Genomic DNA, 115,343 nt, shown 5'->3' on the forward strand with positions numbered 1-115,343 from the left:
ATAAAAATACTCAACTGTATATTTTGGGCGACTGGTTCAATGCCTGGATTGGAGATGACTACTCGGCTCCCTGGCTGGATGAAATTATCACTGCTTTAAAACAGTTTAACCAGGCCGGTAATCAGATCTTTTTTCTCATCGGTAACCGTGACTTTGCCTTAGGCCAAGTTTTTCTGGATCAATTTTCCGGACAGCTTTTACCTGAAGTGACCAGTTTAAATATAGGTTCGATCCGATACCGGATTGAACATGGCGATGCACTCTGTACCGATGATGTGTCCTATCAACGTTTCAGAAAAGTCATCCGTCATGCCTGGATTTTAGGCTTTTTAAGAAAAATGCCTTTAAGTTTCCGTGCCAGAATCGCTAATGGTTTCCGCAAGAAAAGCCATGAAGCACAGCAATTGAAAAGCTATGAAGTTATGGATGTAAACCCATCTGCGGTAGAAGCAGCACTCAAAGAAGCAGATGTGCTGATTCATGGACATACTCATCGCGCTGCAATACATGATGTAAATGGTAAAAAAAGAATTGTTTTAGGAGATTGGAAAGCTGATTATGCTGAGATTTTAGAGCTGGGCAGCTCGGATATTGATATTCATAACATTCAATTAAAAATCTGGTATTACCCATGAAAAAAAGCAACTGCGAGCAGTTGCTTTTTATATTTTATTTAACTTAAACGGTATAACTGGTTAAAACCAGTATAGAAACTTTTACCATCCAGATTAAATGGATATTGTTCACCATTTTCAAGTTCAATCATCTTGCCCACATTGACCATAATCATACCATTGATGGTATTTTGCTGACGTTGCATTGGTACAACTTTGACTTGAATTTCACAACCATTAATGGCGGTCGCGATAGACCATGTATTTAAATTTTTCAAAATATTCACTCATAATATGAGCTTTTTGTGATTAAACAAGGAGAGCTATAGACTAAAAATAAATCTTATTTCTGGGTTTGCTAGAGTTTTTTTAACAGGAAAACCTGTCTTTCGTGTATCACAATCAGCTAAAAATAAACCAGCGAAAACAGTATTCGCTTTAAAGTAATTATCTTATAACTCTTTTTTGACCAAATAGCAAAATTACATTGTAATGACATATGTCAAGAGTAGTATTTTTCAGATGCTTTTTCGCCTATCTGAATGTCCAGTAAAGAAGTATTTCAACATATAAAACAAACCGATCAACATCATGATACTAAAGCCAGAGATCAAATCACCTGAATCAAGAAAGTTTAAAACTGCCAGATATCCACTAAGCAATGTATAAGTCAGCATTAAAGACGAATAAGATACGTTGCCCTAAATGATAACGTTGTTGTTTTTTTGCTCATGGATCTGTTTTTGCTGCTCAAAAAATACATCAATTTCTTCTGGTTTCATTTTACAATCCCACCCATCTTATTTTTTAAACTACTATAGCTAAAGTAAATAAAAAAGCTCTGACAAATCAGAGCTTTTATAAAATATCTTCTATATAAGTAATCAATATTGAGAAACCACAATTTACGACTCTCTGATATTTTTATAATCAATAACCGCCTTCTGACTTGATGACTTCAGCATCAGGTTTATATTTTACCAAAAGTTCACGAAGCGAATTCATCAGAACACTGGTATCGACGCCTACTGCAACAAACTCAGTTCCAAGGTCCAAATATTTCTGGGTAGCTTCATGCTGAGTCGATAAAATCCCAGCAGCCTTACCAGATGCACGAATCCGCTGAATGGCGTCTACTACTGCTTTTTGTACTTCAGGATGGTTCGGATTCCCCTGATAGCCCATAGTCGCTGAAAGATCTACCGCTCCAATAAATACACCATCAATCCCCTCAATCTTGAGGATTTCATCCAGATTTTCCAGACCTGTCACCGATTCAATCTGAATTAACAAACAGATATTTTCATGAGCAGTCTGGTAATAATTCGGGATACTGTTCCAGCGAGTCGCACGTGCCAGTGCAGCGCCCACGCCACGAATTCCTTCTGGGGGATAGCGGACTGCTTTGACCATTAATTCGGCCTGCTCCACAGTTTCTACCATAGGAATCAATAAGGTCTGTGCGCCAATATCGAGTAACTGCTTGATCAATTGTACACTGCCAATTGGTGGGCGTACTACAGCTTGAGATGGATAAGCAGCGATACTCTGTAATTGAGAGAGCGTCGTTCTCAAGTCGCTTGGGGCATGCTCGCCATCAATCAAGAGCCAGTCATAGCCTGCATTTGCCGCAATTTCTGTCCCATACGCATCAGCTAGTCCGACCCATAAGCCAATTTGCTGCTGCGTCTTTAATTTACGTTTAAAGTAATTGGTATATTGCATCGGCCCACCTATCTTGCATGCTATTGCCTGAAGTTCTTATTAAACTCCTGTTACCAGAAACTGCCAATATACAAAAGCTCGCTTTTTATCTGATTTAACTCTTAGTTTTTCATAAAATTTCACTCAAGATTATATAAATATAGACTTTGCCGATGATGTTTTTATTGTAATAATCTTTTGATCAGAAAAATCTAGATGCCTAAAGCATATTTCTAAACGCCTTATCAAAAGATTGGAGTCCATCAATGGATTTACTTAAGATCGCTCAAACCCGTTATACCACTAAAGCTTATGACCCTAACAAGAAGGTTCCAGCAGAACAATTTGAACGTTTATTAGAAATCTTACGCCTGACGCCATCTTCGATTAACATTCAGCCCTGGCATTTTTTTATTGCTGACAATGATGCCGCTAAACAGCGTATTGCCAAAGCACTAATTGGAACTTATGCCTACAATGCACCCAAAGTGCTAGACTCTTCACATACCATTTTATTTTGTACCAAAGCCGATATTGACGAATTACATCTGGACAACCTGTTAAATCGTGATGATCTCAGTGGTCGTTTTAAAGATGAAAGCGCCAAAGAAGGTCAAAAGAATACCCGTACCGGTTATGTACATTATTATCGTAATGAAAAAGGTGATATTCAGCGCTGGGCAGAAAACCAAACCTTTATTGCACTAGGACAGATCTTACTGGCTGCAGGAAGTGAAGGTATTGATGCCACACCGATTGGTGGTTTTGATGAAGACATTCTGAGTGAGGAATTACAGTTAGCTGAACAGGGCCTGATTCCTTCTGTATTGCTTACTTTAGGTTATCGCAGTGAAAATGATTTCAATGCCAAATTGCCTAAATCTCGTCTGCAAGCTGAAGATATTTTCACCAAACTGTAAGCATTTTATGTTATAAAAGGGGTCTAGTGCCCCTTTTCTTGTCAATTCGGGCCTAATTTTTGCTTTATTATCCAAACATCCAACTAGAATAACAATTAGAGGTACCCATGTCTGTTTTACCATCCAGCTCTTTAAAATTTGAATGCAAACACTGCGATAAGATCTATTTACATCACTATGCTAATGCCCAGCATCGTTATCCGAATTGTCCGGACTGCAAACAGGCAGGCTTATTGCTTGGACGGGCTGAAAAAGAAGACCTGTTACGTTATCCACTTGAATTTGCATCTTCCTATGTTAAACAGACATTGCATATGCTAGGCAAACAACACTAATCACGCCTAGAATCAGCCCGATCGTACTTGCAGGTTTGAGTCGTTCTTTAAAGATGAGCAAACCTGCAATCACACCAAAAATCACCACCAGAATATTCATGCCCGCGAATACAATCGCTGGCGTATCTTTGAGCATCATGTGGGCTTTGACGTAAAAAGCGATATTGGCAAAGTTCAACGCACCCAATAACAGACCGAAACCAATATCCTTGCCAGAACCCAGATGACGATATTGCAGCAGCAGATAGATCATCGACAGAATCATGGCACAGATAAACATCAAGTTCAGTGCCACAGCAAATTGTAGACCAAGGCTGGTGGTATATTTCAGCAAGACATCAATCAGCGCATAACCAAACCACACTAGGCCCAGAAAAAACATTCCCTGCCTGGAGCTTTGTGATGTCTGACGGTGTGAGAATAGAATGCACAGTACGGAACTTATGCCTAAGACAATACCCAGCATCTTGAGCTGGTTAAATTGTTCCTGAAAAATGAAATAAGCAGCAGCCAGTGATAGTACAACCGATAATCGCTGGGCAATTTCAGTTTTTAAGATCCCTGCTGTTTGTAATGACTTGGCCAGAAACAGAAAAACACTAGGCAATAAAACACCGAGGGCCAGAATCAGTAGCCATGGAGTCTGACTCATGGAAATATGCTGGATGTCTGGCTTGAACCAGAAAAAACACAATATGCTGGCTGTAACATAATTCCAGCTAATCATGTGGATAGGGCTCAAGCCTCTATTTTTAGCAATTTTTAAGAGTAACGAGACTGCAACACTACAAAATGCGGCAATAAAAATCAGTTCCATATGCTGCTCTTATTCTTCATCTTTATTTATATATATAAAAAAGCCCACATTCGCTGTGGGCTCTTCTTATAAATTATTCACAAGGAATTATTTATAACGCTCAACCATTTTCTCTAAAGAGATTGGACGAATCTTGTCTGCATTGCCTGCAGTACCAAATGCTTCGTAACGGTCGATACAGATTTGCTTCATTGCATCTACAGTTGCGCTGAAGAATTTACGTGGATCGAATTCGCTTGGTTTTTCAGCCATCATACGGCGCATTGCACCTGTAGAAGCTAAACGCAAGTCAGTATCGATGTTGATTTTACGAACACCGTGTTTGATCGCTTCAACCAGTTGCTCAACAGGAACACCATAAGTTTCTTTGATGTCGCCGCCATACTGATTAATCACAGCAAGCCATTCTTGCGGCACAGAGCTAGAACCATGCATTACAAGGTGAGTATTTGGCAGAGCTTCATGAATTTCTTTAATGCGGTCAATTGCAAGAATATCGCCTGTAGGTGGACGAGTAAACTTGTACGCACCGTGTGAAGTACCCACTGCAATGGCTAATGCGTCAACATTGGTATCTGCAACGAATTGACGAGCTTCTTCAACTGAAGTTAGCAGTTGAGAATGATCAAGTACGCCTTCAGCGCCTACACCATCTTCTTCGCCTGCCATACCTGTTTCAAGGCTACCCAGACAGCCGATCTCACCTTCTACTGAAACGCCGCATGCATGTGCCATTTGTACAGTACGGCGAGTCACATCAACGTTGTATTCGTATGAAGTTGGTGTTTTACCATCTTCACCCAGTGAACCGTCCATCATGACTGAAGTAAAGCCTAACTGGATTGAACGTTGACATACGTCAGGGCTAGTACCATGATCTTGGTGCATTACCACTGGAATATGTGGCCATTCTTCAACTGCAGCCAAGATAAGGTGACGTAAGAATGGTGCACCTGCATATTTGCGAGCACCTGCAGATGCCTGCACGATTACAGGTGAATTCGTTGCATCTGCTGCGAGCATGATTGCGCGCATTTGTTCTAAGTTGTTTACGTTAAACGCTGGTACGCCGTAAGCATGTTCGCCGGCGTGATCCAAGAGCTGGCGCATCGAAATAAGAGCCATAATATCCTCCCAGGTAATGGGCCATATTCTACATGTTCAACTATTGCAATACAGCCAAAAAATACAATATTTTATAAAAAATCCCTGCAAAAGCAGTGATTTTTACTTGCATAGTCTGAGTTATAGTGTCATAGGCTCGGAAGCACCTGATACAGATTCATCTACAGTCGCGGCATCTGCAGGTGCATTGGCAATTTCAGCCGGAACATCTGTATTTTTTTCATCCAGAACCGGTTTATCAATCGCATCAATTGCGGCTTGTTGCTCCGGACTAATAGTCTCTTCATTTACCACTGTTGTATTTTCTAGGTCATCTGCCGGTGTATTTTTCTGTGGGGTACAGGCAGTAAACATAAAAGATGCTGCCAGCAATGCAGCTAAAGTGAGGTGCTGTTTCATCTAAAGATCTCATCTTCATACTCTATTGTCTGCATCTTATGACAGCTTTATTGCACTTTAATGAATCATTGATGAACAGATCTGGAATAAATAAGCTATAAAAATAAAAAAAGCTGGCATCAAGCCAGCTTTTTACATTAGGACATGCGATTAAGCACGCTCTAACAATACCGCAACTGCAGGAAGTGTTTTGCCTTCAACGAATTCAAGGAATGCACCGCCACCTGTAGAGATATAGCCAATTTTGTCAGCAACTTCGTATTTATCGATCGCAGCTAAAGTATCGCCACCACCTGCAATCGAGAAACCTTCAGATTCCGCAATCGCTAAAGACAATGCTTTAGTACCTTCACCGAACTGATCTACTTCGAATACGCCGACTGGACCATTCCAAAGAATTGTTTTAGACGTTTTCAGGATTTCAGCAAATGCTTTTGCAGTTTCTGGACCAACGTCAAGGATCATGTCATTGTCAGCAACGTCTTCAACTTTCTTCACAGTCGCTTTAGCCGCAGCTAATGAACCCAGGAAGTCATCAAAGTTGATTTCAGATGCATCAGCAACCACAACATCAGTAGGAAGTGGAACTGAAACTTTTGCGGCAATGGCTTTCGCTGTATCGATCAGGTCATTTTCACACAGTGATTTACCTACATTGTAACCAGCAGCTGCAAGGAACGTATTTGCGATACCACCACCAACAATCAATTGATCACAGATGTCAGACAATGAAGTCAAAACATCAAGCTTGGTAGAAACTTTAGAACCCGCAACGATCGCAACCATTGGTTTTTCAGGTGTTTTCAATGCACGGCCCAATGCATCCAGTTCAGCCGCCAATAAAGGACCTGCTGCTGCTACTTTAGCTAAACGAGCGACACCTTCAGTTGATGCTTCTGCACGGTGTGCAGTACCGAACGCATCCATCACGAATACGTCACAAAGGGCTGCATATTTTGCTGCAAGTTCAGGATTGTTTTTCTTTTCCCCTACGTTGAAACGGCAGTTTTCCAGTAAAACCACTTGACTCGGCTGAACTTCAACACCATCTAGATAGTCTGTGAAAAGTTTTACTTCCTGACCCAATGCTTCAGTCAGATAAGCTGCTACAGGTGCAAGAGACTGTTCAGCCTTCGGCTCACCTTCAACTGGACGACCAAGGTGTGAATACACCATGACAGCCGCGCCCTTTTCTACTGCAGCTTTAATTGTTGGTAATGCAGCACGTAGACGCGCATCGCTAGTGATTACACCATTTTTAACCGGTACATTTAAATCTTCACGGATCAGAACACGTTTACCCGTCAGGTCAAGGTCAGTCATACGCTGAAAGTTCATTGTAGAGCTCTCTTTATAGATATTAAAAACGAGGCGATTTTAAATGATTATGCAGAAAAAGGTTAGCATCTTTTGCAGAAAACATTATGAATGCCAAAGTTTTGTTATGATAGAAAAAAGCTTCTTCCAGATTCAGTACCTATGTCGATACATCCTGATCCTAATCTTAACCGTCTCAATGTTCTGGGCGAGCCTTTGGCAAGCTGTTGTTTTGATCCCATTACTGGGTATTTCCGTAATGGCTTTTGCCATACCGCACCTACCGATCTGGGACAGCACACTGTCTGTGCACAGATGACCTCTGAATTTCTGAATTTTTCCCAGAAAGTGGGCAATGACCTGATTACACCATTACCAGAACTGGGATTTCCTGGACTGCAACCTGGTGATTTCTGGTGTATCTGCGTGACACGCTGGGTAGAAGCTTATGAAGCTGGACAAGCGCCACCGATCAAGCTGCAAGCCTGTCACAAAGCTGTCCTTGCTTATGTTCCTCTCCATATTTTAGAAGAATACGCTGTCTAATGAATACCGCAAAAATCATCTTGGCTTCTTCAAGCCAGACCCGTAAAGAACTGATGAACCGTCTACGTCTTGATTACGTATCGGTCGTCCCGGACATAGATGAATCACCCCAAGGTGAAAATCATGCGGATGAATTAGCCAAACGCCTGGCTTTTGAAAAATCTCGTCATGTCGCTGAGCAACATCCTGATGCAATTGTGATCGGTTCTGATCAGGTAGCCTGGCGTGAAGGCGCACCAGATATCTTTATGGGTAAGCCTTTAACAATAGAAAAGGCCATTCGCCAGCTGCAGGCCAATTCGGACAAGATTGTGTATTTCAGTACGGCGCTCAGCGTTCAACAGAAATCTACCGGTTTTGAACGTACGCTGGTAGAACATTATAAAGTCAAATTCCGCAAACTGTCTCAAGCGGAAATTGAGCGTTATGTAGAAATCGAACAGCCCTTGCATTGTGCCGGTAGTTTTAAATGCGAAAGTCTTGGGATTAGCCTGTTTGAAACCATGATCGGGCAGGATCAAACTACCCTGATGGGTATGCCGATGATTCAGCTATGCAATATTCTGCGTGAGCTAAAGATTTTAGTTCCTTAATCCTTTAAAGAAGTAATAAAAAAGCAGTCCCAAGACTGCTTTTTTAAATCATGATAATACTTAACCAATAATTAGCTGATTTTCAGACAAAAGCTGCTGCAAAGTGAGTCCTTGCTGATTTTCCAGAATCAGTAAATCTGTGCACTGAAATTCTGATTCTGATCCATCTCGGTCAACACGAATCACTGCATGACCGTCTATATCCTCAACTGTAATATAATCATTGATATTACTTAGGTCAGACAGCAAACCATCAAAGAACTCTTTATCAAACTGGATAACATCAACATCCAGCAAGTTAGAGTCTTGCCCTGAACCTGCTAAATTAAAATCGATCCAGGTATCTACACCATGACCGGCAGTTGCATCCGCTGCATCTAGTACTTCGTAGACCAGAGTATCCACACCTAAGCCTGAAGAAATCAGGTCATTACCCTGATCAGCATAAATGGTGTCATTCCCCGCACCCGCGATAATAATGTCATCACCACTGCCCGCCTTGATAATATCATTACCGCCATGGGTATCATTTTCCTTGATAAGGTCTCTAAAGTGTTTTTTGAGGTAGGTATAGACTTCTTGCTGGGTTAATACCTCACCTACAGGTTTTTGTGATTTCAGGTATTCTTCAATCACAATATAACCAGAACCTTGCGGAGAAATACGTTCATCCCAAGTTAGGTGATCCGTATTGATCGTGTCCGCAAAGATGACATCAGCACCGGCACCTGCATGAATATTGTCATGACCCATCGGATTGAGCTGAGTAACTAGTTGCTCTCCAATAATATAAGCCATCAATTCTTGCGGAGTTTTCAGTACAGCAACCGAGCCTTCACCGATAGCAACTTTCTCCCCTTGTTCATTGGTATTGTCATATAGCTTAAGTGTTTCTTCTTTCGGATGAAGAATACCTGCTGCAAACACTTTTGAGAGTTGATCTAACTTTGCAAAGTTTGCTTTATTATTTTGTACGTTGTCTGTTGGATCACCATCCGTAATAAAATAAGTCTGGTTTTCATAGCCTGAATTTTTGATATTTGCGCTATTAAACCAGTCCGTTGCCTGCTTGAACGCTTCATTATAGTCTGTACCACCTGATGATGGAGTGAAGAATGTCCCTGACGTTGCAACAATTTGATTCTTTATCCAAAGCTCTAAATTAGGCAATAAGCTCGGATCTTTTAAATTCTGAGCAGAAATTTCGATAGATTTTCGATTGCCTGAATAGTTATTCCCCCTAGAATCTGTAGAACTAAAGGTCATGATCTTGAAATTAATCAGACCATCATGCTTGGCTAAAATGGAACTAAAATGTTTGAGCACTTCTTGCACCATTTGTGCATAGGTAATGTATTTTCCATTATATCTAATGGTATCTGCCATACTGCCAGACAGGTCAATTAACATGGCGATATTGTAGTTTTTACCGGCTTCAGTATAAGTTTGTACCCCACCTAAATCACCCACCAGGATATCTTCAGAACTTCCTCCGACAATATCATCATCTCCATCACCACCAACCACAATCTGTGCCGAGGTAATTTCAACAGGAATGGTTCCAATTACAGGATAAGACGGCAGGCTTTCTAATTGAGACTGAATATCTTTAACGATACCAATCACTTCCACCTGCGTATCCATACGCAAATGTCCTGCTGTAACATCCACACTCCATGAATTATCTGCCTCATCAATAACAGCTTCATAGATTTTCCCAGCGACTTTCACTTCAACTTTGACAGGTTCACTACCTGCGGAACCCGAAATACTTCCTTTAATTTTTACTGAAGTCGTAATTTCTGGATCTTTCAGCAAAGCAATAGGCTCAATTGAAACTTCTGCTAACGGTAATACCCAAATGGTTGCCGATGTTAGGGTATCCGCCTGACGCTGAGTTTTGTGATCTACCACTGTAGCGAGTACTATATATTGACCAATATTAAGTGCTTGCGGAACCTGAATACAGAAATGACCAGCTTCATCCACACACGTGGTGAGACTCTGAATATTTCCAGATCCATCACTTATTTTAAGTGTAACTACACTACCGGCTAACGCATTTGAATAGCCACTTAAAATCGGGTATTGCTCAGCGCTTTTTTCCGGCTCTTCAAGGCATACATTTAAGTTATCTACAATGGCTTCTGTATATGAGCAACTAGTACGGTTACTACTAGGTTCAGTCACGCTGACTTGTACGCTATATTGCCCATCTGCCAATGCAACCGGTACCACTACTGCAAAACAACCATTATTTGCTATCGCTTCAAGTGTTTGCACATTTTTATCAGCATCTGTCACTACAACTGTAATTGGGGTGCCATCAGCTAATGAAGTAGTACCACTGATAGCCGGATATTGATCAAAGTCATCCTCTAAGGGATTCAACTTTACACTTACAGCATAAACTTCGGCTGCTGATTTTGTACTGGCAGTACGTACACTTTCAATTTCTGTCACGCTGGCTTCAACACAATACTGGCCATCTGCAAGAATATCTGGCACTTGTGCTTCAAACACACCGTTTTGAGCTGTTGTTATTAAAATTTGTACTGAATCTGCTGAATCCCTGATAACAATAACAATTTCACTTCCATCTTGGGCATTGGTTTGACCAGTAATAACTGGACGCTGTTGATACCCACTTTCTAATGAAAGGCAAATCTCTAAACTTAGATCAATCGGATCAACGGGATCTACAGGATCCACAGGATCAATTGGATCAACCGGGTCAATAGGATCGACCGGGTTAACTGGATCAACCGGATCTACTGGATCGACCGGATCAACAGGATCAACAGGATCAACAGGATCAACAGGATCTACTGGATCGACCGGATCAACAGGATCTACTGGATCGATAGGATCAACAGGATCTACTGGATCGATAGGATCTACAGGATCTACTGGATCGATAGGATCGATAGGATCAACAGGATCTACAGGATCTACAGGATCTACAGGATCAACAGGATCAACAGGATCAACAGGATCAACAGGATCAACAGGATCAACAGGATCGACCGGGTCAACAGGGTCAACAGGGTCAACAGGATCTACTGGATCGATAGGATCTACAGGATCTACAGGATCTACAGGATCTACAGGATCTACAGGATCAATTGGATCAACCGGGTCAATAGGATCGACCGGGTTAACTGGATCAACAGGATCAACAGGATCAACAGGATCAACAGGATCAACAGGATCAACAGGATCAACAGGATCAACAGGATCAACAGGATCAACAGGATCAACAGGATCAACAGGATCAACAGGATCAGTCGGAGTCACAGGAACATTTGATTCAAGTTCTGAACCAGGATTAGATGGGCTTCCACCACTAGAGCCACCGCTAGCGGCAGCTGCAATTCCACCTACTAGCGCTGCGCCACCCGCAATCCAGGGTAAAAGCCCCATACTATCGGAAGATGAAGGTAATAATACTTCGATGTCTGGAATCTGCTTGTACTGTTTCGCGACCTGATCAAACCAGTACAATCCTCCATCGTCTTCTTCAAATACAATGTCAGATGTGAGTCCATCTTCATTACTGACATAAAAGTTTTCAATGACCAGTCTTTCGCCATTTGTAAGGACCACAATTAGGGTATTGCCCTCTTGTAATAACTCGACAACATCGAGCTTATTAATTTTGGCTTTTACAATTGAAATAGCATCAAGCTGAACATTAGTTGCCTCTAATTTTGTTTGTTCTCGGCTTAACTTATTAATAATTTGAAGTGTTTGCATTATTTTTCCAATCTATATTTCCCCAATGTTGCAAAATTGTACGATTGTTGTTTTTATGTCAAACACACTATTCTTTTCACCTATTTATTGATGCAGTTCACACTTTTTAATTACATTCTTTTTCACTTTATTAAAAAAATATATTTTTACTGAGACCTTTTGATTAACTCTTTTCAGAAATAAAAACTCAAATCTTGAATTTAATTTTTAAGGGATATATCACACTTCCCCAATTTGTAACAAAAGTTGTAATAATATTTCCCTTAGACAGAGTATTACGGCTTAGATTTCATCTCTTAAGGTGCAATAAAAATCTATTTCACATGATCCAGCTTGCACCATAAGCTTACTCAAGAGAAAATACCTGCAAATTTTTATGCAGTCTTAATAATGTCCCTACCTCTAGACGTTTTAGGCGGTATTACCGCTGAACAATTCCTTGCCGAATACTGGCAGAAAAAACCGCTGCTGGTACGTAATGCCATGCCTGAAATCGCAGGCCTGCTAGAGCCTGATGATGTAATGGAGCTGGCACTTGAAGAAAATGTCACTGCACGTCTGATCAAGCAGAAAGATCGTGATCCAAATCAGTGGTCGGTCAAGACATCCCCTTTATTAAAAGCTGACTTCCAGAAGATGCCTAAGCTCTGGACTTTGCTGGTTCAGGCTGTGGATCACTATTCATTCGACCTGTCTGAACTCTGGAAAAAGTTTGCTTTTATCCCTCAATGGCGTCGTGATGACATCATGGTGTCTTATGCGCCTCAAGGTGGTTCAGTCGGTCAACATTTCGACTTTTATGATGTTTTTCTAGTTCAAGGCTATGGTCATCGCCGCTGGCAACTGGGGCAAATGTGTGATGCCGAGACCGAACTTGTACCGGGGCAGCCATTAAAATTATTGCCAGAAATGGATGTGAATTTTGATGAAGTCCTTGCACCCGGTGATTTGCTGTATGTTCCACCCGGCCTTTCCCACTACGGCGTAGCAGAAGATGACTGTCTGACTTTCTCTTTTGGTTTCCGTATGCCAAATGTCAGTGACATGATGGACCGTGTAGGCGATAAATTTTCGGAAAATGAGGTCTTACGCAATCCATTGACTGACATTATTCGTGATCAAATTAGCGCTGCGGGTGAAGTCACAGGCAATGAACTTGAATATCTGAAAGGCAAAATCATGGAGCAGTTGCATAACTCCAATGTGCTTGAAGACGCCATCATGAGCTTGATGTCAGAACCGAAATATGAAGAGAATATTCCGGAGGCTGAAGAAATTGGCACAGGTGATCTGGAAGAAGCACTTGATCAGGGCTATAGCCTGATGCTTGAACCCGCTTCACGCCTGCTCTATACAGAAGAAGACGGTGAAACCTTGTTCTGGGCCAATGGTGAAGGAATCTGTATTTCAGAAGCATTTACTGCAAAACTGAAGCAGATTGCTGATGGTGAGCGTGTCTTACTGGATGAAGGTTTCGCTGACGAAGATATGCTGGAGGATGTTGCTGAGCTATTGAATGATTCTGTACTGATGCTAGTGCCACGGGCTGAAGAAGAATAAGTTTTTATATCTTGGTCATTTAAATCTATAAAAAAGAGGATCATATGATCCTCTTTTTTATGTCTGGATAATTTTGAGATGATTAAGGCTGATAGAGTTCCATCACCACGTGTACGCAGGTATCACCTTTCGCAGACTGAATATCCAGCATTCCACCCATGCGTTCAATGCGCATTTTCATACTGCGCATGCCAATACTCATACCATTTTTCTGCACCATCTCTGGATTAAAGCCGACCCCATTGTCTTGAATTTTTAAAGTCAATTGATGTGGCTGTGTATATTCCATACTCACACTCACCTTTGTCGCCTGGCTATGCTTGATAATATTGGTCAGACTCTCTTCTACTACACGAATCAGGGTCAGACATTGCAAAGCAGTAGGTTCACGCTGCCAGACTTTAGGAAATGACCAGTCTACGGCGATATCCATTTCTTCCAGTAATTGAGTAAATCGGTAACGTACTGGCGCAATCCAGATCACTGGCGTTTCAGGCACTTTATTGTCAATAGAAGAACCGCTATCGATAATTTGACGCAGGTCATCCCTAAGCAGCTTCAGCATAGATAAGAACTGCCGGTTAGAAATATTTTCGGTACTTTGATCCACCAGAATCATGGAACGCACAATCGAGCCACCCAGTCCATCATGCAGTTCATGTGACAGATTAATCCGTTCCTGCAAACGCACATTATCCAGTTCCAGCTTATGCTGATCACTCAAGCTTTTATTTAGATCAGCACTGACTTGCCGTACTTTTGATTCTAACTGCGTATTAAATTTTTCGATCTTTTTGATATTACGATTCAGTCGTGTCCCCATAATTAGCACAACAAACAGAATAATAATCGGTGATGTATAAGGTGATAAAGGTGAGAATTCACTAACCGCCGTTTGACCCAGAATGATCAGATCTATAATGACACACAGCAAAATTCCCCACAGACAAAGCATCAGAAACAGATATTCCCCATTGCGGGTTTTAATGGCCCAGTAGCTGACATAGATGACGCAACTAATATAAAGCAGCACATATGAGACAAAAGCGACACTGAGCACCGCTTCTAAATGCTCTAAAGAACTGGCTATGATGAATACACTAAATAAAGCAGTAACCCCGATAAGCCCCCGCTCCAAACGCTGAAATTTCTGCTTCAAGAACCGAATCAAATACAGGCAGAAGAAGTGCATATAAAGGATAAAGAAAATCAGATTGGCTTTACTGGCCCATATACTGGAGGGAAAAGGAAAATTCTCTGTGGTTAATACATTGGAGATAAACAAAATCCACAATAATGAACTCAGCGCCAGCCAGCCAAAAGTGGTTTCAGAACGTCGGAATAGCCAGATAATCAGGCTAATGACTCCAATCGTACCGGATAGAATCATATTGATCTGAAAGAGCGTACGGCGATCCCAGATCTTTTTTGAATAATGCTGGTCGTTGGCCATGACATTATGAAATTCAATCCTGCCAAGTCCTGCACCTTGGAAACTGTAACCCCGTACATAAATCAGCAGTTCATTGTCTGTCTGCTTCAAGCCTGCAATGGGCAAAATCCAGTAACGTGGTACATTCCAGCTTTTAGATAAAGGTTCTTGCAGATTTTGATCCGACCACAGCAGATCATCATTCAGAAAAACAGCTCCAGCAGAGTTCAGATAATCAATCCCAAAAACAATGGGTTCAGCCAGACGTATATTGTCCTGACAAGACCAACCCCAGCGAATTTTATACCAGGCATCCCCATTATATTTCGGCCAGTTATTTTTCCAGTTATCCGGTAATGTCACAGGTTGCCAGCCCGCATCCGGAATTTCGAGATGACTTGGGACTTGAACTTTTTGTTGCTGTTCAATGTTCACCTGACAAAGCTCATTAATCTGAAAATTATTCTGTGCCAGACTGATGCAAGAGAATAGGCTCAGCCAGCTCCCTATCATCAATAGAGCGAAGAGCCTTAGTCCTTGTCTAAACATCTTGCTAACGGATAGCATTCGCACTAAAGAATACCTAAATGCCGGGCGGTGCTCACTGCTTTAGTCCGCTTGCTGACAGAGAGTTTGCGGTAAATATGCTTAATATGACTCTCTACGGTATAGCGTGACACACAGAGTTCATCGGCAATTTCACGATTGCTAAGTCCCTGTGCCACCAATGAAAGAATTTCTTTTTCCCGTTGGGTCAGGCTTTCCTGTTCAGGATCAGGTACGACCTGTTCCAAAGAGGAAGATGGCTCTGAACTGGAAATCTGCTTGAGAATTTCACGCGCAATAAAAGGATCAATGGGTGCGCCGCCCCGCAAAATACTACGAATTGCCAGACTCACTTCTGTATCATCGCGTTCCTTGAGTACATAACCGGTTGCTCCTGCCTTAATTGCTTTTAACAGGCTGTCCTGAGTACTCCAAGCGGATACGACGAGTATCAGAGTTTGTGAACCGAGCTCATGTATTTTTTCAATAATGGAAATGCCATTTCCATCTGGCAGTCCAAGATCAATCAGTGCTAAACAGAACGGTTCTTGTTGCAGAAGATATTCGGCTTCCCTGACATTATTGGCGAACAGCAATACTTCATCGCTATACCCTAGATCCTTCAAAATATTTTTTAAACGGCACTGAATGACATATTCGTCTTCAACAATTAATACAGGTACCGGTAGTACGGCGTCTTGTGCTGTCATAAGCACACCCCTTATCGTTATTCTTATCACCCCATTGAAATTAAAATATAAACAAAAAAAGAAGAAAAATCATGAGTTTTTTTAACTTTATTGTGAGTAGCTCTAAGTATGAATAATTTTGAAAGCAGAGTTCTTGTTCTTGGAAAATTCAAATTTATAAACCATAAAAATGCCATCTATTTTAAGATGGCAATTTTTGTATGTTCCAAATATTAGGTAGCAGTTTATTTTTTACTTTTCTTCTCAGGACCATATTGCTGCTTCAAATACTCCACAATATCTTTAGACTCAAACATTTTTGTATTGGTATTCGGATCAACCAGATAAGGAACTTGGATATTGTTCCCCATTACTTTTAGTATCTGTTCACGTTTACCCCCCGATAAGGGTTCATATTTACCCGGCTTTAAACGCAGTTTTGCTGGTCCATAATCTTGCCAGCGTTCCTTCGCGACGTTATGAAAAATGAATGGTATTTCCAGCTCGCTTAGAACAGCACGTACTACTCGAGTAAACGGACTCGCTTCAAAGCCCCATAATTCTAATAACTGTTTAGGTGCTGGACGATCAATAATCTGTTTGTTGATCCATACACCGCGGGCTCCATTCACGATGGTTCCGGCAATAGCGGCCACTGGAATTTTAGGATATTGCGCGTATTTACTCGGTATCTTGCCATTTTTGCCATAATGCTTGAACAGGTGATGAATAATATCTTGTGACTCATACATCTGATCACCCGTATTTTCATCTACTAAAAATGGAAAGCGGGTTCTGCCTCCCAACTGTTTTACAATCGGACGATATTTGGTGCCACCCTTAGGACATGGATAAACTTCATAATCCAGATTGAGCAAGGTTAATACCTCACGGACACGACGACAAAATGGTGAACCTTCAAATTCATATAGCTTGATTGGCTTTTCAGGCTGATTTGGAAACGGCGTGCCCACCATACCTCGACCGCCTTGGGTAAATGACGATGCCAGTGCTTGAGCAATCTTGATTTGATGTGGGAGCATTATTGTTATCCTTTTTTTGTTTTAAGAACCGTGAAAGTATGCTATTTGAGTGACTTTCACGGTATTGCTGATTTTTATTACTTTCTGTCAGTTTAAACAGATAGCTGATTAATCGACTAGTTTTTCCTGCGAAAGTACAATGCCGTTGTTATCGGCATAGACATACTCGCCCGATTTAAACGTGACTCCACCAAAATAAAGCGGCACATCAACTTCACCAATTCCCTTGCGGTTGCTCTTTTGAGGAATAGAAGCCAAGGCATGTACACCAAGATCAAGTTCAGCAATCGCATCGACGTCACGCACACAGCCGTAAATAATCACACCATTCCAGTGGTTTTTCACCGCAGATTCAGCAATCAGATCACCCATTAATGCACAGCGCATCGAAGCACCACCATCAACGACTAAGACTTTGCCTGTACCATCTGTCGCCAATAACTCTTTAACGCGAGAGTTATCTTCAAAGCATTTTACGGTCACAATCTGGCCGCCAAAGCTTTTACGTGCGCCATAACTTCTAAAGAATTTGCCATCCAGGCATGGAGTGACTACCTGCAGGTCTTTATCCGGATTATCATCAAGCAGGTCACAAGTTACAAATGGTACGCTGGACACGTTTTTTACCCTCATTTCATTTTTTGTATGGCTAAATTATCATAAATTTCAAATTTCACAGTCTGATTCAGTGCTGCATATACCATAGTATGAGCCACCTGCTCTGCTGTCACTGGCTTGTATTTAAAAGAATCGGAGATGAAATGCGAAAACTTATCAAACAGGTTCTGTGCCGCGTCTTCCAGTAAACGCTGATGATCCCGCTCACCAATCAATAAAGACGGACGGAACAAGCTGATACGCTCTAGAGACAAGGTCTGGATATAATCCTCTAATTCACCCTTTACTCGATTATAGAACAGTCTGGATTTTGAATTGGCACCCATCGCACTAATCAACAGATAATGGGCATCTGTTTGCTGCACCAGTTCGGCAAAATGGGCATTGATGGTGTAATCAGTATTATAAAAAGCTTCTTTCGAACCTGCTTTCTTTAGCGTGGTACCCAGACAGCTAAAGGCATGGGTATGGCCACTGACATCCTGATCATTGAGCATTAAGAAATCCTCAACGACCACCTGCTTGACCTTGTGCCATTGTTCAAATTCTGGTTGATGTTTACGCACGATGACGCTAATACGCTTACAACTTGGTTCATTTACCAGCTGTTGCACCAAAGTCTTTCCGACCAAGCCTGTAGCGCCAATCACGATAGGATATGTAATGGTTTTAGTCATTTTTTGTACGATCTCCCTGCTTAGATACTAATCTAACGTTTTCTTTAGAATTTTTCTGCAACTAAAATGTTGTCAAAGCATGTCAAGACTTGACTTAAGCCCATAGTTTCCTCAAAATATGGCACTTGTTTACGGGCTGGTGATAGTTCTTCTGATGTGGTTTTCAGTTGAGTTTCAGCCCGCCCAGACCAATCTATTTCAAGGAGTGCACGAGTGGCAAACTCTGCTCAAGCAAAAAAACGTGCTCGTCAAAACGTTAAAGCACGCAAACACAACGCAAGCTTGCGTTCTATGGTTCGTACATATCTTAAACGTACAGTAGCTGCTATTGCTGCTGGCGACTATGCTGTTGCTACTGAAGCTTACAAAAAAGCTGTTCCAGTAATCGACCGTATGGCTGACAAAGGTATCATCCATAAAAATAAAGCAGCTCGTCATAAGAGCCGTTTGAACGCGCAAGTTAAAGCATTAGCTTCTAACTAATCGCAAATCAAAAGAAGCCCTTTTAGGGCTTTTTTTGTGCCTGAAATTTAATACCAAATCAACAATAAAGAATGATGAATACCAGAAAGTTATCTAATCCTAGTTATAGAAATCTTCTATTCAAATAAAAATAGAATAAATTATTCATCCTTATCCATAGAATGAGGTGTTGTGGTCTGATCTTGCTGCGCATTGTCTGTATCACGCTGACAGGCAGTTAATCCCAGCATAACAACCAGACTTAAAATTGTGATTATTTTCATGATGACTCCTATGCTTCCAAAATTGGTTTAAATATCAGCATAGTGATATTTCATCGTTACTCTATTTCACTTTCATACGATAAATGTAAAAAACTCAACCTAAATAATTGAGCCTTTGAATTATTTATTTACCTTTAATTCGGCATTCTGAAATTGGGAAATATCCAGCTCATGCACTTTGCCACGCCAAATCCATTTTAGTTTAGATTCCTCAAATACATCACCTTCAAACCAGACAAACAGACCTTCCATCATTTTCGGCCAGTCTTCACGGCTGACTTCCTGATGCCCAGACATCACTGCAATCATCGCTGCCAGAATGGTGTCATGACTGACCGCCAGACTGAGTCCATACGGCGTTTTCGGATGAGTGTTATAAATCAATTCCAGTACATCCACTACGCCATTAATTGGATGTTTCATTCCGGGCAAGGCATTGTTGACGAAGCTATTAATAAAGCCTAATGCCCCCTGCTTTTTGAAATATGGCCCTGCTTTTTGAATATCCAGTACAAAGCTGCCTGGTTCAACCAGCAAACCCTGTTCCACGATTTCAATCTTATGGGTATGCGGTGCTTTATCCGTTGCATCTGCCCCTTCGATCATCAATGCTGCGGTATCTACGCAGCGCTGAATCGGACTCGATATACAATGCTGAATATACCGATCTGTCTGATTGACCAGAAAAGCGCCCCATTCCTGCGCCAAATCACGTCCTTGCGGCGTCAACTGCAAATCGTAACCTGCCAGTCCCTGACCAGCGACATCTTCACGCAGAGAATGCCGCGTAAACAGAGTCACAGGTGTCTTAGTATCAGGCAATAAATCTATTGCACTGAGCATACTTGGTGGAAGCAGTTTTAATGCCACAATCTTGCCAACTGATCTATCAACGGAATCTTCCTCACTATACCATGAACGGCTATGAGCTCAATCATTGTCTTGCATGTCCGCCAGTGCCTGTAAGGCTAGTACTTTCATAGCTTCATTCTTATAGGCGATAAACCCGCCATTCAGTAAGGTCTTGCGCTGGTTGTAGATGAATGGCCGACCTTCCAGATCAACCAACCCTCCGCCAATCCGCTCGAGCATGCATTGACCGGCACTGGTATCCCACTCAGAGGTTGGATGGAAACGAGGATAAATATCTACCCGGTCTTCAAGGATCATGCAAAATTTATAGGCACTTCCTGCCTTGAACTCGGTGTACGCGCTAAGTTTAGCCAGACTTTGCAGATACTCGATATATTTTGGCTTCTGCTGACTGCTCTGACTCAGACCGACAAAGACATCCTGATGATCGGTAGCTGACTCATAGCCAAACCATGCCTGATTCTGAATATCGTATTTAATCGGCAAGCCTTCTTCAGGACAGAAATAAATTAGCTGCTGCGCAGGAACCGCCAGAATCGCAAAGGTAGTCAGACTGCCTCTGACCAGACTCAGGTTAATCGTGAATTCTGGGCGCTGATGCAAAAACTCTTTGGTGCCATCCAGAGGATCAAGCAACCAGAAGTCTGTCCAGGCATGACGCTGATCCTGCCGCCCCTCTTCTGACAGCAAAGGTAATTCCGAGATTTCCGCCAAAGCTTGGGTTAAATAACTATTCACCCGATAGTCTGCCTGCGTTACAGGAGAATCATCACTTTTCTTGACAATATCAAACGCAGCACCCGAACAATAACGCTGATATTCTTCTCGCAAAATTTCACAGGCATGTGTCAAAATGGGCACAAACTGCAAAATCATCGGATCTTGTGGTGCTATTGTCGCTTTAAACATAGAAAACCTTATATGTCGAATTGCTCAGAAAAACCGCCTATAATTTTCGATATGGACGGAACTTTACTTGATCTTGCTTACGATGACTTCATCTGGAACGAGTTATTACCGGTCCGTTATGCCGAAACACATGGCTGTAGTCTGGAACAAAGCCGCGAAACGCTTTATGCATTCTATCAGCAACATAATCATACCCTAAACTGGTACTCTTCTCGCTTCTGGACGGCTAAAGTCGAAGTCGACGTTCTGGCCATGCAAATCGAGCATAAAGATAGGGTTAGCTTACGCCCTTATTGCCTGGAATTACTCGATTATCTTAAAAATAATGGCTATCCGATCTGGCTTGCAACCAATGCCGACTGTGCCGGCCTGGCCTTTAAACTGGATCATCTGAATCTCAAAGATTATTTCGATGTCATTGTCAGCTCGGAAAGCATTGGACATGCCAAAGAATTTGTAGAATTCTGGCAAGGTCTGAATGCTTTGTACCCCTTTGATCCTGAGCAGGTCTATTTTATTGATGATACCGAAAAAGTCCTGAATGGCGCCAAGGCTTATGGCATCCAGAACCTGTTCTGCATCCAGCAACCATCTTCCAGTAAAGTTGCGCGCCAGACTTGCAATTACCCGATGCTGCACCAATTAACAGAGTTAATCACTCATTTAAATCAGTCTGAGGTAAACAAGCAATATGCGTAAATCGTCTTTACCCGAAGATGCGGTAGGCATGCGTATAGATAAATGGCTGTGGGCGGCACGTTTTTTTAAAACCCGTTCCATTGCCAAGAATGCTATTGAGGGCGGTAAAGTCCATCATAATGGTGAGCGTGTAAAAGTATCTCGCGAAGTCCGTGTGGGTATGGAGTTGACGATTCAGCAAGGTATCGACAAAAAAACCGTGGTTGTAAAAGAACTTTCTGATGTTCGTGGTCCTGCACCAGTGGCACAGAAACTGTATGAAGAAACTGAAGTCAGTATCGCTCGCCGGGAATTGATTGCATCGCAAAGAAAGTTGCATAATCTAGCGCGTCCCGATCATCGACCAAGCAAAAAAGATCGTCGAGACATCAGTCGATTCAAGAATGAAAATAGTCAGAACTTTGATCAACATTGGTCATATAATGATGATTAAATTCAAGCGTCAGCATGTGTCGTAACACTGCTAGATTTTATAGAACACAAGGGAAATTTCTGTCACTATATTCCTGTGGAACGAAGCTCTAATGTAAGACATCCACTTGAGTACTAAGTTTGTGACATCGTATTGAGGTTGTAAGATGGATGAGAATAAAAACAAGGCGCTCAACGCTGCCTTAAGCCAGATTGAAAAACAGTTTGGTAAAAACACAGTGATGCGTCTTGGTGACAATACCGTGCAAGCAGTTGAAGCTGTATCTACAGGTTCTTTAACGCTTGATATCGCACTCGGTATTGGTGGTTTACCGAAAGGCCGTATTATCGAGATTTATGGTCCTGAATCTTCAGGTAAGACCACAATGACATTGCAAGCGATTGCTGAATGTCAAAAAGCTGGCGGTACATGTGCATTCATCGATGCCGAGCACGCGCTTGATCCTCAATATGCCCGTAAACTCGGTGTAGATATTGATAACCTGCTGGTTTCTCAGCCAGACAACGGTGAACAGGCACTTGAAATCGCTGACATGCTGGTACGTTCTGGTGCGATTGACCTGATCGTAGTCGACTCTGTTGCTGCATTGACGCCTCGCGCCGAGATTGAAGGCGAAATGGGTGACTCACATATGGGTCTGCAAGCACGTTTGATGAGCCAGGCACTGCGTAAAATTACCGGTAATGCCAAGCGTTCAAACTGTATGGTGATTTTCATTAACCAGATCCGTATGAAGATTGGTGTAATGTTCGGTAGCCCGGAAACCACAACTGGTGGTAATGCACTTAAATTCTACGCTTCTGTACGTCTGGATATTCGCCGTATCGGTCAGGTAAAAGAAGGCGACGAGATTGTAGGTTCTGAAACCAAAGTCAAAGTTGTGAAAAACAAAATGGCACCTCCATTCAGAGAAGCTCTGTTCCAGATTCTGTATGGTAAAGGTGTTAACCATCTTGGTGAACTGATTGATCTTGCAGTACAGCAAGAAATCGTTCAAAAAGCGGGTGCATGGTATTCATATCAAGGCGACAAGATTGGCCAAGGTAAGAACAATACCATCCGTTATCTTGAAGAACACAAAGAACTGGCGGATACTATTGAAAAACTGATCCGTGAGCAACTGCTTACTACAGGCAAAGTAGTCGAAGATAAAGACGAAGAAGAACCAGCAGACTTTCTGGATGCATAATCCTTGAACGTCATAACAGAGCGCCCTACGGGGCGTTTTTGTTATTATGGAATGGATATTTTAATCGAGATCAATATGTCAGACGCAAAATTCAGCAAACTTTTGGACTATGACGCGATTAAACAGCAGTTTGGTGATGCTGAAGATTCAGTCACTCCTGCACCTGTTAAGTCACAGGCTTTGCCAGAATTTGATCCGGAAGACAGCTTATTTGGTAACTCCGATAAAGAGCAGAATAAACCCGGTCTAACTGGCACCCGTTTGCGTTCTTATGCCTTTGCTGTATTGACTCGCAAAGAATACTCCAAAGCTGAACTCATTGAGAAACTGGCGCTTTATGCAGAAGATCGCAATGAAGTAGTCACTTTGGTGGAAGAGCTATCTAGAGAAAACTATCAAAGTGATCAACGTGTCGCTGAAATCATGTTGTCGAGCCAAAAGCGTAAAGGCAAAGGTCCCAATCAGATCAAAATGAAGCTGAAAAGCAAAAAAATTGATACTGCCCTGATCAGTGAAGAACTCAAAGAAACGGACTGGGTACAACAGGCTTATGAACTGAAACTTAGAAAATATGGTCCAGAAGTGACGAAAGATCCAAAACTTAAAGCTAAACAGATCCGTTTTCTGATGTATCGCGGTTTTGAAATGGATGCGATCATGAAAGCGATTAGCCGCAAGGCCGAAGATTAGTTCTTTTGTATTTGTGAAAATTACGCTTAGGCTATTTTTTATTTTCTTCTTTGCCATCCTGCTTAAATAGTTTCCCTTATTACAACTAATCCCAAACAACAAAAAGCTTTCAAAAGCTCAAATTAAGATAGTCTATTTTCATAATTGAATTTCAATATTCCAAACAATATAAACATCCACGAAAGCAGCTCTGGATAGAAATCTGAAAGTAAATATTAAAGGAATGAAATACAATAAAAATTAAGATTGAAAAATAAAGCGAGAATAGAGAAATTTTATAATTATAAATCTGGTGGCAACCCTACCAGCAAAGCTCCGGCACATCATAGATCTACTACCGTTGCTACCTTCCGGTCCTGGCGGGGTTCATAGAGTACAATTGCGAAGTAACCGGCAGGGCTACCATTACAGGAACAGAGTATAGAGATTTTTATTGAAGTTGCAAGGGCTGTATTTCAAATTTTCAGCATATGCTATCCGTTTGATTATTTTAAAAACAATATGCTCCAATATGTTGGTTTTTTAATATTCTTCACAATTAATTCATGAATATCGAAATTCACATGATCTTTGTAAAACCTTGTTGCAATTTCTAAAAATGCCGTTTTAAATGTGAAGCTATAAACGAGTTATCTCTTTTAGAATAAATGAGCTGCGGATACATAATCTCGCCAAGAATCATGGAACTTATATGATGTTTAAGAAACAGGTATTGTGTGCCCTCACTGCACTCTGTACAACCTCTCTTTTTGCTGCGATTCCTATCGAATCACGTGGACTCAGCCAAGGTGCTCAATCAAATAATATCAGCACTCAATCTGCCATTGCTACAGGTGCAGATGCGCCTCAGACCAATACCAGCTGGCAGCTCATGCAAAAAAACCAGCAGCTTGAAAATGATCTACGCAGTTTACGTGGAAAAATCGAAGAACAAGAAAATGAGATCGAGAGATTAAAGAGCGAATTAACCAACCGCTATGCAGATCTGGATCAACGTCTTGAACTGTTGCAGCAAAAAATTGAACCTACTGAAGATACTCCCGCGGAGGATAACCAACAGGATATTTCTCCCAGTTTAAGCTCTAATGCTCCAGTAGCCACTCATCAGGTACCTACAACGCAACAGCCGAGTGAGCAGGAAAAAGTGGCTTATACCATTGCACTGGATGCCTATAAAAATGGTGGTGCAGCTAAAGCCATTGCACCCATGCAGAATTTCATCAAGAATAATCCGAATAGCGTCTATATCAGCAATGCTCACTTTTGGTTAGCCGAATTTAACCTGTCGATTGACCCACCGAATTTTAATGAAGCAAAGAAAAATTATCTGATTGTGGTTGACCGCTATCCGAATTCTGCAAAAGCCTCTACTGCCCTTTATCAGCTTTATAATATTAGTAAGGATGTAGAAAAGAACGCTACTCTCGCTTCACAATATAAAGCGAAACTACTCAAGAACTATCCGAAAGCTGAAGAAGTTAAATTTTTGAAGTAAATAAAAAGTCCTATTAGTCCTATTAAAAAAGACACCACGAAGGTGTCTTTTTTAGTTCTACTTTTACTTTTTTAGCTTAACGTACAATGCCACGCTTGGATTGTTCGAGTGAATCAATCAGACGTTGTGCTTCAGACACTTCTGGAAGAATCTCGTTACGGATTTTCTCGATGGCTTCCTGAGTCGTTAAGCCAGATTTATAAATTAGCTTAAAGGATTCACGCAAACCATTAATCACGTCTTTTGACCAGCCTTTACGACGCATGCCTTCAACATTCATGGCAAATGCATGGGCCGGGTTACCCGATACCATCACATAGGCAGGAACATCTTTCAGAATCAGTGAAGCACCACCAATCATGCTATAAGAGTCAATTTTACAGAACTGGTGAATACCTGAGTTACCACCAATCACGACATAATCGCCTACGTGTACGTGACCCGCCACACCGACATTATTTGCGAAAATATTATGATCACCAACCATACAGTCATGTGCAATATGCGTATTTACCATTAACAGGTTATGACTGCCAATCTTGGTAATACCTTTGTCCTGAACCGTACCACGGTGCAGACTGCAGTGTTCACGAATCTTGTTATAATCACCAATTTCCAGCCAGGTTTCCTCACCTGCATATTTCAGATCCTGGCAGACTTCACCGACGCTGGCGAACTGAAAAATTTCATTATGTTCACCAATACGTGTGAAACCACCCACCACGACATGTGAATGCAGTTTGGTACCAGCACCAATCGTGACATTTGGCCCAATAATACAGTAAGGGCCAATCTGTACATCTGCAGCAATTACTGCAGATGCGTCAATGATGGCAGTTGGATGAATTAGGGGATTATTGCTCATGCCTGCTCGACTTTCAGATGGGAAACCATAATTTCCGCGGTTGTTGCGACAATGCCATCTACTGTGGCAATGCAATTATATTTATAAATGCCACGTTTTTGCATCACTAATTCAGATTTAAGTACTAATTGGTCACCAGCAACCACTTGTTTTTTAAATCGAACCTTTTCAGCTCCAGCAAAAAGGAATAATGAACCTTCTTTTGGAGTTTCATTATTCATGACAAAACCAAGGATACCTGAGATCTGTGCTAATGCCTCTACAATCAATACACCTGGCATGATCGGATAATTCGGAAAATGGCCTTGCAGAAACTCTTCATTAATTGAGACGTTTTTATAACCAACAATGCCATTTTCGGTAATATCAACAACGCGATCTACCAGCAGAAATGGATAGCGATGGGGCAAATATTCACGAATCTTTTGAATATTCATTGGCAATTCAGGCTTCGTGAATGTAGGCAAATTCGACTCTGTCATCATAATTATTTACGCAACTTAAATGTTGATTCAATGGACTCAATTTGAGATTGCATATGATCCAATCGTTTTACCAACTGGGTCAATGGCACATCTGCTAATTGTCTTAAGCGAACCACTGTGCGTTTCCATTGCTGATTTGGTAACAATCCCATGCCTGAAGAATAAGTGCCTTCCTCAGTAATGTTATTTGTCACCATTGACATTCCTGTCAAGGTCACATTATCGGTGATATGTAGGTGTCCTGCTACCCCACAAGCCCCCGCGAGAATACAGTTTTTGCCAATCGTGGTACTACCGGCAATCCCGCATTTGGCTGCAATCGCAGTATTTTCACCAATCTTGACGTTATGGGCGATTTGCACAAGATTATCAATAATGACACCTTGTTCCAGAATTGTGTCATCCAGTGCACCCCGGTCAATACTACAGTTTGAGCCGATCCGGACATCATCTGCAATACGGACTGAACCCAACTGGGCAATTCGATGCCATTTCCCTTGATAAGGTGCAAAACCAAAACCTTCACTACCAATCACGGTATTGGCATGGATCCGAACACGATTACCGATTTTCGTAGCACCTGTTAAAGTCACATGTGCATCAATAAAACAGTCTCGACCAATTTCAACCTGGTCGTCGATCTGAACGTGGGACTGGATAATGGTATTTTCACCCACCACACAATTCTCACCAATTACGGCATAGTGGCCAATATAGGCACTATCAGCAATGATGGCAGATGGATGAATTTGTGCGGTACTTTCAATTCCCTGAGTCGTATGCTTTTTCTCAAAAACGTGAGTCAGAATTGCAAAAGCCAGATAAGGATTGGCCACGACAATGAAGTTCTGCTGGGAAGTTAGCTGCTCTTTTAATTCAGCAGTCACAATTAAAGCGCCTGCCTTACTCTGAGCTGCCTGTTCCAGATATTTATCTGCATTGACAAATGCAAGGTCATGAGAGGTTGCATTTTCAAGACTTGCCAAACCTCTCAAACATAAATCTGCCTGACCTACATACTCACCTTGGACAAGACGAGCAAGGTCAGCTAACTGAAGTTTTTGATGATTCATCGATTATTTAATTGCATTAACCTTTTGAATCATTTTATCAGTTAAATCATACTTCGCGTCATAAGCAAGTACGGAATTTTTATTTAAAACCACGTCTAGCTTGTTTTCTTGGCGCAATTGTTCAGCAGCACGCTTCAAATTTCCTTCAAAAGCTTTATTCACACTTTGCATGCGCGTTTGCACGGTTGCCTGTACCTGTTGCTGCACACCTGCCAGTTGAGTCGCTTTACCTTCAAATTCTTTGGCTATTTTTTCACGTTCTGCTGGTGTTTTTGCAGCCTGGCCTTTTTGCTTGATTGCAGCAAGGTCTTTTTGAAACTGTGCAATCTGTGCGGTTTGCGGCTTGATTTCATTTTCCAGAGTGGCATTTTGCTGCTTTAAATAGATACTGTTTTGTACTACTTTTTCCAGATCAACAATTCCGTAATCATCTGCATGTGACAATGAAGTTAATCCCGCTAAAGCAATACCCATTGCCATCATCATTTTTTTCATGTTTTTACCCATTCAAAAAATTTTGCTCACAAAACCTGATGGCTTCATGAGCAAAATTTATATTTAAGATCAAAGTGTTCTTAGAAAGTACGCCCAATTTCAAACTGAATATTTTGAGTTTCATCACCGTCTTTATCATTCAACGGGTAGGCATAACTCAGTGATAATGGGCCAATCATGGTAATCCAGGTGAAACCAGCACCTACGCTATAACGCATATTGCCTGCATCGAAACCAAAGTTATCTTTACAGTACTGTTTACCACTAATCGAGCTGCCATTCACGAAAATATTATCATTAGATACATCACACTGAGTATCAAATACTTGAGCACCTTCAGCAAAGAGTACCGGACGAACCTGACGCGCCCAATCTCCCTTAAATGGAACAGGCAGAACTAACTCAGTACCAAACTGAACTAAAGCATTACCACCCACTTCTTCCGGGGATGGGTCAGTTCGGCCGATGTCAGAGAAATATACGCCTGGATATTTAGGACCTAAGGTACTGTTTTCATAACCACGTACTGAACCATAACCACCGGCATAGAAGTTCTTATAGAAAGGCAGGTCATTACCATAGCCTAAACGGCCATAACCACGCAGAACAAAGTCTTTACCTAATGGGAAGAAAGCCTGAGCGTCATAAGTGAGCTTTTGATATTCCACATCACTACCTGGCAAGGCAATTTCTGCATTGACACGATGTGACATACCTGTCGTCGGGAACATTGGACGGTTCAAGGTATTATAAGACCAACCCAGATTCAGGTTATAAGTTAAGAAGTCACCCTTGAATTCTTGCCCATAAGGAATATTTCTACAATCTTCAGTTGGATTACCCTCAGCATCTAAAATTGGCTCACAATATTCTCCGGTTTTTGTTTCTTTACCACCATTGCGTTCCAAATAGTCAGCCACATATGTAGATACGTATGGCCCTGTGGTCACTTCAGTCTGGTCTATATTCAGACCCAGGCTTACACTTTGGTTCTCATCAATTGGATAACCGAAGTTAATACCACCACCCAAGCTGTCTGTAACATAGTTGTTTACGTTATAGTCATCATCCAACTTTGTTTTACGGTAGTAAAGATTATAACCGCGACGTACACCATCAATCGTGAAGTACGGGTCCATTACACTCAAGTTATAATAATCTTGAGTTTCAGAACGTGACAGGTCAATCGAAACGCTGTTCCCTGTACCCAGGAAGTTAGTCTGACTTAGACCAGCCTGGAACGTTACACCACCACTTTGCGAGAAACCAACAGCTAGAGTACTTGTACCTGAATGCTGCTCTTCAACTGCCACATTCAAATCAATCTGATCTGGTGATCCCGGAATACGAACAGGTTTGATATCAACTGTTTTAAAGAAACCAGTACGCTCTAAACGTACTTTAGACAGGTCAATCTTCTCATTGCTTGCCAGCGCACTTTCCATCTGGCGCATTTCACGACGTAATACTTCATCGGCAGTTTTAGAGTTACCTGTGAAGTTGATGCGACGTACAGTCACTTGCTGACCCGGATTAATATAGTAGTTCAGGTCAACCTGTTTAGTTTCGTTATTAATCTGAGGTACAACATTTACTTCAGCATAGTAATAACCAGCATTACCATATTTACGTAGCAATAGCTGCTTGACCGCATTCACTCGTTCCTGAGAGTAGGTGTCGCCTTCTTTATACAACTGCAAAGCTTGTAACTCTTCAGGTTTATAAAGCGCATCGCCGAGGAATTTGGTTTGTCCAAACTTAAACTGTTCGCCTTCATTGACTGAAACTTCAATAAAGACATTCTTTTTATCTTCGCTCAGGTTCAGACTTGAATTGGTAATATTGAAGTTGATGTAACCGCGGTTCAGATACATCGCACGTAAAGATTCCAGGCTCGCAGCCATTTTTTCACGTGCATAACGATCATTACGCGAAATGACAGAACTCCAGCCACTTTCTTTAACAGCAAAGGCTTGCTTGATATCTGATTCTTTAAAGACAGTATTGCCGATAATATTGATATCAAAAACTTTAGCGGCTTTACCTTCAACAAAATCGATCAGCACTTCAACGCGGTTGTTTGGTCGAGGTGTCGTTGTTACCGTAATATCGGCATCATAACGACCTTGCTGCATATATTGCTGTTCCAGCTCGGTTTCGACTGTTTGCAGTGCAGATTTCTTCAGCACCTCACCTTCAGCCAGACCCATTTTTTTCAGGCCTTCTTCAAGCGCTTCCTTTGGAATCAGCTTATTGCCTTTCAGCTCAATTTTCGAAATTACCGGACGTTCTACGACCTGGAATACCAAGGTATTGCCTTGTTGAACGGCTTTAATGTCATCAAATAGCCCAGATGCATACAGGCTACGAATCGCATTGGCAATGATCGGATCATTCACCCGGTCACCACTGTTGATTGGCACCAAGCCGTACACATTTTCTGGAGTTAAACGTACCAATCCATCAAATTTTATATCTTGTACAATGAAGTCTTCTGCCGCATATACTTGTTGTGCTACTGCCATTGCACTAACGAGTGCCAAAGGCATAAATAAATGTGTGTGCTGCATGCCAGTCTTTTCCGCTGTTAATTATTCCATTTACGTTATTATAAACGCATAAAGTCATTAAATAATGCCAAAAGCATCATACTGCCAAGCAGTACCATACCAATTTTTAATCCAACCAATTGTATTTGTTCAGAAACAGGTTTACCACGAATTAATTCGATAAAATAATAAACCAGATGTCCGCCATCAAGCATTGGGATTGGCAATAAGTTTAATATCCCTAAACTTACACTCATTAGCGCCATAAAGGAAATAAAAGTTTCCCAACCCATTTCCGCACTTTGTCCCGCCACTTTGGCAATGGTAATCGGGCCAGAAAGATTATCCAGACCAATCAGACCACGTACCATTTTGACGATCGAGTTCAGAATCATTGAAGACAGATGTGCTGTCTTGTCAAAGGCCATCACCATCGCCTCAACAGGCGTATAGTGAATCGTCTGTTTATATTCAGCAGGAATTGTCACCTTGCCCGGATCACTTTGAACTCCGAGCATACCGGTTACATTCCCCATATTGTCACGTTTGCCTTGCGGCATGACCTGAAGATGCACGACCTGATTACCACGTAATACATCTATCTTAAGTAATTTTTCTGGTGATGCCTGTACAACCTGTACCACATCGAACCAGTCTTTCATCTGTACACCATCAATGGCCAGAATCTTGTCACCTTCTTTAAGACCCTGACGAATGGCTGCACCATCTTCACTCAGTTTGCTCACCACAGCCGGAATTTCCGGACGATATGGCAAGAAACCTAGTGTATCAAGGGGTGACTGACTTTGATCTTTAAGAAAGTCTTGAATTGGTAACTGGAATATCTTGTTTTCACCCGCACGGTCTGCCTGAATCGAGACCACACCAGTTTCACCCACACGATCCACCAAGGCATAACTCAGTTTTTCCCAAGTTTCGACTTGTGTACCATCTACAGCGACGATTTTATCGCCCTGCTGCATCTGTACTGCGGCTGCCGGTGTGTTTGGTAAGACCTTGCCTACGCGAGTATTCAGCTGTTCTTGTGCAGGTAAAAAAAGCACCCAAAACAGGACAACGGCTAAAAGCAAATTAATGAGAGGACCCGCAGCAACGATGGCAATACGTTTCCAGGGATGCTGACGGTTAAAGGCTTTAGGCAAGTCTTCTTCTGCCACACTGCCTTCACGCTCGTCTAGCATTTTGACATAGCCACCCAAAGGCAAAGCTGAAAGCTGATATTGGATACCGGACTTTTTGGAAGTCCATTTTAGGAGGGTTGGCCCAAAGCCAATGGAATAGACCAGTACTTTAACGCCCAGTTTACGTGCCACAATGTAGTGACCAAACTCGTGAATCGCAATTAAGGGACCGAGTAATAGGATTGCGGCTGCAATAATAAACAAGGCGTTCATGTCTTAACTTCCTTTATTCACAACATATTGCTGTGATAAACCTCGTGCTGTGTGATCTGCATGCAGAATAGTATCCAGATCGTGTGCTGGTTGATTGTCCATCTGGTTCAGGACAGTTTCAACCACCTGAGGAATTTGGGTAAATCTGATTTGCTGATTTAAAAATGCAGCAACTGCAATTTCATTGGCCGCATTTAAAATTGTAGGCGCAATCCCACCACTCTTCATGGCTTGACGCGCTAATTTCAGTGCCGGAAAACGAACCACATCCGGTTCCTGGAAATTCAGCTGTGAATGCTTAAACAAATCCAGAGCCGGGATATGAGTACTGATCCGTTGTGGCCATGCTAAAGCATGTGCAATTGGCGTGCCCATATCCGGGTTGCCCATTTGTGCCAATGTCGACCCGTCTACATATTGCACCATGGAATGAATAATACTCTGTGGATGCACAACAACTGTAACAAATTGTTCTTGAACTGCAAACAAATGACACGCTTCGATAAGTTCCAGCCCTTTATTCATTAAAGTAGCGGAATCTACGGAAATCTTTTGCCCCATTGACCAGTTTGGATGTTTGCAGGCTTGAGCAGGCGTCACATCATGCAATTGTTCAAGCGAATGGTTCAGGAATGGACCGCCAGAAGCAGTCAGTAAAATCTGATGAACACCGAGCTTAGGTTGACCATTACGTTCGGCATCAAAGTAGTTTTGAGGCAGGCACTGGAAAATCGCATTATGTTCAGAGTCGACTGGCAATAATAATGCACCATAATCTCGCGCAGCTTGCATCATGATGTCGCCGGACATGACCAAGGCTTCTTTATTGGCCAATAGGACACGCTTACCCGCTTTGACTGCAGCCAATGTAGGAAGCAGGCCCGCCGCCCCGACAATTGCTGCCATCACGATATCAACATCCGCATGCTCTGCGACTAAAATTAAGCCCGCTTCGTCCTGAAGAATTTCGATATCTGATAAGCCCTGTACTTGTAGCAGCTCAGAAAGTTCATCGACTTTATTTGCAGGCACTACCGCCACCTTAGGACGATACTGCTGACAGATTTCTGCCAGCTCAGTAATACGACTTTGCGCTGTCACAGCGAAAACCGAGTAAGCTTCAGGATGTTGCTGCAAAATTTTTAAAGTACTTTGACCAATTGAACCTGTAGCACCCAGTATACAAACAGCTTGTGACATTTATAAATCTACGCCAATAAGTTTTAAAACATATATGCCTGTTGCAAAGATAGGAGCTGCAGCAAGCAAAGAATCAATACGATCTAGTACACCACCATGACCCGGCAAAATACGGCCCGAATCCTTGATTCCAGCACGACGCTTAATCATGGATTCAAACAGGTCACCTAGCACTGAACTAAACACGGTAATAACAGAAAGAATCAGGAATAGACATAGCTCTGGCCAGGTCATATCCAGATAAAGTGAAGCGACGGCAACCACGATGAGCATGGAGGTAAGAATACCGCCATATAGGCCTTCTACCGACTTGTTTGGGCTGACATTTGGTGCGAGTTTTTTCTTGCCGAACTTGCGTCCAACAAAGTAAGCGCCACTGTCTGCACCCCATACCAGCAGAAACAGGTACATCAACCACCACGGGGAGTTTAGCCAAACCGAGAAGATTGCTGTAACAGCAGCAGAAACCAGCACAATCCCGATGCCGTGCAAGCTGACATTGTACCAGCCATCATAATCAGGATAGGTTTTAACCCAGTAGATACTTAGCAACCAGGTCAGAATAGATGCTGACCACAACAATAAGGCCACATCCCAATAGTATAAAGCCAGTGCAGATAAGGCTGCAGTCAGTAGACCATAGCCCCACGCCACTGGCTTGATTACATTTTTACATTTTCGCGGCATGAGTTTAAACCACTCATAGCCTGCCACCCCGGCAGCCACAACCATCAATGCGAACATTGGATATTGTGATTTGGTCGCAAACATACAGCTTAGTACGACTGCAACCAGCACCAATGCGGTTATAATCCGCTCAAACATGTGTATTAATTCTCAAGTCTTTCTTGAAAAATCTGCTCTGATGTTTTACCGAAACGACGTTCGCGCCCGCCAAATACAGCAAGTGCATCATCGAATTCCTCTACAGTAAATTCTGGCCATAAGGTCTCAGTAAAATACAGCTCTGCATATGCTGCCTGCCAGAGCAGGAAATTGGACAGGCGGAAATCTCCACCGGTACGAATCAGCAGATCAACAGGCGGCAAGTCACTCAAACTGACATATTGACCGAACACATCAGTATCAATTGCTTCAAGATCTAATTTATTTGTTAAAACATCCGCAGCAATCTGCTTCGCAGCTTGTGCCATGTCCCACATTCCACCATAGCTGATTGCAATGGTAAGCGTCATACTATCGAAATTAGCAGTCCTTTGTTCTGCTTGCAACATCAATGCTTGCAGTTCAGGAGATAAACGCGACCGATCACCAATAAAACGTAAAGCAATATTAAATTTTTGCATCCGTGGCAACTGTTCATGAATCGTGTCTTCCAACAACTTCATGAGCAAGTCGACCTCATATTGGGGACGGTTCCAGTTTTCGCTGGAGAATGCAAAGACCGTTAAAGCCTGGATATTTCTTTTTCTACAATGTTCAACAATCGGGTCTAGAACCGTTTTTCCTTCACGGTGTCCATCGCCTTTCTGCATCTGATTTTTTTTGGCAAAACGATTGTTGCCATCCATGATGATGGCAACATGTTTTGGAAGACGGGAATTTTCTTCAGAAGCGGTCATTGATGAATTAGACCTTCATCAATTCAGCTTCTTTCGCAGCCAAGCGTTTGTCTACTTCAGCAACAAATTTGTCTGTGATTTTCTGAATTTCGTCAGATGCACGACGTTCATCATCTTCAGAAATTTCTTTTTCTTTCAACAATGCTTTGATGTCACCCAATACATCACGACGGATATTACGGATCGCAACTTTGGCATTTTCAGCTTCGTTACGTGCAACTTTCTGCATGTCACGACGGGTTTCTTCAGTTAGTGCAGCCATCGGTACACGGATCGCATCAGCAGTAATCGGGTTCAAACCAAGATCAGACTCACGGATCGCCTTATCAATCGCAGCAACCATTGAACGTTCAAATGGTTGAACTAGCAATGTACGTGAATCTTCCACGCCTACGTTTGCAACCTGATTCAATGGCACATCAGAGCCGTAGTAAGGAACCATGACGCCGTTCAAAATTGATGGATGCGCACGTCCGGTACGAACTTTAGCGAAACCATGTTCTAACGAGTCAAGAGACTTGTTCATACGCTCTTCTGCGTCTTTTTTAAGATCGTTAATCATATGATCTTCCTTACTTAATTCTTAAAAGATGTATTTACCAAATTAGGAGGTAGTATAAAGGGCTTTGTAGCTCACGTCATTAATTGGTGACGTGAGTTCCTTCTTTTTCACCCATCACTACTGAAAGCAATGCGCCAGATTTGTTCATGTCAAATACTTGAAGTGGCACATTATGATCACGACATAGGCAGATCGCGGTTAAATCCATGACGCCCAACTTCTCGTCCAGCACCTGATCAAATGTCAATGTATCGTATTTCACTGCATCTTCGTATTTGCTTGGGTCTTTGTTGTAAACACCATCAACTTTAGTCGCTTTCAGGATCAGGTCAGATTCAATCTCGATACCACGCAAACAAGCTGCTGTATCCGTAGTAAAGAACGGATTACCTGTACCCGCTACAAATACGCACACTTCACCTTGAGTCAGATGACGAATCGCATCACGGCTAGAATAAGATTCAACCACTGCACCAATCGGTAATGCAGACATCAAACGGGTTTTGATATTACGGCGTACCAAAGCATCACGTAATGCCAGACCGTTCATGACAGTTGCCAGCATACCCATCTGGTCACCGGTTACACGACCTACCAGACCATCTTTTTGCAACTGGCTACCACGGTACAGGTTACCACCGCCCACGACGATACCGACTTGTACACCCAAACCCACGAGATGCGCAATAGAAAGTGACATCTGATCGAGCACTTGTGCATCAATACCCATGTCTTTGTTCCCTGCCAGTGCTTCACCAGATAGCTTTAGCAGGATGCGACCAAATCGTGGCTTTTTAGAATCCAACATCATCAAACTCCAAATTATTTAATATAAATTCTTTTAATTCAAAATCTTAAGCAGACTTGATTGAGATCAGCTTAGCAAATAAATCATATTCATCTGCATCAGTGATTTCGACTTCAAGCAAATCCCCTGCCTTAATCACACTTTTGTCGATATCTTCAACAAAAACATTACCATCAATTTCAGGCGCATCCGCATATGAGCGTGCTACAGCAACCGGGAATTCTTCTTCCAGGTCATCGACTAGCACAGTCATTTTCTGGCCAATACGTTTTTGTAGCTTCGCTGCTGAAATTTCCTGCTGAACCTGCATGAAACGTTCATAACGTTCTTGCTTGATCTCTTCCGGCACATGGTCTGGAAGATCATTCGCTGTCGCACCTTCAACTGGTGAATAAGTAAAACAGCCAACGCGATCCAGTTGTGCTTCTTTCAGCCAGTCCAGAAGCATCTGGAAATCTTCTTCCGTTTCGCCCGGGAAACCCACCACAAATGTAGAACGGATGACTAGGTCAGGACATTTCTCACGCCATACTTTTAAACGCTCCAGTGTATTTTCACTGTGCGCTGGACGTTTCATCAGTTTCAGGATTCTTGGGCTGGCATGCTGGAATGGAATATCCAGATAAGGCAGGATTTTGCCTTGAGCCATCAAATCGATCACGGCATCTACGTGTGGATATGGATAGACATAGTGCAGACGCACCCAGATGCCCAATTGACCCAATGCTTCACACATGTCATAGAATTTGGTTTTAACTGGCTGGCCGTTCCAGAAGTCCAGTTTGTATTTGGTGTCGACACCATAAGCAGAAGTATCTTGGGAGATCACGAGTACTTCTTTGACACCTGAACGTTTCAGTGCCGCAGCTTCTTCAAGCACAGAACCGACTGGACGGGAAACCAGATCACCACGCATGCTTGGAATGATGCAGAAGGTACAACGGTGGTTACAGCCTTCTGATATTTTCAGGTATGCATAATGTTTAGGGGTTAAACGGATACCCTGCTCAGGCACCAGATCAATAAATGGATTGTGTTTTGGCGGCTCAGGAACATACTCATGTACCGCATCCATCACTTCTTCATATGCTGCTGCACCCGTCACTTTCAGGACATTCGGGTGCATTTGGCGAATTTTATCTTCGTCTTTTCCTAGACAACCTGTTACGATAACACGACCATTCGCGCTCATCGCTTCACCGATGGCATCTAAAGACTCTTGTACTGCAGATTCAATAAAACCACAGGTATTTACTACTACTAAATCAGCACCGTCATAATCCGATGCGACATCATAACCTTCAGTCTTTAACTGAGTTAAAATTCGTTCAGAATCTACCAATGCCTTAGGACAACCTAAAGATACAAAACCGACTTTGGGGGACTTCATGAATCTGCGCTCCACTAGAATGCGCGTATTGTATGTCTTTTCGCATCATAAAAATAGTTGAAATGGCCACTCTTTGCATCACGCACTAAAATAACGCCATAAAATATTCAATATAAAAGCTTATGCACCAAAATGAATCATTTTAGGTTTACAGCCTCAATTTAATCCGTTATACCTGAGTTTGATTGGGCATCCCCGTCAGATTTCGTGCATTTTTCAGCAAAATTTTAACAAGAGTTCTAAAGTTGGCGTGCATCTTGCTTAATTTGCCTCAAATCTGAACTTTGAAATTGTTATTTTGCTTTATGAAGATGCCATTGCGCCATTTTAATACAGGAAAACCACCGCTAATGGATCAGCCTCTTTCCATCGACTATCGCCTTTTGGTGGACAACCTGACCACTGCCATTATGCTGGTTGATAGTCATCTGAATATTTATTACTTAAATACAGCCTGCGAGGCTATGTTTGATGTCAGCTTGTTACGCGCATCAGGTACGCCGGTATTGAACATACTTCAAGCGCCGACAGATGAATTCAATACTGAAGAATCTCTATATAACACGCTGCACACAGGCCAACCTTATACTCGCCGTGAGGCGACGATCATCGTTAACTTTAAAGACATTCATGTGGACTATACAGTTTCCCTGCTCAATGCGGGCAAGCCAAATCATCCTTTATTGCTGATCGAGCTGAATCAGCGTGACCGTATGCTGAAAATCTCTCGTGAAGAAAACTATATCCAGCAGCACCAAGTCGCGCGCCAATTAATTCGTGGTGTTGCACATGAGATCAAGAATCCACTCGGTGGCATTCGTGGTGCAACCCAGCTTCTGGCACGTAGCCTTGAAGATCCAAAATATAAAGAGTTCACTGACATTATTATTAGTGAAGTGGATCGCCTGAGAAATCTGGCAGATAGCATGCTCGGTTCACGCCAGCTACCAAGCTATGAAATGGTCAATGTGCATGAGCCTTTAGAACGTGTCCGCTCACTGATCGTGAATCAGACTAAAAAGAAAATTAAAATTACCCGGGACTATGACCTGTCCCTACCGGAAGTTCTGGCAGATCGTGATCAGCTCATTCAGGTCATGCTAAATATCTGCGTGAATGCCGTTCAGGCGATGACAGAAAACAAGGATTTCTTTGTCGAGCATCAACCGGAACTCATTTTAAGAACCCGGATTCAGCGTCTTTATACCATTAGTGGTGTGATTCACCGATCTGTGGTTCGAATCGACATTGAAGATAATGGTCCTGGTGTTCCAGACGATATTATCGAAGCCGTGTTCTACCCGCTGGTGACCAGCCGTGCCAAAGGTACCGGACTAGGTCTCAGCATTGCTCAAAATATTATGCATCAACATAACGGAATGATTGAATGCCAGTCAGTTCCAGGAAAAACCGTATTTAGCTTATTTTTACCTTGGGAGTCAGATCATGTCGCGAAATAAAATATGGGTGATTGATGACGATCGTGCCATGCGTTGGGTACTAGAAAAAACATTTAAAGAAGAAGGTTTCGACGTTACCAGTTTTGAAGAAGCCCAATCAGCACTTGATCAATTGGGTGTCGATGCACCTGATGTGATCCTGACCGATATCCGTATGCCAGGGATCGATGGTCTAACCTTTTTAGGCAAAGTAAAAAATACCAATCCTGATCTGCCAGTTATTATTATGACAGCACATTCAGATCTGGAATCTGCGGTGTCCAGCTATCAAACGGGTGCTTTTGAATATCTGCCAAAGCCATTTGATATTGATGAAGCATTGGCACTGGTTAATCGTGCGATTTTGCATATCACCAAATTACAGCAGCAAGAATCTGCCAAATCTGCACCAACGATTCAGTCAACTGAGATTATTGGTGAATCGCCTGCGATGCAGGAAGTGTTCCGTGCGATTGGCCGTTTATCTCAATCACATATTACCGTGCTGATTAATGGTGAATCCGGTACAGGTAAAGAACTGGTAGCGCATGCCCTGCACCGCCATTCACCGCGTAGCAATAAACCGTTTATTGCACTGAACATGGCGGCAATTCCAAAAGACCTGATTGAAACTGAATTGTTTGGTCATGAAAAAGGCGCTTTTACCGGTGCAAATACGCAACGTCAGGGCCGTTTTGAACAGGCCAACGGCGGTACGCTGTTCCTGGATGAAATTGGCGACATGCCTTTTGAAACACAAACGCGTTTGTTACGTGTCCTGGCAGATGGTGAATTCTATCGTGTTGGTGGTCACATTCCGGTTAAAGTTGATGTACGTATTGTGGCTGCAACGCATCAGGATCTGGAAAAGCTGGTACATGACGGCCGCTTCCGTGAAGACTTATATCATCGTCTAAACGTGATTCGTATTCATATTCCTAAACTGGCGCATCGTTCAGAAGACATTCCGATGTTGGCACAGCATTTCCTCGCGCGTGCAGGTAAAGAACTGGGTGTAAATCCTAAAATCTTACGTCCTGAAACTCAGGAATATATGCAAAAGCTACCTTGGCAAGGTAACGTGCGTCAGCTTGAAAATACTTGTCGCTGGCTGACTGTGATGATTACCGGTCGTGAGGTTTATCCAGAAGATCTGCCACCTGAATTGAAGCAGATTCCAATTCAGCAGCAAGATCCGGGTGCTCCAATTCCAAACCTAAATCAGATTGCGCCGCATCATTGGGATGAATTACTGGGTCAATGGGCGATCCAGAAACTGAAAAACGGTGAAATGAAGCTGTTAGATGTGGCTACACCAATGTTTGAACGCACACTCATCAATGCTGCACTACAACAAACCCGTGGTCGTAAGCGTCATGCAGCCGAACTTTTAGGTTGGGGACGTAACACACTCACTCGTAAGCTGAAAGAACTCGGCATGGACAGTGCGGATGACGATGAAGTAGAAGAAGTCGAAGGCCAGGCCTGAAATTAAAAAAGCACCCAAGGGTGCTTTTTTATTTCTTATATATAATAGTTAGATTCTTACACTGTTAAACCGATATAACGCGAATAACCTGCCGCGCCTAGATCCGATTTTAAAATCAGATAATTCGGATAAGTACTTGTAGTGATTTCTTCGAACATATTGACGATGTCATCATTGGTATGTAGCTCATCAACCGTTTTTTGCATGGTTTGCTCAAATTCATCGGTAATGTATTCAAAACCGATATCCATAGCGATAAAGAGCGTATGTTCGCAAGGTTGGACATATTGTTCTTCTCGCCAATTAATGATGTCTTGATGGCAATGAGGGCAAGCAATATTGTCAGTGGCTTGGATATCAAGTTCGACGAGTTGGTAAGACATAATCTTCATCAAATGCTGTTTGACATAATGTTATCAAAGCCATTAACAATGCATAAGCTACAAACATAAAAAAAGGCAGCTTAAAATGAGCCACCTTTTTTAAATTTGCAAATATTTATTTAATTTTAGATTTGTATTTAGACAAAGCAGTCACTGCTACAGCTGAAATCATCACTGCTGGCAAACTTGCCATCAATACACCGGTAGTCCCCAAACCGAGTGCCAAGATTTTCCCTGACAATAATGGCCCAGTCATTGCACCTAAACGTCCCAGAGAAATTGCACTACCCACGCCTGTTACTTTACCTGTGTCTGAGTAGAAAATTGGCGAAATGCCGTAAAGAATCGACTGACCACCTGTTGAGAAAATCCCACCCATCAAGCCAGCAAGAATAAGTAATGGAATGACTTTACTTGTAAATAACAAGATCAGTGCAACAGCTAAGCCAACATAGATAATTGCTGCCATCTGCCAAAGTTTCAAACGATCCAGCATAAAGCCTAAACCAAGCGTACCTACCAATGCCCCTACTTGGAAGATCAGCATAATACTAAACGCTTGTGGTTTTGATAAACCTTGTTCCATTAATAAGTTCGGCAACCAACTGATCAGAATGTAGTTAATCATCAAGGTAAAGAAGAAACCTACCCACAGTGGTATGGTACGTTTATATTGTTCAGTTTTAAACAAAACCTCTACCATTGGCGGAACGATTTGTTTTTTAGTATGGGTTTGTGCTTTTTCTTTTAAGATAAATGCCATAAATGGAAGTAATAGCAACGGCGCTAAACCACCAATTAAGAATAAGGTATGCCAAGAAATATCTTTAAAGAAAATTGCTAAGCCTGCTACAAAAATAGCCCCTACAGGTAAACCGCAATACATCAAACTGTTTAATTTACCGCGATTAGCTTCAGTCGCTTCATCACCTACAACTGAAATCATGGTTGGCATTGCAGCCCCCAAACCTAAACCCGTTAGAAAGCGCGCAATATAGAATACCTCAATACTTGTTGCTACAGCAGTTAATGCCATGAATGCACCAAAGATTGAGATTGAAAGCATCAGTACTTTCTTTTGCCCCAAGTAATCTGCAATACGTCCTCCAAAGAACGCACCAAATAACATACCGAATACACCAAGGCTAAAGACATAACCCATTTCAACTTGACCAAGGCTAAATGTTTCAGCAATTCCTTTTGCAGCAATACCCGGCGCTTGCAAATCGAAGCCCTCGAAAAATGCCACCCAAAAACATAAAAATATGACTAAAAACTTTTGTAATTTATTTTGTTGTATTGATGCCATGATTCCTCTCCAGCAGTAAACAGCTTGCCTATTGTTTGACTGAGCTTGCAGGGGAATTGTCTGCCTATAACCAGAAAATATATACCACTACAATGGTCGGAATTGGACTTGTGGTAATTTGATTTAAAAGAAGGATTAAGACTTAGAAACAATAGCTATATTTAATATTGCAATTTTTATTATTAAAATAAATATAAAAATCAAATATTTATTTATTGATAAATAATTACTATCAAATCATTACCAAAAGTGATGATGATCTTTAAAAATAAAAAAGCCCGCATTACACGGGCTTCTTTAATTCAAAATCTTAAGCAAATTTTTTCGCTTGAGCATTCTTACGAATAGTGATCATCACCAATTGAACTGCTGCTGGTGTTACACCCGGAATACGGCTTGCCTGAGCCAGTGTTTCAGGACGAATATCTTTCAGCTTCAAGGTAATTTCGCGAGAAAGACCTGAAACAACATCATAGTCAAAATCAGCAGGAATCTTGGTTTCCTCTAAACGTTTCATTTGCGCAACGTCTTGATGCTGACGGTTGATATAACCTTCGTATTTCACCGCAATTTCAATTTGATCACCGACTTGCGCTGAAACTTCAGAACCTGTGAGCTCTGCAATTTGAGCAAATGTGATGTTTGGACGTTTCAGCAAATCAATCGCAGAACACTCTTTAGAAAGATCAGCACCTGTCATTTCCACGAATTTTTTACCCATTGGGTTGTTTGGTGCAGCCCAAAGATGTTGCAAACGACCTGTCTCTTTCTCTACAGCTTCCATTTTTTCACAATAAGCTGCCCAACGTTCGTCATCTACCAGACCCATTTCACGACCGATCGGTGTTAAACGTTGATCCGCATTGTCTTCACGTAGCATCAAACGGTATTCCGCACGTGAAGTGAACATACGGTACGGTTCTTTAGTACCTAGTGTGATCAAGTCATCAACCAGTACACCCATGTACGCCTCATCACGTTTCGGTGTCCATTGTTCCTGATCCCAAGCGCGACGTGCTGCGTTCAAGCCTGCAAGCAAGCCTTGAGCACCCGCTTCTTCATAACCTGTTGTACCGTTGATTTGACCAGCAAAGTACAGATTATTGATCGCTTTGGTTTCCAAAGTGAACTTCAACGCTTGAGGGTTGAAATAATCGTATTCGATTGCATAACCTGGACGAAGAATGTGCGCATTTTCCATACCACGGATTGAGCGTACCAATTCAAACTGAACATCAAATGGTAAAGATGTTGAAATACCGTTAGGATAAAGCTCATGTGTATCCAGGCCTTCAGGCTCAAGGAATACTTGGTGAGAGTCTTTATCAGCAAATTTATGAATCTTATCTTCAATCGATGGGCAATAACGTGGACCTACACCTTCAATCACACCGGTATACATTGGTGAACGATCTAAACCGCCCCGAATAATCTCATGAGTACGTTCATTGGTATGAGTAATGTAGCAATTTACCTGTTCAGGGTGCATAGACACATCACCCATAAATGACATGGTTGGAGACGGGAAATCACCCGGTTGTGGTGTCATTACAGAGAAATCAACTGAACGCGCATCAATACGTGGTGGCGTACCTGTTTTTAAACGACCTACTGGCAAGTTCAATTCACGTAAACGATGTGCCAACGAAATTGAAGGAGGATCACCTGCACGACCACCTGAAGCATTGTTTAAACCAATGTGAATCACGCCACCCAAGAATGTACCCGCAGTCAGCACTACAGTTTTCGCATCAAAACGAATACCCATCTGGGTCACGACACCTTTAACAGTATCGCCTTCAACAATCAGGTCGTCTGCCGCTTGCTGGAAAATATCCAGGTTCGCTTGATTTTCTAAAGTCTCACGAATTGCCGCTTTATAACGAACACGGTCAGCCTGCGCACGAGTTGCACGTACTGCAGCGCCTTTACGTGAATTCAGAATACGGAATTGAATACCGCCTTTATCGGCAGCCAGTGCCATCGCACCGCCCAAGGCATCAATTTCACGCACTAAATGTGATTTACCGATCCCGCCAATGGCTGGGTTACAGCTCATCTGCCCTAAAGTCTCAATGTTATGAGTTAAGAGTAATGTCTGTCGACCCATACGTGCTGCAGCCAGTGCTGCTTCCGTACCTGCGTGACCGCCACCGATAACAATGACATCGTATACTTTAGGATAGTGCATAGTGGTAAATAGAGAGATAGAAAAAGGATAGCTGAACATTATAGCAAACTTCCTTCCAAAGTTGACAAAATCACTTGAATTTATCCTTCGGAATTTGCCCTGCCCGCCTATAAAGCAATGTAATTAAACTTTGCATACTTACTATATAAATTAAACATCTAAACTCAAAAAGTTACCCGACTCATATTGTTTAATATTGATTAGTTTTTAATCTATAAAGTGGTCACATTACAAACAAAGGTATACATGATGAATAAGAATATTTTCCTAGCAACAGCGCTCTGCGGTCTATGTTTCGCTCCATTTGCAGCCTCAGCAAATGATAAAGTCGAAAAGGTTTATAATGCCCAAAAATACCAGCAAGTTTGTAAAGGTAAATCAGAGGGTGCTCCTGTAAGTTTTGCTTACCGCGGTATTATCTGGAATGGTACCTGTCAGCAACAGTTCTTCCCTTCATCATCAACCAATATCAAAGGCGATGAACCTGAACTTTATACATCTTGTAGTTCAGGCGGCGAAACTTCTGCAACCATTAATGGCACTCAGGTCAATGGTAAATGTGCATTAGGCTTTACCCCTCCACGTCCACAGTCACAAATGCAAACTCAGCCTCAAACCCCATCTCAATCAGGGATGTAAATCACTATATAGCTAATTAAATATATTTTTAATCAGAAACTTAACGGGTAAAATGCATAAATTTTACCCGTTTTTATATTGCTTATTTATTCATCTACGCTAAACTCAAAATATACCTAAAAAATGAATAATAAAAAGGAAACTTCATGGATTCGGGGGTTTTTAGCTTATTTTTGCCGATTACTTTGGCAATTACGATGATGGGGTTAGGACTACAGTTAACAATCAAGGATTTTCTACATGTTAGCCGTTATCCTAAGGTGATTTTCATTGTCTTATTCTCACAACTGGTGATTTTAACCGGTTTAACCTTTTTAATCTGTCTGGTACTGGATCTGCCGCCATTGCTTGCTGTAGGCATGATGCTGCTGGCTGCCTCTCCAGGAGGTGCTACTGCCAATCTGCTGAGTTATCTTTATAAAGGTGATGTTGCACTTAATATCACGTTAACCGCCATCAATACGATTATTTCTATTTTTACCTTACCTTTTATTATGAACCTGTCCCTGTACTATTTTATAGGACAGGATACCGGCATCGGCTTACCACTTGAAAAAATGGCTCAGGTTTTTCTGATTACGATTATTCCGGTTGTGATCGGCATGTTGATTCGGGCAAAATTTCCAAAGCTTTCAGATATTGTACATATGCCAATGCGGCTGCTATCTATCGCTTTTTTAAGCATGCTCTTGATCTATGCCATTTTCCAAGAGCGCTTTAACATCATCGAATATTTTGCCAGTATCGGGATTGCTACTTCCATATTATGTTTTTCCAGCCTGTTTCTCGGTTATTGCCTGCCTTTATTAATGGATATTCCAGACAAGATGGCACGCGCCTGCACCTTCGAAGTCGGCATTCATAATACGACTGTATCCATGACGATTGCGATTTCTGTCCTGAATAATGTCACCATTGCCATCCCTGCGGGTATTTATTCAATTGTCATGTACGTTTTTGCTGGTATTTTTGGCTTTATGATTAGTCAGCAGAAACTTAGCTATAGTGGCAAGAGTCGTTTATCAGATTTGTAACTTTCTAAGTCAATTTCCTGCTTAAGCTGTATGCTTTTTATAGAAAATTTAAAACTATTAAAATAAATTTCTATAAGGAGCATACAGATGGACTCTGGCATCATAACAATATTCCTCCCCCTCGCACTCGCCATCATCATGGTGGGATTAGGACTCGAACTCACGCTTAAAGATTTTGCCCGGGTCAGTCAGCACCCTAAAGCAGTGCTGGTTGCCTTGTTTTGTCAATTAATTCTACTGGTAAGCATTGCTTTCATTCTATGTAAAGTTCTGGCTTTACCACCTTTACTTGCTGTTGGTCTGATGTTGCTGGCCGCATCGCCAGGTGGCAGTACCGCAAATCTGTTCAGCTATTTGTTTAAAGGCGATCTAGCCCTCAATATTACCTTGACTGCGATCAATTCGGTGGTTGCTGCATTTACCTTGCCTTTAATTATGAACTTTTCCATTATGCATTTTATGCAGGACAGTCAGCAGATCAGCTTGCAGTTCGGAAAGATTCTGCAAGTGTTTGGTATCATTATTATACCAGTCGCGATTGGTATGTTGATTCGTCATTATGCGCCTGCGCTTACAGTAAAGTTAAACAAGCCTCTCCGCATTTTTGCAGTCCTCTTTCTGGTGCTGATTATTGCAGGAGCAATTTATAGTGAACGCGCCAATATTGCCGAATATCTGACTCAGGTGGGTTTAGCAACCGCCCTGTTCTGTCTCTTCAGCTTAATGATTGGCTATTTTGTTCCACGCCTGATGAATATCAATTCCGCTCAGGCACGTGCCAGCGCCTTCGAGATCGGTATTCATAACAGCACACTCGCCATGACTATTGCACTTACTGTCATGTCCAGCACTGTAGTTGCTATGCCCGCTGCGGTTTATTCAATCTTTATGTATATCTTCGCGGCTATTTTTGGATTATTACTGAATCGCTTTGCTCCAGTAGCTGCACGCCCTACCATCTCTCCCACTCAAGAAAATGCGTTTTAACCGGTTTTCGTAAAAAGGGTGCGAAAGCATCCTTTTTATTTGACTCCGTCTCAAGAAGATCACACCTTCAAGCTGAACTTCCGTTACAATAGCTTTTTGAAAAAATGTATAAAGGTTATTTCTGTGAAGTGGTTACAAATTCATATTACAGTTGATCAAGCTCAGGTAGATTTTACTGAAACATTACTTAGCTCACTGGGCGCCGTAAGTGTCACTCTGGATGATGCTGAAAACCAGGATTTACTGGAACCACTTCCAGGTGAAACACCGCTCTGGAATAAAGTGATCGTGACTGGCATCTATGCTCAAGAAGATGACGAAGAAGAAATCGATGTAGCTGCATTGGAAACCTTTATTCGCGCACAACTACCTGAAGCACCGATCCGCCATGAATTCCTGGAAGATCAAGCTTGGGAACGCACCTGGATGGATGCCTACGAGCCAATCCAGATTTCTGAAAAATTCTGGATTGTTCCAGAGTGGATGGAAGTGCCTGAAGCAGATGCAGTGAATATTAAACTTGATCCAGGTTTAGCTTTTGGTACAGGTAACCATGCCTCTACTTTCCTTTGCTTGCAATGGCTGGGTAAAACCGATGTAAAAGACAAGATCGTGATCGATTATGGCTGTGGTTCAGGCATTCTGGCTGTCGCGGCCCTGTTACTCGGTGCCAAATATGCCTATGCAACTGATATTGACCCACAAGCTGTTTTAGCGACTAAACAGAATGCTGAACTGAATGGCGTATTGGATCGACTTTATGTTGGTTTACCGGAAAAGTTCAATGCAGAACTTGGTGAGCAGAAAGCAGATGTGTTTGTTGCCAATATTCTGGCTGGCCCACTCATGATGCTTGAGCCTGAGTTCGCAGAATTGGTCAAACCTGAGGCAGAGTTCGCACTCGCAGGTGTTATCGAAGAGCAAGTTGCTGATGTTACTAGCATTTACTCAAAACATTTTGATATATTAGAAGTAGAAAAACGCGATGAACACTGGTGCCGTATCTCGGGGAAACGCCATAAGAATTAAAGAGTCTATAAAACATTTATGAGTGACAAGCGAACCCACTGCCCGACCTGCTCTACAACCTATAAAGTTACGGTTGCGCAATTAACCATTGCCCAAGGCATGGTTTGCTGCCCAAAATGTAGTACGACCTTTAATGCTTTATCGCATCTGGTGACCGAAGCACAGAATTCGGTCGCCCTTACCCATACGCCAAGTCATGTTTCTTATATTAATAGAAGCCTCGCCGAATCTACTTCTTCAGCTAATTCTTCAGGTCAGCACTATTTACTGAACATCTTTGATGAAAAAGTTGAAAACTCAAATATTGATCTGAAAACCTATCTGAACAACCTGAATTATTTCAGTACCGAACCGATTGCAGTCCTCCCTAGCATGAACTGGGATGATCAGGCTGATAAACAGCACAATAAAGGCCCGCTTTATTATTTAGGCTGGACCAGCCTGAACCTGTCCCTATTTGGATTACTGTTATTTCAATTCTTCTGGTTCAATCCGCACTATATTAAGAATAGTCATGTGATGAGTGTGGCTTTTAACAATATCTGTGAAGTGTTCAACTGTTCCAATCTGGAAGAACATTACAATCTGATCAATACCAATAAGGTCAAAGCCAAAGCGATTGCCACAGATAAAACCCAGTTTAGTGGCGAGCTGATCAATTTCCACAAGCGCAGTCTGGAAATGCCAAACTTGAGAGTTCACCTTAAAGATCAGGGTGTGGTTTTGGCGACTTATAATTTAAAACCTCAGGAATACCTGATCGAAAGCCTGGTCAAGATTCAACGTATTCCCCAAAACAGCCCATTTAAATTTGAATTTGTGCTTCCTGTCGACCGTAAAGACTTCGATAATTACAGTTTGGAAATAATTCGACCTTAATATTGATAAAAACTATTAAAAAACGAAAAAAAAGTTAAAAAAAATGCAGTTTTCTTGCTCACTTTTCCCGAGACAATGGTATTATACGCGCCACGAAAGCTATGTGCTGCAAACTCCTCGCTACTTTTTCACAACAAATACAGTCTTGCCTAATGCGCTATAAAACTTATTGCGTATCGAGCAGATTTTTTTGTTTTGATTTTGGTCAGTAACAAAACTTTAACTATTGTTACGCTTATTTTTCGACCAAATCGTCGAGATGTGGCAAGCTACAAGCTCAATGTAATGACCAAGTTTTAGAACTCCAGTTTTAGGATCTAAAATGGAGTTCATTTCAATTTCTAGACCACTTTTATATATCGCTTTACCCAAGTGATATTTGATTTTTCGGATTAATTCGCATGAATAGCAAATCTCCTATTTTTACTGCACAATCTGATGTCGCTCTTCGTATTCACGTAGATCGCGCAGTTCGCCACTACTTTGCACAACTGCAAGGCGAGCAACCTTCTCAGGTGTACGACATGGTGCTGGCAGAAATGGAGAAGCCTTTATTATCTGTCGTTCTAGAATATACGCGTGGTAATCAGACACGCGCTGCCGAGATTCTCGGACTAAACCGCGGTACTTTACGTAAAAAGTTAAAAGCTCACGGTTTAATGAGTGAATAAATGGTAAAATGCTTGCGGCTACCGCAGGCATTTTTTTTGACTGTTAATTAGCTATTTAGATTTAATCTGTTCCTTGGTAACTGTGACGAAGATCATGACTATTAAACGCGCTTTAATCTCTGTTTCCGATAAAACCGGTATTGTGGAATTTGCACAAGACCTTGCTGCTCTTGGGGTAGAAATTTTATCTACAGGTGGTACATACAAATTGTTGAAAGACAATAATGTCGCTGTAGTAGAAGTTTCGGAGCACACTGGTTTCCCAGAGATGATGGACGGCCGTGTAAAAACGCTACATCCGAAAATTCATGGTGGCATCCTGGCTCGTCGTGGTCTAGACGAAGCTGTGATGGCTGAACACAACATCGATGCGATCGATCTTGTCGTTGTTAACCTGTATCCATTTGCTGCAACTGTAGCGAAACCAAACTGTTCACTGGCTGATGCGATTGAAAACATCGACATCGGTGGTCCAACAATGGTTCGTGCTGCTGCAAAAAACCACGCATCTGTGGGTATCGTGGTAAACGCTGCTGACTATGCAACTGTAATTGCTGAGCTTAAAGCTGATGGTGCTTTATCTTATGCAACCCGTTTTGACCTTGCGGTTAAAGCATTCGAACATACTGCTCAATATGACGGTATGATCGCATCTTACTTAGGCGCTCGCGTAGGTAAAGAAGAAGGTCAGGCAGACAAATTTGCGCGTACTTTCAATACTCAATTAAACAAAGCTCAAGACTTACGTTACGGTGAAAACCCGCATCAGTCTGCTGCTTTCTATGTAGATCCTGCTGCGAAAGAAGCTTCTGTTGCGACTGCTAAGCAGCTACAAGGTAAAGAACTTTCTTATAACAACATCGCGGATACTGATGCTGCACTTGAATGTGTGAAATCATTTGCGAAACCTGCTTGTGTGATCGTAAAACATGCGAACCCATGTGGTGTTGCAGTTTCTCTAGATGGCATCAAAGCAGCTTATGATCTTGCTTATGCAACCGACCCTGAATCTGCATTCGGTGGCATCATTGCATTCAACCGTGAATTAGACGTTGCAACTGCGCAAGCAATTGTGGATCGTCAATTCGTTGAAGTGATCATTGCTCCTAGCATCGCTGAAGGCGTACTTGAAGTAACTGGCGCGAAGAAAAATGTACGCGTACTGGTATGTGGCGAACTTCCAGCGATTAACGAACGTGCTCCACAACTTGACTACAAACGTGTAAACGGTGGTTTACTGGTTCAAGATCAAGACTTGGGCATGATCACTAAAGATGACTTGAAAGTTGTGACTAAACGTGCTCCAACTGAACAAGAAATCGATGACATGATCTTCGCTTGGAAAGTTGCAAAATACGTGAAGTCTAACGCGATTGTTTATGCGAAAAACCGTCAAACTATCGGTGTGGGCGCTGGCCAAATGAGCCGTGTAAACTCTGCTCGTATTGCTGCAATCAAAGCTGAACACGCTGGTTTAGTGGTTGAAGGTGCAGTAATGGCATCTGATGCATTCTTCCCATTCCGTGACGGTATCGATAACGCGGCTAAAGCTGGCATCAAATGCATCATCCAACCAGGTGGCTCAATGCGTGATGAAGAAACTATTGCAGCAGCTGACGAAGCTGGTATTGCAATGGTATTTACTGGCATGCGTCATTTCCGCCACTAATTTTTAAGTATTAAATTCCAAACCCTCCTTTTCGTAAGGAGGGTTTGTTACATCAGTAGATTATTTAATATCTTGCTATAAGATGTTAAAAGATTTTTAAACCTCATTGGGTTTGTGGAATTTCATTTTCGAGGGAATTTTCTAAAGATGAACATTTTAGTTTTAGGTAGTGGCGGCCGTGAACATGCACTTGCATGGAAAATCGCACAAGACGATCAAGTGGCAAAGGTATTTGTTGCACCGGGCAATGCAGGCACCGCAACTGAAAATAAATGTGAAAATGTCGCTTTGGACATTCTCGACAATCCTGCCATCATTGATTTTGCAAAAAACAATACAGTTGAAATGATTATTGTGGGTCCTGAAGCACCGCTTGTGAATGGTGTGGTTGATGCTTGCCGCGAAGCAGGCGTGAAAGTTTGGGGTCCAACTCAATTTGCTGCTCAGCTGGAAGGCTCTAAAGCATTCGCGAAGCACTTCTTAAAACGCCATAACATTCCAACTGCTTTCTACGATGTATTTACTGAAGTAGATGCAGCAAAAGCTTTTGTTGAGAAAAATGGCGCGCCAATTGTGATCAAAGCTGACGGTCTTGCTGCGGGTAAAGGCGTAATTGTTGCCATGACCAATCAAGAAGCATTTGATGCGATTGATGACATGCTGGCAGGAAATAAATTTGGTGATGCCGGTTCTCGTGTGGTGATTGAAGAATTCCTTGCAGGCGAAGAAGCATCTTTCATTTGTATGATTGATGGTGACAACATTCTGCCAATGGCGACGTCTCAAGATCATAAACGTATCTTTGAAGGTGACCAAGGTCCAAATACGGGCGGTATGGGTGCTTACTCTCCTGCTCCTGTTGTAACTGCTGACGTGTTTGAAAAAGCAATGAATGAAGTGATGCGTCCAACTGTGGAAGGCATGAAAAAAGACGGTCACGTATACACAGGTTTCTTGTATGCAGGCTTGATGATTGACGACCAAGGTCAACCGAAAGTAATCGAGTTTAACTGTCGTTTTGGTGACCCTGAAACTCAACCAATCATGATGCGCTTAAAATCATCTTTAGTTGATTTGGTTCAAGCAGGTCTTGAAGGTAATTTACCTGCAGAAGCTGAATGGGATGAGCGTAAAACTGTTGGTATCGTACTAGCATCTAAAGGCTATCCTGAAACTTCTAGTAATGGCGATGTGATTTCTGGTTTAGATACTGAAATGACTGATGCGAAAGTGTTCCATGCAGGTACAAAAGCCAATGAAAAAGGTGAAATTGTCACTGCGGGTGGTCGTGTTCTTTGTGTCACTGCACTGGGTAATACCATTGGTGAAGCGCAAGCCAAAGCTTTAGAACTTTGCCGAAAAGTAACGTTTGATGGTGTTCAATACCGTAAAGATATTGGTTATCGCGCGATTGCTCGTGAAAATGCTTAATCTATATTCAGATTAAATAAAAACCCCGCTTAGTGCGGGGTTTTTATTATATGATTTAATCAAATTACTTACCTAATAAAAATATATGCTGAATTTATTTAATAAACCTTCTGACACAATTCAGTATTTAGGAACGCCTTATACTCAAGATTGTATTGAAGCTATTGCTATGATCATTCAATTCGAAGCGCAAATCGAAAGTGCAATCGTTTTAACATATGATCAAACTCACTGTTTTTTAGTAAAAGCATACCGACACTTATATCTTATCCGTTTTGGATTCCGATCAGATTATATATCTGAGGGATATAAAGGATTTGTTAAAGCATTAAACCTTTTAAGGCGACATGAAATTGAAATAAAAGAAGTGGTTATTACACAAAAATTATTCGAAACTATAAATCGAAATGCTTTAACGGATAGTGATATAGAGTTAATTTTAAACAACCCTAACATTAGAACTAACACAATATACAATTATATCAATAATTTAGAAGTCATATTCAAAGAACCTTTGAATATAGATCGTTATTATCCTTCAGAATTACCATTGAATTTAATTGATCCGAGAATTTTGGATTTAGCCTTAAAATTCCGCGATGATGCAGATTCGGCTATTATGAAAGCTTATACTCGATTAGAAGACATTGTGCGGGCAAAAATTGATTCAAAAAAATTTTCTGCTTCTCTTATGGATGATTCCTTTTGTTCTGATTTAAAGAAAAATAAGTTATCCCCCTTTAAGTGGGAATCAGAAAATGAGGATTCCTCAACCGCTATTGGTCGACTGTTTGTAAATACATTTAAAGCATATCGGAATCAACGAGCACATAGTGAAGTTGATAAGTCAATTTCCCAACTTCATAGAGAGTTTTTATTAATCAATGAACTTTACCTACTGGAAAGTGAGTCAATAAGACGATAAACAGATACTGTATGACTATTCATCTCGAAACCCCTCGCCTAATCCTCCGCCAATGGCAAGAATCCGACACTGCCCCATTTATTCAAATGTGTGCAGATGAGGATGTGATGCGTTATTTTCCCGCCCTACTGACACCTGAACAAAGTTTACAATTTATCGAAAAAGTGACTCGGCAGATTGATCAGCATGGTTGGGGTTTATGGGCAGTTGAGCTAAAAGAGACTAAAGAATTTATTGGTTTTATTGGGCTGCAACCCCAACCTAAATTGTTTGAGTTTTCACCCTGTATTGAAATTGGCTGGCGGCTAGCAAAAAAATATTGGCATCAAGGTTATGCGACTGAAGGTGCACGTGCAGTATTGGATTACGCGTTTACCACTTTAGGTTTGGATAAAGTTGTGTCGTTTACTGCCACAGTCAATACACCATCCGAAGCGGTGATGAAAAAGATAGGCATGCTAAAAACTCAAGAATTTCTGCATCCAAAGTTGCCAGAGGATCACCCTTTATGTTGGCATGTATTGTATGAAATCAATCAAAGTAATTACTCAGTTAAATAAAACACGGCTTAAATCCTGCTTAAGCGTTTATTAAAAAAGATCTTTCAGTAGCTCAATGAGCTAGTAGATTTACCCATGTTTATTCATTTTTATGATTTCTATTGGATAAAATCTTATAAAGATCAATATTTAAGCGGTTTGGAATTTTTCCTTATCTTCAATAAAAATAATATATTGTATTCATTAATATTTTGATCATTTTCATCTAATTAATATTCTATTAAAAAGATAAGTAAATACTTTTTATCCACTATATTGAATAAATAATAATTGCTATGATTGCGCTCATTCAGAGCACCAAATACGATTATATCTTTTAAAAATCTCTATTTACTCTCTCTAAATAGAAAACCGATATAGTGGTTTGGTGAACTCTGACCCGATCGAATTAACGTGAACTGTTGCAGTACATTTGCATTTTCCCTGCCGGAGCCACATGCGACATCGATCTAGAGTCAGATGAAAGTGTAATAAAACTCCACTTTAACATGACCTTAAAATGCATATACTTTAGGCAACACGAAAATTAGGACATCTTTATGAAAAAGCTACTTGGCGTTTTACTCAGTGCATCTGTACTGACTTTAACTGCATGCGGAAAACAAGAAGCGCCTGCAACGGACGCAGCACAAAACAAAGATTCAGGTGAATTGCAAACGGTTACTATGGCATCGACTGGTTCAGATGCTGACGTATGGCGCTACATTTCAACTTTGCCTGAAACTAAACAAGCCGGCATCAAGCTTGATGTGAAAAACTTTACTGACTATGTGGCGATGAATACTGCTGTTGCCAACAAAGAAATTGATGTCAACGCCTTCCAGTCTTATGCCTATATGGTTGCTTATAACGACGCCAATACTCAAAAGATCGCTCCACTTTCTACGACTTATCTTGAGCCAATGGGGATTTACTCAAGCAAAGTGAAAAAAGTTGAAGAGTTTAAGCAAGGTGCGACAATTGCTATTCCTAACGATGGCGCGAATGAATCACGTGCATTGTTACTTTTACAATCTGCGGGTCTGGTAAAACTTAAACCAAACTTTGACCTGGTAAAAGGTACGCCTGCTGACATCACTGAAAATGCGAAACAGATTGTCATCAAGCCAATTCAAATGGCGACTGCAGTCCGTGTGAAAGATGAAGTAGATGCGATTGTTCTAGGTAATACTTTGGCAATGGAAGGTGGTCTGAACGTATTGAAAGATGCGATCTATTACGAAGCGATTGATCAAAGTACTAAAATGAATGTTAACATTTTAGCTGTCGCTGCTGACCGTCAAAATGATCCTGTACTTCAAAAAGTTGGCCAGTTGTATCATACTCCTGCTGTGAAAGCCTATGTTGATGAACACTTCGGTGGTACTAAAGTTGCTGTAAATAAACCAGTGACTTATTTAACCGAAGAAAAGTAATACAATAATCAATATTCAGAACAGGCAAGATTTCTTGCCTGTTTTTTTATTCGTGATGCAGTATTTGACACTATGATTGAATTTAAAGACATCTCCAAACAGTATGAGCTCAAGGGTCAAACCTTACGTGCCTTGAATCGGATTAATTTACAGATTCCAACCGGCAGTATCTTTGGCATTATTGGCTATAGTGGTGCCGGTAAAAGTACCCTGATCCGCCTGATTAATCTGCTTGAACGCCCTACTTCTGGTCAGGTGATTATCAATGGCACGGACTTTACTGCTTTGGATGCCAAATCATTGCGTCAGGAACGTACCCAGATCGGCATGATTTTTCAGCATTTTAACTTGATGCAGACTAAAACAGTGGCTGCCAATATTGAAATGCCAATGAAGTTGCTTGGCTGGAGTAGGGCTGAACGGGAAAAACGTCTCGAAGAACTGCTGGATTTTATTGACCTAAAACATAAGCGTCATGCTTTCCCGGATGAACTGTCCGGTGGTCAAAAGCAACGTGTTGGTATTGCTCGTGCATTGGCAAATCACCCAAAAATTTTGTTATGTGATGAAGCAACTTCTGCTCTAGATCCGCAAACTACTAAATCTGTACTGCAACTACTCAAACGGATTAATCAGGAACAAGGCATTACCATTGTTATGGTCACCCATGAAATGGATGTGATTGAAACCGTGTGTGATTATGTTGCTGTTATGGAAAAAGGCGATGTGATTGAAACAGGTTCTACCTTACAGATCTTTAGTCAGCCGCAGCATCCGACTACGAAAAACTTCATTCAGACTGTACTTCAGCAAAACTTGCCAGTGAATATTCTGGCGAATCTGGAAAACCAAAATCATCACAGTATTTATTGTTTAAAATTCCTGGGCAGCTCAGCGCAGGAAACCGTGATTCAAGGTGTGATTAAACAGTTTGATATCAGCTTGAATATCCTGTTTGCCAATATGACAGAAATTAATGGGTCGGTGATTGGCCAGATGTTTATCCAACTTTTAGGCGATCCAGCGCAAATCACAGCAGCGATGCAATATCTAAGAGATAATGGCGTACAAGTAGATCAAGCAGGAGTACAAGAATGAGAGACTTAATTGTACAGTGGTTGACCACTATTACTGCGCCATTCTGGAAAAGTTCGCTGTCGATGGATCAGTTTGTCACAGCACTACAAGAAACTTTCCACATGGTGTTCTTCGCAATGCTGTTTGGCTGTATCTGGGGCTTTATTCAGGCGATTATTTTACTCGTCACTCGTCCAAACGGGATTCTGCCAAACCGTGTGATTTACCATGCTCTAAACCCGATTGTGAATGCACTGCGTTCCCTGCCATTTATTATTTTGCTAATTGCGGTGATTCCACTAACCAAGTTTTTGGTCGGAACATCAATTGGTACTTGGGCAGCGATTGTACCTCTAACTATTTATGTCGGTCCTTATATCGGCCGTCTGGTAGAAACCTCTCTGCTGGAAGTGAATGAAGGCATTATCGAATCTGCTCAGGCGATGGGTGCAACACCAATGCAGATTATCTTTAAGTTTATTCTGCCGGAAGCGCGTAGCTCACTCATTCTTAACCTCACTACTGCAACCATCAGTCTGATTGGTGCAACGGCGATGGCTGGAGCAGTTGGTGCTGGTGGTATTGGCGACTTAGCGATTTCTTATGGTTACCAGCGTTTTGATACCTCAGTCGTGATCATGACTGTAATTGTTTTGTTGATCTTGGTACAGATTGTACAAAGTGTCGGTGACTGGTTATCTCGACTTCGTTAAGCTAAATTCCTAAGTAAATAATGCCCTCTTTTTGAGGGTTTTATTTTATCTACTAAGCAAATGATCTTACATTACAAATCCACCTTAACAGCTCTTTATTCAAATTCTACTAAGCACTAGCTATAGAGAATGGTGACAGGATGTCGCTCGTTGATCTGTGGCACATGGACGTGCCATCAGATTAACAAAGGGGTTTTGTTACTTTTGGCCCGTCAAAAGTAAGGCATAAACACTACAAAGTTAAAATTGAATAAAATACTGAAATTCGATTTTTCCAATAACTTCATGAAAAAGCTTATTAGCACTTGAAATTCTTCTCTTACTTTTGAAAGATGAATAGCACTGCTATGCAAAGTAACAAAAATCTTCTGTTGGCTTGATGATACCTCCCTGTATCACAAGCCAACGGCGACATCCATGTCGCCTCATACAAATTCAATTTGGGTACGTAGTTCTATTCCGATAAAATGATAAACGTGGCTTTAAGTCAATTCTAATTCACAATCTAAAAGTTCAGCATTTCCCCTCAATTTCAAACTGAAACAATAAATCCCGTGCTAAACTATCGAGTGGTTTTTGCAGGGACTCATATATGCACTTTGTTCATCTTGGTATTCATACAGAATTTTCGATTACTGAATCCATCGTACGTATACCTGACTTGGTCAAAGCTGCTGCGAATGACGAGATGCCAGCACTTGCGCTGACTGATTTATCCAATCTACATGCCGCAGTCAAATTCTATAAAAAATGTCTGGATAAAGGCATTAAACCAATTCTCGGTTCTGAAATCCGCCTGAATGATGCGGAACATCGTGTCACCCTGCTTTCTATGACCAATAAAGGCTGGCGCAACCTGACCGAACTGGTGTCTGAAGGTTATATCAGCGGCCAGCAACTAGATATTCCTTGCGTACAGAAAGATTGGATCTTGAACCAGCACGATGACATGATCGTATTGCTCGGTATGCAGTCCGATGTCGGCAAAATGCTGATTACCTCAAATCCTGATAAAGCTGAACCGCTACTACAAGAATGGGTAGAGAAATTTGGCAACCGTGTTTATCTAGCCCTCACCCGCACTGGCCGTGCTAATGAAGATACTTTCATTGAAGAAGCGGTAAAGCTCGCAAAGAAATATAATATTGGTGTAGTTGCACATAATGATGTGCACTTTATTGCTCGTGAAGATTTTGAAGCACATGAAGCGCGTGTCTGTATCGCAGATGGTTATGTGCTGGGTGATAATCGCCGTCCTAAAACCTATAGTCCTGAACAATATTTTAAAAGCTCAACAGAAATGGTGGAGCTATTCTCGGATATTCCAACCGCGATTGAAAACACCTTCCATATCGCAAAACGTTGTAATGTCACCCTACGTTTAGGTTTCAACGATCTACCAGATTACCCAATTCCTGAAGGCCATACCATTGATACCTATTTCGCACATTTGTGTGAAGAAGGCTTAGAGGAACGCCTGAACTTCCTGTATCCACCAGAAAAACGTGAAGAAGATTGGCCTATAATCCGTCAGCCTTATGATGAACGTCTGGCCTTTGAGATCAAAATTATTCTGGATATGGGCTTCCCAGGGTACTTCTTGATCGTCATGGACTTCATTCAATGGTCCAAAGGTAATGGCGTGCCGGTAGGTCCAGGCCGTGGTTCAGGTGCCGGTTCCCTCGTAGCTTATAGCCTCAAAATTACCGACCTTGATCCTCTGCGCTATGATCTGCTGTTCGAACGTTTCTTGAATCCGGAACGTGTTTCGATGCCCGACTTTGACGTCGATTTCTGTATCGCTGGTCGTGACCGCGTGATTGACTATGTCGCACGGACTTATGGCCGTGATGCGGTATCGCAGATTGCGACTTTCGGTACCATGGCGGCTAAAGGTGCGATTCGTGACGTAGCCCGTGTACTGGGTAAATCTTATGGTCTGGCCGATCGTATTTCCAAACTAATTCCGACCAAGCCTTTGGGTTTAAGTCTGGAAGAATCTCTGGAAGCAGAACCACAGCTAAAAGACATCGTCACCAATCCATCGAATCCCGATTATGACGATGCCTCAGAAATCTGGGAAATGGCACTCAAGCTGGAAGGTATTACCCGTAACACCGGTAAACATGCCGGTGGTGTGGTCATTGCCCCAACCAAGCTGACTGACTATTCAGCCGTGATGTGTGATGCTGATGGTACAGCACGTGTAGCCCAGTTCGATAAAGACGATGTCGAAGCTGCCGGCCTGGTAAAATTTGACTTCTTGGGTCTACGTAACCTGACTGTAATTGAAGATGCGATCAAGCATATTAATGCACGTCCAGACGTCACTGAGCCAGTCAATATTTCCTATATTCCGCTGGATGACAAGCCTGCCTATAACATCTTTGCGACGGCGAATACCACTGCAGTATTCCAGTTTGAATCCGTCGGCATGAAGAAGATGCTCAAGGAAGCGCGTCCAAGCAAGTTCGAAGAAATTATTGCCTTCGTATCGCTATACCGTCCAGGTCCAATGGACCTGATTCCTGACTTTATCCATCGTATGCACGGTGGTGAATTCGAATACCTGCATCCCTTGCTGGAAAAGGTGTTAGAGCCAACTTACGGGATCATGGTATACCAAGAACAGGTAATGCAGTCTGCACAGTTCTGTGCCGGCTATAGCTTGGGTGGTGCGGACTTACTTCGTCGTGCGATGGGTAAGAAAAAACCTGAGGAAATGGTCAAGCAGCGTAAGATCTTCATTGAAGGTGCTGCGAAAAAAGATATCGATGAAGCCACCGCCAACCATATCTTCGACTATATGGAAAAATTCGCAGGCTACGGCTTTAACAAATCGCATGCCGCCGCCTATGCCCTGGTAGCTTATCAAACAGCTTGGTTGAAAGCGCATTACCCGGCTGAATTTATGTCAGCGGTGATGACCTCGGAAATGCAGAACACTGATAACGTGGTGTTCCTAATTGATGACTGCCGTCATAATGGTCTGGAAGTATTGCCTCCATCGGTGAATATGTCGATTTACCAGTTCCATGCCAGCGATCCAAAAACCATTGTTTATGGTTTGGGCGCGATCAAAGGCGTCGGTGAGGCGGCAATGCAATCCGTGATTGAATCACGTCAAAAAGAAGGTCCATATAAAGACCTGTTTGACTTCTGTCACCGTATCGACCTGAAGAAAATCAACAAACGTACCCTTGAAGCCTTGATTCGTGCAGGTGCACTGGATTGTCTGGGTATTGAACGTGCCGATCTGATGGCACAACTGCCTGAAGCCGTACAAGCTGCAGATCAGGCCCGTCAAAACCGTGAAACCGGCATCATGGACCTGTTTGGTGAAGTTGAAGAAGTTCAACGTAAACCTGCCAAACCGGTGAAACCGTGGTCAGATGAAGTCCGTCTCAAAGGTGAAAAAGATACACTCGGCCTATATCTAACGGGTCACCCGATTGATGTATATCGTAATGAGCTGAAAGCCTTTGTACCTTGTCAAATTAATGAATTAACCCCAACCCGTCGTGGTGTAACGACTGTGTTTGCCGGTCTGGTAGTCGATGTCGCTAACTTCCCGAACCGGATGATGGTGACGTTAGATGATGGTACGGCACGTATCGAAATTTCTACCAACCATGAACGCTTCCAGCGCTTTAAAGAGATTGTTCAAGTCGATAGAGTGGTGGTGATTGAAGGTGAAATTTACGAGCGCGAAGGTTTTGACCGTCCGCTCGGTCGTTTGACCAAAGCCTTTAGCCTGAATGAAATCCGTCAGAAACGTGCTAACAGCATCAAGATTACCTTGCAAGCTGAACATTACAGCAAAACCCTCAGCCGTGACTTGCAGCAAATTCTGATGCCATATACCAATGTGGACATGAGCACGCATATTCCAGTGATTCTGTATCTGGATTATGGCTATGCCACGGCCGAACTGCATCTGGGCTTAAGCTGGAAAGTTGCGCCGCTGGATGATCTTCTCGCCAAGCTGCGTGACTATTTTGGTAAGACTGCGCTGTATATCGAGTATCAGGTAAAGTCTAAAGCTGCACGTGCTGTATCTTATGAGGAAGCTAAGCCAGTTGAGGTTCCACCTCCACCTGCTGACATGAGTATGGACGATGCCTTGGCACAGTATGAAGCCGAGTCTCAACCGCAGTATTCATAAATCTCCCATTTTAATATATCCAAACTGGAATCATCATGAGTCAAATTGACAATGCTGCTGTTTCAGCACATCTCTCCCATGTGCGTATTGTCATGGTTAATACCACCCTGCCTGCCAATATTGGTAGTGCCTTACGTGCCATGAAAACCATGGGCCTGTGCAAACTGGTCCTGGTTGCACCTAAAACTTATCCGCATCCAGATATTGATGCACTGGCTGCAGGTGCAACTGATCTGATCGAACAGATTGAAATCGTAGAAACACTGGAAGAAGCCATTAAAGATTGCCAGATCGTCTTTGGTACTAGTGCGCGTAGTCGCACTATTCCATGGCCTTTACTAGACGTTCGTCCTGCTGCTGAAAAAGCACTTTCAGCTGTGGTGCAAGAAAAACAGGAAATTGCGATTCTGTTTGGCCGTGAAGACCGCGGTCTGACCAATGAAGAACTGGCGATGGCGAATTATCACCTAACTATTCCTGTGAATACGGATTATGGTGTTTTGAATGTTGCTCAAGCTATTCAGGTGATCTGCTATGAACTGCGTATGGCGGCACTGGATCAGGTAGAACATCCTCGTGATCCCAAAGCCACCATGCAAGTTATTGATGGCATTGAAATGGAGTGGGATGAACCGCTGGTGCCCCATGAACAGATGGAACAATTCTACCCGCATCTGGAAAAAATGCTGGCAGAAATTGAATTTATGGATCCAAAAAACCCACGATTACTTCCTTTACGCTTGCGTCGCCTTTTCGGACGTATACAATTAGATCGTATGGAATATCACTTACTTCGTGGTATTTTCACTCGTGTTCAGGCACTGAATAACGGCACCTGGAAAAAATCTTCCCATACATCACAACAGGATGAGGATCAAAACTAATGCTAAAACAGCTCAAAGAAGATATCCAAGCTGTCTTTGCGCGCGATCCTGCAGCACGCAATACCTTAGAAGTCTTAACCACCTACCCTGGCATCCATGCACTGATTATGCATCGCATGGCACATGAGCTATGGAAAAAAGACTGTAAAGGTACAGCGCGTGTTTTGTCCTCTTTTAGCCGTTTTGCAACAGGTATCGAAATTCATCCGGGCGCCAAGATTGGTAAACGTTTTTTTATTGACCATGGCATGGGTGTAGTGATTGGTGAAACTGCAGAAATTGGCGATGATGTCACCCTATATCATGGTGTGACTTTGGGTGGTACAACCTGGAATAAAGGCAAACGTCACCCGACTCTGGAAGATGGCGTTGTTGTTGGTGCAGGTGCCAAAATCCTGGGTCCATTCACGGTAGGTAAAAATGCCAAGGTCGGTTCCAATGCTGTAATTACTAAAGCAGTTCCGCCGAATACCACAGCGGTTGGCAATCCAGCGCGCTTTATCACCAAAGACCAGCCAAAAGAGGATGCTGAAGCTCGTCGTCGTGATTATGCAGAAAGTATCGGTTTCCAGCCTTATGCAACAACACAGGATCAGACAGACCCGATTCTGGAAGGCATGCGTGTTCTACTTGACCGTATTCAACAAAATGAAAAACGCATGAATACACTGTGCAACCGCCTGTCTCTGCTTGACCCGACTTTTAAGAAAAACCAGTTAAATGAACAGCCATTTAGCAAGGAAGAACTTAAAATTCTAGAAGATGCGCGCCGTGAGTGCGAAGCACAAACCAGTCAGTCCAAGGCCTGACTATAAATCGTAATTCTTTTGTAACACGCATTTGCTTGCATGATCGCAGCACTTTTCATAGACTGACGATCATGCATTTTTTGAATAGATGTTTTAAAAAATAACATGAATGGACGGATATTATGACCTTGAAGCCCTTAGCAATTGCTTGCTTAGCTTTTACCATGACGGCGTGCTCTATGGCACCGACATCAAGCAAACAAGAACAGAAACCAGCTGATCAGATAGTTTTTGTTGAACCTGAAATTACTCCGCCATTTTATGCTTTAAATCCATTTAACTATAACGAACCACCTCCATTTGAAGTACATTTGCAAAAAGCCGCTGCGCAGCCAGTGACAAAAATGGTAGTGACTGATCCTAAAGATCCGTCTAAACAGTTAACCCTAGATGTAAACAAGCTGATTATCCCGATGGTGGATAGCAATACACGCAGTATGCGTTATGCAGCACTTGCCAATGAAAATGAAATCGACATTACTGAAATCGATGATTTCTTGCAGATGGTAGAAGGTAAAGCGCGTCATTATCCACCCCGCTTTAGCGACCGTCAGGAACGCCGTGGTTTTGAAGCGAAACTTCGCGAAGTTTCTCAACAACTGGATACTTTAGCTTCACGTCCAAATGCTTCATTTGATGTATTAATGCGTGCATTTAAGGCCAGCGTTATGGCACGTAATCTTGATTTAGGTTCTATCTATACCACCAAATCAATGACCTATGCACAGCGTATTCTTCGTATTAACCAGGATGATGCTGAAGCAAACTTCTGGTTTGGCTTTGGTCTGTCTGAAGGTGGCGGTCACCGCGAAGCGATTCAGTATCTGGACAAGGCAATGCAGACAGGTGTTCAGGAAGCTTATTTATCTGCGGCAAATAACTACATTGCCATGGAAAACAAAAAAAATGCGGTACAAATCCTGAAAAACTACAAGGTGAAATATCCTCAAGAAGCTGAAGTTGCAGATCGTCTGATCCAGGAAATTGAGAAGCAAGGCCGTTGGAATGTATGGCAAGTGATGACGCCAAAAAATTAATGTAAATATTACTCGAATTTGAGTTACAAAATAGACTGCTTAGGCAGTCTATTTTTTTGAAAAAATCAGTAAAATACAAAACATTAATACACAATTAGACTGAGCTTCCAGAATCTATATGCACCATAAAATGAATAAAGCATTCCTTTTCTGTTCAATCCTGCTAGGGGCTGTCCTGAGCGGCTGTCAGGTCGTCAGCGTTAAAGAACAGGCCATTAATGTCACCATCAGTAATGAACGTGACAGCATCCTTACCCGTGACAAGCTGAGTGAAGCCAGTCTGAATGTCCTGTCCATGACAGGCCGTGAAGCTCGCATCTGTACCGAACAACCGCAAAACTGTGTAGATGCACTGAAGCAAATTCCTGAAATTCTGGATGAAGAATTATTGTCTACCGCCAGTGAGCTGTATCTTGCCAAGTCTTTGCAGCTCGGGAACTCTGCCGGATGTAAAAGCAGTCTCCTGACCAAGACCCAGTCTGAAGAAAAAAAGCAGCTACAAAAACAGAATATTGAGAAGTGTCAGGATCAGCAATTGGTCATGTTGGATCAGAGTATCCGCTATAGCTATGCGTACCTGTTCAAGACCCAGCGTGCACCACAGGATCGTATCTTTGACAACCGTCAGGTCCAGATCCGTGACTTCTATAACCTTGCGATAGCACACCTGATTCACGTCTATTCTGAACGTCATCCCTCTAAAGAGGTAAGCCGCAAGATTCAGGTCGGTAATAGCATTTACTCAGTTGATTTTGAAAATTATCCGGAAATTAAAGACCAGTCTTTTGAAAAGCTCATGTCTACTTATAATATGAACTTTTCCGGGCTGCGTTCGATTACCCGCCGTGATGGTTTCGGCTCAGAGTTTGTGGTTATTTTGCCTGAAGAAAAACGCATTACGCCGAATAAAAAATATATTGTCGATCCTCTCAAATATCAGTATCAGGAAGGCCGTAATCCGAATATTCACGCTGCACGCTACTTGGCCACGACCATTACTGCCATTCCAAAGTCTGGCAACAGTGTAGAACAGATCATTAACAGCCCGGAATTTCACCTTAAGTTATACGACCCGTACAAACATGAAAAAGTTACTGTCGCCGGTAAACAGTATTCTCTGGCAGCCAATTTCTCGGCCCCTTATGGCTTGTGGCTGGCTGAAAACAATCTCGGACGATCAGCTTATTTGGTGCTGATTGATCGTGATGACAACCTGACCATGCCGCATCTGTATATGCTGGAACCTTATAATCCTAAGAAAAAAGTCATTGTGCTGATTCATGGTCTGGCCAGCAGCCCGGAAGCCTGGATTCGTTTAACCAACGATGTGATGGGTGATCCGGTACTGCGCGAAAACTTCCAGGTATGGCAGGTATTTTATTCGACCAATATGCCAATTCTGGAAAGCCGCTATCAGATTAATGCACTAATTCAGCAAGCTTTCAAATTGAATAAACCCAACGATCCCGCCAAGAAAGATGCTGTACTGGTCGGACACAGTATGGGGGGTGTGATTGCCCGTCTTCTGGTGAGTGAAGCCAACCTGATTCCACGCACGGAAGAGCTGCTGAATAATCGTCGTATCGAACGCTTCCGCAATAATCCCTTATTTAAAGCACGTCTGGATATCAAACCTGTACCTAATTTCAGTCGGGCTATTTTCCTGGCAGCCCCACATCGCGGTACTGATTATGCTGATCGCTGGTTTACGCTGGCGGCACGTAAAATTATTAAATTGCCTGGTGCCTTTCTCGGAGCATTTGCCGACACGCTACAAGGCGACATCGGACTGGATGATTTTCTCAAGGAAATTGGCCATGACATGATTCAAAATGGCCCGAGTGACCTGTCTAAAAACTCCAAGTTTAATGCGCTGACACGTGATGTGGTGCCATTTCGGGGCTTTAAATTCCATAACATCATGGGGAATACTATGGACAGTCAAGACAAAGCTATCATGACAGATGATGTCGTACCGTATCAAAGTGCCCGACTGGACGGCGCACTCTCTGAAGAGATCATCAAAGGTGGACATTCGATTCAGGAAACGCCTGAAGCTGTACTGGAACTCCGCCGCCTTCTCAGATTACATCTGGTCGACTTAGGATTGTATGACCCTGATTAAATTTTGATGAAAGATATAAAAAAAGCTGCCAATCGGTGGCTTTTTTTATGGGCAACCCATGTATCAATACCCTTTTATGCTTTATATCGACTAAGTCCGTCCAAATACAGATTCCTGCGGATTTATATTTCTTTCTAAAAATTAAATTTGTTAGACTTGGAGCAATTATTTTTGACATTCAAACCGGTCTTTACAGGATTTTAGCTTAGGCTATTTTCCAGGTTTTCCGAGGATAATGTTCCGGAAAAAGATTCAGGTTTGGCTTTATATATTTAAAGGATTTTTTCTTAATGACCAGTTCAGAACTTGTGGCTGATCTCTCTAGCTTAACGCCCATGATGCAGCAGTACATGTCGGTCAAAATGCAGCATCCACACTCATTAATGTTTTATCGCATGGGTGATTTCTATGAACTGTTCTTTGAAGATGCCCATAAGGCAGCCAAGATTTTAGGCATTACCCTGACCCATCGCGGTAAAGCCAATGGCCAGCCAATTCCCATGGCCGGTGTACCTTTCCATGCCGCTGAAGGCTATCTGGCTCGTCTGGTGAAAAAAGGCGAAACGGTGGTGATCTGCGAGCAGATCGGTGAAGTGACTGGTAAAGGTCCAGTTGAACGTGGGGTCGTCCGAATTATCACCCCTGGAACCTTAACCGATGATGCCTTATTAGGTGCGCATCAAACCTCCAACTTGGTTGCTCTGTGTGCTCACCAGCAACAAATCGGAATTGCACTTCTCGACCTGAGTGCCGGTTTATTTAAAGTCCAGCAAATCGATTATGACTTAAGTCAGTTAGCCATTGAGTTGGCACGCCTGATGCCAAGCGAAATTGTGGTGGATGAAAATCTGCAAGATCAGGCACTGATAGAACACTTAAAACAACAACTAGATGTTCCAATCAGTAAACGTCCGAATGTTGACTTCAACCAGAACAATGCTCAGAAGACATTATGCGACCAGTTTGCAGTAAGCACACTTTCAGGTTTCGGAATTGATCATCTGCCCTTGGCCAAAGCTGCTGCGGCTGCATTGATTCATTATGCTAAAGAAACCCAGAAAACGGCTTTACCGCATATCCGAACCATTCAACTGGAACAAAGTTCAGACTTTATTGCACTGGATCCAGTCACCCGTCGCAACCTCGAATTGATTGAGCCTTTATTTGAACATGGCACTTCATTGTTCCAGCTGATCAATGACTGCCAGACCGCTATGGGTGGCCGTCTGCTTAGCCGAACCTTGATGCAACCGCTTCGTGATACTGCCATACTGGATGAGCGACTGGATGCGACACAGGCATTGCTTGAAGGTTTCCATGAATCGCCAGTCCGTCTGGTCTTAAAAGAAATCAGTGATATTGAACGTGTACTCAGCCGTATTGCTCTCGGCAGTGCGCGTCCACGCGATCTGGTTCAATTACGTCAGGCCTGTGCACAGATTCCATTTTTACGCCATGCGTTACAACCACTGTTAAGTCAGCAGAATTCGAAATTATTACAGCAGCTGAATCAAGAACTGGGCGATTTTCATGGCCTGCATCAGCGCCTGATGTCAGCTATTGTTGAAAATCCACCGGTATTGCTACGTGATGGCAATGTCATTGCAGAAGGTTTCGATAGCGAGCTGGATGAGCTGCGTAAAATCCGTGATCATGCCGGACAGTTCCTGATTGATCTGGAAATTAAGGAACGTGAGCAAAGCGGTATTCCTGCCCTGAAAATCGGCTACAACCGTGTTAGTGGGTACTATATCGAATTGACCCGTGCCCAAGCTGAACAGGCACCTGAGCATTATATCCGTCGTCAGACGCTCAAAAACGCCGAGCGTTATATCACGCCTGAGTTGAAAGCCTTTGAAGATAAAGTACTGTCTAGCGAATCCCGTGCACTTGCTCGCGAGAAAATGCTGTTCGAAATGCTGCTGGATGAATTGCGTCAGGATATTGGCAATCTACAGATGATGAGTAGTGCGATTGCCCAGATCGATCTGTTGGCAAACTTTGCGCATCAGGCACGCTTACGCAACTGGTCACGCCCGAAATTTAGCCCTGAAATTGGTGTGAAAATCGTTGCCGGTCGTCATCCTGTGGTGGAAGCCTTAAGCAAGGCTGCCTTTACTCCAAATGATACCCAGCTGGATTATCAGCATCGTATGGCCATTATTACTGGTCCAAATATGGGTGGTAAATCCACCTTTATGCGCCAGACTGCCCTGATTGCCCTACTGGCTTATTGCGGTAGTTATGTGCCAGCGCAATCGACAACACTGGGTCCAATTGACCGGATTTTTACCAGGATTGGCTCTGCAGATGATTTGTCGACTGGTAAATCAACTTTTATGGTCGAAATGACGGAAACTTCGCAAATTCTGCATCATGCTACCAGCCAGTCGCTAGTCCTGATGGATGAAGTCGGACGTGGAACCAGTACCTATGACGGGCTGTCATTGGCTTGGGCTTGTGTGCTTGATCTGACTAAACGCATTCAATGTTTATGCCTGTTCGCAACGCATTATTTTGAGCTGACCGAACTGGATAAAGAATCAGGCATTGATAACTACCATGTCACAGCCAAAGAACTAAATGGCAACCTGATTCTGCTGCATAAAGTCCAACATGGTCCAGCTAGTCAGAGTCATGGTTTACAGGTGGCTAAACTGGCAGGTATTCCTGCGGCTGTAATTAAAGAAGCCCAACATCGTTTGAAGATTCTGGAAAAGCAACATCAGGCTAAACCGCAAAGTCCACAGCATGACCTGTTTGCGATGCCGGAAATTATTGAAAAGGTCATCGAGATTGAAAAGCCTTCAGCAGCACTTGAGTTATTAGAAGACATTGATGTTGATAACCTGAGCCCACGTGAAGCATTACAGCAGCTATATGCGCTCAAAGATCTCATGAAACAGCCAAGTTAAAATCTCTCCTAAGCCCTATCTTGTATAGGGCTTAGCTGATGATGATTCTCATTCCCTAAGCCTTTCATCAAATCATCGCAGTTTTTTCAAATTTAACAGCCCTATATATAACAAATATCAATAAAAGGAATTGTTTGTTCCCTCTATTTTTGCCTAAAATACGGTATTCGTCATTAGAACCATATTTTTTAGGTAGCTGTCGCCATGACCTTCGTTGTCACTGAAAATTGTATTAAATGTAAATATCAAGACTGTGTTGAAGTTTGCCCTGTAGACTGTTTCTATGAAGGTCCTAACTTCCTTGTGATTAACCCGGACGAGTGTATCGACTGCGCGTTATGTGAGCCTGAATGTCCTGCAAATGCAATTTTCTCTGAAGATGAGTTACCGGAAGGCCAAGAAGTCTTTATCGAACTGAATGCTGAACTGTCTCAGAAATGGCCGAACATCACTCAAATTGGTGAGCAACCTGCTGACCGTGAAGAGTGGAATGGTAAAACTGATAAATTACAATATCTTGAAAAATAATTTTTCAAATCTTAAAAAAAGACCAGCATAGACTGGTCTTTTTTTATACCTCATCCACACATTTCATTGCAATTTATCCTGATTTTCTCCGTAAAAGTGGACTAAAATAGCGCTATTTTAAAATATCTGAATTGCTATCAATGAAGCATTTAATAAAGGGGTTATTGAGTGTTTGTATAATCCCGCTTGTCTTTGTAGGATGTGCCACCACAAAACAGTCTGGTAAAGTAACTCCAGATAAAAGGATTTATATCCCAGAAGAACGAGTCCAGTACAATCATAAACCACAGCCTAAACCGGTTCCTTATGTCTATACTCACTGGGTATCGGCACTAAATAACCTGTCTCTTGTACGTGAATATGAAAACTTTTTGGCCCAGCAAGGGGTCGGAAATATTATCCCAAGTTTTGAGCTGATGCGTACTGCACGGGATTGGGCTAAATGTGGTCGATCGCAATACATGATTCCAAGCCGTGAGCTCTGGTCAAATCAGGTGCCTACTTTACGTGTCTTTAAATATCTGGTTGCAGCTAATGTGCTGACTGATTTTGAAGTCACTTCGGTTTATCGTGACCTGCCTTTGAACCAGTGTGCCGGTGGAGCCAATTCTTCACGTCACCTGTTTAACTCGGCAATTGATTTTCGGATCGGACCTGAGTACCCACAGGCTCAGGATTATGCAGCGATTGAAAATACCAAGTTCAAACTGTGCCAGTTCTGGTTACAGCATGGACAAAGCCTGAATATGGGGCTCGGTTTATATGCCTCTGGCCAAATCCATATTGATACTCAAGGTTATCGTACCTGGGGCCCAGATTTAAGCCGTCGCTCATCAATGTGTAATTACTAAGTCATTTCATTTACTATACAAAGCCAGCTTTTGGCTTTGTATAGCCTAAAAAACCTTTGTATAGCCTAAAAAACCAGCGAATATAGAACAATAAATTGCGCTGTGCCTGGAAAAGTTTAAAATGCACGCATCACAACAAAGGTGCGAGTACTATGCAACAAATGTGGACAGATATTGACCGCTACATTGATTCACATTTAATTCCTGAAGATCCTATCCTGAATCAGACTCTTGAAAATACTGCTGCACATGGTTTTCCAGATCATCTGGCTGTTGCGCCGAATCAGGGCATGCTGCTGCAAATGCTGATCCAGATGAATAAGTGCAAGCGTATACTGGAACTAGGAACTTTTGCTGCATATAGCACCATGTGGCTAGCTCGTGCCCTGCCTGAAGACGGTTATATCCTGACCATTGAAGGCCGTGAAACGCATGCTGCCATGGGACAGGAAAATATTGATCGTGCACAGTTAAAACAGAAAGTTGAGCTGAAATGTGGCCGTGCTGCAGATGTGCTTCGTGCCCTGCCTGAAGATACTGAAGCCTTTGACTTTATTTTTATTGATGCCGATAAGCAAAGCTATCCTGAATATCTGGAGCTGAGCTTAAACCTTTCTCACTCCGGTACTATTATCTTCTTGGACAATGTGATTCGTGCCGGTGATATCATCAATCCGGACAATAAAAAACCAAGTATTGAAGGTATTCGTGACATGTTTAAAGCGCTGGAAAATCATCCACGTATCTTGTCTTGTACTGCTTTACAGACCGTTGGCAGTAAAGGCCATGATGGTTTTGCACTCGCAATTGTCAAATAATACGACTAGAACAAAAATCAGCCAATAAAGTATTCCTGATAAATAACATCATCTTACAGAATGTAACCACAGAGTTATCCACAATATATGAGGATAACTCTGGTTATTTTTAATTCAAGCTGTAACAATTTATCAAAAAATACATCTCTGCCGCTTTTGTTATCCTCTTTTTACTTTGCTACCAATAATGGAACTTTAGAATTACGGAAAATCGTTGTCGCAATACTGCCCAAGAAGAACTGGTGGATCTTGCTGTGACTGAATGCCCCCAAGACAATTAACTGAATCCCATGTTCCTGCTGATAAGACAGGATATTTTCAGCCACTTCTCCATAGCGGTATTCTGGAACGACCTCTAGTCCTGCTTCTGTCAAATATTGCAGAGGCTCATTCAGGATTTCCACATGATCCCCGATATAAAGCAGATGACATTGTAATTGTCTTAATAAATCACTTTCTGCAATACGTTTCATCATCTTCACACAGGTCGGTGAATACTCATAAGCAAAGATAAAACGTGTCGGTGGTCTGAAGTGTTCCCCTACAGTCATCACTGTACAGTTAGCACCACGAATAAAGTTTTCTACATTGGTGCCGATTGGCTTGTTTTTTTCGGCAGAACGCTCACCGAGTAGTCCGATGACTGCAATATCATCAGGTTTTAGAATCTGAAAACTTTGTTCTAGAAAATCACCCTTTTCCTGAATATGCGTGGTGCGGATGCCATAATCTTTAAAGATACGATCCGAAATGTGCTGGAGCAGATTATTGCTATAACTAAGCGCGATTTCACTTTGCTTCTGTTCCAGCTCAGCCAGTTCTTTAAGCAACATGGCATTGCTTTCAAAGCCAATCACACCACTAATTTCCCCAAGATGATAACTGGCCGGGTAATAATCCAGAACCTGTAATAAAACCAGTTCACGGCCGGTCTGTTTGGCAATCCATGCAGCCGCATCTGCAAGCGCGTTCGTGCATGGTGAGGAGTCTATGCAGGCAATGACACGTTTCATGTTCAGCCTCTCTTTTATAATAAAAATTTCTTAGTTATTTTTAACTTAGCACAAGCATTAGTAAATGTGCACTGAAATCTGTAAGGCTTGAATTGAAATATGTTAACTTTTATGTGATGTTCTAGGACCCTTACCGAATATTAAGCACTTGATATAAATTCTTTTTCCAAGCACCTCTTTCACTATGTTAATCCCGATATCGAATCAATTTTGCCGGATTTCCGGCGACAATTGCACGCGCTTCAATATCCTTCGTGACCATGCTATTCATACCTATAATCGCCTGATCGGCAATTTTCACCCCATCTTTAATGCCGACGTGGGCACCTAGCCAAACATCCCGACCAATCTCAATTCCTTTAGACCTGACTGGCTGCTGATAAATTGGCTGCTCCAGTTCCATCCCATGATCAAAAGCATAAAGATGACAATAAGCTGCGATGCGTACCTGATCATGCAGTTTAATCCCAACCCGACCACCATCCAGAATACAGTGATGATTGATGGCAACTTCGTTACCGATCTCCAAAGGACCATGTAGCGTACAATCTGCCGCAATAAAGGTATTGTCCCCGATAATAATTTTACGTCCCGGCTCAGCGAAGATATGTGCCAACGGCGAAATAAAACAGTTTTCGCCAATTTCGACTGTTTCCATCTCCATCAGATAGGTCTGATATTCTTTTTGCCAAGCCTCAGCCCAACCACGATTCTTCGGTTTTAAGGACCAATATAGCCAAGGCATATAATTTAGACGGTGCTTATGCTGCTCACGATATTTCAGTAATGGATCTGGTTCAGTCATCTGTGGCTTCTTCTATAATTTTTAACTGTTCACGTCCGCGAGTAACATCCTGAATCTTCAACGCAAAAGGTTCAATCTGATGTTTCTGAAATTGTGCCTGAACCTGTACACCTTCAGAAGTATATTCTTCCTGATAATCAATCTGCTGCTGATTCAGCTCATACTGAAAAATCGCCCACTCATTAAACTGGCAAGCAAATTCGACCTTTTTCTTTTCAATCAGCTCAATTTTTTCAGCTAATAACAAACATTGTCCAGCACAGCCACCATAGGCACGGACCAGTCCACCGGTGCCTAATTTAATACCGCCATACCAGCGATTCACCAGTACTAGTACATTGGTTAGCTCATTGCCTTCAATGGTCGCGAGGATCGGTCGGCCTGCTGTACCCGATGGCTCACCATCATCATTAAAACGTACATGATGACCGATTTTCCAGGCCCAGCATTGATGAGTGGTGGTCGGATCACGATAGGCCTCCAGAAAATCCTTCACATCCTGTTCATTTTCTACAGGTGTGGCAAAGGCCTGAAATCGGCTTTTTTTGATGTCTTCCTCAAAACTAACAAGGCTGGCAATAGTAAATGGCATAACTTCAGGCATTCAAATTTCACCTGTGCAGTATACCTGTTTTGATGTGGCAAAGAAAAAGCCTCTCGTATAGAGAGGCTTGATTCAATTTAATTTTATTAATTACTTTTAAATTTAACGTTCACGCAATGCTTCTTTAGCTTTATTGAATGGCTTGATGAGATAGTCCATTACCGTTTTTGCTCCGGTACGAATATCGACGGAAGCCACCATACCTGGTGTGATATTGAACTCCTGCCCGGCGGCGTTTCTCAATTTGTCACTATCGGTACGAATATACACCCGATAATAGAACTGATCCTGTTTGACTTCATCTCGCAAGGTATCTGGCGAAATCACGGTCACTTTGCCTTTTAGACCACCATAAATCGAGTAATCATAGGCCGTAATTTTAACCAGTGCTTCCTGATCAGGTCGGATAAAGGCAATATCACGTGGTGAAATTCGGGCTTCAACCAGTAATTTTTCATCCAGAGGGACGATGGTCATCAGCTTGCCATTTTGCGGAACCACGCCACCCAAAGTCATGATATCAATTTCTTTGACCACGCCACGAACTGGTGATTTAAAAATGGTCCGGTTCAAGGTATCTGACTTGCCGCGTACCACCTGTTGCTGGGTTTCTACATCAGTATTGGCTTTGGACAATTCTTCCCGTGCTTTCACATAATATTGGTTGCGAATATCATTCATCTGGTTACGCAAATCATTGGCTTCACGCTTCAGCCGTAAAACTTCAACTTCACTGGCTGCCCCTTTAGCCACCAATGGCGCGGTCATTTCCAGTTCCTGTTGTACTAGTACCAATGCCTGTTGCAAGCCGGCAAGAGATTCTTCCAGATTGGCACGACGTGACTGATAGAGTGCGGTTTCTTCTTTAACCAGTTTCGGATATTTCAGCACTTCTTCCGGGAAAGACAACGGCGTACCACTCACTTCTGCACGTAAACGGGCGGAAGTCGCACGTGAAGCGATCAGCAAGGATTCTGATTCGCCGACATTAGATTCAAATCGGGTTGGATCAAGCTGTGCCAAGACTTGACCACGTTCTACAATCTCACCTTCTTTGACATTTAACTTGGTTAGAATGCCACCCTCCAGAGACTGAATCACTTGTTCTTTGGAAGATGGAATGACTTTACCCGTACCGGTCGAAACCTCTTCCAGTTTAAATAACCAGGCCCACGTCAGCAGTATTAACAAACCAATGCCCACAATCCAGATAATCAGACTGGATTTAGGTAATGGTGGTTCCTGAAAGCTCACTTTGTTTGAACGCGTTAATGTATGTGGTTCACTCATGCGCTTGCTCCCACGACCCGTTTAGATCCTACCTGTGACTGATTTAATATCTGGTCTCGTGGACCATCCATGACAATTTTGCCATCATTGACCACAAGAATACGGTCAACTAACTCTAGTACAGCGCGACGATGCGTTGCTACCACCAGTGTACGATGTGCCAGATACCCTTTCAGATGATCTATTAACTGTTTTTCTGAAACATCATCAATCGCTGCAGTTGGCTCATCTAGCAACAAAATTTTCGGCTGGCGGATCAGGAGCCTTGCCAGTAACAAGGCTTGACGCTGTCCACCCGAGAAGCCCACTCCACCTTCCAGAATAATATGATCCAGACCTTCTTTTTTCTCCTGAACAAAGTTAAGTGCACCGGTGATTTGCAAGGCTTCCAGAATCTGTTGATCCGTAGCGAGCGGTGCACCCAAAGTCAGGTTTTCACGAATACTACCGTAAAAGAGTTGTGAATTCTGATTGAGCAAGCCCATATCACGGCGTACATCTGAAGGATCTATCAGGGTCAGATCAATACCATCCAGTTTGACCTTACCTTGTGCTGGGGTTTGCATACCCGACAACAGTTGCAACAGCGTCGATTTACCAGCACCGTTACGGCCCAGAATTGCAATTTTTTCACCGGGCTTGATTTCGAGTTTTGGAATGACCAGACTCGGTTTGGGATCATCATCGCCATATTTGAACACCACGCCACTCAAGTCATAATGACCATCCAATACAGGACGGTGAATCAGATGTGAATAGTCCGGCTGATCCACCGATTTTTTCATCAACTCATCCAGACCGCCCTTGGCAACTTTGGCTTGCTGTAAACGGCCCAAGACACCGGTAATTTGTGAAATAGGTGCCAGCATCCGTGATGATAAAATCGAACAGGCAACTAAAGCACCTGTGGTCATCTCACCATCCATCACTGCAAATGCACCCACCAAGACCACAATGGCAAAGGTTAAACCCTGAATTTTTTGGGTCCATGCTGTCATTAAGCCAACAATTTTACGTTGTTGCATGCTGACATCGGCAGAGACCTCATTCATATGATTCCATTGGTTCTGGAAGCGGGTTTCAGCTCTTAACAGCTTGATATCTTCAATACCCTGTACGGCTTCAACTAATAAAGCATTACGGATTGCAGATTCACGCATTCCCAACTGTGCCAGCTTGGCCAGTTTTTTCTGTGCCAGAATTCCCGGAAGAATCATGAGTGGTACTACCAGTAGCATGACCCAGAACAGGTTGCCGCCAATAATCCAGAAGATTCCCAGGAACAGGAAGAAGAATGGTAAATCTGCAATTGCCGTCACGGTAGTGGAAGTGACCAGTTCACGCACACCTTCAAGTTCACGAATCTGTGAAATAAACGTTCCGGTTGATTTGGAACGCTCACTGTTTTTAATTCTTAAGGAATGACCAAATACCCGGTCAGAAATTTTCAGGTCAGCCCGTTTACCAATAATGTCTGAAAGATAAATACGGGAGACTCGTAATACAAACTCGAAAATAGCTGCAATCAGTACACCACCGGCCAACACCCACAAAGTAGGAATCGATTGTGAAGGAATGACACGGTCATAAACGTTCATCGAGAATACAATCGTCGCTAAAGCCAAAATATTGGCGATCAAAGAGGCAAACATCACATCGATATAGCGTTTCCAGTCTTTCAGCACAATCGACCAGAACCAGTTTTTCTCAAAGGGCTTGATATATTCGTCGACACGCGCATCCGGTACAGAAGACTCTGGTCGCAGGATATAAACATGCTTCGCACCAGCCTCTAACTGCTCGATGGTAAAACTTTGTGATAAACCGGCATCTCCACTCAGTTGAACACTGACATTGCCTTGTGTGTCGATACGTTCAATAACACCGACATCTCCGCTATCAAATTCAACCAGTAAGGGCAAACGCCAGGGATTCAGCAAACTACTATCGAATTTATTTTTGCGGACATTCAATCCCATCTGACGGCTCACAATCTTGAGCATTTCATCAATGTCATGATGCTGGTTCCAGTCCAGTTGCAGACGAATCCGCTCCTCAGATGGTTCAATCCGATAATGCTTGGCAATATTCAAAACTGCCTGAAGCCACGGCTGATAATTTATTGTAGTACTCATGGCTGAACTTCAAACCCCTGAATAGAAATACGGTTAAGCGCGTAAATATCCCGTGTACGACCTGTCACCTGAATGTATTGCACAATCGCCGAATAGATGTCATAGCGCGCTGATTCAATTTCCTGTGCTGCGCTGTGAATCGCCTGTTCTGCATTCAATAAATCCACTACAGTCCGTGTGCCCAATTTATATTGTTCTTGATATAGCTCTTTGGTTCGTACCGTGGTTTCACGGCGCTGAGCCAGGACATTCATTTGTCTTTGTTTATTTTCAATCTGTTCCCGGATTAAGCGAACCTGATCCAGCACATCCAGATAGACCGTATTGACCTGTGCGCGTGCCGCTTCTTCGGCATAACTGGCAGCACGTGCCTGAGACCGAACAGCACCCCCCTGATAAAAATTACTGCTGGCTTCAATCATAATTGAATTATAAAAGCCATCATCTTCATTATTATTCGGATTTCGACCATTAACCGCCTGACTTAAGCTACCTTTCAGATTAATGGTCGGATAACGGCTTAAACGGGCCTGATCTTTTTGCAATCGGGCTACATCTACCCCTGAATGTGCCAAGATCATGCTTGGAATCTGGGTAAATTCAGGATCCTGATAAAGATCGGCCTGGGTTACGATACGATCTGGAATTTCCCATTGAATTGCAGAGACGTCAAATCCCAATAAAGTTCGCAGACGTTGCTGATATTGTCTTAACTGGGTCTGTTGCACGATCAGGTTAGATTGTGCAGCTTCCAGATTGGACTGTGCCTGAACCGGATCGGCCTGTGTGCTAATCCCGGCGCGGGCACGTAAATTGGCAATTTCTGCAATCCGTGCGATGCCCTGAATCTGCTGTTCGGCAATCTTGGTAATTTCCTGATAGCGTTTAATATTGACGATGGCATCAGCTACTTCCAGTGCGACCTGATCCAGACTTACCAATACTCTTGCCTGATCTTCTGCCAGTCTCGCCTCTTCAACACTGACATTGGTTTTAATCTTGCCAAAGTCATATAGCATCTGGGTTGCATTCAGAGAAACCACCTGACGTCCACGTTCACCTGAGGTCAAATCTCCGGTACCCACACCGCCAGATAACTGCGGATAATACGCAGCTTTGGCCACATCAATATTGGCGGCCTGTGCAGATAAAGACGAAATACTCTGGGCAATTTCCGGACGACGCTGAACTGCTGTATGAACCGCCTCAATCAGACTCTTTTTTGCAGGAATACCGGCATTTATAGGTCGAATTGAAGATTGTCCCTGCTGTGGCCGAGTAATCTGCGGCAATTCAGCCACCTTTGAGGTATCCAGTGAGTACTGACTAAGTGAGCTAATATCAATCGTTTGTGCTGATCGCGTTGGCTCTGGTGCAATCAGTTTTCCTAATCCACTTTTAATATTATTAAAATAATTCTGTGAATTTTCTGCATGTACGAATGGCACAGATAAAGGGAAAAGAAGAATGATCCATATTCCCTTATTTTTATCTATTATCCCCTGAACATTTTTTAAGTGCTGCACCCTAAATTGCATAATAATGAGTGTTTCGTGTTTTAGCCTAACAATATATCAAATCATACAAAAAGATAGCTTTTTCGTCTTAATTTAAGTAAAAAAAACCCGCATTTGACGACTAAAGTCTTAATGCGGGTTTTTCTGATAATGAAAATTTTCTATACAGTAAAATCATCACCCAGATAAACTTTACGTACCGTTTCATTGGCCAGAATTTCTTGTGCCGTGCCTTCGGCAATGACTGAACCTTCGCTGACAATATAGGCATGTTCACAGATGGCCAAAGTTTCACGAACGTTGTGATCGGTAATCAATACACCAATTCCACGATCTTTCAGCGTCATAATAATATCTTTAATATCACCCACGGAAATCGGGTCAACCCCGGCAAAAGGTTCATCCAATAACATGAATTTAGGGTCAGCCGCCAACGCACGAGCAATTTCAGCACGACGACGTTCACCACCTGATACACTCATACCCAATGAATCTTTAATATGGGTAATTTTAAAGTCTGCCAGTAATTCAGCCAGACGTTGCTGACGCTGAGCTTTGCTTAAATCCTTACGGGTTTCCAGAATCGCCATAATATTTTCAGAAATGGTTAGTTTTCTAAAAATAGAAGCTTCCTGAGGTAAATAGCCAATACCTTTACGCGCACGTTCATGCATCGCCAAGTCAGACAAATCGAGATCATCCAGATGGATTTCACCCTTGTCCATACGCACCAGACCCACCACCATATAGAAACTGGTAGTTTTACCTGCACCATTAGGCCCTAAAAGCCCAACAATCTGCCCACTTTCCATACTGAAGGAAACGTCCTTGACTACCCAGCGTTTACTATAATTTTTCGCCAGATGCTTAATGGTTAAAGTTTGAACCTGATGCGTCTGTGCCATTAATCACGTGCTCCCGGGAAGGATTTCGAAGATGAAGGCGGAATCACGATTTGTACACGACCTGCTGCTGAACCGGTTTTATTTGGTGTACCTGTTGCTTCAATATCGCCTTTATTCATGCTGTATTTCAGCGTATTACCACGGATACTAGCGCCATCTTGCTGCAAGTAGGCATTTCCAGACAGGGTAATAATACCGGTTTCCGCATTATAGACAATTTTCTGTGCCTGACCTTTGGCCAAACCTTTGGCTGGATCAACTTTCTGCTGAAATTGAGCCGGGCTACCTGTTGCTGTAATCAGGCTGATCTGTTTTTTATTATTCAGATTCGCCACAATCGAATTGGCCTGCAATTTCATGGTGCCCTGTTCAATAATGACATTACCTGAATAAGTCGTGACTCCGGTACGCTCATTAAAAGTCGCACGGTCAGCTAATAAGGTAATCGGCTGGTTACGGTCAGATGGCAATGCAAACGCAGTGGCTGAACCCAATGCAACCAGACTTAATAACGCAGCGCGCTTAAGGAAAGTGTTCATCATTTTAGCTCTAGAAATTTGGTTCATACTTTCCTCGAATATTAAAGAATTCGTATTGACCATCATTAAGATTGGCTTTTAGGCCCTGACTGATAAATTCAGCCTGTGGAGATTCAACAATGACAGTTTTATCGGTTTCAATTTCACGTGTTTTCGGAAAAGCCGTCAGCTCCTCGGTGCGGAACTGCATTTTTCCATTTTGCATGATCTTGGTCGCCAGCACTTCTTGAGAAAGTACAACTTTTGTATTGTCATCATAACCGTTGCCCTGTTTGGCAAAGAATGTCGCATCAACCTGACCGTCTTTATAGGTCGTTGCCTGCAGATTTTTGAGACTCGAAGTCTCTAGCTGCAGGTTTTGTTCAAGCTGGTCGACCTGGGCACGAACAGATAACATGCCCTTTTCATCAGTTTGGGTTAAGTTAATATTATTTGCAGAATAGGTCATGCTACGTGCAGAATCAGTCTGCAACTTGTTGCCCTTACCGCTGTAATAGTAATAACCACCACTTATTGCGGCAATAATAATAGCCGTAAGATATAAAACTCGAGTATCCATAAGCGGTGTACTTAATCCAGAATGTATGACTTATTAATAAGGCGCACGAGTATATTTTTCAAGTAACTCTTGGTACTTACCTTTGGACATCAGTAACATGTCACAAATCTCGCGTACCGCACCACGACCACCATAGGCCTGCGTTACCAGATCAGCACGACGACGTACTTCAACATGCCCGTTTGGAACAGTCACTTTCATGCCTGCAATCGCGAAGGCAGACAGATCAGGCCAGTCATCACCCATGTATAAACAGTCTTCAGGGTCGATATTGAGCTGAGTACAAGCTTCACGTAAAGCAGTTCCTTTATCTTCGCGGCCCTGATAAACCAGATCTACGCCCAAATCCGACATACGTTTCTGTACGATATTGCTTTGACGTCCAGTGATAATGATCACTTTGATTCCGGCTTGCTGTACCAGCTTCATCCCTAGACCATCACGGATATCAAAAGATTTAATTTCATCACCCGTATTGGTCAAGGTGACAAAACCGTCGCTTAAAATACCATCTACATCAAGTACCAGTGCCTCAATATGACGTGCCTGCTCTAATAATACATAAGATGCCATTTATTAATTTACCCCAGCCTGAATCAGGTCATGCATACTAATTACACCAATGACTTTATTGGCATCATCAACCACAACAAATTGATTAACTTTACGTTCGTTCATTTTTTCCAGTGCAATGACAGCACGTGCTTCCTGAGAAATCGTCAGCGGATTTTTGGTCATTACTTCCTGAATCGGTAAATTGACATCAAAACCTTGCTGTTTGTCGATCAGTCGGCGCAAGTCACCATCAGTGAAAATACCCAACAGAAGGTCATTTTGATCCACAATTGTGGTTAAACCTAGGCGTTTATTTGAAATCTCGTATAAAACTTGATTCATCGGTGTATCTGGTGACACTTTTGGCAATTCCGAACCTGTATGCATGAGGTGTTTTACATGTAGCAATAAACGTTTACCCAAGGCACCCGCTGGATGTGACAATGCAAAATCGTCAGCAGTAAAACCACGTGCATCTAAAAGAGCGACAGCCAGTGCATCACCCAGCGCTAAAGTTGCTGTTGTACTCGAAGTCGGTGCCAGGCCAAGTGGACAGGCTTCCTGAAGATGACCCAGAGTTAAAGCCACATCAGCATTTTGTGGCATTGGGCCTTTGGCATCACCACTAATGGTAATTAAGGGAATTTCCAGACGCTTGATCAGAGGCATCAGCATCATGATTTCATCGCTTTTGCCTGAGTTTGAAATGGCAATCAGTACATCACCCGGTACCAGCATCCCAAGATCACCATGCCCTGCCTCGCCCGGGTGCATGAAGAATGAAGGCGTACCCGTAGACGCAAAAGTTGCCGCCATCTTACGGCCAATATGCCCGGATTTCCCCATTCCGGTAATCACCAGACGACCTTTGCACTGTAGGATAATTTCACATGCCTGACTAAAACGCTCATCAATCTGCGTGGCTAAAATCTGTAATGCTTGTTCTTCGATACGCAAGGTTTCAAGTGCAACTTTCTGGAAGTCTATTTGATTTGGCATATTTGGTGGGTTCAAAGTAGGTTTACCTTAACTCTATACAGAGTTGACTCAGTCTAGCAAAAATAATTTTCGCAATTTTATCATATCTATGCAAATGGCAGGTTTCAAAATGTAGAGCTTTTCATAAAACTTAAACAGAATGTTTAGAAATTTCCCTGACTGAAAGCTCTTCCATATTCAGAATTTCATTATGTAAATCAGTTCTGATTTTCCTTTTTATTTTGCGTAGGCAATAAAAAACCCCAATCTTCCGATCAGGGTTTTTTGAATTTTGGAGCGGGAAACGAGACTCGAACTCGCGACCCCAACCTTGGCAAGGTTGTGCTCTACCAACTGAGCTATTCCCGCAATATGGGAGTGAATTATAGAGAGTTTCTGCTAACTGTCAACTCTCTATCGATTCAACTGTCGAATTAATCGGCACGACGCCATACAGTTCCTTGACGGGTATCTTCCAGCACCACCCCTTGGTCTAATAAAGACTGGCGGATTTCATCGGCACGAGCAAAATTTTTCTCTTTTTTGGCATCTTTACGTTGCTGGATGAGATCTTCAATCTGCTCTTCAGACAAGCCTAAAGCTTCCTGACCAATATCAGACTTCAGGAATTCATCGATATTGTGCTGTACCAGACCCAGAATATTAGTCAGGTGACGCAGAGTAGAATAATAAACTGTAGCCTGTTCCTGATTCTGGTCTTTTACTGCACGGTTCAGCTCTTTATTCAGTTCAAACAACACAGCAATGGCTTCTGGCGTATTGAAGTCATCACGCATGGCTGTATTGAAACGCTCAACAAAGCTTTGATCAATAGTTTCAACAATCTTCTCACCATATACCGCTTGATAAGCTTTAAAAGAATGATAGAAACGCATCAGCGTATTTTTCGCTTCTTTTAAGGCTACATCAGAATAATTCACCGGGCTACGGTAGTGTGAAGATACGATAAAGTAACGCACCACTTCTGGATGGAATTTTTCAATCACATCACGGATGGTGAAGAAGTTACCCAAAGACTTCGACATCTTTTCACCATCGACATTAATGAATCCAGCATGCATCCAGTAGTTCACATATTGTTCACCTGTCGCTGCTTCTGACTGTGCAATCTCGTTTTCATGATGCGGGAAGCTTAAGTCAGCACCACCACCATGAATATCAAAATGATTGCCCAGGCAGCAAGTTGACATCGCAGAACATTCAATATGCCAGCCTGGACGACCATTGCCCCAAGGAGATGGCCAAGAAGGTTCATTTTCTTTGGCGTGTTTCCAAAGTACAAAGTCAAAAGGATGTTTTTTCTCAACTTCCACATCTACACGTTCAGAAGCACCTGCTTGCATATCTTCCAGTTTACGGCCTGAAAGACGGCCATATTTGGCAAATTTTTCAACTTCGAAATACACATCCCCATTATTGGCTGGATATGCTGTGCCATTATTGACTAATGTATCAATCATATTTTGCATTTGATCGATATAGTCGGTGGCTTTTGGTGCAGCATCTGGTGCAAGACAGCCTAACTTGGCAAAGTCTTCATTCATCGCATCAATAAAACGGCTGGTCAGTGATGAAATGCTTTCACCATTTTCATTGGCACGTTTAATGATTTTATCATCAATATCGGTGATATTACGTATATATTTCACCTGCCAGCCCTGACTGCGCAGGAAACGGATAATATAGTCGAATGCAACCACTGTACGTGCATGTCCGATATGACAGTAGTCATAGACCGTCATCCCACAAACATACAAATCAATCTGACCTTCTTTGCGAGGTACAAATTCTACTTTTTTACGTTGCTCTGAGTTATATAGAACAAATGGTTGCATAGCGATTCAAAAGACATTCAATAAAAGGATAGCTCATCTTAACCTAAGCACTATTTTTCATAAAGTTTTAAGAAAAGTTTTTATATTTTATGCATAAAAAAATCCCCAGCCGAGGCTGAGGATTTTTTAAATCAATTTTCTAAAGTTAAATTAGAAAATGATTTGGTTATTTTCCATTAATAGTTTAAGGAAATTATTATCTTCCATCTTACTCAAATATCCCTGCTGATCTTGAACATGTAACTCAAGCAATTTGGTTGCCTGATATCGTTCTCCTTTACCATCACGATCGACATAAACCTTAGCAACATTAGCCTCAGTATTAAAATCGATAGATACAAATTCTGATTCTTTACCTTTGTCAAAATCAACTAGGATTTCTGTTAGGTTTATAGAATCTGCTTCATCGTATGCGGAATTACCTAAAGAGAAGTCAGTCCAAATATCCTGACCATTACCTGCCGTATGATTATCTGCTAGTACTTTATAAATTAAAGTATCATTTCCACCATTACCACTAATAATATTATTTAAACCATTTCCAATCAAAATATCATCAATACTTTCACGACCAATTAATTCCGCATCAGTTTCATCGGTAGCGATCATAATGACGTCATTTGAGCCTATGGTAATAGAAAGTTTAGTATCAACATAGTCACCATTTAATGCTGTAAGACGGTACGTAAACTCATCAATTTTGCCTAGAGATGTAATATCTTTAACATTATCCGGAGTGTATTCATAATAGCCATTTGCCCAAACTTCTAAAGTACCATATTGACCCTTAATGATGGTGCCCACAGAATCTGAACTGTAACTATTTACAACTTCAGTCTTTATCAGACTAATATTTTCATTACCCAAGTCATCTGTTTCTACATTTTTTTCTATAATAGAAAGTTTAGTAGTACGTGAGTCATAGGAATCATTTGCAAGCAACAATCCTTTGACAAGATTTAAAGGACGTTCTTGATCAACCCTATATTGATGTTCATAAATATTACTTAATGACACATCTTTAAATTCAATATTAGAGGTATTGTATTTACCAAATAGCTTTAACTTGTAGTTGCCAGCTTCCAATGAACTAATAGAGAAAGTTCTATCGTCATTTTCCTTATCAATGTCCACATTACCTTCAAACACAATTGAATCGTCTTCAAGCTTAATACTATACAATTCGTACTTTTGGGTTGTTTCGTTGAGCTTATATAATTTCCATGTTCCAGCTCCTTTTAGACCTTTTAGCTCAAATACACCCTGTAAGCCAGTGCCTTCCACCTTAAAGTCCAAAGATACTTCATTCCCTGCTGTTACCTTCGTAGAGTCTGTCGGTATATTTTTAATATTTAATGGGTTTGTTGGAAATTGATATATTGAATTCAAAGCATATATATCAGTAACACCTAAACCTACTTTACTAACCTCTATATTAGCAGTAAGTCCACCCTCAACTTTACGAAGTACAACTTGATAGTCACCTGCGTTCAAGTTTGAAATTTCAAATCTTTCACTACTGCTATTATAAGAAGTACCAATAGGCTCAAGTCCTAAAAATTTACCATTATTATCAAAATACTCAGTTGTTACTTTTCCTGTAACATCAATAGTTGATTTAGAAATATATACTTTATATACACGTGTCGGATTCAGGAAATCACTTGCCGTATCCTTTAATACAAAATGTGTCGTTCCTTCTGTAGTAAATGCTGATCCAATATTTAATCCTAGATAAATACATTCATCTGTATTAAAAGAAACGAAAGATTTTGTAGATCCAGCATTTAAATTCGTATAATCGCTATTAATATAGCTATAAGTAATTTGACCTGTAGACTTTTCAACTTTAGCTTCAAAATCTACTTTTACTGTAGCAACATCATTCGTAGTCACAATTGTCTTACCGGCACTCACATTCTGGTCAATTACATTTGCATTGCTATTTAATTCAATTTGTGGACTCTCAATGATTACATTCAGCTCATAACCCTTTTCAAGGACAGAACTATTATTTTGTGCAGCATAGTCGGCATTATTATAGACAACAGTAAACTGTTCAGATGAGCCAACATTATTAGCATTGTCAGTATTCGGCACATATGTATATGCCCCACCCTCATGAACAGTCAATACACCATACTGCCCATCTACAGTAACTTTTTTCGAATCTTGGTCTATATAATGCCACCCTCCCTCGAACAAGACTTTATTAACAAGAAAATTATTTAATGTACCAAGTTCTAAATTTCCAAATTCGATATCTGCAATTTCGGTAAAAATATCACCTACATAATCTATTTTTCGGTCTTCATCTACATTAATAACAGATGTCCAATCATAACTTTTAGCATTACTTAGTTTCAGCTCGTAACCACCAGCTACATTTAAACCACCATCTTTAAGTGCTACTATTTTATATTCGCCTGACTCAACATCTGTGGCAGATAAGTTTAAAGTACTACCTATCAATAAAGCACCACCAATAACACCACCACCAAGTTTTGAATCAACCCATTGATATGAGCCATCTGCGCTATATACCTTTTTCATCAGCATAATATCGAGATTAATCACACCAAGAACACCTGTGTATTTGACACTTATATCAAAATCCCAAGTTTGATGATCAGGAACCGTAAATTTAATACCTGAAGTAGAATCAATTAATTGCAGATCTAAAGCTTTACCCGCATTAAGTTGAACAAGACCACCACCAGTATCCGTGTACTTGTTCGCATCTGATGTATCAATAATAGTTGAACCAACTTTCAAGTTAATAGAAGCATAAATATCTTTCTTAGTAACATTATCAACAGCTGCATCCTCACCCGCTTCAATCCCCGCTAAACGGGTAATCTCTGCCTCAAGATCAGCTTGCGCTTTTTTCAGCACAGCCACATCTTCTGAGTTCAGCAGGGTATTTTGCGCATCGTTGATTGCTTTTAATGCCGCAGTTTCTTCTTCACCATCAAACTTAGCTGAGTCTGTACCTGCTTGGGCAATTGCATTTTTTAGTGCTTCTTTCGCAGCAGCCAGTTCATCTACAGGAGTAAAGCCATTTACAACGTCATCCAGCTCAGATTGTGCTTCTTCGAAGTCAGCATCAGTTGCTTCTGAGTCTTCCAATACAGCTTCAGCATCCGCAATTGCATCCGAAAGTTTAGTCTTATCTTCACCTTCTTCAAGACTATCCAAGAGCTCTTTGGCATCATCAATCGCTGCTTCCAGCTCTTTCTCAGCATCACTTTCTGCAGCTTCATCAGCTTTTGCATTCACAACAGCCTGATCCAATACTGATTTCGCATCTGCAAGCTGCTCAGCGGTCGCCGCAGGATCTTGAGCCAACAATGTTTCAGCTGCATCAATCGCATCTTCAACTGCTGCTTTTTCTGCACCAGTTAAACCGCCCAGCGCTTCATTCGCCACTTCAATCGATTCAACCAAAGCCAGACGGGCAATCTCTGCCTCAAGATCAGCTTGCGCTTTTTTCAGCACAGCCACATCTTCTGAGTTCAGCAGGGTATTTTGCGCATCGTTGATTGCTTTTAATGCCGCAGTTTCTTCTTCACCATCAAACTTAGCTGAGTCTGTACCTGCTTGGGCAATTGCATTTTTTAGTGCTTCTTTCGCAGCAGCCAGTTCATCTACAGGAGTAAAGCCATTTACAACGTCATCCAGCTCAGATTGTGCTTCTTCGAAGTCAGCATCAGTTGCTTCTGAGTCTTCCAATACAGCTTCAGCATCCGCAATTGCATCCGAAAGTTTAGTCTTATCTTCACCTTCTTCAAGACTATCCAAGAGCTCTTTGGCATCATCAATCGCTGCTTCCAGCTCTTTCTCAGCATCACTTTCTGCAGCTTCATCAGCTTTTGCATTCACAACAGCCTGATCCAATACTGATTTCGCATCTGCAAGCTGCTCAGCGGTCGCCGCAGGATCTTGAGCCAACAATGTTTCAGCTGCATCAATCGCATCTTCAACTGCTGCTTTTTCTGCACCAGTTAAACCGCCCAGCGCTTCATTCGCCACTTCAATCGATTCAACCAAAGCCAGACGGGCAATCTCTGCCTCAAGATCAGCTTGCGCTTTTTTCAGCACAGCCACATCTTCTGAGTTCAGCAGGGTATTTTGCGCATCGTTGATTGCTTTTAATGCCGCAGTTTCTTCTTCACCATCAAACTTAGCTGAGTCTGTACCTGCTTGGGCAATTGCATTTTTTAGTGCTTCTTTCGCAGCAGCCAGTTCATCTACAGGAGTAAAGCCATTTACAACGTCATCCAGCTCAGATTGTGCTTCTTCGAAGTCAGCATCAGTTGCTTCTGAGTCTTCCAATACAGCTTCAGCATCCGCAATTGCATCCGAAAGTTTAGTCTTATCTTCACCTTCTTCAAGACTATCCAAGAGCTCTTTGGCATCATCAATCGCTGCTTCCAGCTCTTTCTCAGCATCACTTTCTGCAGCTTCATCAGCTTTTGCATTCACAACAGCCTGATCCAATACTGATTTCGCATCTGCAAGCTGCTCAGCGGTCGCCGCAGGATCTTGAGCCAACAATGTTTCAGCTGCATCAATCGCATCTTCAACTGCTGCTTTTTCTGCACCAGTTAAACCGCCCAGCGCTTCATTCGCCACTTCAATCGATTCAACCAAAGCCAGACGGGCAATCTCTGCCTCAAGATCAGCTTGCGCTTTTTTCAGCACAGCCACATCTTCTGAGTTCAGCAGGGTATTTTGCGCATCGTTGATTGCTTTTAATGCCGCAGTTTCTTCTTCACCATCAAACTTAGCTGAGTCTGTACCTGCTTGGGCAATTGCATTTTTTAGTGCTTCTTTCGCAGCAGCCAGTTCATCTACAGGAGTAAAGCCATTTACAACGTCATCCAGCTCAGATTGTGCTTCTTCGAAGTCAGCATCAGTTGCTTCTGAGTCTTCCAATACAGCTTCAGCATCCGCAATTGCATCCGAAAGTTTAGTCTTATCTTCACCTTCTTCAAGACTATCCAAGAGCTCTTTGGCATCATCAATCGCTGCTTCCAGCTCTTTCTCAGCATCACTTTCTGCAGCTTCATCAGCTTTTGCATTCACAACAGCCTGATCCAATACTGATTTCGCATCTGCAAGCTGCTCAGCGGTCGCCGCAGGATCTTGAGCCAACAATGTTTCAGCTGCATCAATCGCATCTTCAACTGCTGCTTTTTCTGCACCAGTTAAACCGCCCAGCGCTTCATTCGCCACTTCAATCGATTCAACCAAAGCCAGACGGGCAATCTCTGCCTCAAGATCAGCTTGCGCTTTTTTCAGCACAGCCACATCTTCTGAGTTCAGCAGGGTATTTTGCGCATCGTTGATTGCTTTTAATGCCGCAGTTTCTTCTTCACCATCAAACTTAGCTGAGTCTGTACCTGCTTGGGCAATTGCATTTTTTAGTGCTTCTTTCGCAGCAGCCAGTTCATCTACAGGAGTAAAGCCATTTACAACGTCATCCAGCTCAGATTGTGCTTCTTCGAAGTCAGCATCAGTTGCTTCTGAGTCTTCCAATACAGCTTCAGCATCCGCAATTGCATCCGAAAGTTTAGTCTTATCTTCACCTTCTTCAAGACTATCCAAGAGCTCTTTGGCATCATCAATCGCTGCTTCCAGCTCTTTCTCAGCATCACTTTCTGCAGCTTCATCAGCTTTTGCATTCACAACAGCCTGATCCAATACTGATTTCGCATCTGCAAGCTGCTCAGCGGTCGCCGCAGGATCTTGAGCCAACAATGTTTCAGCTGCATCAATCGCATCTTCAACTGCTGCTTTTTCTGCACCAGTTAAACCGCCCAGCGCTTCATTCGCCACTTCAATCGATTCAACCAAAGCCAGACGGGCAATCTCTGCCTCAAGATCAGCTTGCGCTTTTTTCAGCACAGCCACATCTTCTGAGTTCAGCAGGGTATTTTGCGCATCGTTGATTGCTTTTAATGCCGCAGTTTCTTCTTCACCATCAAACTTAGCTGAGTCTGTACCTGCTTGGGCAATTGCATTTTTTAGTGCTTCTTTCGCAGCAGCCAGTTCATCTACAGGAGTAAAGCCATTTACAACGTCATCCAGCTCAGATTGTGCTTCTTCGAAGTCAGCATCAGTTGCTTCTGAGTCTTCCAATACAGCTTCAGCATCCGCAATTGCATCCGAAAGTTTAGTCTTATCTTCACCTTCTTCAAGACTATCCAAGAGCTCTTTGGCATCATCAATCGCTGCTTCCAGCTCTTTCTCAGCATCACTTTCTGCAGCTTCATCAGCTTTTGCATTCACAACAGCCTGATCCAATACTGATTTCGCATCTGCAAGCTGCTCAGCGGTCGCCGCAGGATCTTGAGCCAACAATGTTTCAGCTGCATCAATCGCATCTTCAACTGCTGCTTTTTCTGCACCAGTTAAACCGCCCAGCGCTTCATTCGCCACTTCAATCGATTCAACCAAAGCCAGACGGGCAATCTCTGCCTCAAGATCAGCTTGCGCTTTTTTCAGCACAGCCACATCTTCTGAGTTCAGCAGGGTATTTTGCGCATCGTTGATTGCTTTTAATGCCGCAGTTTCTTCTTCACCATCAAACTTAGCTGAGTCTGTACCTGCTTGGGCAATTGCATTTTTTAGTGCTTCTTTCGCAGCAGCCAGTTCATCTACAGGAGTAAAGCCATTTACAACGTCATCCAGCTCAGATTGTGCTTCTTCGAAGTCAGCATCAGTTGCTTCTGAGTCTTCCAATACAGCTTCAGCATCCGCAATTGCATCCGAAAGTTTAGTCTTATCTTCACCTTCTTCAAGACTATCCAAGAGCTCTTTGGCATCATCAATCGCTGCTTCCAGCTCTTTCTCAGCATCACTTTCTGCAGCTTCATCAGCTTTTGCATTCACAACAGCCTGATCCAATACTGATTTCGCATCTGCAAGCTGCTCAGCGGTCGCCGCAGGATCTTGAGCCAACAATGTTTCAGCTGCATCAATCGCATCTTCAACTGCTGCTTTTTCTGCACCAGTTAAACCGCCCAGCGCTTCATTCGCCACTTCAATCGATTCAACCAAAGCCAGACGGGCAATCTCTGCCTCAAGATCAGCTTGCGCTTTTTTCAGCACAGCCACATCTTCTGAGTTCAGCAGGGTATTTTGCGCATCGTTGATTGCTTTTAATGCCGCAGTTTCTTCTTCACCATCAAACTTAGCTGAGTCTGTACCTGCTTGGGCAATTGCATTTTTTAGTGCTTCTTTCGCAGCAGCCAGTTCATCTACAGGAGTAAAGCCATTTACAACGTCATCCAGCTCAGATTGTGCTTCTTCGAAGTCAGCATCAGTTGCTTCTGAGTCTTCCAATACAGCTTCAGCATCCGCAATTGCATCCGAAAGTTTAGTCTTATCTTCACCTTCTTCAAGACTATCCAAGAGCTCTTTGGCATCATCAATCGCTGCTTCCAGCTCTTTCTCAGCATCACTTTCTGCAGCTTCATCAGCTTTTGCATTCACAACAGCCTGATCCAATACTGATTTCGCATCTGCAAGCTGCTCAGCGGTCGCCGCAGGATCTTGAGCCAACAATGTTTCAGCTGCATCAATCGCATCTTCAACTGCTGCTTTTTCTGCACCAGTTAAACCGCCCAGCGCTTCATTCGCCACTTCAATCGATTCAACCAAAGCCAGACGGGCAATCTCTGCCTCAAGATCAGCTTGCGCTTTTTTCAGCACAGCCACATCTTCTGAGTTCAGCAGGGTATTTTGCGCATCGTTGATTGCTTTTAATGCCGCAGTTTCTTCTTCACCATCAAACTTAGCTGAGTCTGTACCTGCTTGGGCAATTGCATTTTTTAGTGCTTCTTTCGCAGCAGCCAGTTCATCTACAGGAGTAAAGCCATTTACAACGTCATCCAGCTCAGATTGTGCTTCTTCGAAGTCAGCATCAGTTGCTTCTGAGTCTTCCAATACAGCTTCAGCATCCGCAATTGCATCCGAAAGTTTAGTCTTATCTTCACCTTCTTCAAGACTATCCAAGAGCTCTTTGGCATCATCAATCGCTGCTTCCAGCTCTTTCTCAGCATCACTTTCTGCAGCTTCATCAGCTTTTGCATTCACAACAGCCTGATCCAATACTGATTTCGCATCTGCAAGCTGCTCAGCGGTCGCCGCAGGATCTTGAGCCAACAATGTTTCAGCTGCATCAATCGCATCTTCAACTGCTGCTTTTTCTGCACCAGTTAAACCGCCCAGCGCTTCATTCGCCACTTCAATCGATTCAACCAAAGCCAGACGGGCAATCTCTGCCTCAAGATCAGCTTGCGCTTTTTTCAGCACAGCCACATCTTCTGAGTTCAGCAGGGTATTTTGCGCATCGTTGATTGCTTTTAATGCCGCAGTTTCTTCTTCACCATCAAACTTAGCTGAGTCTGTACCTGCTTGGGCAATTGCATTTTTTAGTGCTTCTTTCGCAGCAGCCAGTTCATCTACAGGAGTAAAGCCATTTACAACGTCATCCAGCTCAGATTGTGCTTCTTCGAAGTCAGCATCAGTTGCTTCTGAGTCTTCCAATACAGCTTCAGCATCCGCAATTGCATCCGAAAGTTTAGTCTTATCTTCACCTTCTTCAAGACTATCCAAGAGCTCTTTGGCATCATCAATCGCTGCTTCCAGCTCTTTCTCAGCATCACTTTCTGCAGCTTCATCAGCTTTTGCATTCACAACAGCCTGATCCAATACTGATTTCGCATCTGCAAGCTGCTCAGCGGTCGCCGCAGGATCTTGAGCCAACAATGTTTCAGCTGCATCAATCGCATCTTCAACTGCTGCTTTTTCTGCACCAGTTAAACCGCCCAGCGCTTCATTCGCCACTTCAATCGATTCAACCAAAGCCAGACGGGCAATCTCTGCCTCAAGATCAGCTTGCGCTTTTTTCAGCACAGCCACATCTTCTGAGTTCAGCAGGGTATTTTGCGCATCGTTGATTGCTTTTAATGCCGCAGTTTCTTCTTCACCATCAAACTTAGCTGAGTCTGTACCTGCTTGGGCAATTGCATTTTTTAGTGCTTCTTTCGCAGCAGCCAGTTCATCTACAGGAGTAAAGCCATTTACAACGTCATCCAGCTCAGATTGTGCTTCTTCGAAGTCAGCATCAGTTGCTTCTGAGTCTTCCAATACAGCTTCAGCATCCGCAATTGCATCCGAAAGTTTAGTCTTATCTTCACCTTCTTCAAGACTATCCAAGAGCTCTTTGGCATCATCAATCGCTGCTTCCAGCTCTTTCTCAGCATCACTTTCTGCAGCTTCATCAGCTTTTGCATTCACAACAGCCTGATCCAATACTGATTTCGCATCTGCAAGCTGCTCAGCGGTCGCCGCAGGATCTTGAGCCAACAATGTTTCAGCTGCATCAATCGCATCTTCAACTGCTGCTTTTTCTGCACCAGTTAAACCGCCCAGCGCTTCATTCGCCACTTCAATCGATTCAACCAAAGCCAGACGGGCAATCTCTGCCTCAAGATCAGCTTGCGCTTTTTTCAGCACAGCCACATCTTCTGAGTTCAGCAGGGTATTTTGCGCATCGTTGATTGCTTTTAATGCCGCAGTTTCTTCTTCACCATCAAACTTAGCTGAGTCTGTACCTGCTTGGGCAATTGCATTTTTTAGTGCTTCTTTCGCAGCAGCCAGTTCATCTACAGGAGTAAAGCCATTTACAACGTCATCCAGCTCAGATTGTGCTTCTTCGAAGTCAGCATCAGTTGCTTCTGAGTCTTCCAATACAGCTTCAGCATCCGCAATTGCATCCGAAAGTTTAGTCTTATCTTCACCTTCTTCAAGACTATCCAAGAGCTCTTTGGCATCATCAATCGCTGCTTCCAGCTCTTTCTCAGCATCACTTTCTGCAGCTTCATCAGCTTTTGCATTCACAACAGCCTGATCCAATACTGATTTCGCATCTGCAAGCTGCTCAGCGGTCGCCGCAGGATCTTGAGCCAACAATGTTTCAGCTGCATCAATCGCATCTTCAACTGCTGCTTTTTCTGCACCAGTTAAACCGCCCAGCGCTTCATTCGCCACTTCAATCGATTCAACCAAAGCCAGACGGGCAATCTCTGCCTCAAGATCAGCTTGCGCTTTTTTCAGCACAGCCACATCTTCTGAGTTCAGCAGGGTATTTTGCGCATCGTTGATTGCTTTTAATGCCGCAGTTTCTTCTTCACCATCAAACTTAGCTGAGTCTGTACCTGCTTGGGCAATTGCATTTTTTAGTGCTTCTTTCGCAGCAGCCAGTTCATCTACAGGAGTAAAGCCATTTACAACGTCATCCAGCTCAGATTGTGCTTCTTCGAAGTCAGCATCAGTTGCTTCTGAGTCTTCCAATACAGCTTCAGCATCCGCAATTGCATCCGAAAGTTTAGTCTTATCTTCACCTTCTTCAAGACTATCCAAGAGCTCTTTGGCATCATCAATCGCTGCTTCCAGCTCTTTCTCAGCATCACTTTCTGCAGCTTCATCAGCTTTTGCATTCACAACAGCCTGATCCAATACTGATTTCGCATCTGCAAGCTGCTCAGCGGTCGCCGCAGGATCTTGAGCCAACAATGTTTCAGCTGCATCAATCGCATCTTCAACTGCTGCTTTTTCTGCACCAGTTAAACCGCCCAGCGCTTCATTCGCCACTTCAATCGATTCAACCAAAGCCAGACGGGCAATCTCTGCCTCAAGATCAGCTTGCGCTTTTTTCAGCACAGCCACATCTTCTGAGTTCAGCAGGGTATTTTGCGCATCGTTGATTGCTTTTAATGCCGCAGTTTCTTCTTCACCATCAAACTTAGCTGAGTCTGTACCTGCTTGGGCAATTGCATTTTTTAGTGCTTCTTTCGCAGCAGCCAGTTCATCTGAATTATTTTTCTCACTATGCTTACTTGAACCACCAGAGCCACTAGTAGCTAGTGCTAACCCACCAATCGCAACAGCACCAGCTGCCCACGGCCAAAGATCAATTAATGAACTTGATGATTCATTAAGTAATAGTTCTATTTTTGATAATGGGTCATAACTAACTGAATCAAAATCAAATAAAAATAATTCAGACTGTTCATTTCTAAAAACCAATGAACTTTCTTCTACATTGAAGTTATCAACTATTAATATTTCACCATTCTTTAAAGTAATTACAGCCTGATTATTTAAATATTCAATCTTTTCTATATCTTCAATATTTATATCTATTAAGACAACAGAGCTATCATTCAATTCAATTTTTTGTGAATAATTTTTTATTAAATTATTACTACCATTTTCTTTTGAAATAACTTGAACCTGCATAGGAGACCCCTAAAAAACCAACTTAAACAGTTGGTATTAATTAAAGATTTATTAAAAACATTTTTCAAGCAATTACTCTACTTTTTTACAATATAATTTTACAGATAATAATAATCATTTCTGGTTTAATCACTACTTTTTTTTAACAATAGCTAATCATTCATAGATAGTTTTATCTAAAATAAAATTAAGTGATTGTTTTATCTATTTTAATAAAATTTATAGAGTTAAAATATTTAGTTTTTTTAAAAAATTACATTTAAATAAATTATATTTAATCTTATAAAATATATGTTTTTTTACTTTTCTAGATTGGAAAAGTATTTATTTCTAAAAATTTATTTTTATGACTTTTAATGTAAACTTCACATTGAAAAATAGTTAATTTATTAAAATAAATATATTAAGCACCACTCTGAATGATATCTTTACTTAAAACAAATCTTACCTAAATTATTTAATATTTTTAAATTAACATTTAATATTTTCTTAACTATTTTTTATTGGTATACTTTATTTCTATATTTATAAAATCCGATCACTAAAGATTAATATTAAGTATTTATTCAACTCGAAAATAAAATCACTATATTCTATAAAAAATTAAGAGCAGGTATTTAATTCAAAAACCTGCTCTTAAATAAAAAATCAGTAATATCCAATTATAAGATTCTAACCCAATTCATTTCTAATATTGTTCACCATATGTAATAAACGTGGTGCAATATCATTTTTGATTTTCTCTTCATTGAGGAGGAAACTTGGACCGCCGCAGTTAAACACCAGTAGACCATGCTGTTCATGGACAAAAGGAACTGCAACCGAATTCACATCCTTATGCCATTCACCGATTGAAAAGCAGAAACCATGCTCTTGATAGTCTCGAAATGACTTCTCCAGATCTTTTTGGATCTGTGGCCATTCTTCAGCATGTTTACGGCGAATCGCATCAAGCAGAAAATCACGCTCATCTTCTGGCATTGCAGCCAAACAGGCACGCCCCATTGAACTTAAATGAATCGGCAAATGGGTTCCTACCTGACGACGCATGGTGACATTGCCTTTGCCCTGTACCACATCCAGATAAATCATATTCAGACGATCGCGGGTCGCCATCGCCACAGCAGCTTCAGCATAGTCCGCCAGATTTTTCATTAATGGATGAGCAACCGATCGCAAGGATAAATTCGACAGCATCGAATAACCAAAAGACAGTACGCCGACTGAGAGCTGAAACTTGCTCGAATTCGGAACCTGCTTTAAATATCCTAAACGAGACAAGGTATGGGTTAAACGGGTAATCGTCGGTTTAGGTAGACCTGTCATCTGTGACAGTTCCTGATTGCCCAGATGCTGATGCTTTGGACTAAAGCAGCGCAGTAACTCCAGACCACGTGCTAAAGCTGTAATAAATTGACGGTCATTTTCATCCTGCATGTCTTCGATCGGATGCAATAACTCATGACGCAAAGGCGCAATTAATCTTTCTTCCGACTGATCGGTTTCAGGTACATCATCAGACATGTCTTCACCGTCCTTCAAATTCATAATAAGTGTTTCGCATTGCGAAATTATAAATAATTATCTTGTATATAGCAAAGAAGCAACTTTGATTAAGTTGCTTCTTTATTAGACTTATGGGTTTTCTTTTTGATTAACCAACAATACCTTGAGCTTTTAAGGCCTCCAGTTTTTCCTCATCCACGACACGTGAAAGAATCTCATTCGTATGTTCGCCCAACATTGGCGGTGCCTTACGGTATTCAACCGGTGTACGCGATAATTTAATTGGTGAACCAATCACGGTTAATTTTTCTTTTAACGGATGTGGTATTTCAACCAGCATGTTACGCGCTTGCACTTGTGGTTCCTGGAAAGCCTGTTCTAGATTATTGATCAGGCCTACCGGAACTTTCACTGCATGAATTGCTTGCACCCAATGCTTCGCAGTATTGGTCAAGAAATGTTTTGCCAATAGCTCTGTGATTTCTGCACGATGCTGAATACGCAGTGCATTGGTCACAAAACGTGGATCTTGCGGTAAATCTGGCAAACCAATTGCAGCGCTCAAGGCTATAAACTGTTTGTCATTACCACAGGCGATGATGAAATCCTGATCCGCAGCACGGAATACTTGGTATGGGACAATATTGGCATGTGCATTACCATAACGACCCGGGATTTTTCCCGAAGCCAGGTAATTCATACCCTGGTTTGCGAGTAACGCCACTTGTACATCCAGCAATGCCATATCAATATGCTGACCGAGACCAGTCACATGGCGGTTTAACAAAGCCGCCTGAATGGCAATGGTCGAGTATAAACCCGTGGTTAAGTCCGCAAAGGCCACGCCAACTTTTTGTGGTCCACCGCCCGGTAGGTTATCTTTCTCACCGGTTACGGACATTAAACCGCCCATCCCCTGGATGATAAAGTCATAACCTGGTTCAGGTGCACGAGGGCCAGTTTGGCCAAAACCGGTAATTGAGCAATACACTAGTTTAGGATTGATTGCACTCAAGCTTTCATAATCCAGACCGTATTTCTTCAAAGAACCCGCTTTATAGTTTTCAATGACTACATCTGAATCAGCCGCCAATGCTTTGACCAGTTCCTGACCTTCAGTCGTTGAAATATCAATGGCAACCGACATTTTATTACGGTTGGCTGACTGGTAATACGCCGCTTCACGTGTATTTTCACCCTGGTTATTCTTCATCCAAGGTGGTCCCCACATACGGGTATCATCACCCGTTTTAGGACGTTCAACTTTAATCACTTCAGCGCCTAAATCCGCGAGGATTTGACCACACCAAGGACCTGCAAGTACGCGACTTAAATCCAGTACGCGAATACCCTCTAATGCACCCATGTGTTTTTCCTTTGTTTATACGCGTTCAATGACCAGTGCCAAACCTTGGCCGACACCAATACACAGACTAATCACAGCATATTTTTTGCCGCTGCGCTGCAATTCACGAGCAGTACTGAGCACTAAACGAGCACCTGAAGCACCGAGTGGATGACCGACTGCAATCGCACCGCCATTCGGGTTAACGCGAGCATCATCAAATGCGACATTTAGACCTTTCAGGCAAGCCAATACCTGAGATGCAAAGGCTTCATTGATTTCAATGATATCCATGTCATCCAACGTCAAGTTGGCACGTTTGAGTGCCAGTTTGATCGCATCAACCGGGCCTGCACCCATAATACGTGGTTCAATACCCGCAGCAGCAGAAGCAATGATTTTTGCCATTGGCTGGATACCCATTTTTTCCTGAGCAGCTTCCGAACCAATGATTAACGCTGCTGCACCATCATTCACACCTGAAGCATTGCCTGCAGTCACTACACCACCTTCAAACAGTGGACGTAATTTTTGCAGAGCTTCCAGGTTAGAAGATGGACGTGGATGTTCGTCTTGATCCACTAGTTTTGCTGGCAATTTACGGCCTTGGGGTACTTCGACACCAACAATCTCACCAGCGAAGAAACCTGCCTGTTTAGCAGCCTCATATTTGGCTTGTGATGCTGCAGCAAACTGGTCTGCATCTTCACGCGTAACGCCATATTCCACCGCAACGTTATCACCAGTTTGTGGCATGGTGTCATTGCCAAACTGTTTTTCAATGATTGGGTTCGGGAAACGCGCACCAATGGTTGAATCAAATACTTTAAAGTCACGACTAAACGGTGTTTCTGATTTTGCAAAAACAAAGGGTGCACGAGACATCGACTCGACACCACCTGCTAGGAAGATATCCCCTTCATTACAAGTAATCGCACGCGCTGCATCAATGACTGCTGCCAGGCCAGAAGCACATAGACGGTTCACAGTTTGTGCTGGCGTTTTCACATCTAGACCCGCCAATAACGTTGCATGACGTGCAATATTACGGCTGTCTTCACCGGCCTGGTTAGTATTCCCCAGAATCACATCATCAAAAATATCATCAGGCAGATTATGTTTTGCAACCAATGCCTTAATCACATGTGCAGCTAAATCATCTGGACGAACCTTTGCCAGGCTTCCTGCATGACGGCCAAATGGCGTACGTAATCCATCATAAATATATGCATTTAACATGAGTTTGATTCCTTAAACTGCTGCAGTGTGAAGAAGAGATAGTTTTAAACGGGCGCGGCGTTGTAACCATGGACTTGGACGATAACGCTGGTCACCAGTATTCGCCAGGATACGTTCCAGGATCAACAGGATACGTTCTGCGCCCAAAACATCACCCCATGAAATTGGTCCATGTGGGTAGCCCAGACCAAGTTTTACTGCTTTATCGATATCGGATGCAGTGGCAATTTGCTGCTGGGCAATATCACAAGCCAGATTCACGACCATCGCCAACACGCGCTGAGCAACAAAACCAATACTTTCAGCAATTACCGATACGCCATGATCATTATTGGCGAATAATGCATGTGCCTGATTAATATATGCTTTTTGCGTAGCAATTGATGGCATGATGGTACGGTGCTTGGCAAAATCAGTCAGCATATCGATACTGATTGCACGAGTCGCATCAACATCAAAACGTAATGCAGCTGTTGTGGTGTCTTCACCATAAGTGGCCAATAGAATCAGACTGTCAGCCGCTGGAGTTTCCGCGCTGTCGATGACTAGGCCTTGCTCACGGATATAGTCACGCAAGATACTGGCATCCTGTTCAAGATCTGCTTTGATCCAGACCGGGCTGAATTCAGTTACTTCAGGCGCAATCTGAGCCGGAGCTTCATTGGTCTTTTGACCATCCTGATACTTATAGAAACCTTCACCGACTTTACGACCGACTTTTTTACCAGCCAGCATTTGACGGGTTAAAGCGCTTGGACGGTAACGATCTTCCTGATAATACTGATTAAAAATCGATTCCATCACTGGATGAGAAACATCCAGTGCAGTCAGGTCAAACAATTCCAGCGGTCCCATACGGAAGCCAGCGCCTTCACGCAGAATACGGTCGATTTCTGAAATGGAAGTGACACCTTCACCCAGAATTTTCAGCGCTTCCGTACCATAAGCACGGCCGGCATGGTTAACAATAAACCCTGGTGTGTCTTTGGTTCGTACTCCAAAGTGCCCCATACGCTGTGCCAGTTCAAGTAGATCTGCAACCACCTGTTCATCGGTCGCCAAGCCTGCAATCACTTCGACAATTTTCATCAGTGGCACTGGATTAAAGAAGTGGAATCCCGCCATGCGACCTTGATGCTCAAGGTTTGATGCAATCGCAGTCACTGATAATGATGAGGTATTGGTTGCTAGAATGGTTTCTGGTGAAACAATGCTTTCAAGCTGTTTAAATAAACTTTGCTTGATATCCAGGTTTTCGATGATGGCTTCAACCACCAGATCAACACCAGCCACTTCTTCAATGCTGTTTAGAATTTTAAAACGTGCCAAAGTTTCATTTAGGACTTCTTCAGTAAATTTTCCTTTGGCTTGAAGTTTTTCAAGCGTAGCTTTAAGTTTAGCCAGACCTGCTTCTGCTGCACCTGCTTTGGCATCGAATAAACGCACTTCCAGACCTGCCTGGGCTGCGATTTGCGCAATACCCATGCCCATTACACCAGTACCGATGAGCGCCATAGATTGAATGGTCATGTCTTATTCTCCAGTGTATTGTGCAGGACGTTTTTCAAAGAACGCATTCACGCCTTCTTTCTGATCTTTGGTATCAAATAAAATCTGGAAAGCTTTACGTTCCAGTGCCAAAGCACCTTGTAAGGATTGATCTTGGCCAAGATTGGTCACTTCCTTGATTTGCTGAACCGCGATTGGAGAGAAAGACGCAATCGTTTGAGCAATCTCAATCGCATGGGTAATGGTGTTTTCATCTTCTACGACTTCAGAGACCAAGCCCATACGCTCAGCTTCAGCAGCTTTTACCAGTTTACCGGTCAACACCCAAAGCATAGTTTGATATTTACCAATCGCACGCAGTAAACGTTGTGTTCCACCTGCACCTGGCATCAAGCCCAGCTTCACTTCTGGCTGGCCAAATTTGGCATTTTCACCGGCAATGATGATGTCCGCATGCATGGCCAGTTCACAGCCACCACCGAGTGCATAACCATTAACTGCCGCAATAATCGGTTTTGCACAGTCAGTAATGCTCTGCCAGTACTGTTCAGTATGGCGTAAATACATTTGGGCTGTAGTTGCAGTTGTGAAATCCTTGATATCCGCACCCGCAGCAAATACTTTTTCACCGCCGGTCAAAACAATCGCTTTTACAGCATCTAATTTTGAAAGGTATTGAAATGCTTCAGAGAGTTGCTGACGTAATTCCAGGTTCAAGGCATTACGTGCTTCCGGGCGATGGATTTGAACAATTGCGACGCCATCTTCCTGTACAGTCAATTTTAAAATTTCAGTGCTTTCCATAATCTTCTCATTTCGCACAGCGGTATTTAATTAACAATATACATAAATTTCGTTCAAAGTAAACTATTCAAATTTGAACAAAAAATATTTTATAACGCCTTAAAAATAGTATTAATCACATTAAATCAATTATTTAAATCTAATCCTAAAGCAAAACATAAATATCGCACAGCGGAATATACTTTCGTATATATTGATCCTTGTTTTAATTTTAATTAGTATCCGCATAAATTTAGCTTAGTGATGAGTTTTTATTCACATTGGACAAGATGTGGACAGAACGAAATCCTAGATACGGAGTTAGGACATGATTCGTGATCAGGAAACCTTAGACCAGTTGGTAGATATGATTCGCCAGTTTGTAGAAGGCGTATTAATCCCAAATGAAGAAATTGTTGCAGAAACGGATGAAATTCCAGCAGAAATCGTGCAACAAATGAAAGAGTTGGGCTTATTTGGTTTAACCATTCCTGAAGAATATAACGGTCTTGGCCTGACCATGGAAGAAGAAGTCTATATCGCTTTTGAACTGGGCCGTACTTCCCCGGCTTTCCGCTCATTGATTGGTACGAATAACGGTATCGGCGCATCTGGCCTGATCATCGATGGTACTGAAGAGCAAAAACAGCACTTCCTGCCAAAACTGGCCAGCGGTGAAATCATTGGCTCGTTCTGTTTGACTGAACCGGATTCTGGTTCTGATGCAGCATCGCTTAAAACCACTGCTGTGAAAGATGGCGATGAGTACATTCTGAACGGTACCAAGCGTTTCATTACCAATGCGCCACATGCGGGTGTATTCACAGTAATGGCACGTACCAATCCTGAATTAAAAGGTGCTGCAGCTATTTCAGCGTTCATCGTTGACAGTAAATTGCCAGGTATTTCACTGGGTAAACGTGACAAGAAAATGGGCCAGAAAGGCGCACATACCTGTGACGTGATCTTTGAAAACTGCCGTATCCCTGCATCAGCTTTGATTGGCGGTGTAGAAGGCGTTGGCTTTAAAACTGCGATGAAGGTTCTGGATAAAGGCCGTATCCACATTGCTGCACTGAGCGTGGGTGCTGCAACCCGTATGCTGGAAGATTCATTGCAATATGCCGTTGAACGTAAGCAGTTCGGTCAGGCGATTGCCAACTTCCAGCTGATCCAGGGCATGCTGGCAGATTCTAAAGCTGAAATTTATGCAGCGAAATGCATGGTGCTTGATGCCGCGCGTCGTCGTGATGCCGGCCAGAACGTCAGTACTGAAGCATCATGCGCAAAAATGTTTGCAACAGAAATGTGTGGCCGTGTCGCTGACCGTGGTGTGCAAATCCATGGTGGCGCGGGCTACATCAGTGAATATGCAATTGAGCGCTTCTACCGCGATGTGCGTTTATTCCGTCTTTATGAAGGAACCACGCAGATCCAGCAAGTCATTATTGCTCGCAATATGATTCGCGAGGCGACTCAGTAACAAGTTTGGCCTGATCAACTCTCCTTGCGATCAGGCCTTTTTTATAGGTAATGGATGATGGCTATAACGAATACAATTTCAAAAATTGGCCCAAATACCTGGAAAATCGCATTTATTTTTGCATTCCTCGCCCTGCTGGTCGATGGTGCGGATTTAATGCTGCTTTCCTACAGCTTAAACAGTATTAAAGCTGAATTTGGTCTAACCTCTGTCGAAGCTGGGATGCTCGGAAGCTTTACCCTTGCAGGTATGGCAGTTGGAGGTATATTCGGAGGGTGGGCTTGTGATAAATTCGGTCGTGTACGTACCGTCGTTGTCTCAATCCTTTTATTTTCGGCATTGACTTGTGGTCTTGGTTTTACCCAAAGCTTTGCTCAATTTGGTGCATTACGTTTCTTCGCTTCTCTTGGCTTAGGTTCTTTGTATATTGCATCGAATACTTTAATGGCTGAGTACGTGCCAACTAAATATCGTACAACTGTTTTAGGAACATTACAGGCTGGCTGGACAGTTGGCTATATCGTTGCGACTTTGCTTGCGGGCTGGTTAATTCCAGATCACGGCTGGCGCATGCTGTTCTATGTAGCTGCGATTCCAATTGCCTTGGCTATTTTGATGCACATTCTGGTACCAGAACCAGCGGCATGGCAAGAAAACCGCTTCAAGAAAGTTGAAGTGACTGACAAACCTGCTGAGTCGACCTGGAAGCTGATTTTCCAGGATAAGAAAAACCGCAACATGTTTATCTTATGGGCTTTAACTGCTGGTTTCCTTCAGTTTGGTTACTATGGCGTTAATAACTGGATGCCGACATACCTGGAAAGTGAACTGGGTATGAAGTTCAAGGAAATGACTGCCTACATGGTCGGTACTTATACCGCGATGATTCTAGGTAAAATCCTTGCAGGCTTAATGGCAGATAAATTCGGACGTCGTTTTACTTATGCCTTCGGTGCAATTGGTACAGCGATCTTCCTGCCATTGATCGTATTCTATAATTCACCAGACAACATTCTATACTTATTGGTGATCTTCGGTTTCCTATATGGTATTCCATATGGTGTGAATGCAACATATATGACTGAAAGCTTCCCAACCAATGTACGTGGTACAGCAATTGGTGGTGCATATAACGTCGGTCGTCTGGGCGCTGCAATTGCTCCGGCAACCATTGGTTATCTGGCAACTGGCGGTTCGATCGGTCTAGGCTTCCTAGTCATGGGTGCTGCATACTTTATCTGTGGTTTGCTCCCTGCTCTGTTCATCAAAGAAAAACTCTACGATCCTCAAAAATCTTAATCCGTTTTAGAAAAAGCCTCCTAGGAGGCTTTTTTCATACTTAATCCCCAACTTTTTATTTAAAAACTTTTTCACTGTGGTAAAATACCGCTAAGCGAAACAGGATTTCTTATTATGGAAGATATTATTAGAGAATCGATGGAGTTTGACGTAGTCATCGTAGGCGCAGGCCCTGCGGGTCTTTCTGCGGCAATCAAAATCCGTCAGCTTGCAATTGAAAACAACCTGAATGATCTATCCGTTTGTGTCGTGGAAAAAGGCTCCGAAGTCGGTGCTCATATTCTTTCTGGTGCTGTGCTTGAACCTCGTGCCATGAACGAGCTGTTCCCGAACTGGAAAGAAGAAGGCGCGCCTCTCAACGTTCCTGTCACAGAAGACAAAACTTTCTTCCTTCTTTCAGATGAAAAATCACAAGAAGCATCGCACTGGATGGTACCGAAAACCATGCACAATGATGGCAACTATGTCATCTCTCTGGGCAATGTAGTGCGCTGGTTAGGCCAGAAAGCCGAAGAACTGGAAGTGTCGATTTTCCCAGGCTTTGCTGCTGCTGAAATCCTTTACCATGAAGATGGTTCCGTAAAAGGTATCCAGACTGGTGACATGGGCATTGGTAAAGATGGTGAACCGACACATAACTTCACTCCGGGTTATGAACTTCACGCGAAATACACGATTTTTGCTGAAGGCTGCCGTGGTCACTTAGGTAAACGCCTGATCCAGAAATTCAACCTGGATAAAGATGCTGATCCACAGCACTACGGGATCGGCATTAAAGAACTGTGGGAAATCGATCCTGCGAAACATAAACCAGGTCTGGTAATGCACGGCGCAGGCTGGCCTCTATCTGAAACCGGTTCTTCAGGCGGCTGGTGGTTATACCACGCAGAAAATAACCAGGTGACTCTGGGTATGATCGTGGATCTTTCTTATGAAAACCCACATATGTATCCGTTCATGGAAATGCAGCGTTGGAAAACCCATCCGCTAATTAAACAGTATCTGGAAGGCGGTAAGCGTATTTCTTATGGTGCACGTGCCGTGACTAAAGGTGGTTTCAACTCTCTGCCGAAATTCACCTTCCCGGGTGGTAGCTTAATTGGTGATGATGCCGGCTTCCTGAACTTTGCCAAAATCAAAGGTTCACACACTGCCATGAAATCAGGCATGTTGTGTGGTGAAGCTGTCTTTGAAGCGATTAAAGCCGGTGTAGAAAAAGGTGGTGATCTTGCCGTTGCACGTGTGACTGAGGGTGAAGACTTCTTCGTAAAAGAGTTAACTGCTTACACAGAAAAGTTCAACAACAGCTGGCTGAAAGAAGAGCTATATAGCGCACGTAACTTTGGCCCGGCAATGCATAAATTTGGTCAATGGATGGGCGGTGCATTCAACTTCATCGACCAGAACGTGTTTAAAGTCCCGTTCACCCTACATGACCTGGTGCCAGACTTTAAAACACTGAAGACTGTAGATGCAGTGAACTTTAAGCCAAACTATCCAAAACCGGATGGCAAGCTGACTTTTGACCGTTTATCTTCAGTGTTTGTATCAAATACCGTACATGAAGAAAACCAGCCTGCGCACTTGAAACTGACTGATGCTTCAATTCCAGTGAACGTAAACCTGCCGAAATGGGATGAGCCTGCACAGCGCTACTGCCCTGCAGGCGTGTATGAAGTCATGGAAAATGATGACGGTTCGAAACGCTTCCAGATCAATGCAGCGAACTGTGTGCACTGCAAGACCTGTGATATCAAGGATCCTTCTCAGAATATCACCTGGGTGGTACCGGAAGGTGCTGGTGGTCCGAACTACCCGAATATGTAAGGTAATTCGTGTGAATAAGAAATCTTTTTCTTGTTCATATACCCAATTTTGAAGCAGTTATAACTAACACTTCACTTTAATTTTTTAGGTAATCCCAGTTCCCTAGGGAGCTGGGATTAAAAATAATCAAAAATAAAGAGATAAAAAAACAGATTCACATCTTTTTCGTTGACTTGCTGCTTAGACCAGCTTATTGACTGTAAAATACAGTGCCTCAGTAGAAAACCAAGACCTTATCTAGTCATTTTTATTTATAAACCTTACCTTTAATTAAAATTAATTATCTGAATATACAAACACTTTAGTCGTATTCCTCTTTGGTTCTTCCTATTCAAAATGCTATTGTACAAAAAGTTTCCAATTTCTCATTTTCTAATCACGATCTAGTTTCATGACTTATAAACTGAATGCCCGACATCTGGTGCTAGACCTGCTCTATGCCTCACATAATTCTACTGTTAGCATCAAACAGATGTTATGTGCAGCAGATTTATTAGGAATCTCTGACAACAGCTTGCGGGTTGCGGTCGCACGACTCAATCAGGATCGGATTATTCAGTCAGTAGAACGCGGCATTTATCAGTTAATTGAAAAAAAATTTGATACTTCTTTTATCAGCCTGAACAAACATCCCAATATGCAGACCGCTACGGCTTGGGATGGTAAGTACATTCTGGTTTATACCGGTGCTTTGGGGCGGGTAGATCGTACGGCCTTATCCAAACGGGAAAAAGCCTTACGTTATTATGGATTTCAGGAACTGGAACAGAACGTGTTTATCCGCCCGGACAATTTGCAACTTGGTTTGAACGAGCTTAAATCAGCAGCCGTCAAGTTTGGCCTAGATCAAGGCGCACGATTTTTTCAGGTTAGTGAGATCGATCAGCACACCCATGTATCAGCACTTTGGGATATTCATGGCCTGCATCAAACTTATTTGAATATCAGCCAGGAAATTGAACAATGGTTTGAAAACCATCAACAGTTATCCTTGGCTGAATCAGCTAAAACTGCCTTTTATCTGGCAAAATCTGCTGTATTTAGTCTGCGTGCAGATCCGCTATTGCCTGAAGAATGGCTAGATGCTCCAGCCCGACAAAAATTTGAACTGGCTGTACGGCGTATGGAAGAACAAGGCCAGCAGTTATGGCAGCAATATTTTCAGCAGCAAGGCGTATAATTTATTTCCTATACACTCACAAAAATAAATTGACTGTAATATTTTAATTCAAATATAGTGACAAGAAATACAAGAACTAGATCAAGGCAGAATAATGAACAGTAAAGTGAGTGTCACAGAGCTATTTAGCCGTGAAGAAATCAAAGAGCTGACCACCCCATCCGACTTACAGGGGGCTCTGGCAGTAGGCTCAACTTGGGCTGTGATTGTTTTGACCTTTGGCACAGTCGCTTATAGCTGGGAATATTTACCAGTCTGGGGGAAAATATTGATGTGTGCCTTGGCATTAGCCATTCTGGCGGGTCGCCAACTCGCTATGGCCATTTTGATGCACGACGCCTCACACCATAGTTTGTTTAAAACCAAGTGGCTAAACACACACTTCACTGACTGGTTTTGCGCCCGTCCGATCTGGAATGAAGTCGGTAAATATCGTCCTTATCATTTGAAACATCATGCCCGCACCTCTCAACCTGATGATCCAGATTTAGGTTTGGTGAAAAACTTTCCAATTACTAAACAATCATTATTCAGAAAATTCTTTAGAGATTTAAATGGTCAATCCGGCCTGAAATTTCTGGCTGGCCGAGTCTTGATGGATTTAGAACTTCTGGAATGGAGTGTTTCCAATGATCCGAAACCAATTCCTCGTGGTCATCGCAGCAACTTGGAACTGGCAAAGAATCTGTTAAAAAATAGCTCAGGTATGCTGATTTCCAATGCTGCCCTATTTTCTGCACTTTGGACCAGCGGTCATCCGAAACTTTATTTATTATGGCCGTTAGCTTATATCACCCCTTTCCCACTGTTTATCCGTATCCGGGCGATGGCTGAGCATGCCGGTCTGGAAACCAGCCATTCTGCACTGACTAATACCCGTACCACCCGTGCAGGCTGGCTAGCGCGGGCTTTCGTTGCACCGATTCATGTAAATTATCATATTGAACATCATTTAATGGCCTCTGTTCCGCATCAAAATCTGCCCAAAATGCATCAGATGTTGCGAGAGCGCGATTACGTTAAAGCACCACCGAGTTATAAAGAGGTAATTGTTTCATTATTAAAAGACTAAAATTAAAAGATCAAAGTTTAAAATACATAAAGTTTGATGCCAAGATTCCTCAAACTTAATGTTGATGACTTTCTTTATGCCTATGATGCTCATGCGAATGGGCTGATTGCCGATGCTGTTCTGGGGGACAATCTTCTGCTTCAATTTGCAATGTCATCTCGGTAATGTGATGTTCATGGTGCAACATCTCGAACGCCTCCTGATGCAACTTTTTATAGTCAACGTCTGGCGCAACTAAATGCACCGTTAACATCACCTTCTTGGAAGTAATCGCCCAGACTTTTAGCTGATGAATATCTTTAACACCGTCTAGTGCCAGTAGGTCATGACGCAGTTTTTCAATATCGATTTCATCGGGAACCCCTTCTAGCAGAATATTGATACTCTGTTTCAACAAAATCCATGTCCGTGGAATGACCCAGAATCCGATCATGACTGCAATCACGGTATCGATCCACATCCAGCCGCTGAAATAGATGATGATTGCGCCAATAATGACACCCACCGAACCTAGTGCATCACTCAGTACTTCCAGATAAGCTCCTTTAATATTCAAGCTTTCCTGACTGCTAGAAACCAGAATTTTCATGGAGATCAGGTTAATAACCAGTCCAAGTATAGCCACAATCAACATGCCTAGACTTTCAATTTCAGGGGGATGACTCAAACGCTGGTAAGCTTCAAACAGAATATACATCGCTACCAGAAATAGCATAATCGCATTAAACAAAGCTGCCAGAATTTCAAATCGCTGGTAGCCAAAGGTACGTTTATCATCTGCGGGTTTTTGCCCGATCTTAATTGCAGCCAGTGCAATCGCCAGTGCGGCTGCATCTGTAAACATATGTGCCGCATCAGAAAGCAAGGCCAGACTCTGAGTCATAAAACCGGCAATGACTTCTACAATTAAAAAGGCTGTCGTCAGGGCTAAGGCGATGGACAGTTTTTTGGCATTCTTCGCACTAACTTCTACATGACTATGATCATGATGATGTGATCCACCCACCTTATACTCCTTTTCATTTGAATCTGATTCTAAGTTTTAGCTACTTCTTATTGCCTATACTTCCCATACTACGCCTGCACTGCTGATATTTAAGCTATTTTTTGTATAGCTTGGCTCTCTTTAGAAATATCCATGTTTATTTATTAAGTAAACTCAGTGCTTAAATTATTAAATTTACCTCTCTACCGAACATAGAGTCAGAACTCAGAATGAGTATGCAGTTTTTCATTTTCCAAAATCCAGGACTGCACTGAAGAACGCTGAAAATTACGCTGGATATAAGCCTGAATCTTTTCGGGAAGCTCAACATCGTGACTAAGCAGACGATGCAGCATAAAGGCTAGATCAAAGTCTGCAATTGACCATTGTTCGGTGAGCCACAAATTTTCAAGTAAAGTTTCTGTGATTACCAATAAGCGCTGAATATCCTGCATGGTTTCAGCCGATGCGATTAAAGGCCTTTTAGGTGGTACAAAGATCGAAGTTGAGGGCATATCCTGCCGGATAGAGGAAAAATCAGTTTTAATCAAGGCCTGAACGGCGCGGCATTTTGCTCTGGCTTTCATCTCTGCAGGATATAAAGCAGGATAATCCGGTGCCGGAAAAGCATCTTCCAGGTATTCGGTAATCGCCCAAGATTCAAATAAATGAAAATCATCAATGATCAGACAAGGGACTTTGCCACTCGGACAAATTTTACGATAAGCCGAAGATTGCTGTTCCAGCAGATCCAGATCAATCATTTTTTCCTGAAAGTTGAGTCCTTTCTCTTTTAAAGCCACATAAACCGACATGGCATAAGGACTGATACGTTTTTTATCGACATATAAGCAGATATTGTGCATTTTTATCCTGCCTCTTATGATTATCCACTGCTTTCTACTCTAACGCCTTTCTTATAGAAAAGGAAAATATCGCTGCATATTGATACAAAGCTGAGGCATAGGCTTACAGAGAATTGCCGATTCGGATTATTCACCTCCCTAAGGCTAAATCACCGGATTAAAAAGACTTCTATTTTTTTGCAGAATAACGTTAAATAAATATTTTCCATTTAGACCTGATCGCTATGCTGAACCTTGAACACTTCCCCGATACCGTATATGCCATTCAACATCTGGCTTTTGAAGACCTAGGTGCCTGGGAAGATGTGTTTTATCAGCTGGGATTACGTGTTCGCTATTTTGAAGCCGGTATTGATGACCTGCGTAAAGCTTATGAATATACAGGTCTGACAATTATTTTAGGGGGTCCAATTGGTGTTTATGAAACGGAGGACTACCCTTTCTTACAACAAGAAATAGACTTACTTAAAGTACGTTTAGAAAAGAATTTACCCACTTTAGGTATTTGTCTGGGTGCTCAACTCATTGCTCATGCACTCGGTGCCAAAGTTTATGCAGGACATAGCAAAGAAATTGGCTGGTCTAAACTTAGTCTTCCAGCCACTGAGAATAATCCACTACAAGCCTTGGAAAATATTGAAGTGCTACATTGGCATGGCGATACTTTTGATCTGCCTGAACAGGCTGAATTATTAGCCAGTTCCTATCTGTATCCAAATCAGGCTTTCCGCTTAGGATCAAATATTCTGGCTCTGCAATTTCATCCTGAAGTCGCTGTTGACAGCCTGGAAAAATGGCTAATTGGTCATACCTCTGAATTACGCCAAGCCAAAATTGATATTCCAACTCTTCGGGCAGCCAATCTTCAATTTGCGCCTGCACTGGAAAGCATGTCTAAAGCTGTCCTAGAGCAATATCTGACTCAGTTAAAACTAGTGTCCTGATCAAAGGTACTGGATAAATATTTATGATTGAAAGTTTGCCAAATAGATTAATGGAATCATAGCTAAGATTTTTTAGTTTCAGCTAAATGTCCTTTCTTATTCATAACTTATCTATTGGCCCAAGAAAAAAGCACCTTTATAAAGGTGCTTTTTTATTTTTATGCAGAATGGAAATAAATCTTATTTCTTTGCAGGTTCTGCAGGAATGGTCGCTTCAGTAGTGATTTGAACAGTAATCTTGTCACTCACATGCGGAACATTTGCGCCTAAGCCGAATGCAGAACGGTCAAATGATGTTGTGGCATTAAAACCAATTGCCGGAACTTTTGCCATTGGATGTTCACCCTGTTTATTTAACACTGCATCCAGTATCACTGGTTTGGTCACGCCTTTAACAGTTAAATTACCGGTAATCTTGAAGTTCTTTTTGTCTTTGGTTTCTACCTTAGTACTTTTGAACGTAATATTTGGATATTTGGCTGCATCAAAGAAATCTTCTTTCTTTAAATGGTCATCCAGTGCAGTCACGTTGGTATTTATACTAGAAACTGGAATAGTCACATCTACAGAAGATTTGGCTGGCTGTTCATTATCGACCACAATTTTACCCTGAATATCAGAGAAATTGCCTGATGGCGTAGAAAAACCAAAATGGTTCCAGCTAAATACCGTCGCTGTATGACTCGGATCAATCGTATAAGTCACTGGTTTTGCAAAGCTGAAAGTTGCAACAGATGCGGCTACCAAGCCTAAAGTTAATGTTTTCAAATTCATGTTGTTATCTCTCGTCTGAATTAACTTCAGTTTATAGAATCTTGAACCGTTTACATCCCTAAAGATAAAACGTTTTGTTGCAACTATGAAACGATAAAATTGTAAATTCTCGTGTAAATCTAAGTATTTAAGATATACGATACTGGATAAATCCGGTTTTTTTAGCCACTTTATCATAGAGCAATCTGGCTTTATGGTTCGATTCATGGGTCAGCCAATACACCCGATCACAATTACGCTGCTGTGCTACACCATAGACATGCTGAATCAGTGCACGTGCTACGCCCTGCCCGCGATAATCCGGATGAACAAATAAATCCTGCAAATAAGCATAAGGACGCATGGTCCAGCTACTGTCATGCTCAACCACATGAACTAGTCCGACCACTTTTTCATCAATCAGTGCAGAAAAACCGTACATATTGTCCTGTCCAGGGCTAGTGAGCTTGGCCCAGGTATTTTCACTGATTTCTTCTGAAATTTGTGCCTCATAAAAATTTTGATAGCCTTTCCATAAAAACAGCCATTCCGGCTGTGATATTTGCTCTAGAGATTTGATCTGGATCTGGGATGATATTTCCATATTGAGTAACTTCTTTGGTTTATGTCTTTAATTATCTTTAAGTCAATTATTTACGATATGAGTCATTAAGCTTTTATGAGGACACAAACTTAGATTTATCTTATCTAATGTTCATAAGCAACTGCCAGATGAAAATCATCCGATATAAAAAAAGTCCCGCTCAGGGACTTTTAGTATTTTCTGTTAAAGTTTTTCAACCAGAATACGATCCACCTGTTTCAAACCAGAATGCTTTTCATGGTTCTTGCGACGTACTTTAATGATTTTTTCTTCAGCCATTTCCTGAAGTAATAGCTCAACCGCAACCATTGCTTCAAGGGGTAGATCCTGCCCGATCCATTTCTGCTCGCCTGCATCCATTAAAGTAATTTCATCACTAATTTGTTCATACAAGCTCATGTTTATCTCACTCTTTCATTTCAATTATGGGAGAACACTTTTTAGCGGTTGCCACATGAAAACAAGGCTAGAAAGCGGAAAAACAAAAGACGCCCCAAAACTGGGGCGCCCTTAAAAACGACTTAATCAGTTGATTAAGCAGTAATCTCTTTTACAGCTGTTACAACAGCTTCAGTTGTAATACCGAAGTGTTTAAACAGGTCTTTAGCAGGTGCAGATTCGCCATAAGTGGTCATGCCGATCACACGACCATCCAGGCCTACAAATTTCCACCAGTAATCTACATGCGCAGCTTCAACCGCTACACGTGCACGAATATTTGAAGGAAGAACCGCTTCACGATACGCAGCATCCTGTTTCACGAACTCTTCAGCACATGGCATAGAAACAACACGCACGCCTTCAAGCTGTGCATATGCGTCCATTGCCAAAGATACTTCTGAACCAGTCGCAATGATGATCGCTTTCAATTCGCCTTTTTCTTCAGCCAGCACGTAACCGCCTTTCGCAACATTCTCAATTTGTGCTTGAGTACGTGTTTGGAATGGCAGGTTTTGACGAGAGAAGATCAACGCTGTTGGGCCTTCGGCACGCATTAAAGCAGATTTCCAGGAAATTGCTGCTTCAACGGTGTCACATGGACGCCATGTATTCAGGTTTGGTGTACCGCGTAAAGATGCAATTTGTTCAACTGGTTGATGCGTTGGACCATCTTCACCCAGACCGATTGAGTCATGCGTATAAACATGGATCACGCGCTGTTTCATCAATGCAGACATACGTACTGCATTACGTGCATATTCCATAAACATCAGGAAGGTGGCTACGTAAGGAATGAAGCCGCCGTGAAGCGCCACACCATTGGCAATCGCAGTCATACCAAATTCACGTACGCCGTAGTGAACATAGTTACCTGCTGGATTGTCCTGTACGCCTTGCGCGCCTTTCCAAAGTGTCAGGTTAGAACCTGCAAGGTCAGCAGAACCACCTAGTACTTCTGGTAGTGAAGGCACAAGAGCTTGTAACGTATTTTGGCTCGCTTTACGTGTCGCAATGGTTTCTTCTTTTGCATTTACTTCAGCGATATAAGCATCCGCTTTTGCAACAAAGTCAGCTGGAAGATCACCAGAAAGACGACGTTTTAATTCAGCTGCTTCAGTTGGATATTTTGCTGCATAAGCGGCAAAAGTTTCGTTCCATGCTGCTTCAGCTTGTGAACCTTTTTCTTTGGCATCCCAAGCTGCGTATACATCCTCAGGAATGACAAATGCTTCGTCTGACCAGCCAAGCGCTTCACGAGTCAGTACGATTTCGTCATTACCCAAAGGAGCACCGTGACAGTCTTCTTTACCTTGTTT

General features: G+C 42.4%; 96 protein-coding genes, 1 tRNA gene and 1 other RNA gene (2 of these 98 cut by a window edge). 42 read left to right on the forward strand and 56 right to left on the reverse strand.

Features of this window, described 5'->3' with window-relative positions:
- Nucleotides 1-635, forward strand: partial view of a UDP-2,3-diacylglucosamine diphosphatase gene (locus tag AC4MCD_RS08120; RefSeq protein WP_491875878.1) — the 3' portion only. 91 nt of this gene lie to the left of the window's left edge; 635 of the gene's 726 nt are visible here — the last part of the coding sequence; its start codon lies off the left edge, out of view; the stop codon is at nt 633-635.
- Nucleotides 636-673: 38 nt separating this feature from the next.
- Here AC4MCD_RS08120 and AC4MCD_RS08125 read toward each other — a convergent pair whose 3' ends face one another.
- Together AC4MCD_RS08125 and hpaI are read right to left on the reverse strand one after the other, a co-directional pair.
- Nucleotides 674-892, reverse strand: coding sequence for a hypothetical protein (locus AC4MCD_RS08125; RefSeq protein ID WP_004786100.1), 219 nt, complete (start codon nt 890-892; stop codon nt 674-676).
- Between the two features lie 652 nt (nt 893-1,544).
- The gene (gene hpaI, locus AC4MCD_RS08130) at nt 1,545-2,339 is read right to left on the reverse strand and encodes a 4-hydroxy-2-oxoheptanedioate aldolase (RefSeq protein ID WP_491875879.1); all 795 of its coding nucleotides are present in this window, start codon (nt 2,337-2,339) and stop codon (nt 1,545-1,547) included.
- 245 nt (nt 2,340-2,584) lie between these two features.
- On the opposite strand from hpaI, the gene nfsB reads away from it, so the two are divergent.
- Together nfsB and AC4MCD_RS08140 are read left to right on the forward strand one after the other, a co-directional pair.
- On the forward strand, nt 2,585-3,238 hold the full coding sequence (gene nfsB, locus AC4MCD_RS08135; protein WP_180017689.1) for an oxygen-insensitive NAD(P)H nitroreductase: 654 nt from the start codon (nt 2,585-2,587) through the stop codon (nt 3,236-3,238).
- Nucleotides 3,239-3,345: 107 nt separating this feature from the next.
- Entirely contained in the window at nt 3,346-3,573 is a 228-nt protein-coding gene (locus AC4MCD_RS08140; RefSeq protein ID WP_491875880.1) for a hypothetical protein, read from the forward strand.
- Here AC4MCD_RS08140 and AC4MCD_RS08145 read toward each other — a convergent pair.
- The 4 genes from AC4MCD_RS08145 to AC4MCD_RS08160 all read right to left on the reverse strand — a co-directional run bounded on the left by AC4MCD_RS08145 (nt 3,536) and on the right by AC4MCD_RS08160 (nt 7,252).
- Entirely contained in the window at nt 3,536-4,390 is an 855-nt protein-coding gene (locus AC4MCD_RS08145; RefSeq protein ID WP_491875881.1) for an EamA family transporter, read from the reverse strand. The two genes, AC4MCD_RS08140 and AC4MCD_RS08145, sit on opposite strands and share 38 nt — an antisense overlap.
- Before the next feature lie 87 nt (nt 4,391-4,477).
- Nucleotides 4,478-5,515: a class II fructose-bisphosphate aldolase gene (fba, locus tag AC4MCD_RS08150; protein WP_104426189.1), complete on the reverse strand. Its 1,038-nt coding sequence runs from the start codon at nt 5,513-5,515 to the stop codon at nt 4,478-4,480.
- Nucleotides 5,516-5,635: 120 nt separating this feature from the next.
- Nucleotides 5,636-5,914: a hypothetical protein gene (locus AC4MCD_RS08155; RefSeq protein WP_419365316.1), complete on the reverse strand. Its 279-nt coding sequence runs from the start codon at nt 5,912-5,914 to the stop codon at nt 5,636-5,638.
- A gap of 150 nt (nt 5,915-6,064) precedes the next feature.
- Nucleotides 6,065-7,252, reverse strand: a complete 1,188-nt coding sequence (locus tag AC4MCD_RS08160; protein ID WP_491875882.1) for a phosphoglycerate kinase — start codon at nt 7,250-7,252, stop codon at nt 6,065-6,067.
- A gap of 141 nt (nt 7,253-7,393) precedes the next feature.
- On the opposite strand from AC4MCD_RS08160, the gene AC4MCD_RS08165 reads away from it, so the two are divergent.
- Nucleotides 7,394-7,777 carry a DUF2237 family protein gene (locus tag AC4MCD_RS08165; protein WP_034170328.1) on the forward strand — a complete coding sequence of 128 codons (384 nt, stop codon included), beginning with the start codon at nt 7,394-7,396 and terminating at the stop codon, nt 7,775-7,777.
- Nucleotides 7,777-8,370 carry a Maf family protein gene (locus AC4MCD_RS08170; protein WP_180017681.1) on the forward strand — a complete coding sequence of 198 codons (594 nt, stop codon included), beginning with the start codon at nt 7,777-7,779 and terminating at the stop codon, nt 8,368-8,370. Before AC4MCD_RS08165 ends, AC4MCD_RS08170 begins: the two co-directional genes overlap by 1 nt.
- 60 nt (nt 8,371-8,430) lie before the next feature.
- Here the strand turns inward: AC4MCD_RS08170 and AC4MCD_RS08175 are convergent, their stop codons facing one another.
- Nucleotides 8,431-12,126, reverse strand: coding sequence for a BapA/Bap/LapF family prefix-like domain-containing protein (locus AC4MCD_RS08175; RefSeq protein ID WP_491875883.1), 3,696 nt, complete (start codon nt 12,124-12,126; stop codon nt 8,431-8,433).
- 390 nt (nt 12,127-12,516) lie between these two features.
- On the opposite strand from AC4MCD_RS08175, the gene AC4MCD_RS08180 reads away from it, so the two are divergent.
- Entirely contained in the window at nt 12,517-13,686 is a 1,170-nt protein-coding gene (locus AC4MCD_RS08180) for a ribosomal protein uL16 3-hydroxylase (protein ID WP_419365715.1), read from the forward strand.
- Nucleotides 13,687-13,768: 82 nt separating this feature from the next.
- Here the strand turns inward: AC4MCD_RS08180 and AC4MCD_RS08185 are convergent, their stop codons facing one another.
- From AC4MCD_RS08185 to AC4MCD_RS08205, 5 genes are all read right to left on the reverse strand, one after another.
- The gene (locus tag AC4MCD_RS08185; RefSeq protein WP_491875884.1) at nt 13,769-15,631 is read right to left on the reverse strand and encodes a sensor histidine kinase; all 1,863 of its coding nucleotides are present in this window, start codon (nt 15,629-15,631) and stop codon (nt 13,769-13,771) included.
- A gap of 59 nt (nt 15,632-15,690) precedes the next feature.
- Entirely contained in the window at nt 15,691-16,374 is a 684-nt protein-coding gene (locus AC4MCD_RS08190) for a response regulator (RefSeq protein WP_180179341.1), read from the reverse strand.
- A 224-nt stretch (nt 16,375-16,598) separates the two neighbouring features.
- Nucleotides 16,599-17,396, reverse strand: a complete 798-nt coding sequence (locus tag AC4MCD_RS08195; protein ID WP_491875885.1) for a glutathione S-transferase N-terminal domain-containing protein — start codon at nt 17,394-17,396, stop codon at nt 16,599-16,601.
- 108 nt (nt 17,397-17,504) lie between these two features.
- Complete coding sequence (rraA, locus tag AC4MCD_RS08200) at nt 17,505-18,014, reverse strand: ribonuclease E activity regulator RraA (RefSeq protein ID WP_180014160.1); 510 nt, start codon at nt 18,012-18,014, stop codon at nt 17,505-17,507.
- Nucleotides 18,015-18,025: 11 nt separating this feature from the next.
- Complete coding sequence (locus AC4MCD_RS08205; protein ID WP_419365718.1) at nt 18,026-18,691, reverse strand: Rossmann-fold NAD(P)-binding domain-containing protein; 666 nt, start codon at nt 18,689-18,691, stop codon at nt 18,026-18,028.
- Between the two features lie 213 nt (nt 18,692-18,904).
- Here AC4MCD_RS08205 and rpsT point away from each other — a divergent pair, with 213 nt between their 5' ends.
- The gene (gene rpsT, locus AC4MCD_RS08210) at nt 18,905-19,174 is read left to right on the forward strand and encodes a 30S ribosomal protein S20 (protein ID WP_004786139.1); all 270 of its coding nucleotides are present in this window, start codon (nt 18,905-18,907) and stop codon (nt 19,172-19,174) included.
- Nucleotides 19,175-19,314: 140 nt separating this feature from the next.
- On the opposite strand, the gene AC4MCD_RS08215 is transcribed toward rpsT, so the two are convergent.
- The 3 genes from AC4MCD_RS08215 to AC4MCD_RS08225 all read right to left on the reverse strand — a co-directional run bounded on the left by AC4MCD_RS08215 (nt 19,315) and on the right by AC4MCD_RS08225 (nt 21,219).
- On the reverse strand, nt 19,315-19,437 hold the full coding sequence (locus AC4MCD_RS08215; protein WP_004786141.1) for a hypothetical protein: 123 nt from the start codon (nt 19,435-19,437) through the stop codon (nt 19,315-19,317).
- 120 nt (nt 19,438-19,557) lie between these two features.
- Entirely contained in the window at nt 19,558-20,307 is a 750-nt protein-coding gene (locus AC4MCD_RS08220; RefSeq protein ID WP_491875886.1) for a histidine phosphatase family protein, read from the reverse strand.
- Between the two features lie 60 nt (nt 20,308-20,367).
- The gene (locus AC4MCD_RS08225) at nt 20,368-21,219 is read right to left on the reverse strand and encodes a 3'(2'),5'-bisphosphate nucleotidase CysQ family protein (RefSeq protein WP_491875887.1); all 852 of its coding nucleotides are present in this window, start codon (nt 21,217-21,219) and stop codon (nt 20,368-20,370) included.
- Nucleotides 21,220-21,231: 12 nt separating this feature from the next.
- On the opposite strand from AC4MCD_RS08225, the gene AC4MCD_RS08230 reads away from it, so the two are divergent.
- From AC4MCD_RS08230 to AC4MCD_RS08245, 4 genes are all read left to right on the forward strand, one after another.
- Nucleotides 21,232-21,918, forward strand: a complete 687-nt coding sequence (locus AC4MCD_RS08230; protein WP_419365721.1) for an HAD-IA family hydrolase — start codon at nt 21,232-21,234, stop codon at nt 21,916-21,918.
- A complete protein-coding gene (locus AC4MCD_RS08235) occupies nt 21,911-22,351 on the forward strand; it encodes an RNA-binding S4 domain-containing protein (protein ID WP_004786147.1) in 441 nt (146 codons plus the stop codon). Before AC4MCD_RS08230 ends, AC4MCD_RS08235 begins: the two co-directional genes overlap by 8 nt.
- A gap of 145 nt (nt 22,352-22,496) precedes the next feature.
- Complete coding sequence (gene recA, locus AC4MCD_RS08240; RefSeq protein ID WP_004786150.1) at nt 22,497-23,540, forward strand: recombinase RecA; 1,044 nt, start codon at nt 22,497-22,499, stop codon at nt 23,538-23,540.
- Between the two features lie 75 nt (nt 23,541-23,615).
- Nucleotides 23,616-24,230 (forward strand): regulatory protein RecX, encoded by a 615-nt coding sequence (locus AC4MCD_RS08245; RefSeq protein WP_180017671.1) that lies wholly within the window; start codon nt 23,616-23,618, stop codon nt 24,228-24,230.
- 299 nt (nt 24,231-24,529) lie between these two features.
- Here AC4MCD_RS08245 and ffs read toward each other — a convergent pair.
- Nucleotides 24,530-24,626: signal recognition particle sRNA small type (ffs, locus tag AC4MCD_RS08250), an RNA gene on the reverse strand.
- A 295-nt stretch (nt 24,627-24,921) separates the two neighbouring features.
- On the opposite strand from ffs, the gene AC4MCD_RS08255 reads away from it, so the two are divergent.
- Nucleotides 24,922-25,725 (forward strand): YbgF trimerization domain-containing protein, encoded by an 804-nt coding sequence (locus tag AC4MCD_RS08255; protein WP_419365722.1) that lies wholly within the window; start codon nt 24,922-24,924, stop codon nt 25,723-25,725.
- Nucleotides 25,726-25,801: 76 nt separating this feature from the next.
- On the opposite strand, the gene lpxA is transcribed toward AC4MCD_RS08255, so the two are convergent.
- From lpxA to rimO, 12 genes are all read right to left on the reverse strand, one after another.
- Complete coding sequence (lpxA, locus tag AC4MCD_RS08260) at nt 25,802-26,590, reverse strand: acyl-ACP--UDP-N-acetylglucosamine O-acyltransferase (RefSeq protein ID WP_004786156.1); 789 nt, start codon at nt 26,588-26,590, stop codon at nt 25,802-25,804.
- A complete protein-coding gene (gene fabZ / locus AC4MCD_RS08265) occupies nt 26,587-27,072 on the reverse strand; it encodes a 3-hydroxyacyl-ACP dehydratase FabZ (protein ID WP_171064833.1) in 486 nt (161 codons plus the stop codon). Before fabZ ends, lpxA begins: the two co-directional genes overlap by 4 nt.
- Before the next feature lie 5 nt (nt 27,073-27,077).
- Nucleotides 27,078-28,148, reverse strand: coding sequence for a UDP-3-O-(3-hydroxymyristoyl)glucosamine N-acyltransferase (gene lpxD, locus AC4MCD_RS08270; protein ID WP_008305277.1), 1,071 nt, complete (start codon nt 28,146-28,148; stop codon nt 27,078-27,080).
- Nucleotides 28,149-28,151: 3 nt separating this feature from the next.
- Nucleotides 28,152-28,643 carry an OmpH/Skp family outer membrane protein gene (locus tag AC4MCD_RS08275; protein WP_034592588.1) on the reverse strand — a complete coding sequence of 164 codons (492 nt, stop codon included), beginning with the start codon at nt 28,641-28,643 and terminating at the stop codon, nt 28,152-28,154.
- A gap of 80 nt (nt 28,644-28,723) precedes the next feature.
- Nucleotides 28,724-31,213, reverse strand: a complete 2,490-nt coding sequence (bamA, locus tag AC4MCD_RS08280) for an outer membrane protein assembly factor BamA (RefSeq protein WP_491875888.1) — start codon at nt 31,211-31,213, stop codon at nt 28,724-28,726.
- A 38-nt stretch (nt 31,214-31,251) separates the two neighbouring features.
- Nucleotides 31,252-32,607: an RIP metalloprotease RseP gene (rseP, locus tag AC4MCD_RS08285; protein WP_419365724.1), complete on the reverse strand. Its 1,356-nt coding sequence runs from the start codon at nt 32,605-32,607 to the stop codon at nt 31,252-31,254.
- Nucleotides 32,608-32,610: 3 nt separating this feature from the next.
- Nucleotides 32,611-33,807, reverse strand: a complete 1,197-nt coding sequence (gene ispC / locus AC4MCD_RS08290) for a 1-deoxy-D-xylulose-5-phosphate reductoisomerase (RefSeq protein ID WP_419365725.1) — start codon at nt 33,805-33,807, stop codon at nt 32,611-32,613.
- Entirely contained in the window at nt 33,808-34,632 is an 825-nt protein-coding gene (locus AC4MCD_RS08295) for a phosphatidate cytidylyltransferase (RefSeq protein WP_004786167.1), read from the reverse strand.
- A gap of 5 nt (nt 34,633-34,637) precedes the next feature.
- On the reverse strand, nt 34,638-35,390 hold the full coding sequence (gene uppS / locus AC4MCD_RS08300; protein WP_419365726.1) for a polyprenyl diphosphate synthase: 753 nt from the start codon (nt 35,388-35,390) through the stop codon (nt 34,638-34,640).
- Nucleotides 35,391-35,397: 7 nt separating this feature from the next.
- Nucleotides 35,398-35,952, reverse strand: a complete 555-nt coding sequence (gene frr, locus AC4MCD_RS08305) for a ribosome recycling factor (protein ID WP_005235283.1) — start codon at nt 35,950-35,952, stop codon at nt 35,398-35,400.
- 79 nt (nt 35,953-36,031) lie between these two features.
- Nucleotides 36,032-36,760: a UMP kinase gene (gene pyrH / locus AC4MCD_RS08310; protein WP_004786170.1), complete on the reverse strand. Its 729-nt coding sequence runs from the start codon at nt 36,758-36,760 to the stop codon at nt 36,032-36,034.
- A 46-nt stretch (nt 36,761-36,806) separates the two neighbouring features.
- Nucleotides 36,807-38,150, reverse strand: coding sequence for a 30S ribosomal protein S12 methylthiotransferase RimO (gene rimO / locus AC4MCD_RS08315; protein WP_004786172.1), 1,344 nt, complete (start codon nt 38,148-38,150; stop codon nt 36,807-36,809).
- A gap of 350 nt (nt 38,151-38,500) precedes the next feature.
- Here rimO and glnL point away from each other — a divergent pair, with 350 nt between their 5' ends.
- Together glnL and glnG are read left to right on the forward strand one after the other, a co-directional pair.
- Nucleotides 38,501-39,610 carry a nitrogen regulation protein NR(II) gene (gene glnL / locus AC4MCD_RS08320; protein WP_125278343.1) on the forward strand — a complete coding sequence of 370 codons (1,110 nt, stop codon included), beginning with the start codon at nt 38,501-38,503 and terminating at the stop codon, nt 39,608-39,610.
- Nucleotides 39,597-41,078, forward strand: coding sequence for a nitrogen regulation protein NR(I) (gene glnG / locus AC4MCD_RS08325; protein ID WP_005235270.1), 1,482 nt, complete (start codon nt 39,597-39,599; stop codon nt 41,076-41,078). The genes glnL and glnG overlap by 14 nt, the downstream gene beginning before the upstream one ends.
- A 56-nt stretch (nt 41,079-41,134) precedes the next feature.
- On the opposite strand, the gene AC4MCD_RS08330 is transcribed toward glnG, so the two are convergent.
- From AC4MCD_RS08330 to mnmG, 3 genes are all read right to left on the reverse strand, one after another.
- The gene (locus tag AC4MCD_RS08330; RefSeq protein WP_419365727.1) at nt 41,135-41,461 is read right to left on the reverse strand and encodes a hypothetical protein; all 327 of its coding nucleotides are present in this window, start codon (nt 41,459-41,461) and stop codon (nt 41,135-41,137) included.
- A 115-nt stretch (nt 41,462-41,576) separates the two neighbouring features.
- Complete coding sequence (mhpT, locus tag AC4MCD_RS08335) at nt 41,577-42,770, reverse strand: 3-(3-hydroxy-phenyl)propionate transporter MhpT (RefSeq protein WP_491875889.1); 1,194 nt, start codon at nt 42,768-42,770, stop codon at nt 41,577-41,579.
- 310 nt (nt 42,771-43,080) lie between these two features.
- A complete protein-coding gene (gene mnmG / locus AC4MCD_RS08340) occupies nt 43,081-44,961 on the reverse strand; it encodes a tRNA uridine-5-carboxymethylaminomethyl(34) synthesis enzyme MnmG (RefSeq protein ID WP_419365747.1) in 1,881 nt (626 codons plus the stop codon).
- A gap of 249 nt (nt 44,962-45,210) precedes the next feature.
- Between mnmG and AC4MCD_RS08345 the strand changes: the two genes are divergently transcribed.
- The 22 genes from AC4MCD_RS08345 to AC4MCD_RS08450 all read left to right on the forward strand — a co-directional run bounded on the left by AC4MCD_RS08345 (nt 45,211) and on the right by AC4MCD_RS08450 (nt 72,122).
- Complete coding sequence (locus AC4MCD_RS08345; protein WP_419365729.1) at nt 45,211-45,600, forward strand: hypothetical protein; 390 nt, start codon at nt 45,211-45,213, stop codon at nt 45,598-45,600.
- 146 nt (nt 45,601-45,746) lie between these two features.
- Nucleotides 45,747-46,634: a bile acid:sodium symporter family protein gene (locus AC4MCD_RS08350; protein ID WP_419365730.1), complete on the forward strand. Its 888-nt coding sequence runs from the start codon at nt 45,747-45,749 to the stop codon at nt 46,632-46,634.
- Between the two features lie 87 nt (nt 46,635-46,721).
- Nucleotides 46,722-47,621, forward strand: a complete 900-nt coding sequence (locus tag AC4MCD_RS08355) for a bile acid:sodium symporter family protein (protein WP_180017654.1) — start codon at nt 46,722-46,724, stop codon at nt 47,619-47,621.
- A gap of 123 nt (nt 47,622-47,744) precedes the next feature.
- Nucleotides 47,745-48,650, forward strand: a complete 906-nt coding sequence (gene prmA / locus AC4MCD_RS08360; RefSeq protein WP_419365731.1) for a 50S ribosomal protein L11 methyltransferase — start codon at nt 47,745-47,747, stop codon at nt 48,648-48,650.
- Nucleotides 48,651-48,668: 18 nt separating this feature from the next.
- The gene (locus AC4MCD_RS08365; RefSeq protein ID WP_419365732.1) at nt 48,669-49,529 is read left to right on the forward strand and encodes a DUF3426 domain-containing protein; all 861 of its coding nucleotides are present in this window, start codon (nt 48,669-48,671) and stop codon (nt 49,527-49,529) included.
- A 401-nt stretch (nt 49,530-49,930) separates the two neighbouring features.
- Entirely contained in the window at nt 49,931-50,200 is a 270-nt protein-coding gene (gene fis / locus AC4MCD_RS08370) for a DNA-binding transcriptional regulator Fis (protein ID WP_001086304.1), read from the forward strand.
- A gap of 94 nt (nt 50,201-50,294) precedes the next feature.
- Entirely contained in the window at nt 50,295-51,869 is a 1,575-nt protein-coding gene (purH, locus tag AC4MCD_RS08375; RefSeq protein ID WP_419365733.1) for a bifunctional phosphoribosylaminoimidazolecarboxamide formyltransferase/IMP cyclohydrolase, read from the forward strand.
- A gap of 147 nt (nt 51,870-52,016) precedes the next feature.
- Nucleotides 52,017-53,300 (forward strand): phosphoribosylamine--glycine ligase, encoded by a 1,284-nt coding sequence (gene purD, locus AC4MCD_RS08380; RefSeq protein WP_419365734.1) that lies wholly within the window; start codon nt 52,017-52,019, stop codon nt 53,298-53,300.
- An 85-nt stretch (nt 53,301-53,385) separates the two neighbouring features.
- Nucleotides 53,386-54,225, forward strand: a complete 840-nt coding sequence (locus tag AC4MCD_RS08385; RefSeq protein ID WP_419365735.1) for a TIGR02391 family protein — start codon at nt 53,386-53,388, stop codon at nt 54,223-54,225.
- A gap of 11 nt (nt 54,226-54,236) precedes the next feature.
- Nucleotides 54,237-54,785: a GNAT family N-acetyltransferase gene (locus AC4MCD_RS08390; RefSeq protein WP_419365736.1), complete on the forward strand. Its 549-nt coding sequence runs from the start codon at nt 54,237-54,239 to the stop codon at nt 54,783-54,785.
- Nucleotides 54,786-55,324: 539 nt separating this feature from the next.
- Nucleotides 55,325-56,200 carry a MetQ/NlpA family ABC transporter substrate-binding protein gene (locus AC4MCD_RS08395; RefSeq protein ID WP_005235248.1) on the forward strand — a complete coding sequence of 292 codons (876 nt, stop codon included), beginning with the start codon at nt 55,325-55,327 and terminating at the stop codon, nt 56,198-56,200.
- Between the two features lie 72 nt (nt 56,201-56,272).
- Nucleotides 56,273-57,298: a methionine ABC transporter ATP-binding protein gene (locus tag AC4MCD_RS08400; protein ID WP_347453937.1), complete on the forward strand. Its 1,026-nt coding sequence runs from the start codon at nt 56,273-56,275 to the stop codon at nt 57,296-57,298.
- Nucleotides 57,295-57,990 carry a methionine ABC transporter permease gene (locus AC4MCD_RS08405; protein ID WP_004786199.1) on the forward strand — a complete coding sequence of 232 codons (696 nt, stop codon included), beginning with the start codon at nt 57,295-57,297 and terminating at the stop codon, nt 57,988-57,990. Before AC4MCD_RS08400 ends, AC4MCD_RS08405 begins: the two co-directional genes overlap by 4 nt.
- Before the next feature lie 592 nt (nt 57,991-58,582).
- Nucleotides 58,583-62,155, forward strand: coding sequence for a DNA polymerase III subunit alpha (gene dnaE / locus AC4MCD_RS08410; protein WP_491875890.1), 3,573 nt, complete (start codon nt 58,583-58,585; stop codon nt 62,153-62,155).
- A gap of 35 nt (nt 62,156-62,190) precedes the next feature.
- Nucleotides 62,191-63,039: an RNA methyltransferase gene (locus AC4MCD_RS08415; RefSeq protein WP_200230540.1), complete on the forward strand. Its 849-nt coding sequence runs from the start codon at nt 62,191-62,193 to the stop codon at nt 63,037-63,039.
- The gene (gene cysE / locus AC4MCD_RS08420) at nt 63,039-63,848 is read left to right on the forward strand and encodes a serine O-acetyltransferase (RefSeq protein WP_491875891.1); all 810 of its coding nucleotides are present in this window, start codon (nt 63,039-63,041) and stop codon (nt 63,846-63,848) included. The genes AC4MCD_RS08415 and cysE overlap by 1 nt, the downstream gene beginning before the upstream one ends.
- Before the next feature lie 122 nt (nt 63,849-63,970).
- Complete coding sequence (locus AC4MCD_RS08425; RefSeq protein ID WP_491875892.1) at nt 63,971-64,885, forward strand: ABUW_2363 family tetratricopeptide repeat lipoprotein; 915 nt, start codon at nt 63,971-63,973, stop codon at nt 64,883-64,885.
- A 118-nt stretch (nt 64,886-65,003) separates the two neighbouring features.
- Entirely contained in the window at nt 65,004-67,010 is a 2,007-nt protein-coding gene (locus AC4MCD_RS08430; protein WP_491875893.1) for an esterase/lipase family protein, read from the forward strand.
- 290 nt (nt 67,011-67,300) lie between these two features.
- Nucleotides 67,301-69,925 carry a DNA mismatch repair protein MutS gene (mutS, locus tag AC4MCD_RS08435; RefSeq protein ID WP_491875894.1) on the forward strand — a complete coding sequence of 875 codons (2,625 nt, stop codon included), beginning with the start codon at nt 67,301-67,303 and terminating at the stop codon, nt 69,923-69,925.
- Between the two features lie 204 nt (nt 69,926-70,129).
- On the forward strand, nt 70,130-70,453 hold the full coding sequence (gene fdxA / locus AC4MCD_RS08440) for a ferredoxin FdxA (RefSeq protein WP_004786212.1): 324 nt from the start codon (nt 70,130-70,132) through the stop codon (nt 70,451-70,453).
- Nucleotides 70,454-70,593: 140 nt separating this feature from the next.
- Nucleotides 70,594-71,304 carry a D-Ala-D-Ala carboxypeptidase family metallohydrolase gene (locus tag AC4MCD_RS08445; protein WP_340834324.1) on the forward strand — a complete coding sequence of 237 codons (711 nt, stop codon included), beginning with the start codon at nt 70,594-70,596 and terminating at the stop codon, nt 71,302-71,304.
- A gap of 152 nt (nt 71,305-71,456) precedes the next feature.
- Nucleotides 71,457-72,122 (forward strand): O-methyltransferase, encoded by a 666-nt coding sequence (locus AC4MCD_RS08450; protein ID WP_419365741.1) that lies wholly within the window; start codon nt 71,457-71,459, stop codon nt 72,120-72,122.
- Nucleotides 72,123-72,292: 170 nt separating this feature from the next.
- On the opposite strand, the gene AC4MCD_RS08455 is transcribed toward AC4MCD_RS08450, so the two are convergent.
- From AC4MCD_RS08455 to AC4MCD_RS08545, 19 genes are all read right to left on the reverse strand, one after another.
- On the reverse strand, nt 72,293-73,135 hold the full coding sequence (locus AC4MCD_RS08455; protein WP_034703837.1) for a universal stress protein: 843 nt from the start codon (nt 73,133-73,135) through the stop codon (nt 72,293-72,295).
- A 187-nt stretch (nt 73,136-73,322) separates the two neighbouring features.
- Nucleotides 73,323-73,940: a DapH/DapD/GlmU-related protein gene (locus tag AC4MCD_RS08460; protein WP_419365742.1), complete on the reverse strand. Its 618-nt coding sequence runs from the start codon at nt 73,938-73,940 to the stop codon at nt 73,323-73,325.
- The gene (locus AC4MCD_RS08465) at nt 73,933-74,532 is read right to left on the reverse strand and encodes an IMPACT family protein (RefSeq protein WP_419365748.1); all 600 of its coding nucleotides are present in this window, start codon (nt 74,530-74,532) and stop codon (nt 73,933-73,935) included. Before AC4MCD_RS08465 ends, AC4MCD_RS08460 begins: the two co-directional genes overlap by 8 nt.
- A gap of 114 nt (nt 74,533-74,646) precedes the next feature.
- The gene (locus tag AC4MCD_RS08470; protein WP_491875895.1) at nt 74,647-75,834 is read right to left on the reverse strand and encodes a beta-barrel domain-containing protein; all 1,188 of its coding nucleotides are present in this window, start codon (nt 75,832-75,834) and stop codon (nt 74,647-74,649) included.
- A complete protein-coding gene (locus AC4MCD_RS08475; RefSeq protein WP_491875896.1) occupies nt 75,831-77,969 on the reverse strand; it encodes a type I secretion system permease/ATPase in 2,139 nt (712 codons plus the stop codon). Before AC4MCD_RS08475 ends, AC4MCD_RS08470 begins: the two co-directional genes overlap by 4 nt.
- Entirely contained in the window at nt 77,966-79,507 is a 1,542-nt protein-coding gene (locus tag AC4MCD_RS08480) for a TolC family outer membrane protein (RefSeq protein WP_491875897.1), read from the reverse strand. Before AC4MCD_RS08480 ends, AC4MCD_RS08475 begins: the two co-directional genes overlap by 4 nt.
- A 140-nt stretch (nt 79,508-79,647) precedes the next feature.
- The gene (gene lptB / locus AC4MCD_RS08485; RefSeq protein ID WP_491875898.1) at nt 79,648-80,391 is read right to left on the reverse strand and encodes an LPS export ABC transporter ATP-binding protein; all 744 of its coding nucleotides are present in this window, start codon (nt 80,389-80,391) and stop codon (nt 79,648-79,650) included.
- A complete protein-coding gene (lptA, locus tag AC4MCD_RS08490; RefSeq protein ID WP_491875899.1) occupies nt 80,391-80,957 on the reverse strand; it encodes a lipopolysaccharide transport periplasmic protein LptA in 567 nt (188 codons plus the stop codon). The genes lptB and lptA overlap by 1 nt, the downstream gene beginning before the upstream one ends.
- Nucleotides 80,941-81,489: an LPS export ABC transporter periplasmic protein LptC gene (lptC, locus tag AC4MCD_RS08495; RefSeq protein WP_491875900.1), complete on the reverse strand. Its 549-nt coding sequence runs from the start codon at nt 81,487-81,489 to the stop codon at nt 80,941-80,943. The genes lptA and lptC overlap by 17 nt, the downstream gene beginning before the upstream one ends.
- A 33-nt stretch (nt 81,490-81,522) precedes the next feature.
- On the reverse strand, nt 81,523-82,062 hold the full coding sequence (locus AC4MCD_RS08500) for a KdsC family phosphatase (RefSeq protein ID WP_034170294.1): 540 nt from the start codon (nt 82,060-82,062) through the stop codon (nt 81,523-81,525).
- A 3-nt stretch (nt 82,063-82,065) separates the two neighbouring features.
- Nucleotides 82,066-83,043, reverse strand: a complete 978-nt coding sequence (locus AC4MCD_RS08505) for a KpsF/GutQ family sugar-phosphate isomerase (RefSeq protein ID WP_491875901.1) — start codon at nt 83,041-83,043, stop codon at nt 82,066-82,068.
- 272 nt (nt 83,044-83,315) lie between these two features.
- Nucleotides 83,316-83,391 (reverse strand) — tRNA-Gly (locus tag AC4MCD_RS08510).
- Between the two features lie 65 nt (nt 83,392-83,456).
- On the reverse strand, nt 83,457-84,878 hold the full coding sequence (gene cysS, locus AC4MCD_RS08515; RefSeq protein WP_491875902.1) for a cysteine--tRNA ligase: 1,422 nt from the start codon (nt 84,876-84,878) through the stop codon (nt 83,457-83,459).
- 150 nt (nt 84,879-85,028) lie between these two features.
- Complete coding sequence (locus tag AC4MCD_RS08520; RefSeq protein WP_491875903.1) at nt 85,029-96,191, reverse strand: BapA/Bap/LapF family prefix-like domain-containing protein; 11,163 nt, start codon at nt 96,189-96,191, stop codon at nt 85,029-85,031.
- 672 nt (nt 96,192-96,863) lie between these two features.
- Nucleotides 96,864-97,715: an IclR family transcriptional regulator gene (locus AC4MCD_RS08525; RefSeq protein ID WP_419365879.1), complete on the reverse strand. Its 852-nt coding sequence runs from the start codon at nt 97,713-97,715 to the stop codon at nt 96,864-96,866.
- A 130-nt stretch (nt 97,716-97,845) separates the two neighbouring features.
- On the reverse strand, nt 97,846-99,063 hold the full coding sequence (locus AC4MCD_RS08530; RefSeq protein WP_491875904.1) for a CaiB/BaiF CoA transferase family protein: 1,218 nt from the start codon (nt 99,061-99,063) through the stop codon (nt 97,846-97,848).
- Nucleotides 99,064-99,078: 15 nt separating this feature from the next.
- Nucleotides 99,079-100,281, reverse strand: a complete 1,203-nt coding sequence (locus AC4MCD_RS08535; protein WP_491875905.1) for a 3-oxoadipyl-CoA thiolase — start codon at nt 100,279-100,281, stop codon at nt 99,079-99,081.
- Nucleotides 100,282-100,293: 12 nt separating this feature from the next.
- Complete coding sequence (locus tag AC4MCD_RS08540) at nt 100,294-101,811, reverse strand: 3-hydroxyacyl-CoA dehydrogenase (protein ID WP_491875906.1); 1,518 nt, start codon at nt 101,809-101,811, stop codon at nt 100,294-100,296.
- Nucleotides 101,812-101,814: 3 nt separating this feature from the next.
- Nucleotides 101,815-102,594: an enoyl-CoA hydratase gene (locus tag AC4MCD_RS08545; RefSeq protein ID WP_284879999.1), complete on the reverse strand. Its 780-nt coding sequence runs from the start codon at nt 102,592-102,594 to the stop codon at nt 101,815-101,817.
- Between the two features lie 307 nt (nt 102,595-102,901).
- Between AC4MCD_RS08545 and AC4MCD_RS08550 the strand changes: the two genes are divergently transcribed.
- From AC4MCD_RS08550 to AC4MCD_RS08570, 5 genes are all read left to right on the forward strand, one after another.
- Nucleotides 102,902-104,056: an acyl-CoA dehydrogenase family protein gene (locus AC4MCD_RS08550; protein WP_419374956.1), complete on the forward strand. Its 1,155-nt coding sequence runs from the start codon at nt 102,902-102,904 to the stop codon at nt 104,054-104,056.
- A 57-nt stretch (nt 104,057-104,113) separates the two neighbouring features.
- Nucleotides 104,114-105,355 carry an MFS transporter gene (locus tag AC4MCD_RS08555; protein WP_125279311.1) on the forward strand — a complete coding sequence of 414 codons (1,242 nt, stop codon included), beginning with the start codon at nt 104,114-104,116 and terminating at the stop codon, nt 105,353-105,355.
- Nucleotides 105,356-105,469: 114 nt separating this feature from the next.
- Entirely contained in the window at nt 105,470-107,182 is a 1,713-nt protein-coding gene (locus AC4MCD_RS08560; protein ID WP_491875907.1) for an electron transfer flavoprotein-ubiquinone oxidoreductase, read from the forward strand.
- 391 nt (nt 107,183-107,573) lie between these two features.
- Entirely contained in the window at nt 107,574-108,362 is a 789-nt protein-coding gene (locus AC4MCD_RS08565; protein WP_419374954.1) for a hypothetical protein, read from the forward strand.
- Nucleotides 108,363-108,456: 94 nt separating this feature from the next.
- The gene (locus AC4MCD_RS08570; protein WP_419374953.1) at nt 108,457-109,434 is read left to right on the forward strand and encodes a fatty acid desaturase family protein; all 978 of its coding nucleotides are present in this window, start codon (nt 108,457-108,459) and stop codon (nt 109,432-109,434) included.
- A gap of 55 nt (nt 109,435-109,489) precedes the next feature.
- On the opposite strand, the gene AC4MCD_RS08575 is transcribed toward AC4MCD_RS08570, so the two are convergent.
- Both AC4MCD_RS08575 and yfcF read right to left on the reverse strand, forming a co-directional pair.
- Nucleotides 109,490-110,440 (reverse strand): cation diffusion facilitator family transporter, encoded by a 951-nt coding sequence (locus tag AC4MCD_RS08575; protein WP_180057396.1) that lies wholly within the window; start codon nt 110,438-110,440, stop codon nt 109,490-109,492.
- Between the two features lie 197 nt (nt 110,441-110,637).
- Nucleotides 110,638-111,285, reverse strand: a complete 648-nt coding sequence (yfcF, locus tag AC4MCD_RS08580) for a glutathione transferase (protein WP_419374952.1) — start codon at nt 111,283-111,285, stop codon at nt 110,638-110,640.
- A gap of 224 nt (nt 111,286-111,509) precedes the next feature.
- Here yfcF and AC4MCD_RS08585 point away from each other — a divergent pair, with 224 nt between their 5' ends.
- Entirely contained in the window at nt 111,510-112,229 is a 720-nt protein-coding gene (locus AC4MCD_RS08585) for a glutamine amidotransferase (RefSeq protein ID WP_419374951.1), read from the forward strand.
- Nucleotides 112,230-112,409: 180 nt separating this feature from the next.
- Here the strand turns inward: AC4MCD_RS08585 and AC4MCD_RS08590 are convergent, their stop codons facing one another.
- The 4 genes from AC4MCD_RS08590 to tkt form a co-directional block, all read right to left on the reverse strand.
- Nucleotides 112,410-113,003 (reverse strand): YceI family protein, encoded by a 594-nt coding sequence (locus AC4MCD_RS08590; RefSeq protein WP_419374950.1) that lies wholly within the window; start codon nt 113,001-113,003, stop codon nt 112,410-112,412.
- A gap of 127 nt (nt 113,004-113,130) precedes the next feature.
- Nucleotides 113,131-113,586, reverse strand: a complete 456-nt coding sequence (locus AC4MCD_RS08595) for a GNAT family N-acetyltransferase (RefSeq protein ID WP_419374949.1) — start codon at nt 113,584-113,586, stop codon at nt 113,131-113,133.
- Between the two features lie 183 nt (nt 113,587-113,769).
- Nucleotides 113,770-113,985, reverse strand: coding sequence for a hypothetical protein (locus AC4MCD_RS08600; protein ID WP_004786275.1), 216 nt, complete (start codon nt 113,983-113,985; stop codon nt 113,770-113,772).
- A gap of 134 nt (nt 113,986-114,119) precedes the next feature.
- A protein-coding gene (tkt, locus tag AC4MCD_RS08605) for a transketolase (RefSeq protein ID WP_419374948.1) crosses the window boundary here: on the reverse strand, nt 114,120-115,343 show its 3' portion. Its footprint extends 765 nt past the window's final position; only the last 1,224 of its 1,989 coding nucleotides appear in the window; the start codon falls outside the window, past its right edge; the stop codon is at nt 114,120-114,122.

The organism is Acinetobacter sp. CAU_H_78 (assembly GCF_058599365.1).

Coding starts and splice junctions, on each gene's coding strand:
- hpaI (WP_491875879.1), bottom strand. CDS start 2,339: ATGCAATATACCAATTACTTTAAACGTAAATTAAAGACGCAGCAGCAA.
- nfsB (WP_180017689.1), top strand. CDS start 2,585: ATGGATTTACTTAAGATCGCTCAAACCCGTTATACCACTAAAGCTTAT.
- AC4MCD_RS08140 (WP_491875880.1), top strand. CDS start 3,346: ATGTCTGTTTTACCATCCAGCTCTTTAAAATTTGAATGCAAACACTGC.
- AC4MCD_RS08145 (WP_491875881.1), bottom strand. CDS start 4,390: ATGGAACTGATTTTTATTGCCGCATTTTGTAGTGTTGCAGTCTCGTTA.
- fba (WP_104426189.1), bottom strand. CDS start 5,515: ATGGCTCTTATTTCGATGCGCCAGCTCTTGGATCACGCCGGCGAACAT.
- AC4MCD_RS08155 (WP_419365316.1), bottom strand. CDS start 5,914: ATGAAACAGCACCTCACTTTAGCTGCATTGCTGGCAGCATCTTTTATG.
- AC4MCD_RS08160 (WP_491875882.1), bottom strand. CDS start 7,252: ATGAACTTTCAGCGTATGACTGACCTTGACCTGACGGGTAAACGTGTT.
- AC4MCD_RS08165 (WP_034170328.1), top strand. CDS start 7,394: ATGTCGATACATCCTGATCCTAATCTTAACCGTCTCAATGTTCTGGGC.
- AC4MCD_RS08170 (WP_180017681.1), top strand. CDS start 7,777: ATGAATACCGCAAAAATCATCTTGGCTTCTTCAAGCCAGACCCGTAAA.
- AC4MCD_RS08175 (WP_491875883.1), bottom strand. CDS start 12,126: ATGCAAACACTTCAAATTATTAATAAGTTAAGCCGAGAACAAACAAAA.
- AC4MCD_RS08180 (WP_419365715.1), top strand. CDS start 12,517: ATGTCCCTACCTCTAGACGTTTTAGGCGGTATTACCGCTGAACAATTC.
- AC4MCD_RS08185 (WP_491875884.1), bottom strand. CDS start 15,631: ATGATAGGGAGCTGGCTGAGCCTATTCTCTTGCATCAGTCTGGCACAG.
- AC4MCD_RS08190 (WP_180179341.1), bottom strand. CDS start 16,374: ATGACAGCACAAGACGCCGTACTACCGGTACCTGTATTAATTGTTGAA.
- AC4MCD_RS08195 (WP_491875885.1), bottom strand. CDS start 17,396: ATGCTCCCACATCAAATCAAGATTGCTCAAGCACTGGCATCGTCATTT.
- AC4MCD_RS08205 (WP_419365718.1), bottom strand. CDS start 18,691: ATGACTAAAACCATTACATATCCTATCGTGATTGGCGCTACAGGCTTG.
- AC4MCD_RS08215 (WP_004786141.1), bottom strand. CDS start 19,437: ATGAAAATAATCACAATTTTAAGTCTGGTTGTTATGCTGGGATTAACT.
- AC4MCD_RS08225 (WP_491875887.1), bottom strand. CDS start 21,219: ATGTTTAAAGCGACAATAGCACCACAAGATCCGATGATTTTGCAGTTT.
- AC4MCD_RS08230 (WP_419365721.1), top strand. CDS start 21,232: ATGTCGAATTGCTCAGAAAAACCGCCTATAATTTTCGATATGGACGGA.
- AC4MCD_RS08235 (WP_004786147.1), top strand. CDS start 21,911: ATGCGTAAATCGTCTTTACCCGAAGATGCGGTAGGCATGCGTATAGAT.
- recA (WP_004786150.1), top strand. CDS start 22,497: ATGGATGAGAATAAAAACAAGGCGCTCAACGCTGCCTTAAGCCAGATT.
- AC4MCD_RS08245 (WP_180017671.1), top strand. CDS start 23,616: ATGTCAGACGCAAAATTCAGCAAACTTTTGGACTATGACGCGATTAAA.
- AC4MCD_RS08255 (WP_419365722.1), top strand. CDS start 24,922: ATGATGTTTAAGAAACAGGTATTGTGTGCCCTCACTGCACTCTGTACA.
- lpxA (WP_004786156.1), bottom strand. CDS start 26,590: ATGAGCAATAATCCCCTAATTCATCCAACTGCCATCATTGACGCATCT.
- fabZ (WP_171064833.1), bottom strand. CDS start 27,072: ATGACAGAGTCGAATTTGCCTACATTCACGAAGCCTGAATTGCCAATG.
- lpxD (WP_008305277.1), bottom strand. CDS start 28,148: ATGAATCATCAAAAACTTCAGTTAGCTGACCTTGCTCGTCTTGTCCAA.
- AC4MCD_RS08275 (WP_034592588.1), bottom strand. CDS start 28,643: ATGAAAAAAATGATGATGGCAATGGGTATTGCTTTAGCGGGATTAACT.
- bamA (WP_491875888.1), bottom strand. CDS start 31,213: ATGCAGCACACACATTTATTTATGCCTTTGGCACTCGTTAGTGCAATG.
- rseP (WP_419365724.1), bottom strand. CDS start 32,607: ATGAACGCCTTGTTTATTATTGCAGCCGCAATCCTATTACTCGGTCCC.
- ispC (WP_419365725.1), bottom strand. CDS start 33,807: ATGTCACAAGCTGTTTGTATACTGGGTGCTACAGGTTCAATTGGTCAA.
- AC4MCD_RS08295 (WP_004786167.1), bottom strand. CDS start 34,632: ATGTTTGAGCGGATTATAACCGCATTGGTGCTGGTTGCAGTCGTACTA.
- uppS (WP_419365726.1), bottom strand. CDS start 35,390: ATGACCGCTTCTGAAGAAAATTCCCGTCTTCCAAAACATGTTGCCATC.
- frr (WP_005235283.1), bottom strand. CDS start 35,952: ATGATTAACGATCTTAAAAAAGACGCAGAAGAGCGTATGAACAAGTCT.
- pyrH (WP_004786170.1), bottom strand. CDS start 36,760: ATGTTGGATTCTAAAAAGCCACGATTTGGTCGCATCCTGCTAAAGCTA.
- rimO (WP_004786172.1), bottom strand. CDS start 38,150: ATGAAGTCCCCCAAAGTCGGTTTTGTATCTTTAGGTTGTCCTAAGGCA.
- glnL (WP_125278343.1), top strand. CDS start 38,501: ATGGATCAGCCTCTTTCCATCGACTATCGCCTTTTGGTGGACAACCTG.
- glnG (WP_005235270.1), top strand. CDS start 39,597: ATGTCGCGAAATAAAATATGGGTGATTGATGACGATCGTGCCATGCGT.
- AC4MCD_RS08330 (WP_419365727.1), bottom strand. CDS start 41,461: ATGTCTTACCAACTCGTCGAACTTGATATCCAAGCCACTGACAATATT.
- mhpT (WP_491875889.1), bottom strand. CDS start 42,770: ATGGCATCAATACAACAAAATAAATTACAAAAGTTTTTAGTCATATTT.
- mnmG (WP_419365747.1), bottom strand. CDS start 44,961: ATGCACTATCCTAAAGTATACGATGTCATTGTTATCGGTGGCGGTCAC.
- AC4MCD_RS08345 (WP_419365729.1), top strand. CDS start 45,211: ATGAATAAGAATATTTTCCTAGCAACAGCGCTCTGCGGTCTATGTTTC.
- AC4MCD_RS08350 (WP_419365730.1), top strand. CDS start 45,747: ATGGATTCGGGGGTTTTTAGCTTATTTTTGCCGATTACTTTGGCAATT.
- AC4MCD_RS08355 (WP_180017654.1), top strand. CDS start 46,722: ATGGACTCTGGCATCATAACAATATTCCTCCCCCTCGCACTCGCCATC.
- AC4MCD_RS08365 (WP_419365732.1), top strand. CDS start 48,669: ATGAGTGACAAGCGAACCCACTGCCCGACCTGCTCTACAACCTATAAA.
- fis (WP_001086304.1), top strand. CDS start 49,931: ATGAATAGCAAATCTCCTATTTTTACTGCACAATCTGATGTCGCTCTT.
- purH (WP_419365733.1), top strand. CDS start 50,295: ATGACTATTAAACGCGCTTTAATCTCTGTTTCCGATAAAACCGGTATT.
- purD (WP_419365734.1), top strand. CDS start 52,017: ATGAACATTTTAGTTTTAGGTAGTGGCGGCCGTGAACATGCACTTGCA.
- AC4MCD_RS08385 (WP_419365735.1), top strand. CDS start 53,386: ATGCTGAATTTATTTAATAAACCTTCTGACACAATTCAGTATTTAGGA.
- AC4MCD_RS08390 (WP_419365736.1), top strand. CDS start 54,237: ATGACTATTCATCTCGAAACCCCTCGCCTAATCCTCCGCCAATGGCAA.
- AC4MCD_RS08395 (WP_005235248.1), top strand. CDS start 55,325: ATGAAAAAGCTACTTGGCGTTTTACTCAGTGCATCTGTACTGACTTTA.
- AC4MCD_RS08400 (WP_347453937.1), top strand. CDS start 56,273: ATGATTGAATTTAAAGACATCTCCAAACAGTATGAGCTCAAGGGTCAA.
- AC4MCD_RS08405 (WP_004786199.1), top strand. CDS start 57,295: ATGAGAGACTTAATTGTACAGTGGTTGACCACTATTACTGCGCCATTC.
- dnaE (WP_491875890.1), top strand. CDS start 58,583: ATGCACTTTGTTCATCTTGGTATTCATACAGAATTTTCGATTACTGAA.
- AC4MCD_RS08415 (WP_200230540.1), top strand. CDS start 62,191: ATGAGTCAAATTGACAATGCTGCTGTTTCAGCACATCTCTCCCATGTG.
- cysE (WP_491875891.1), top strand. CDS start 63,039: ATGCTAAAACAGCTCAAAGAAGATATCCAAGCTGTCTTTGCGCGCGAT.
- AC4MCD_RS08425 (WP_491875892.1), top strand. CDS start 63,971: ATGACCTTGAAGCCCTTAGCAATTGCTTGCTTAGCTTTTACCATGACG.
- AC4MCD_RS08430 (WP_491875893.1), top strand. CDS start 65,004: ATGCACCATAAAATGAATAAAGCATTCCTTTTCTGTTCAATCCTGCTA.
- mutS (WP_491875894.1), top strand. CDS start 67,301: ATGACCAGTTCAGAACTTGTGGCTGATCTCTCTAGCTTAACGCCCATG.
- fdxA (WP_004786212.1), top strand. CDS start 70,130: ATGACCTTCGTTGTCACTGAAAATTGTATTAAATGTAAATATCAAGAC.
- AC4MCD_RS08445 (WP_340834324.1), top strand. CDS start 70,594: ATGAAGCATTTAATAAAGGGGTTATTGAGTGTTTGTATAATCCCGCTT.
- AC4MCD_RS08450 (WP_419365741.1), top strand. CDS start 71,457: ATGCAACAAATGTGGACAGATATTGACCGCTACATTGATTCACATTTA.
- AC4MCD_RS08455 (WP_034703837.1), bottom strand. CDS start 73,135: ATGAAACGTGTCATTGCCTGCATAGACTCCTCACCATGCACGAACGCG.
- AC4MCD_RS08460 (WP_419365742.1), bottom strand. CDS start 73,940: ATGACTGAACCAGATCCATTACTGAAATATCGTGAGCAGCATAAGCAC.
- AC4MCD_RS08465 (WP_419365748.1), bottom strand. CDS start 74,532: ATGCCATTTACTATTGCCAGCCTTGTTAGTTTTGAGGAAGACATCAAA.
- AC4MCD_RS08470 (WP_491875895.1), bottom strand. CDS start 75,834: ATGAGTGAACCACATACATTAACGCGTTCAAACAAAGTGAGCTTTCAG.
- AC4MCD_RS08475 (WP_491875896.1), bottom strand. CDS start 77,969: ATGAGTACTACAATAAATTATCAGCCGTGGCTTCAGGCAGTTTTGAAT.
- AC4MCD_RS08480 (WP_491875897.1), bottom strand. CDS start 79,507: ATGCAATTTAGGGTGCAGCACTTAAAAAATGTTCAGGGGATAATAGAT.
- lptB (WP_491875898.1), bottom strand. CDS start 80,391: ATGGCACAGACGCATCAGGTTCAAACTTTAACCATTAAGCATCTGGCG.
- lptA (WP_491875899.1), bottom strand. CDS start 80,957: ATGAACCAAATTTCTAGAGCTAAAATGATGAACACTTTCCTTAAGCGC.
- lptC (WP_491875900.1), bottom strand. CDS start 81,489: ATGGATACTCGAGTTTTATATCTTACGGCTATTATTATTGCCGCAATA.
- AC4MCD_RS08500 (WP_034170294.1), bottom strand. CDS start 82,062: ATGGCATCTTATGTATTATTAGAGCAGGCACGTCATATTGAGGCACTG.
- AC4MCD_RS08505 (WP_491875901.1), bottom strand. CDS start 83,043: ATGCCAAATCAAATAGACTTCCAGAAAGTTGCACTTGAAACCTTGCGT.
- cysS (WP_491875902.1), bottom strand. CDS start 84,878: ATGCAACCATTTGTTCTATATAACTCAGAGCAACGTAAAAAAGTAGAA.
- AC4MCD_RS08520 (WP_491875903.1), bottom strand. CDS start 96,191: ATGCAGGTTCAAGTTATTTCAAAAGAAAATGGTAGTAATAATTTAATA.
- AC4MCD_RS08525 (WP_419365879.1), bottom strand. CDS start 97,715: ATGTCTGATGATGTACCTGAAACCGATCAGTCGGAAGAAAGATTAATT.
- AC4MCD_RS08530 (WP_491875904.1), bottom strand. CDS start 99,063: ATGGGTGCATTAGAGGGTATTCGCGTACTGGATTTAAGTCGCGTACTT.
- AC4MCD_RS08535 (WP_491875905.1), bottom strand. CDS start 100,281: ATGTTAAATGCATATATTTATGATGGATTACGTACGCCATTTGGCCGT.
- AC4MCD_RS08540 (WP_491875906.1), bottom strand. CDS start 101,811: ATGACCATTCAATCTATGGCGCTCATCGGTACTGGTGTAATGGGCATG.
- AC4MCD_RS08545 (WP_284879999.1), bottom strand. CDS start 102,594: ATGGAAAGCACTGAAATTTTAAAATTGACTGTACAGGAAGATGGCGTC.
- AC4MCD_RS08550 (WP_419374956.1), top strand. CDS start 102,902: ATGATTCGTGATCAGGAAACCTTAGACCAGTTGGTAGATATGATTCGC.
- AC4MCD_RS08555 (WP_125279311.1), top strand. CDS start 104,114: ATGGCTATAACGAATACAATTTCAAAAATTGGCCCAAATACCTGGAAA.
- AC4MCD_RS08560 (WP_491875907.1), top strand. CDS start 105,470: ATGGAAGATATTATTAGAGAATCGATGGAGTTTGACGTAGTCATCGTA.
- AC4MCD_RS08565 (WP_419374954.1), top strand. CDS start 107,574: ATGACTTATAAACTGAATGCCCGACATCTGGTGCTAGACCTGCTCTAT.
- AC4MCD_RS08570 (WP_419374953.1), top strand. CDS start 108,457: ATGAACAGTAAAGTGAGTGTCACAGAGCTATTTAGCCGTGAAGAAATC.
- yfcF (WP_419374952.1), bottom strand. CDS start 111,285: ATGCACAATATCTGCTTATATGTCGATAAAAAACGTATCAGTCCTTAT.
- AC4MCD_RS08585 (WP_419374951.1), top strand. CDS start 111,510: ATGCTGAACCTTGAACACTTCCCCGATACCGTATATGCCATTCAACAT.
- AC4MCD_RS08590 (WP_419374950.1), bottom strand. CDS start 113,003: ATGAATTTGAAAACATTAACTTTAGGCTTGGTAGCCGCATCTGTTGCA.
- AC4MCD_RS08595 (WP_419374949.1), bottom strand. CDS start 113,586: ATGGAAATATCATCCCAGATCCAGATCAAATCTCTAGAGCAAATATCA.
- AC4MCD_RS08600 (WP_004786275.1), bottom strand. CDS start 113,985: ATGAGCTTGTATGAACAAATTAGTGATGAAATTACTTTAATGGATGCA.